The 103200-nt window shown below is 69.7% G+C and carries 82 protein-coding genes and 7 pseudogenes; 55 read left to right on the top strand and 34 right to left on the bottom strand.

The genetic code is table 11. The features are described 5' to 3' along the window. Together AB0D57_RS18200 and AB0D57_RS18195 are read right to left on the bottom strand one after the other, a co-directional pair. A partial coding sequence (locus tag AB0D57_RS18200; protein ID WP_362073166.1) for an aldo/keto reductase occupies positions 1-168 on the bottom strand: 168 nt, incomplete at its 3' end. Positions 169-211: 43 nt separating this feature from the next. After that, positions 212-1660, bottom strand: a complete 1449-nt coding sequence (locus AB0D57_RS18195) for an MFS transporter (protein WP_362073157.1) — start codon at positions 1658-1660, stop codon at positions 212-214. A gap of 165 nt (positions 1661-1825) precedes the next feature. On the opposite strand from AB0D57_RS18195, the gene AB0D57_RS18190 reads away from it, so the two are divergent. Next, positions 1826-2743 (top strand): helix-turn-helix transcriptional regulator, encoded by a 918-nt coding sequence (locus AB0D57_RS18190; RefSeq protein ID WP_362073154.1) that lies wholly within the window; start codon positions 1826-1828, stop codon positions 2741-2743. Positions 2744-2799: 56 nt separating this feature from the next. Here AB0D57_RS18190 and AB0D57_RS18185 read toward each other — a convergent pair whose 3' ends face one another. Beyond that, a complete protein-coding gene (locus AB0D57_RS18185) occupies positions 2800-3714 on the bottom strand; it encodes a helix-turn-helix transcriptional regulator (protein ID WP_362073151.1) in 915 nt (304 codons plus the stop codon). Positions 3715-4006: 292 nt separating this feature from the next. On the opposite strand from AB0D57_RS18185, the gene AB0D57_RS18180 reads away from it, so the two are divergent. Further along, complete coding sequence (locus AB0D57_RS18180) at positions 4007-4894, top strand: aldo/keto reductase (protein ID WP_362073148.1); 888 nt, start codon at positions 4007-4009, stop codon at positions 4892-4894. Between the two features lie 27 nt (positions 4895-4921). Beyond that, complete coding sequence (locus AB0D57_RS18175; protein WP_362073145.1) at positions 4922-5770, top strand: oxidoreductase; 849 nt, start codon at positions 4922-4924, stop codon at positions 5768-5770. A 378-nt stretch (positions 5771-6148) separates the two neighbouring features. On the opposite strand, the gene AB0D57_RS18170 is transcribed toward AB0D57_RS18175, so the two are convergent. From AB0D57_RS18170 to AB0D57_RS18155, 4 genes are all read right to left on the bottom strand, one after another. Beyond that, the gene (locus AB0D57_RS18170; protein WP_362073142.1) at positions 6149-6895 is read right to left on the bottom strand and encodes an alpha/beta fold hydrolase; all 747 of its coding nucleotides are present in this window, start codon (positions 6893-6895) and stop codon (positions 6149-6151) included. A gap of 21 nt (positions 6896-6916) precedes the next feature. Continuing rightward, positions 6917-7624, bottom strand: coding sequence for a 2,3-bisphosphoglycerate-dependent phosphoglycerate mutase (locus AB0D57_RS18165; RefSeq protein WP_362073139.1), 708 nt, complete (start codon positions 7622-7624; stop codon positions 6917-6919). A 150-nt stretch (positions 7625-7774) separates the two neighbouring features. Then, complete coding sequence (locus AB0D57_RS18160) at positions 7775-9052, bottom strand: MFS transporter (protein WP_362073136.1); 1278 nt, start codon at positions 9050-9052, stop codon at positions 7775-7777. A gap of 190 nt (positions 9053-9242) precedes the next feature. Beyond that, positions 9243-9620, bottom strand: coding sequence for a carboxymuconolactone decarboxylase family protein (locus AB0D57_RS18155; RefSeq protein WP_362073133.1), 378 nt, complete (start codon positions 9618-9620; stop codon positions 9243-9245). 186 nt (positions 9621-9806) lie between these two features. On the opposite strand from AB0D57_RS18155, the pseudogene AB0D57_RS18150 reads away from it, so the two are divergent. From AB0D57_RS18150 to AB0D57_RS18135, 4 genes and pseudogenes are all read left to right on the top strand, one after another. Beyond that, positions 9807-10784 (top strand): annotated as a pseudogene (locus AB0D57_RS18150) (MaoC family dehydratase N-terminal domain-containing protein); the annotation flags it as partial. Next, the gene (locus AB0D57_RS18145; RefSeq protein WP_362073130.1) at positions 10781-12343 is read left to right on the top strand and encodes a class I adenylate-forming enzyme family protein; all 1563 of its coding nucleotides are present in this window, start codon (positions 10781-10783) and stop codon (positions 12341-12343) included. The pseudogene AB0D57_RS18150 and the gene AB0D57_RS18145, both read left to right, overlap by 4 nt. Then, positions 12340-13086 carry an enoyl-CoA hydratase/isomerase family protein gene (locus tag AB0D57_RS18140; protein ID WP_362073126.1) on the top strand — a complete coding sequence of 249 codons (747 nt, stop codon included), beginning with the start codon at positions 12340-12342 and terminating at the stop codon, positions 13084-13086. The genes AB0D57_RS18145 and AB0D57_RS18140 overlap by 4 nt, the downstream gene beginning before the upstream one ends. A gap of 38 nt (positions 13087-13124) precedes the next feature. Next, positions 13125-13895 (top strand): helix-turn-helix domain-containing protein, encoded by a 771-nt coding sequence (locus tag AB0D57_RS18135; RefSeq protein ID WP_362073123.1) that lies wholly within the window; start codon positions 13125-13127, stop codon positions 13893-13895. Here the strand turns inward: AB0D57_RS18135 and AB0D57_RS18130 are convergent. Beyond that, on the bottom strand, positions 13875-14759 hold the full coding sequence (locus tag AB0D57_RS18130) for an alpha/beta hydrolase (protein WP_362073120.1): 885 nt from the start codon (positions 14757-14759) through the stop codon (positions 13875-13877). The two genes, AB0D57_RS18135 and AB0D57_RS18130, sit on opposite strands and share 21 nt — an antisense overlap. A 278-nt stretch (positions 14760-15037) precedes the next feature. Here AB0D57_RS18130 and AB0D57_RS18125 point away from each other — a divergent pair, with 278 nt between their 5' ends. Together AB0D57_RS18125 and AB0D57_RS18120 are read left to right on the top strand one after the other, a co-directional pair. Beyond that, complete coding sequence (locus tag AB0D57_RS18125) at positions 15038-16450, top strand: aldehyde dehydrogenase family protein (protein WP_362073117.1); 1413 nt, start codon at positions 15038-15040, stop codon at positions 16448-16450. Positions 16451-16467: 17 nt separating this feature from the next. Further along, a complete protein-coding gene (locus AB0D57_RS18120; RefSeq protein ID WP_362073114.1) occupies positions 16468-17517 on the top strand; it encodes an NAD(P)-dependent alcohol dehydrogenase in 1050 nt (349 codons plus the stop codon). A 365-nt stretch (positions 17518-17882) separates the two neighbouring features. Here the strand turns inward: AB0D57_RS18120 and AB0D57_RS18115 are convergent. The 3 genes and pseudogenes from AB0D57_RS18115 to AB0D57_RS18105 all read right to left on the bottom strand — a co-directional run. Further along, positions 17883-18095 (bottom strand): annotated as a pseudogene (locus AB0D57_RS18115) (LysR substrate-binding domain-containing protein); the annotation flags it as partial. Between the two features lie 169 nt (positions 18096-18264). After that, positions 18265-19284: an aldo/keto reductase gene (locus tag AB0D57_RS18110; protein ID WP_362073111.1), complete on the bottom strand. Its 1020-nt coding sequence runs from the start codon at positions 19282-19284 to the stop codon at positions 18265-18267. 56 nt (positions 19285-19340) lie between these two features. Further along, positions 19341-20237, bottom strand: a complete 897-nt coding sequence (locus tag AB0D57_RS18105; RefSeq protein ID WP_362073108.1) for a helix-turn-helix transcriptional regulator — start codon at positions 20235-20237, stop codon at positions 19341-19343. A gap of 228 nt (positions 20238-20465) precedes the next feature. On the opposite strand from AB0D57_RS18105, the gene AB0D57_RS18100 reads away from it, so the two are divergent. The 5 genes and pseudogenes from AB0D57_RS18100 to AB0D57_RS18080 form a co-directional block, all read left to right on the top strand. Then, a complete protein-coding gene (locus AB0D57_RS18100; protein WP_362073104.1) occupies positions 20466-20900 on the top strand; it encodes an aldo/keto reductase in 435 nt (144 codons plus the stop codon). Between the two features lie 31 nt (positions 20901-20931). Beyond that, positions 20932-22002: an NAD(P)-dependent alcohol dehydrogenase gene (locus AB0D57_RS18095; RefSeq protein WP_362073101.1), complete on the top strand. Its 1071-nt coding sequence runs from the start codon at positions 20932-20934 to the stop codon at positions 22000-22002. Positions 22003-22177: 175 nt separating this feature from the next. Beyond that, positions 22178-22966 carry an SDR family oxidoreductase gene (locus AB0D57_RS18090; RefSeq protein ID WP_362073098.1) on the top strand — a complete coding sequence of 263 codons (789 nt, stop codon included), beginning with the start codon at positions 22178-22180 and terminating at the stop codon, positions 22964-22966. 663 nt (positions 22967-23629) lie between these two features. Continuing rightward, complete coding sequence (locus AB0D57_RS18085) at positions 23630-24574, top strand: universal stress protein (protein ID WP_362073095.1); 945 nt, start codon at positions 23630-23632, stop codon at positions 24572-24574. Between the two features lie 21 nt (positions 24575-24595). Next, positions 24596-24883 (top strand): annotated as a pseudogene (locus tag AB0D57_RS18080) (alcohol dehydrogenase catalytic domain-containing protein); the annotation flags it as partial. 87 nt (positions 24884-24970) lie between these two features. On the opposite strand, the gene ppk2 reads toward AB0D57_RS18080, so the two are convergent. Beyond that, positions 24971-25774, bottom strand: a complete 804-nt coding sequence (ppk2, locus tag AB0D57_RS18075) for a polyphosphate kinase 2 (protein WP_362073092.1) — start codon at positions 25772-25774, stop codon at positions 24971-24973. A 34-nt stretch (positions 25775-25808) separates the two neighbouring features. On the opposite strand from ppk2, the gene AB0D57_RS18070 reads away from it, so the two are divergent. From AB0D57_RS18070 to AB0D57_RS18060, 3 genes are all read left to right on the top strand, one after another. After that, on the top strand, positions 25809-28193 hold the full coding sequence (locus AB0D57_RS18070; protein WP_362073089.1) for a phosphoketolase family protein: 2385 nt from the start codon (positions 25809-25811) through the stop codon (positions 28191-28193). 218 nt (positions 28194-28411) lie between these two features. Then, complete coding sequence (locus AB0D57_RS18065; protein WP_362073086.1) at positions 28412-31105, top strand: GNAT family N-acetyltransferase; 2694 nt, start codon at positions 28412-28414, stop codon at positions 31103-31105. 219 nt (positions 31106-31324) lie between these two features. Continuing rightward, positions 31325-33070: a GAF domain-containing protein gene (locus tag AB0D57_RS18060; RefSeq protein ID WP_362073083.1), complete on the top strand. Its 1746-nt coding sequence runs from the start codon at positions 31325-31327 to the stop codon at positions 33068-33070. 45 nt (positions 33071-33115) lie between these two features. Here the strand turns inward: AB0D57_RS18060 and AB0D57_RS18055 are convergent, their stop codons facing one another. Both AB0D57_RS18055 and AB0D57_RS18050 read right to left on the bottom strand, forming a co-directional pair. Further along, positions 33116-33817, bottom strand: coding sequence for a response regulator transcription factor (locus AB0D57_RS18055; RefSeq protein ID WP_362073080.1), 702 nt, complete (start codon positions 33815-33817; stop codon positions 33116-33118). Between the two features lie 246 nt (positions 33818-34063). Next, positions 34064-34528: a cyclic nucleotide-binding domain-containing protein gene (locus AB0D57_RS18050; RefSeq protein WP_362073077.1), complete on the bottom strand. Its 465-nt coding sequence runs from the start codon at positions 34526-34528 to the stop codon at positions 34064-34066. 295 nt (positions 34529-34823) lie between these two features. Here AB0D57_RS18050 and AB0D57_RS18045 point away from each other — a divergent pair, with 295 nt between their 5' ends. Together AB0D57_RS18045 and AB0D57_RS18040 are read left to right on the top strand one after the other, a co-directional pair. Then, positions 34824-35726, top strand: a complete 903-nt coding sequence (locus AB0D57_RS18045; RefSeq protein ID WP_362073074.1) for a universal stress protein — start codon at positions 34824-34826, stop codon at positions 35724-35726. After that, positions 35656-36045 carry a PEP-utilizing enzyme gene (locus AB0D57_RS18040; RefSeq protein WP_362073071.1) on the top strand — a complete coding sequence of 130 codons (390 nt, stop codon included), beginning with the start codon at positions 35656-35658 and terminating at the stop codon, positions 36043-36045. Before AB0D57_RS18045 ends, AB0D57_RS18040 begins: the two co-directional genes overlap by 71 nt. Positions 36046-36227: 182 nt before the next feature. Here the strand turns inward: AB0D57_RS18040 and AB0D57_RS18035 are convergent, their stop codons facing one another. Then, a complete protein-coding gene (locus AB0D57_RS18035; protein WP_362073068.1) occupies positions 36228-36758 on the bottom strand; it encodes a hypothetical protein in 531 nt (176 codons plus the stop codon). A gap of 389 nt (positions 36759-37147) precedes the next feature. Between AB0D57_RS18035 and AB0D57_RS18030 the strand changes: the two genes are divergently transcribed. The 4 genes from AB0D57_RS18030 (at position 37148) to AB0D57_RS18015 (ending at position 40587) form a co-directional block, all read left to right on the top strand. Then, positions 37148-38236: a zinc-dependent alcohol dehydrogenase family protein gene (locus tag AB0D57_RS18030; protein WP_362073065.1), complete on the top strand. Its 1089-nt coding sequence runs from the start codon at positions 37148-37150 to the stop codon at positions 38234-38236. Between the two features lie 158 nt (positions 38237-38394). Continuing rightward, a complete protein-coding gene (locus AB0D57_RS18025) occupies positions 38395-39189 on the top strand; it encodes an SDR family oxidoreductase (RefSeq protein ID WP_362073062.1) in 795 nt (264 codons plus the stop codon). 261 nt (positions 39190-39450) lie between these two features. After that, positions 39451-40032 (top strand): sugar O-acetyltransferase, encoded by a 582-nt coding sequence (locus AB0D57_RS18020; RefSeq protein WP_362073059.1) that lies wholly within the window; start codon positions 39451-39453, stop codon positions 40030-40032. 12 nt (positions 40033-40044) lie between these two features. After that, complete coding sequence (locus AB0D57_RS18015; protein WP_362073056.1) at positions 40045-40587, top strand: TetR family transcriptional regulator; 543 nt, start codon at positions 40045-40047, stop codon at positions 40585-40587. A gap of 271 nt (positions 40588-40858) precedes the next feature. Here AB0D57_RS18015 and AB0D57_RS18010 read toward each other — a convergent pair whose 3' ends face one another. Both AB0D57_RS18010 and AB0D57_RS18005 read right to left on the bottom strand, forming a co-directional pair. Further along, positions 40859-41554, bottom strand: coding sequence for a type 1 glutamine amidotransferase domain-containing protein (locus tag AB0D57_RS18010; protein ID WP_362073053.1), 696 nt, complete (start codon positions 41552-41554; stop codon positions 40859-40861). Positions 41555-41760: 206 nt separating this feature from the next. After that, positions 41761-42324, bottom strand: coding sequence for a PadR family transcriptional regulator (locus AB0D57_RS18005; protein ID WP_362073050.1), 564 nt, complete (start codon positions 42322-42324; stop codon positions 41761-41763). A gap of 92 nt (positions 42325-42416) precedes the next feature. On the opposite strand from AB0D57_RS18005, the gene AB0D57_RS18000 reads away from it, so the two are divergent. Next, on the top strand, positions 42417-42827 hold the full coding sequence (locus AB0D57_RS18000) for a nuclear transport factor 2 family protein (RefSeq protein ID WP_362073047.1): 411 nt from the start codon (positions 42417-42419) through the stop codon (positions 42825-42827). Positions 42828-43171: 344 nt separating this feature from the next. Next, the gene (locus AB0D57_RS17995; protein WP_362073044.1) at positions 43172-44368 is read left to right on the top strand and encodes an acyl-CoA dehydrogenase family protein; all 1197 of its coding nucleotides are present in this window, start codon (positions 43172-43174) and stop codon (positions 44366-44368) included. A 290-nt stretch (positions 44369-44658) separates the two neighbouring features. Here AB0D57_RS17995 and AB0D57_RS17990 read toward each other — a convergent pair whose 3' ends face one another. Together AB0D57_RS17990 and AB0D57_RS17985 are read right to left on the bottom strand one after the other, a co-directional pair. Next, positions 44659-45660, bottom strand: a complete 1002-nt coding sequence (locus AB0D57_RS17990; protein WP_362073041.1) for a LacI family DNA-binding transcriptional regulator — start codon at positions 45658-45660, stop codon at positions 44659-44661. A gap of 63 nt (positions 45661-45723) precedes the next feature. Continuing rightward, the gene (locus AB0D57_RS17985; protein ID WP_362073038.1) at positions 45724-47064 is read right to left on the bottom strand and encodes a GH1 family beta-glucosidase; all 1341 of its coding nucleotides are present in this window, start codon (positions 47062-47064) and stop codon (positions 45724-45726) included. Positions 47065-47367: 303 nt separating this feature from the next. Here AB0D57_RS17985 and AB0D57_RS17980 point away from each other — a divergent pair, with 303 nt between their 5' ends. Together AB0D57_RS17980 and AB0D57_RS17975 are read left to right on the top strand one after the other, a co-directional pair. Continuing rightward, positions 47368-49587: a glycoside hydrolase family 9 protein gene (locus tag AB0D57_RS17980; protein ID WP_362073035.1), complete on the top strand. Its 2220-nt coding sequence runs from the start codon at positions 47368-47370 to the stop codon at positions 49585-49587. Between the two features lie 97 nt (positions 49588-49684). Beyond that, a complete protein-coding gene (locus tag AB0D57_RS17975) occupies positions 49685-50659 on the top strand; it encodes a glycoside hydrolase family 6 protein (RefSeq protein WP_362073032.1) in 975 nt (324 codons plus the stop codon). Positions 50660-50733: 74 nt separating this feature from the next. Here AB0D57_RS17975 and AB0D57_RS17970 read toward each other — a convergent pair whose 3' ends face one another. Together AB0D57_RS17970 and AB0D57_RS17965 are read right to left on the bottom strand one after the other, a co-directional pair. After that, positions 50734-52701, bottom strand: a complete 1968-nt coding sequence (locus tag AB0D57_RS17970; RefSeq protein WP_362073029.1) for a DUF2264 domain-containing protein — start codon at positions 52699-52701, stop codon at positions 50734-50736. Continuing rightward, on the bottom strand, positions 52698-53732 hold the full coding sequence (locus AB0D57_RS17965; RefSeq protein ID WP_362073026.1) for a LacI family DNA-binding transcriptional regulator: 1035 nt from the start codon (positions 53730-53732) through the stop codon (positions 52698-52700). The genes AB0D57_RS17970 and AB0D57_RS17965 overlap by 4 nt, the downstream gene beginning before the upstream one ends. A gap of 307 nt (positions 53733-54039) precedes the next feature. Between AB0D57_RS17965 and AB0D57_RS17960 the strand changes: the two genes are divergently transcribed. The 3 genes from AB0D57_RS17960 to AB0D57_RS17950 are packed head-to-tail and all read left to right on the top strand — an operon-like array spanning position 54040 to position 57403. Next, positions 54040-55527, top strand: coding sequence for an extracellular solute-binding protein (locus tag AB0D57_RS17960; RefSeq protein ID WP_362073023.1), 1488 nt, complete (start codon positions 54040-54042; stop codon positions 55525-55527). A 9-nt stretch (positions 55528-55536) separates the two neighbouring features. Beyond that, the gene (locus AB0D57_RS17955; RefSeq protein ID WP_362073020.1) at positions 55537-56532 is read left to right on the top strand and encodes a sugar ABC transporter permease; all 996 of its coding nucleotides are present in this window, start codon (positions 55537-55539) and stop codon (positions 56530-56532) included. A gap of 13 nt (positions 56533-56545) precedes the next feature. Then, entirely contained in the window at positions 56546-57403 is an 858-nt protein-coding gene (locus AB0D57_RS17950) for a carbohydrate ABC transporter permease (RefSeq protein ID WP_362073017.1), read from the top strand. A 59-nt stretch (positions 57404-57462) separates the two neighbouring features. Here the strand turns inward: AB0D57_RS17950 and AB0D57_RS17945 are convergent. Beyond that, positions 57463-57683 (bottom strand): annotated as a pseudogene (locus AB0D57_RS17945) (ATP-binding protein); the annotation flags it as partial. 385 nt (positions 57684-58068) lie between these two features. Here AB0D57_RS17945 and AB0D57_RS17940 point away from each other — a divergent pair. The 5 genes from AB0D57_RS17940 to AB0D57_RS17920 all read left to right on the top strand — a co-directional run bounded on the left by AB0D57_RS17940 (position 58069) and on the right by AB0D57_RS17920 (position 65640). Next, positions 58069-58866 (top strand): oxygenase MpaB family protein, encoded by a 798-nt coding sequence (locus AB0D57_RS17940; RefSeq protein WP_362073163.1) that lies wholly within the window; start codon positions 58069-58071, stop codon positions 58864-58866. Between the two features lie 62 nt (positions 58867-58928). Further along, on the top strand, positions 58929-61238 hold the full coding sequence (locus AB0D57_RS17935; RefSeq protein ID WP_362073014.1) for a tetratricopeptide repeat protein: 2310 nt from the start codon (positions 58929-58931) through the stop codon (positions 61236-61238). Between the two features lie 94 nt (positions 61239-61332). Beyond that, on the top strand, positions 61333-62898 hold the full coding sequence (locus AB0D57_RS17930; protein ID WP_362073011.1) for an NAD(P)/FAD-dependent oxidoreductase: 1566 nt from the start codon (positions 61333-61335) through the stop codon (positions 62896-62898). An 82-nt stretch (positions 62899-62980) separates the two neighbouring features. Then, positions 62981-64093, top strand: a complete 1113-nt coding sequence (locus tag AB0D57_RS17925) for a nitronate monooxygenase family protein (RefSeq protein ID WP_362073008.1) — start codon at positions 62981-62983, stop codon at positions 64091-64093. Beyond that, positions 64090-65640: an acyl-CoA synthetase gene (locus AB0D57_RS17920; RefSeq protein ID WP_362073005.1), complete on the top strand. Its 1551-nt coding sequence runs from the start codon at positions 64090-64092 to the stop codon at positions 65638-65640. Before AB0D57_RS17925 ends, AB0D57_RS17920 begins: the two co-directional genes overlap by 4 nt. 184 nt (positions 65641-65824) lie before the next feature. Here the strand turns inward: AB0D57_RS17920 and AB0D57_RS17915 are convergent. Continuing rightward, positions 65825-66730: pseudogene (locus tag AB0D57_RS17915) on the bottom strand (penicillin acylase family protein); the annotation flags it as partial. Between the two features lie 268 nt (positions 66731-66998). On the opposite strand from AB0D57_RS17915, the gene AB0D57_RS17910 reads away from it, so the two are divergent. Beyond that, on the top strand, positions 66999-68642 hold the full coding sequence (locus AB0D57_RS17910; RefSeq protein WP_362073002.1) for an IS4 family transposase: 1644 nt from the start codon (positions 66999-67001) through the stop codon (positions 68640-68642). A 452-nt stretch (positions 68643-69094) separates the two neighbouring features. Here AB0D57_RS17910 and AB0D57_RS17905 read toward each other — a convergent pair whose 3' ends face one another. Then, positions 69095-69409, bottom strand: a complete 315-nt coding sequence (locus AB0D57_RS17905; protein WP_362072999.1) for a hypothetical protein — start codon at positions 69407-69409, stop codon at positions 69095-69097. Positions 69410-69582: 173 nt separating this feature from the next. On the opposite strand from AB0D57_RS17905, the gene AB0D57_RS17900 reads away from it, so the two are divergent. Genes AB0D57_RS17900 through AB0D57_RS17885 form a run of 4 tightly spaced genes read left to right on the top strand, consistent with a single transcriptional unit; the run spans position 69583 to position 75546 of the window. Next, on the top strand, positions 69583-71019 hold the full coding sequence (locus AB0D57_RS17900) for a tyrosine-type recombinase/integrase (protein WP_362072995.1): 1437 nt from the start codon (positions 69583-69585) through the stop codon (positions 71017-71019). Beyond that, positions 71016-72836, top strand: coding sequence for a hypothetical protein (locus tag AB0D57_RS17895; protein ID WP_362072992.1), 1821 nt, complete (start codon positions 71016-71018; stop codon positions 72834-72836). The genes AB0D57_RS17900 and AB0D57_RS17895 overlap by 4 nt, the downstream gene beginning before the upstream one ends. Further along, positions 72833-75049, top strand: coding sequence for a hypothetical protein (locus AB0D57_RS17890; RefSeq protein ID WP_362072989.1), 2217 nt, complete (start codon positions 72833-72835; stop codon positions 75047-75049). Before AB0D57_RS17895 ends, AB0D57_RS17890 begins: the two co-directional genes overlap by 4 nt. Then, positions 75046-75546, top strand: a complete 501-nt coding sequence (locus AB0D57_RS17885; RefSeq protein WP_362072986.1) for a hypothetical protein — start codon at positions 75046-75048, stop codon at positions 75544-75546. Before AB0D57_RS17890 ends, AB0D57_RS17885 begins: the two co-directional genes overlap by 4 nt. A gap of 137 nt (positions 75547-75683) precedes the next feature. On the opposite strand, the gene AB0D57_RS17880 is transcribed toward AB0D57_RS17885, so the two are convergent. Next, positions 75684-79406: a CHAT domain-containing protein gene (locus tag AB0D57_RS17880; RefSeq protein ID WP_362072983.1), complete on the bottom strand. Its 3723-nt coding sequence runs from the start codon at positions 79404-79406 to the stop codon at positions 75684-75686. Between the two features lie 153 nt (positions 79407-79559). On the opposite strand from AB0D57_RS17880, the gene AB0D57_RS17875 reads away from it, so the two are divergent. Then, the gene (locus AB0D57_RS17875; RefSeq protein WP_362072980.1) at positions 79560-79928 is read left to right on the top strand and encodes a hypothetical protein; all 369 of its coding nucleotides are present in this window, start codon (positions 79560-79562) and stop codon (positions 79926-79928) included. 19 nt (positions 79929-79947) lie between these two features. Next, on the top strand, positions 79948-80874 hold the full coding sequence (locus AB0D57_RS17870; protein WP_362072977.1) for a hypothetical protein: 927 nt from the start codon (positions 79948-79950) through the stop codon (positions 80872-80874). Between the two features lie 203 nt (positions 80875-81077). Here AB0D57_RS17870 and AB0D57_RS17865 read toward each other — a convergent pair whose 3' ends face one another. Further along, positions 81078-82166, bottom strand: a complete 1089-nt coding sequence (locus tag AB0D57_RS17865) for a hypothetical protein (protein WP_362072974.1) — start codon at positions 82164-82166, stop codon at positions 81078-81080. Between the two features lie 184 nt (positions 82167-82350). On the opposite strand from AB0D57_RS17865, the gene AB0D57_RS17860 reads away from it, so the two are divergent. From AB0D57_RS17860 to AB0D57_RS17840, 5 genes are read left to right on the top strand one after another with little or no spacing between them, the layout of a single operon-like run. Continuing rightward, on the top strand, positions 82351-82761 hold the full coding sequence (locus AB0D57_RS17860) for a methionine adenosyltransferase (protein ID WP_362073160.1): 411 nt from the start codon (positions 82351-82353) through the stop codon (positions 82759-82761). Then, complete coding sequence (locus AB0D57_RS17855) at positions 82758-83660, top strand: sugar phosphate isomerase/epimerase family protein (protein ID WP_362072971.1); 903 nt, start codon at positions 82758-82760, stop codon at positions 83658-83660. The genes AB0D57_RS17860 and AB0D57_RS17855 overlap by 4 nt, the downstream gene beginning before the upstream one ends. Further along, positions 83657-84700: a Gfo/Idh/MocA family oxidoreductase gene (locus AB0D57_RS17850; RefSeq protein WP_362072968.1), complete on the top strand. Its 1044-nt coding sequence runs from the start codon at positions 83657-83659 to the stop codon at positions 84698-84700. The genes AB0D57_RS17855 and AB0D57_RS17850 overlap by 4 nt, the downstream gene beginning before the upstream one ends. Next, a complete protein-coding gene (locus AB0D57_RS17845; RefSeq protein ID WP_362072965.1) occupies positions 84697-85416 on the top strand; it encodes a hypothetical protein in 720 nt (239 codons plus the stop codon). Before AB0D57_RS17850 ends, AB0D57_RS17845 begins: the two co-directional genes overlap by 4 nt. 9 nt (positions 85417-85425) lie before the next feature. Then, complete coding sequence (locus tag AB0D57_RS17840) at positions 85426-85746, top strand: cytochrome P450 (protein ID WP_362072962.1); 321 nt, start codon at positions 85426-85428, stop codon at positions 85744-85746. Positions 85747-85755: 9 nt separating this feature from the next. Here AB0D57_RS17840 and AB0D57_RS17835 read toward each other — a convergent pair. From AB0D57_RS17835 to AB0D57_RS17810, 6 genes and pseudogenes are all read right to left on the bottom strand, one after another. Further along, positions 85756-86016: pseudogene (locus AB0D57_RS17835) on the bottom strand (hypothetical protein); the annotation flags it as partial. Beyond that, positions 85986-86282: pseudogene (locus tag AB0D57_RS17830) on the bottom strand (hypothetical protein); the annotation flags it as partial. The pseudogenes AB0D57_RS17835 and AB0D57_RS17830, both read right to left, overlap by 31 nt. An 83-nt stretch (positions 86283-86365) precedes the next feature. Then, positions 86366-87691: a Gfo/Idh/MocA family oxidoreductase gene (locus AB0D57_RS17825; protein ID WP_362072959.1), complete on the bottom strand. Its 1326-nt coding sequence runs from the start codon at positions 87689-87691 to the stop codon at positions 86366-86368. Beyond that, complete coding sequence (locus tag AB0D57_RS17820; RefSeq protein WP_362072956.1) at positions 87688-88263, bottom strand: DUF624 domain-containing protein; 576 nt, start codon at positions 88261-88263, stop codon at positions 87688-87690. Before AB0D57_RS17820 ends, AB0D57_RS17825 begins: the two co-directional genes overlap by 4 nt. 7 nt (positions 88264-88270) lie before the next feature. Next, on the bottom strand, positions 88271-89137 hold the full coding sequence (locus tag AB0D57_RS17815; protein ID WP_362072953.1) for a carbohydrate ABC transporter permease: 867 nt from the start codon (positions 89135-89137) through the stop codon (positions 88271-88273). Next, positions 89134-90099: a sugar ABC transporter permease gene (locus tag AB0D57_RS17810; protein ID WP_362072950.1), complete on the bottom strand. Its 966-nt coding sequence runs from the start codon at positions 90097-90099 to the stop codon at positions 89134-89136. The genes AB0D57_RS17815 and AB0D57_RS17810 overlap by 4 nt, the downstream gene beginning before the upstream one ends. 264 nt (positions 90100-90363) lie before the next feature. On the opposite strand from AB0D57_RS17810, the gene AB0D57_RS17805 reads away from it, so the two are divergent. The 3 genes from AB0D57_RS17805 to AB0D57_RS17795 are packed head-to-tail and all read left to right on the top strand — an operon-like array spanning position 90364 to position 94017. After that, positions 90364-91683, top strand: a complete 1320-nt coding sequence (locus AB0D57_RS17805) for an ABC transporter substrate-binding protein (protein WP_362072947.1) — start codon at positions 90364-90366, stop codon at positions 91681-91683. Positions 91684-91707: 24 nt separating this feature from the next. Beyond that, entirely contained in the window at positions 91708-93036 is a 1329-nt protein-coding gene (locus AB0D57_RS17800) for an enolase C-terminal domain-like protein (RefSeq protein WP_362072944.1), read from the top strand. A 30-nt stretch (positions 93037-93066) separates the two neighbouring features. Next, positions 93067-94017 carry a glycosyl hydrolase gene (locus AB0D57_RS17795; RefSeq protein WP_362072941.1) on the top strand — a complete coding sequence of 317 codons (951 nt, stop codon included), beginning with the start codon at positions 93067-93069 and terminating at the stop codon, positions 94015-94017. 44 nt (positions 94018-94061) lie between these two features. Here AB0D57_RS17795 and AB0D57_RS17790 read toward each other — a convergent pair whose 3' ends face one another. Beyond that, positions 94062-95066 (bottom strand): LacI family DNA-binding transcriptional regulator, encoded by a 1005-nt coding sequence (locus AB0D57_RS17790; RefSeq protein ID WP_362072938.1) that lies wholly within the window; start codon positions 95064-95066, stop codon positions 94062-94064. Between the two features lie 105 nt (positions 95067-95171). Here AB0D57_RS17790 and AB0D57_RS17785 point away from each other — a divergent pair, with 105 nt between their 5' ends. Both AB0D57_RS17785 and AB0D57_RS17780 read left to right on the top strand, forming a co-directional pair. Next, the gene (locus AB0D57_RS17785; protein WP_362072935.1) at positions 95172-95315 is read left to right on the top strand and encodes a hypothetical protein; all 144 of its coding nucleotides are present in this window, start codon (positions 95172-95174) and stop codon (positions 95313-95315) included. A gap of 408 nt (positions 95316-95723) precedes the next feature. After that, on the top strand, positions 95724-96719 hold the full coding sequence (locus tag AB0D57_RS17780; protein ID WP_362072932.1) for a LacI family DNA-binding transcriptional regulator: 996 nt from the start codon (positions 95724-95726) through the stop codon (positions 96717-96719). Positions 96720-97403: 684 nt separating this feature from the next. On the opposite strand, the gene AB0D57_RS17775 is transcribed toward AB0D57_RS17780, so the two are convergent. After that, the gene (locus tag AB0D57_RS17775; RefSeq protein ID WP_362072929.1) at positions 97404-98183 is read right to left on the bottom strand and encodes an SDR family NAD(P)-dependent oxidoreductase; all 780 of its coding nucleotides are present in this window, start codon (positions 98181-98183) and stop codon (positions 97404-97406) included. Between the two features lie 1082 nt (positions 98184-99265). Between AB0D57_RS17775 and AB0D57_RS17770 the strand changes: the two genes are divergently transcribed. Genes AB0D57_RS17770 through AB0D57_RS17760 form a run of 3 tightly spaced genes read left to right on the top strand, consistent with a single transcriptional unit; the run spans position 99266 to position 102628 of the window. Continuing rightward, positions 99266-100693: a sugar porter family MFS transporter gene (locus AB0D57_RS17770; RefSeq protein WP_362072926.1), complete on the top strand. Its 1428-nt coding sequence runs from the start codon at positions 99266-99268 to the stop codon at positions 100691-100693. Between the two features lie 49 nt (positions 100694-100742). Next, on the top strand, positions 100743-101765 hold the full coding sequence (locus tag AB0D57_RS17765) for a Gfo/Idh/MocA family oxidoreductase (protein WP_362072923.1): 1023 nt from the start codon (positions 100743-100745) through the stop codon (positions 101763-101765). Then, entirely contained in the window at positions 101762-102628 is an 867-nt protein-coding gene (locus AB0D57_RS17760) for a sugar phosphate isomerase/epimerase (RefSeq protein WP_362072920.1), read from the top strand. Before AB0D57_RS17765 ends, AB0D57_RS17760 begins: the two co-directional genes overlap by 4 nt. Positions 102629-103200 lie beyond the last annotated feature (572 nt).

Raw genomic sequence — 103200 nt, 5'->3', positions numbered from 1 at the left:
GCGGCCGACGGCCTCCTCGTTGCCGTACGAGGCGGCGGTGTCGAGCAGTCGGTAGCCGGCGGCGAGGGCGTCGGTGACGGCCCGCTCGGTCTCCTCCGCCGAGATCTGGAAGACGCCGAAGCCGAGGATCGGCATGTCGATGCCGTTGTTGAGGGTGACGGTCTGCATGGGATTTTCCTTCTGTACGGGACTGGGTGGGGGAGGTGACCGGTCAGCGTTTGAGCGGGCGCGTGCCCGCTCCGGTGGCGGTGGCCGGAATCTGATGAGGGACTTGAGTGCGCAGCAGCACGGTGGCTACGACGCTCACCGCCACGGTTGCCGCGGCGATCAGCAGGCTGGTGTGCAGTCCGGAGACGAACCCGGTGCGGTCGGCGACCAGCGCGCCGAAGACGGCGACGGCCAGGGCGCCGCCGAGCTGGCGGGAGGCGTTCAGCACGCCACTGGCGACGCCGGCCCGCTCGGCGGGCACCTTCTCCAGCAGCAGCGCGGTCAGCGCGGTCACGGCCATCGCGCCGCCGGCGCCGACGGGCACCATCAGCACCACCGACAGCCATACCGGCGCGCTGACGGACACCGTCACCATCGCCAGCAGGCCCACGGCCATCAGGCACTGGCCGGTGATCACCGGCATCGGCGCACCGAACCGGGTGGCCAGGCGGGCGGCGACGGGGCTCATGAAGGAGGTGAGGACGGTCATGGGCAGGAAGGCCAGGCCGGTGGCGAGTGCGCTCATCCCGTGCACCTGCTGGAGATACAGGCCCAGCAGGAAGATCATCCCGTAGAAGCCGACGTTCAGGGCGAACCCGATGGCGACCGAGAGGGACATCGTGCGGGAGCGCAGCAGCGGCAGCGGCGTCATCGGATGCCGTCCACGGGCCTGCGCGGTCAGGTAGACGGCGGCCGCCACGACCGCCACCGCGAAGGCGACCAGGACCCGCACAGTGCCGAATCCGTCGGCGCCGGCCTCGATGACCGCGTACGTCAGCGCACCCATCGCGGCGACGGCGGCCACCTGGCCGGTCCAGTCGAACGGCACCTCCCGCCGCGGGGAGCGCCGGGCGCGCTGGAGGAGCGCCAGGGCCACCGCGCCGACGGGCAGGTTGACGAAGAAGATCATCCGCCAGTCGACGAGGGTGAGCAGTCCGCCGGCCACGGGCCCGGCGGCCGCGCCGACGGAGCCGCCCACGCCCCACAGGGCGATCGCCTTCGCTCGGGCCGCCGGGTCGGGGAAGGTCTCCCGCAGCAGGGCGAGGGAGGACGGTACGACGAGTGCCGCCCCGGCTCCCTGCACCAGCCGCGCCGCCACCAGAACGCCCAGATTCGGCGCGATCCCGCACACCGCGGACGCCACGACGAACAGGCCCAGGCCGACGGCGAAGGCCTGGCGGGCCCCGATGCGGTCACTGATCGCGCCGGCGGACAGCAGGAACGCGGCGAAGGTGAGGGTGTAGCCGTCGACCACCCACTGCAGGCCGGTCATGCCGCTGCCGAACCCGCTCCCGATCGAGGGCAGGGCCACGTTCACGATCATCGCGTCGACCATGATCGTGAAGAAGCCGAGCAGCACGGCGGCCAGCGCGAGGCGCGCGCCGGACGTGCTCTGCGGCGGCGGACCGGCCGCGCCGACTTGGAGCGATGTGGGCGAGGCGGACGTGGACAAGGGGTTCTCCTGCACTGGAAAGGTCGGGTGTCCTGACAGAAGTCGAGCCTCGCGCCTTTCCGGCCCTGGTGGCAGGCCGGGCCGTGCCAGGGAGCGATGTTCAGGGGTGTGACAGGGCCCCCCACACGCCTGCCACGCTGGTCAGCGTGGCGCGACACTGGCGTTATGGCATCCGAGCAGAGCACCAGCAGGAGCGCCGATATGGAACTGGGCCGGTTCCTGCACGCGCGCCGCACCCAGACCAGCCCCGCCCAGGTCGGCCTCACCGTGGGCACTGGCCTGCGCCGCACCCCCGGACTGCGCCGCGAGGAACTGGCCACGCTCGCCGGCATCAGCATCGACTACTACGTCCGCCTGGAGCGCGGCAAGGAAACCCGCCCCAGCCCCTCCGTACTCGACGCCCTCGCGCGCGCTCTGCAGCTCGACGACGCCGAGCACCAGCACCTGCGCGAACTCGCCGCCCGCGCCGCCCGGTACGCCCCCGAGCCCCCGCCGCCGCCCAGCCGCACCGTGCGCCCGCACCTGAAGCTCATCCTGGAGACGATGCGGCCGAGCCCCGCCTACGTCATCAGCCGCAGCATGGACCTGCTGGCCTGGAACCCCGGCGGCCTCGCCCTGTACGCAGGCCTGGCCGACTGGCCCGCCACCCAGCGCAACCTCGCCCGCTACCTCTTCCTCCACCCCACCGCGCGCACACTCTTCCCCGACTGGGACTACCAGGTCCGCGGCTGCGTCGCCCGGCTCCGCGCTGTTGCCGGCACCGACCCGGACGCCCCCGACCTCACCAGCCTGGTGGGTGAGCTCCTGCTCAAGAGCCCCGACTTCGCCAAGCTGTGGGAGCGCTACGACGTCACTGGGCGCAAGAAGACCGAGAAGACCTTCCATCACCCCCAGGTCGGCACCCTCACCCTCAGCGGCCAGAGCATGCACCTCGAAGGCACCCCCGGCCAACGCCTCGGCGTCTACACCGCCGAACCAGAGACCCCCGACCACGACGCCATGCTCCTGCTCGACATGACCGCACCGCAGCCCGCCGCGCATCCCGATACGAAGGCCGAACAGCAACGACGCACACAGCCCTGACGAACACCAACTGCCTGCCAGGTGCCCCCCGTCTCCGCAGGGAGCGCTGTGCGGGCTCAGGTGGAGGACGACGTGGGTTCGTCCTCGGAAGACGCCGGTTCAGGCGGCGTCAGCTGGGAGCCGAGCATGTCGAGGAGGAGGAGGGCGTCGTGGTCGGAGCTGCCTGGCTCGGCGTAGTACGTGATGAGCCGCTGGCCCGGCGTGCCCTCCAGCTCCATGGTCTGGTAGCCGAGGGTGAGGTCGCCGACCTCGGGGTGGTGGAAGGTCTTACGGCCGTGGGAGTGGCCCTTGATGTCGTAGCGCTCCCACAGACGGGCGAACTCCGGGCTCTTCAACAGGAGTTCACCGGCGAGCCGCGTGAGGTCGGGGGCGTCGGGGTCGGTGCCGGCGAGCGCGCGCAGGCGGGCGACGCAGCCGCGGACCTGGGCGGCCCAGTCGTGGAAGAGGTCGCGGGCGGCGGGGTGCAGGAAGACGTACCGGGCGATGTTGCGCTGCCTGACCGGCCACTCCTCGATGCCGGCCAGCAGCCTCAGCCCGCCGGGGTTGGCTGCGAGCAGGTCGTTGGTGCGGCTGACCACGTGCGCGGGGTTCGGCCGCAGGCTCTCCAGCAGCAGCTTCACGCCCGGCCTGATGGTCCGGCTGGGCGGCGTCGGAGGTTCCGGCGCGGTGCGGGCGGCCCTGGCGGCGAGCTCGCGCAGGTGCTCGTGTTCGTCCTCCTCCAGGCGCAGGGCACGGGCCAGGGCGTCGACGACAGACGAGCTGGGGCGGGTTTCCTTGCCGCGCTCCAGGCGGACGTAGTAGTCGATGCTGATGCCTGCGAGGGTGGCCAGTTCCTCACGGCGCAGACCGGGGGTGCGCCGCAGTCCCGGGCCGACCGTGAGACCGGCCTCGGCGGGGGTGATCCGGCTCCGGCGGGCGTGGAGGAAGCTGCCCAGCTCGGTGCCCCCGCTGGTGGGCTGCTCACGTGTCATGCCTTCGAGTGTGCGGGCGCAGGTGACCTGCCGGTAGGCGCGTGGGGGGCCCTGTCATGCCCCGGAACGCGGTTCCCCGGCACAGCGCGGTCTGGCACGTTACGCGTGCGCGGGGAACCGTTGCCGGTGTCGGGAACCCAACCCTGACGGTCTTGTACGCCGGGTGGCCGAGCGTCATGAGCGGAGTAAACCCCCGACGGATATCGCGCGATGGCCGACCGCGAGCCCTGAAGGTCCTCGTCCAACCCTGATCACCACTCGTCGCACCATCACAACTCCCCTAGGAACAGCTATGACCAGTAAGACCCCCTTCCTCAAGTTGAACAACGGCGTCGAGATGCCCGCGCTGGGCCTCGGCGTCTACCAGAGCCCCCCGGAGGAGACCGCCGCAGCGGTCGAGACCGCCCTGCGGGACGGCTACCGCCTGATCGACACCGCCGCCGCGTACCGCAACGAGGAGCAGGTCGGCGAGGGCATCAAGCGGTCCGGTGTGGACCGCGGCGAGGTCTTCGTGACGACCAAGCTGTGGCTGAGCGACTACGGCTACGACTCCGCGCTGCGCGCCTTCGACACCAGTCTGGCCAAGCTGGGCCTGGAGTACCTCGACCTGTACCTGCTGCACCAGCCGGCGCCGCTGGAGCCCGAACCCTGGTTCGCCGCCTACAAGGCCGTCGAGAAGCTGCTGGCCGACGGCCGGGTCCGGGCGATCGGCGTCTCCAACCACACGCCGGGGCTGTTGAGCACCCTCATGGAGCAGACCGACGTCGTCCCGGCGGTCAACCAGGTCGAGTTGCACCCCTACTTCGTTCAGCGCGAACTGCGCGAGGTCCACGAGAAGTTCGGGATCGCCACCCAGGCATGGTCGCCGATCGGCGGCATCACCCGCTACTGGGCCCACGCACCCAACGGCGGGCGCAGCGCCCTGGAGGAGCCGGTGGTCACCGAACTCGCCGAGAAGTACGGCAAGACGGCGGCCCAGATCGTCCTGTGCTGGCACCTCGAACACGGCGTGTGCGCGATCCCGAAGTCCGTCAAGGCGCACCGCATCGCGGAGAACTTCGATGTCTTCGACTTCACTCTCACGCCCGATGAGGTGGCCGCCATCGACGCCCTCGACACCGGGCTGCGCAGCGGTCCCGACCCCGAGGTCATCAAGCTGGACACGTTCGGCACCCGTTGACGGTCAGCTCCGCACCCTCCCGACCGGATGAAAGCACGCATCACCCTGTCCACTTGGCTGATCACAGGATGCTCGACCGGACTCGGCCGCACTCTCGCACACGCGGTGCTGGAACGGGGCTGGAACGCCGTCGTCACCGCACGGAATGTCTCATCGGTGAAGGATCTCCCGGCGCTTTACCCGCACACCGCCCTCGCGCTCCCGCTCGATATGTCCGACGGTTCGCAGGTCGCCGAGGCCGTCCGAGCGGCCGAGGACCGGTTCGGAGCTGTGGACGTGCTGGTCAACAATGCCGGGCACGGCTATCGCGCCGCCGTCGAGGAGGGCGCGGAGGAAGACGTCGCGGAGCTGTTCGCGACCAACTTCTTCGGCCCGGTCGGCCTGATCAAGGCGGTGCTGCCGGGCATGCGGGAACGCCGCAGCGGGGCGATCGTGAATGTCTCTTCCATCGCCGGCCGGCTGGCCATGCCCGGCTCCGGCTACTACTCGGCCACCAAGTTCGCCCTCGGAGGCCTGTCCGACGCGCTGCGCAAGGAGGTGGCGCCGCTCGGGATCAAGGTGGTCCTGGTCGAGCCCGGAGTCTTCCGGACGGACTTCGCGGGGCGCTCGCTCCAGCAGTCGAGCACCGCCATCGCGAACTACGACGGCACCGCCGGCCTCCGGCGCAAGGAGAACGACATCACCCACGGTCGCCAGCCCGGCGACCCCGCCAGGGCTGCCCGGGCCATCATCGATGCCGTGGACGCAGGCGAAGCCCCATTCCGCCTGCTGCTGGGCAGCGACGCCATCGAGACCGTCGGGAACGAGCTGCATGCTCAGATCGAGGAGCTCCAGGCATGGAAGGAGACGAGCGTCGGCACCGACTTCCCCGAGTGAGCTCAGGGCCGGCTTCCGAGGCCGCGACACCGACGCGCACCTGATGACTGGGAGAAGCTCCAGCGTGCGTCAGTCATCAGAGGCATGCGGTGCCCGTTCATGGGCACTCTGTGTGGCCGTCTCGAGGATGGCGCCGACCGCCTCGGGGCTCATGGCCGACAGGCTGTCGAAGAGGCCGCTCGAACGCAGTGCGATGACCCCGACCAGGCAGGAGATCAGGACCTCGGCCCGCCCGACCGGATCCTCAATGCCCTTGATCTTGCGGGTGCGGCCGTCGAGCGCGACGACACTGGGGCGGCCGGCCGGTGCGGTTGAGTGGTTCAGTCTCTCGTTCTCTCTCGTTGCGACGCGGATCCACCGGGCCTCAAGGGGAGGAGGTCAGGTGATGTCCACCGCCTCAAGGAGCAGCCTCGTCACTGCTTCGGGTGCCGTGACCATGGCGTCGTGACTTGCGTGGAGGACGCGGTACTGGAATTCGGGATCGTCCGCATGCCGCTTTCGCACCCTGTCCAGGGCGTGCGCTTCCAGGGACGACGGCACGCATTCGATGAACATGCCGGGATGGCTCCAGGCGCGGTCGGTGTTTCCCACCGGGTCCTGGTACGTCTTCAACGGCTGTGCCGTGGTGTGGCTGTTGACCCATGCGACGTCCTCCGGATCGGTGACGCCGTACCAGGACGCGTCGGAGGGCGGGATGTACCAGCCCTCCCCGCCGCTCTGCGCCATCGCGACGTGTTTGGCGGCGCGGGCGGGGCCGACCATGTCGCAATGCGACTCGCCGGTCCGGGGGAGGTGCGCGTCGAAGAAGACGATTCTGCGCACCCGGTCGGCGATCCGTTCCATCGCGCCGGACGCGACCATGCCGCCGTAGCTGTGGGCCACCAGGACGGCGTCCTGGACGTCCTCGAACTCGAATGTCGCGACGAGGTCCTGAACGTGGGTGTCCAGGCCGATGTCCGGGCTGAGCAGGTGGGCTCGCTCGCCGAGGCCTGTCAGCGTGGGCGTGTACACCACGTGACCTTCCTGCCGTAGCGCAGCGGCGACGTGCTTCCAGCACCAGCCGCCGTGGCGGCCGCCGTGCAGGAGTACGAAGGGTGGACGTGCCGGGGTCGGTGCTGCCGACATGGCAGGTCACCTCCTGATCTGTCAGTGGGACGAAAGGTAGGAACCGCCGCGGACGACGGGGCGGAGCGCATCGGTGAGGTCGTAGCGCAGAGGAGCACCGGTCGGGATGTCCATCTCGGCGATGGCGTCGTCGGAGACGCCGTCGATGAGTTTGACGAGAGCACGCAGGGTGTTTCCATGCGCCACGACGAGGGCGGTTCTCTTCGCACGCAGGTCGGGGACGATGGCCGATTCCCAGTACGGCACCAGGCGGGCGAGGACGTCTTTGAGGGACTCGGCCGGCGGAACCCGGACGCCGAGCCCGCGATAACGGGCGTCGGTGTCCGGGCCGAGGGGTTCACCCTGCATGACGGGGGGCGGTTGGACTTCGTACGACCTCCGCCACCTGAGGAGTTGTTCCTCGCCGAACTCGTCGCGGACCTGTTTCCTGTTTCTGCCTTGCAGGGCCCCGTAGTGGCGCTCGTTGAGGCGCCAACTACGGTGTACGTCGATCCAGTGCCGGTCGGCGGCATCGAGTGCGAGGTCGGCCGTGGTGATGGCGCGGCGCAGGAGCGATGTGTGTACGACGTCCGGCAGGAGCCCGGCTCGTGTCATGAGCTCTCCGCTCCTGCGGGCCTGTTCCCGCCCCCGTTCGGACAGTGGGACGTCGACCCAGCCGGCGAAGAGATCCTGGGCGTTCCAGACGCTCTCCCCGTGCCGCAGGAGCACAAGTCGCCGTGACGCACGCATGATGAAGAGCCTTCCGTGCAGTCACGCCGCCCGTGTCATCGGTTCGGGTGATGCCTCACGACGAAGCCCGCGCCATCGACACCCGGATCGCGGACGTGAGTGACTCCTGGCGCCTTGCACCGCCCTGTCGCCGTCCGCATCGTGGTCGGGTCAGGCGGTGGTTTCTGTCGCCGTTCGCTCTAGATCGAGTTCCCGTGTCTCGCCGACGGTGAGCACGCAGATCAGGCTGGTGAGGCAGACGCCGGCCAGGATGCAGCCGAAGGTGAAGCTGCCGTAGGAATCGATGACGGAGGCCGCGATCAGGGGTGGCACACCGCCGCCGAGCATGCCGGCCAGGCTGTAGCTGAGTCCTGCCGCGGTGTAGCGGTAACGGGTGTGGAAGAGTTCGGAGAGGAACGCGCCCTGCGGTCCGGTGGCGACCCCGGAGATGAACATCGTCACGGGGAGCCCGATCGCGAAGACCGTGCGGGAGCCGATGTCGAGGATGGGGAACAGGGCCAGTGCCCATACGACGGCTACGGAGGCCGCGCCCACGATGACCCAGCGCCGTCCGATGCGGTCGGAGAGGACCGCGCCGAGCACCACTCCGGCGGAGATCGACAGGCCGCCGACCATCGCCATGGCCAGGACGAAGGTGCGTGGCAGTTCGAGCACCGCTGTGCCGTAGCTGACCAGGTAGGTTCCGCCGATGTACGTCAGAGCGAAGCTGACCATCACCGTGCCTGCGGCGAGCAGCACCTGGAGCCGCTGGTACTTGAATGCCTCGACGAACGGCATCCGGGAAGTGCCCGACTGCGCCGCCTGCTTCTTGAACACCGGGGTTTCGTCCATCCGGAGCCGGATCCACAGGCCGAAGAGGACGAGCAGGAGGCTGGAGAGGAAGGGGATACGCCAGCCCCAACTGACAAATGTGGTGCTGCTCATGAACACCGTGGTCAGGAAGAATGTGGCGTTGGCGAGCGTGATGGCGGCGCCCCCGCCGAAGTTGGCGAACATGGACCAGAAGCCGCGTTTGCCTTTGGGGGCGTGCTCGGAGGAGAAGAGGACGGCGCCGGCGAACTCACCGCCTGCGGCCAGCCCCTGGAGGATGCGCAGCACGACGATCAGGATGGGGGCGGCCACGCCGATCTGGTTGGCGGTGGGCATGCAGCCGACGAGGATGGTGGCCACGCCCATGAGCAGCATGGTGGCGCTCAGGGACTTCTTGCGTCCCAGGCGGTCACCGAAGTGCCCGAACAGGATGCTGCCGAACGGCCGGGCCACGAAGGCGACGCCGTATGCCGCGAATGAGGCGACGGTACCCGCTGCCGGACCCAGCGCCGGAAAGAATATCTCGGGGAAGACCAGGGCGGCTGCCGTACCGTAGATGCCGAAGTCATAGAACTCGATCACGGTGCCGATGAAGCTGGCGGAGGCGACTCGTTTCATCTTCGGCTGAGTCGCTGCTTCGCTCGGCGAAGGTGATCCGACGGGCGGGATCGTCTGTTCCTGTGAGTGCGTCATTGCATCTCCCTGTTGTCGACGCGGCTTCGTCGCGGCGTCGGTAGGGCCGACAGCCGGGGGGAAACCGGTCCGTCGACAGGGTGCGGCGTTGCGCCGCGCATGCTCTGAGTGAGCGTCAGTCGAGGAGCCCGCGGGTGCGCAGGACTTCTTCTGCGACACGGAAGGCCTCGCCAGCGGCGGGCAGTCCGCAGTAGACGGCCGTCTGGAGGAGGATCTCCTTGAGTTCGTCGACCGTGCAGCCGTTGGTGAGGGCGCCCTCGATGTGGTGGCTGAGCTGTGCCGGGCGGTTCAGGGCGGTGAGCATGGCGATGTTGACGATGCTGCGCGTTTTGCGGTCGATGCCGTCCCGGGCCCAGATGCGGCCGAAGCAGACTTCTTCCGAGTACTGCTGGATGGCCTCGTTGAAGGCGTTGCGGTTCTTGTCCTTCTTCTCCAGGTAGTCGGGGCCCATGAGTTCGCTCAGGATGCGTCGACCACTCTCACTGGCGTCCAAGGTTGATCTCCTTGTGTGCGGACGGGAATGGGATGGGGGATGCCTCTGATTGCCTGGTCCGTCAGCCGCGCTCGAGGGTTTCCTGGACCTGCTCGGCGGTGAGCTCGACGGTGACGCCGGCTCGCTCGTTCTGCAGGTGCATGGGGGACTGCGAGTCGCGCTGACCCCAGCCGCGGTGACGACAACCCCCTGTGGACCGACGAGGAATACGCCGCCAAGGGCCCGTTCGGCGAGATCGTCGCCCCGCCGAGCTTCATCTTCGCCTGCCTGGGGTCGGTGCAGGTCGGATGGCGCGGTCTCGGTGGGTTCCACGCCGAGACCGACGTGACGTTCCACCGTCCGATCCACGTCGGCGACAAGATCACGGCCCGTGTGTACTTCGACGGCTTCGACGGCCCGGACGCGAGCAAGTTCGCCGGACGGCGCATCAAGGACTACCTGCGCCAGGAGTACTGGAACCAGAACGACGAGCTGGTGGCGCGCTTCATCTGCTCGCGGGTCCGGTTCGAACGCACGGAGGCCCAGGCGCGCCGTAAATCCCGCGAGATCGAGCTGCCCCATCCCTGGACCGGCGAGCAGTTGGAGCAGATCGAGGACGACATCCTCGCCGAGACGCCGCGGGGCGCCGAGCCGCGGTACTGGGAGGACGTGGCGGTCGGCGACGAAATGGACGTCATCACGAAGGGGCCGATCGGCCTGACGGACGAGATCGCCTACATCGCCGCCGGCGCCGCTCCCATCCCGCGGCTGTCCGCGCACGGCGTCGCCTTGCGCCGGTACCGCAAGCACCCGCGTTGGGCGTTCCGCGACCCGAACACCAACGCCCTCGAACCGGTCTACTCGGTCCACTACAACGACTACGCCGCCAAGCTGCAGGGCGCCCAACTCGCCTACGACGTCGGCATCCAGCGCACCTGCTGGCAAATCCACTCCCTTGCCCACTGGGCTGGGGACACGGGCACGTTGAAGGCGATCCACGGCCAGTACCGCGCCCACGTCTACCTCTCGGACGTTGTCCGGCTCGGCGGGCGGGTCGTGGCCAAGGAGGTCGACCAGGACGGTGACTCCGTCGTCCGTCTGGAGACCTGGGCCTGGAATCAGCGAGAGCAGAACGTCATGCCTGGTACGGCCGTCGTCGTCCTCCCGCGCCGGAGGAACGCATGAACAGCCCGACAGCCGCCTGGGGCGACGAGATCGGCATCGAGGAGGTACGGGGGATCCGGTTCCGCACCTACACCGACCGTCCCCGTACCGTCGGCAGCCTGCTGGCCTTCGCGGACCGCTGGGGAGAACGGCCGCACATCGCCCAGGGCGAGAGAGTGGTGACGTTCGAGGACCTGCGCAACACGGTGGCCGCGAAGGCGGCGGAACTCGCCGGGGCGGGTCTCGGCCGCGGGGACAGAGTGCTGCTCCTCGGCTGGAACAGCCCGGAGTGGATTATCAATTTCTGGGCGTGCGTGACGACCGGCGCGGTGCCCGTGCTCGCCAACGCATGGTGGGGCAAGGCCGAACTGGCCGACAGCGTCGCACTGTTGGACCTGAAGCTCGTCCTGGCGGATGCGCGGGGAACCGGCAGTCTCCCGGCCGGCGTCCCGACCGGCCGGTGGCAGTGCGACATCCCGGCGAACCCTCAGCGGACGCACACCGACCTCGAGGAGGACGAGGACGCCCCGGCCGTGATTGTCTTCACCTCCGGAACCTCCGGCCGCCCCAAGGGAGTTGTCCTCTCGCACCGGTCCCTCCTGGCCGGTCTGCACATGCTCCTGCACATCACGCGCCGGCTCCCTCAGCAGATCGACGAGTCGACGGGCGACGCGGGACTGCACACCGGCCCGATGTTCCACATCGGCGGGGTCCAGACGCTCATCCGCGCCATCACGGTCGGCGACACCCTGGTCATGCCGGCCGGCAGATTCGACCCGAAGGAGGCGCTGCGGCTGGTGGAGGAATGGGGGATCGCCCGCTGGAGTGCCGTACCGACCATGGTGTCGCGTGTGCTGGAGCACCCGGACGTCCATCGCCGCGACCTGACCTCCTTGCGCTCGGTCACGGTCGGCGGGGCACCCGTGCACTCTGAGTTCCTCGCCCAACTGAGGGCCGGACTCCCGGGTGTCGAACCGCGGGTCGTCACGGGCTACGGCCTGACCGAGAACGGCGGCCAGGCCACCGCGGCCTCCGGCCGGGACACCGCCGAGCGCCCGGGATCCAGCGGCCGTCCGCTGCCGTGCGTCGAGGTGAGGATCCTTGAGGGGAGCGACCACGAGGACGGCGAGATCCTGGTCCGCAGCCCCACCCAGATGACCGCGTACTTCGGTATGGACGAGACGCCCATCGACGGCGAGGGATGGCTGCACACCGGCGACCTCGGGCGCGTCGACGATGCCGGCTACCTGTGGATCACCGGCCGGGCCAAGGACATGATCATCCGGGGAGGGGAGAACATCGCCCCTGCCGCGGTCGAGGAGGCACTCGCGGGCATTCCCGGCGTGGTCGAGTCCGCGGTGTTCGGTGTCCCGCACCCGGACCTGGGGGAGGAGGTGATGGCCGCGGTGGTCGTCGAGGACGGCCTCACCGCCGAACGACTCCGGGAGGAGCTGCGCCCGCGGCTGGCATCCTTCGCCGTCCCCAGCCGGTGGCGTCTCCAGGACGAGCCGCTGCCGACCAACCACGCGGGAAAGATCGACAAGAAGGCCCTGGCGGCACAGGAGAGTGAGCGGGCATGACCGAGGTGTTCCACAAGCTGGTCGCCGACCGTGTCGCGCTGCTGGAGTTGCGCAGGCCACCGCACAATTTCGTCGACGAGGCGTCGCTGACCGACCTGGCCGACGAGTTGTTGGCCTACGACGATGACGACGACGTCTCGTGTGTCGTGATCGCCGCTCAGGGCAGGCACTTCTGTGCCGGGGTCGACCTCCGCGGCATAGGGGCAGCCGGCATCCGCCGTTTCTACCGCCAGGCTCTCCGGATCTTCTCCGGGCGCAAGCCCGTGGTGGCCGCCGTGCACGGCGCCGCAGTGGGCGGCGGGCTCGGACTGGCCATGGCCGCGGACTTCCGCGTCGCAGCCCCCGACGCCCGCCTGACCGCCAACTTCGCCCGGCTCGGCTTCCACCACGGCTTCGGCCTGAGCGTGACCCTCCCGAGGGCCATCGGACAGCAGCGCGCGCTGGAACTGCTGTACACAGGGCGATCCGTCACCGGCACCGAGGCCCTCGATCTGGGCCTGTGCGACCGGACCGCGGACGATCCGCGCGGCGCGGCGATCACCTTCGCTTCGGAGATAGCGGCCTCCGCGCCGCTGTCGCTGCCCGCGATCCGGTCCACGATGCGCCGCTCCATGGTCGCGGAGGTCTCGGCGTCGCTCGATATCGAGGCGAACGCCCAGGCCGCACTTCTGGGAACGGCGGACTTCGCCGAGGGGATCGCGGCCTCCGTCGAGAAACGGCAACCCCGCTTCACGAGTTCGTAATTATGAATTCCTGATCGGGTTCCGATACATTGGGCGCTGTGACGGACACGTCTTCAGATTCCGACGACAGCGGCCCGAAGAACCACCGGACCGTTGACCGGGTGACCCAGATCCTCGAAGAGGTCGTCTACCACCCGGGCATCGGCTTCGCCGAGATCGCCCGGGCGCTGGGCGCCCCGAAGAGTTCGGTGCACGGCTTCATCCGGGGTCTGCAGGCCAAGGGGTGGCTGTACGAGGACAACCGCCGCTTCTATCTCGGCCCCGCCGTGTACGGCCTCACCCTGGCCAGCGGACATATCCGCGCCGGGCAGGTGACACAGACGGACCTCGACGCGCTGCACAAGGCGACGGGCCTGACCGTCTTTCTCGGAGTCGAGGCCGGCGACCACCTGATCTACATCGGGGAGTCGGGTACGGACGCCCTGACCGGATTCGCGGCACGCAGCAACATCCGCCGCACGCTCCTGTCGACGGCGGGCGGCAAGGCGCTGCTGGTGGCGCGCCCGGACGCTGACCGGGAGGCCTACCTGCGCCGGCAGCAGTCGGGGAGCCCCGAACTCGTCTCCGATTTCCTCGCCGAGTTCGCCGACATCAACAAGAGCCGCGTCGCGACGAACCTTCGCCATCACGGGGCACAGCTCGCACTCGCCGCTGTCGTGCGCAACCAGGCCGGCGACAGTGTCGCGGCGGCCATCCTCATCGGCCAGGCCGCCGAGATGAGGCCCCGTGAGGCCAAGCTGCGCAAGGTACTCCTCAAGCACGTGGACTCCTGGTCGCGCCAGACCGTTTCAGCGAGGGAACCGATCTGACCGCCGATCGACCGTGAGGTTCAGGAACTCGTGGACCTCTCGGGTGAAGACGTCGTTGTCGTCACCCGCGATCATGTGACCCGCGGGGACCTCGACCAGGCGCGCAGCGCGGATGAGACCGAGCAGCTCGGCGGCGGCTTCGGCGGTGACCATGTCGGAATGACGGCCGCGAACGAGCAGCGTGGGCGCGGTGATCCGGCGGGCGGCCCGGATCATCCTCTGCGCAGAGGTGTTCGCCGGATCGGCCGTGAAGCTCAGGAACTCCGGGTCCCAGTGCCAGTACCAACGTCCGTCCTCGCGTAGCCGGACGTCCTTCTTCAGCCCGTCCAGGCTCGACGTCAGTCGGCGGCGCGGGTTGTAGGAGCGGACTGCCTCCGCGATCTCCTCCAGCGAGGAGAACCCGTCCGGGGCGCCCCGCATGAAGGCGCGAACCCGGGCCTGTCCGGCCGGGTCCAGCCGGGGAGCGATGTCCACGAGAACGAGACCCGCGAGAGTGCCGGGATACTCGCCCGCGGTGACCAGGGCGGTCCGGCCCCCCATCGACGCACCGATCACCACGGGCGGTTCGTGGAGCGCTTCCACCGCCTGCAGGAGATCCCCGACCATGTCGTCCAGGGTGTACACGCCTGTCGGGGACCATCCACTGTCACCGTGGCCCCGGGCATCCAACGTGATGGCTCTCCACCCCTGCGCGGCCAGACGGCGTGCCGTACGCGCCCAGGAGTGCCGCGTCTGGCCGCCCCCGTGCAGCAGCAACACCGTGCCCTGCGGATCGTCGGGTTCCCAGCGGTCGGCGGCAAGGTCGATGCCGTGGACACCTTCGAATATGACCTGTTCGCGCGGGGCGCAGCCTGTCTCCGTCACGGGCTCTCCCTTGGGCCGTTGACACTGTCGGCGGCCAAGCGTAGCTTGCATTGAGTCGAAATAGCGACATCGAGTTCGCATATACGAAATTGCTCGACGGGTGTCAGGGACGGCACCCGACGTCACGAACTGCCGGACGAGAGCTGCCTTCTTGGCGTCCGGCACAGCCCGAAGCCCGATGACGGACGGCTCGTCATCCATCGCGTGCAGCCCGCGGTTCCTGTGCCCGGCCTGACCGGGCCGCTCTGACGCAGGTCGAAAAGACAGGAGTGTGTCCGGTGATCGAACGCGACCAGATCTTCATCAATGGCAAGTGGGTGGCTTCCTCGGTCGATGGCGTCATTTCGGTGACCAGTCCGGTCACGGAGGAGACCGTGGCGACGATCCCGGCCGGCTCGGTCGAGGACGTGGACCTGGCTGTACGGGCCGCGGCGGACGCCTTCCCCGCGTGGTCGCAGACATCGGTCGATGAGCGGGTCGAAATGCTCCACAAGCTTGCCCGGTTGACCGAGGCGCGCAGTGAGGAGATCACGCGGGCCGTCGTCAGTGAGATCGGTCAGCCCGCGAAGATCGCGCAGGAGTCGCAGGGAACCGCGGCGGTCGAGGACCTCCGGAGCATCGCGGAGAGCCTGCCCGGCATCGTGTGGGAGGAGCAGGTCGGTCACACCGTCGTGGCCCGTGAGGCGGCGGGTGTGGTCGGTGCGATCACCCCGTGGAACGGGCCGATGCGCATGGTCTGCATGAAGGCCGGGGCGGCGATCGCCGCCGGGTGCACGGTCGTGCTCAAGGGCACGGAGGTGGCGCCGCTCAGTTCGTTCATCTTCGCCGAGATCGTCGCCGAGGCCGGCCTGCCTGACGGGGTCTTCAACCTCGTCTCCGGCACCGGTCCGGACATAGGCGAGGCCCTGGTGACCCACCCGCTGGTCGACATGGTCTCCCTCACCGGCTCCGTACGCGCCGGCCGCCGGGTCATGGAACTGGCCTCCCAGTCCGTCAAGAAGGTCGCCCTGGAACTCGGCGGCAAGTCGGCCAACGTCATCCTCGATGACGCCGACCTCGAGCAGGCCGTGAACGTGGGCATCGAGGACGCGTTCCGCAACTCCGGCCAGGTCTGCGGCGGCCTGTCCCGCATGCTCGTTCCGCGCTCCCGCCTCGCCGAGGCGGAGGAACTGGCCGTGCGCAAGGCCGAGAGCTACGTACTCGGCGACCCGTACGACCCGGCGACCACCCTCGGCCCCGTCGCCAACGCCACCCAGCAGCAGCGTGTGCGCGACTACATCCGCTCCGGTCTCGCGGAGGGCGTGCGCCTGCTCACCGGCGGACCGGAGGCGCCCGAGGGCCTGGAGCGCGGCTACTTCGTGCGGCCGACGGTCTTCTCCGGCGACAACACCTCGCGGATCGCGCGGGAGGAGATCTTCGGCCCCGTCGTCGTGATCATCCCCTTCGACAACGAAGAGGAGGCCTTCGACATCGCCAACGACACGCAGTACGGACTCGCCGGCGCGATCTGGGCCGGCGACCCGGACCGGGCGAGGGTCCTTGCGCGCAAGCTGCGCGTCGGCCGCATCCGCATCAACGGATCGCCGGTCAACCAGCGCGCCCCGCACGGCGGTTTCAAACTGTCGGGCATCGGGCGGGAATTCGGGCGGTACGGCATCGAGGAGTTCCTCGAGTACAAGTCCATCGGCTGACGAGGACCAGGAGAGCCATGATCACCGTCAACGCACGCTCCACGGCCGGCCCCGGCGAGCCGTTCAAAGCCACCGCGATCGACCGGCGCGACGTCGGTCCGACGGACATCCTCATCGACATCGCCTACTGCGGTGTCTGCCACACCGACGTCAGCCGAGCCCGCAGCGAGTTCGGGACGACCACCTACCCGCTGGTTCCCGGACACGAGATCGCCGGCGTGGTGTCGGCCGCGGGGACCGAGGTGACCAGGTTCTCGGTCGGAGACCGGGTGGGAGTCGGCTGCATGGTCGACTCCTGCCGGGAGTGCGACTACTGCCGGGCCGGCCTGGAGCCGTACTGCCGCTCCGGACACGTGAGGACCTACAACGACACCGGCCGCGACGGACAACCCACTCTGGGCGGCTACAGCGAGAAGATCGTCGTCGACGAGGCCTACGCGGTCCGCATCCCCGACTCCCTCCCGCTGCACACCGCCGCACCGCTGCTCTGCGCCGGGATCACGACGTACTCGCCGTTGCGTCACTGGAAGGCAGGCCCGGACAAGCGCGTCGCGATCGTCGGCTTCGGCGGCCTCGGACACGTAGGAGTGCCCATTGCGGCGGCACTGGGCGCACCCCCCACCGTTCTGGACCTGACTCCGGACAAGCGCGACGACGCCCTGCGGCGCGGTGCCCGCGACTACCGCGTCACCACCGACCCCGCGACGTTCACCGATCTTGCGGGGGCCTTCGACCTGATCGTCTCGACCGCGCCGGCCAACCTCGACTACGAGGCCTTTCTCGAACTGCTCACGCTCGACGGCACGTTCGTCAACCTCGGAGTGCCGAAGAAGCCGATCAGCGTCGACGTCTTCTCCCTGCTGTACAACCGGCGATCGCTGGCGGGCACGCTGGTCGGCGGCATCCAGGAGACACAGGAGATGCTCGACTTCTGCGCCGAGCACGAGATCGCCGCCGAAGTCGAGGTCATCCGAGCCGACGAGATCGACGCTGCCTTCGACCGGCTCGCGGCCGGTGATGTCCGGTACCGGTTCGTGATCGACATCAGCACGATGGCGCTCGGCTGACCACGGTCGAGCTCAGACGGGTGTGGGATCAAGGCTGTCACCATCCGTCCGGCGACTAGGGCCTGTCCGGCGGATCAAGTCGCAGGAAATCGGCGGCGCCCTATAAACGCTGGTGAGCGGGGTCTGGTGCGTCGAGCTGCAAGGCGGAGGAGGGCGTCGACGCGGAGCGTCGGCAACCGACGACAACGCCGCAGATGGGCGTGCCAGACCCCGCGTCTGCGGCATGATCCGCCGGACAGGCCCTAAGGCATTGGTCGTGTGCGCCCACCCATGCGTTCGCCTTGCGCGCGTCGGCACACGGCAGCACCTCGCGGATGGCTCGGCTGGACAGTCCGGCGGCGTAGAACTGCTGGATGAGCCTGACCCAGATCAGCCGTGGTGAGATCGATGCGAGCGCTGACTCCGGCGCGGGCGGCGTGCTGGCGCAGGAGCGCCGCCGAGCCGTCGTTGTCCTCGACCCAGCTCTGGTCGGCAAGCGTCTGAATGTGCACCGGGCCGCGCCCGGCCTGCGGATGACCGACGGGCAGGACGACGACCATGTCGTCCAGCCCGAGGAACCGTCGTTCGACCCGCGGGTCAGAGTCTGCGGATCCATGGCAGCGGTGAGACGTCGGCCGAGGTACGGGGCAGGACCGGAGGAGCTGTCCGTATTGCCGCCGGCCGGTGCGCCAGGACGCCGGAGTGCGCCTCCCGTGGTTGCGTGAAGTCGGTGCGGCCGGCTGGCGTGACCGGCCAGTCCGGGACGCGTCAGCGGCGTCGCTGGTCGGCGCGCAGTTCGAAGTCGCCGTAGCTGTTGTCGACCGGGTTGACCGTAACGCCGGGCGCGACGATCTCGTCGATGGCGTCGAGCACGTCGGACGACAGCGTGACGTCGGCGGCGGGCAGGAACGCCTCCAACTGGTCCATGGTCCGCGGTCCGACGATCGCCGCGGTGACGCCGGGGTGGTTGATGACGAAGGCGACGGCCAGCTCGATCAGTGTGAGACCCGCCTTCTCCGCCAGGAGCGCGAGCTGTTCGACGGCGTCGAGCTTCCGCTGGTTGGCGGGGGTGCTCATGTCGAAGCGGGCCTGGGGGCGTGCCGCGGAGGCGGGGCCCTCGGTGGCGTTCTTGCGGTAGCGGCCCGACAGCCAGCCGCCGGAGAGCGGGCTGTAGGTGAGGGTGCCCATGCCGTGGCGGCGCACGGTGGGCAGCACGTCCTCCTCGATGCCGCGGACCAGGATCGAGTACGGCGGCTGCTCGGTCACGAACCGCTCCAGGTGGCGCTCCCGCGAGGCCCACTGGGCCTCGACGATCTGGGAGCCGGAGTAGGACGAGGAGCCGATGTAGCGGATCTTGCCCTGGTGTACGAGGTCGGAGAGGGCGCCGAGGGTCTCGGCGACGTCCGTGTCGGGGCTGGGGCGGTGGACCTGGTAGAGGTCGATGTGATCGGTGTCGAGCCGGCGCAGGGAGTTCTCGACCTCGCGAATGATCCAGCGGCGTGAGCCGCCCCGCTGGTTGGGGTCGTCCTGGTCCATCGGCATGAAGAACTTGGTCGCCAGGAACACGTCCTCGCGGCGGCCCTTGAGGGCCTTGCCGACGATCTCCTCCGAGACGCCGGCGGAGTACACGTCCGCGGTGTCGACGAAGTTGATGCCCGCGTCCAGGGCACGGTGGATGATCCGGATCGAGTCGGCCTCGTCCTCGTTGCCCCAGGGGCCGAACATCATCGCGCCCAGGCAGAGCGGGCTGACCTGGACGCCGGTGCGGCCGAGCGGTCGGTAGTGCATGAAGTGGTTCTCCTTGGATGTGCTCAGTTGATGTGCTCAGTCGTCGTCAGTTGTCATCAGTCGTTCGCGGTCCGGACGACGGTCCCGGTGCTCGCCCAACTGGCGAGGAGGCTCAGGGCCTCCCTCGCCGGGGAGTCCGGTTCGGGTGTGTAGAAGTTGAGGCGAAGGCCGGGATCGGCCGGCAACTCCATCGCCTCGTAGGGCAGTGCGAGATCGCCGACCAGCGGGTGGCGCAGGTTCTTCACTCCGGAGCGGTGGAACTTCACGTCGTGGCGGGCCCACCGGCGGGCGAAGTCGCCGCTCTTGGTCGTCAGCTCCCCGATCAGATCGGTCAGCGCCTTGTCGTGGGGCGCCCGGCCCGTCTCGATGCGCAGGAACGCGACCGCGTCGTCGGCCCCCTTGTCCCAGTCGACCCAGAAGTCCTTGCTCGCGGGGTCCAGGAACATGAAGCGGGCGGCGTTGACCGGCCCGCGCTGGGCGAACAGCGGCGAGTCGAAGAGGGGTGCGTACAGTGCACGGCCCAGCGTATTCGCGGCCACGATGTCGAAGCGCGAGTTGCGCACGTACGCCGGAACGTCGGTCATCGAGTCGAGCAGGCGCAGGATCGTGGGCCGCACCCGGGACGCGGTCACCGCGGGGCGCCGGCCCGAGGGTGTCGCCGCCCGGGCCAGGTCGTAGAGGTGGGTGCGTTCGGCCTCGTCCAGCTGCAGTGCGTGCGCGAGGGATTCCAGTACCGAATCCGAGGCGCCGGAGAGGTTCCCGCGCTCGAGGCGGACGTAGTAGTCGACGCTCATACCCGCGAGCAGCGCGACCTCCTCCCGGCGCAGGCCCGCAACGCGACGGTTGCCGCCGTAGACCGGCAGTCCGGCCTGCTCGGGGGTGATCCGGGCACGCCGGGTGCTCAGGAACTCGCGGACCTCGGCGGCCACGCTCTTCTTGTCTCTGTCTGCCATCGTCCCGATCCCTGAAATTGCTCCGCCGCCGGTGATCGCATCCCGGGCGGACGGTCCCGCCTCGAACTTCACCGTAGGCCGGTCCGCGAGGACCTGCGAGGTACTGGCAGTACCTGGAAGGTCAGTGACTCCCACCCATGCGCCCACGCGGGGTTTTCTTGAAGGGAACCGAGGGGCCGGGGTCAAAAACCGGTCCCTCACCCTGAAGCGACAACGAAGGACACCACCGTGGGCGCAGTCGTCCCCGCCGTCAACCAGCTGGAGATCCACCCCTACTTCCAGCAGCGTGCCGTCCTCGACTTCGACGACCAGTACCACATCCTCAACCAGGCGTGGTCCCCCATCGGCGGCATCACCTTCTACCCGGGATACGGCGAGCACCGCCGCAGCGTCCTGGAAGACCCGGTGGTCACCGCGATCGCAGAGACGCACGGCAAGAGCCCCGCCCAGGTGCTGCTGCGCTGGGGCATCCAGCACGGCCGTTCGGTGATCCCCAAGTCGACCAAGCGCCACCGCATCGCCGAGAACATCGACGTCTTCGACTTCGCCCTCACCGCGGACGAGCTGAAGGCCCTCGACGGCCTGGAGACCGGCCGGCGAGGCGGCCCCGAGCCTACGAGCGTCACCCTCGCCGCCTACGGGCGCGCCATCCCCGAAGCCTGAAACCCCCTTTCAAACACCTGAAGGAACCACCATGCCCACCACCGTCAACGCGTTCGGCGCCCACGAAGCCGGCGAGCCGCTCGCTCCCGTCACCATCGAGCGCCGTGATGTCGGGCCGCACGACGTCAGGCTCGACATCCTGTTCTGCGGCATCTGCCACTCCGACATCAACTTCGTCGGCGGCGCGTTCGGCCCGCTGCCCGTCAGCCCGCTCGTTCCCGGCCACGAGATCGTCGGCCGGGTCACCGAGATCGGCCCCGAGGTCATCCGCCACCAGGTCGGCGATCTGGTCGGCATCGGCTGCATGGTCAACTCCTGCCGCGAGTGCGAGAACTGTCAGGCAGGCCAGGAGCAGTACTGCCTCAACGGCCACACCCTGGTTTTCGGCAACCCCGACCCCGCCGAGCCCGGCGCCCACACCCAGGGCGGCTACTCCGAGGCGATCGTCGCCCCCGAAGACTTCGTACTCCGCGTACCGGAGAGCCTCGACCCGGCCGCCGCCGCTCCGCTGCTGTGCGCCGGCATCACCGTCTACTCCCCGCTCAAGCGGTTCGGTGCCCGGCCGGGCACCAGGGTCGCGGTCGTCGGCCTCGGCGGCCTGGGCCACCTCGGCGTGAAGATGGCCAAGGCCATGGGCGCCGACGTGACCGTCCTGTCCCAGTCCGGCAGCAAGCGCGAAGCCGCCACGGCCCTCGGCGCCGACCACTACGCCGTGACCGGCGACGGCTCGGCGTTCACCGAGCTGGCCGGCACCTTCGACATCATCCTCAACACCGTCAGCGCAGCCGTATCTCTCGCCGACTACCTCGGGATGTTGCGTCTGCACGGCACCATGGTGAACGTCGGCGTGACGACCGAGCCGATGCCGATGGACGTCTTCACCCTGTGCCAGAACGGCCGGTCCTACGTGGGATCGCTGTTCGGCGGCATCGCCGAGACCCAGGAGATGCTCGACTTCGCGGCCGAGCACGGCGTGAGCGCCGACATCGAACTGATCGGCGCGCAGGACATCAACACCGCCTACAAGCGGATCCTCGCCTCCGACGTCCGCTACCGGTTCGTGGTCGACGGCGCGTCCTTCGCCGAACCGAAGGAGGCATGACGCGCCGCCCACGTGGCCGCCGTACGCGGGCGGTGGCATTTGCCCGCCTACCTGAATGACCTGCGGCGACGCCATCCGCAGCGTGAACCGACGCACAGAACGCGCGATCGCGACGCTCGAGTGAGACCGACGGCAGGGGCGCCCGTCACGCCCATCCCCTTGCAAGGAAATGAACATGGCAACACAATCCCTGACCGTGCTGGTGGTCGGCGCCACCGGCAGCATCGGACGGCTCGTCGTAGCCGAGGCGATCGCTCGCGGGCACACCGTCCGGGCCCTCGTGCGTGACCACGCGAAGGGCGCCCAGGTGCTTCCCACCGACGCCGAACTCGTCGTCGGCGACGTCACACGACCCGAAACCCTGCCCGAGGCGGTGGCCGGGGCCGACGCGATCGTGCTGACCCTCGGCTCCTTCGGCACAGGCGACTCCTCACCGGAGACGGTCGACTACGCGGGCGTACGCAACGTCCTGACCGCCCTGGACGGACAGCGGCCCCGCGTGGCGCTGATGACCTCCATCGGCGTCACCGGCCGAGGCAGCGCGTACGGCCACTTGCTGGAGTGGAAGCGCCGCTCGGAACGGCTCGTGCGGGCCAGCGGCCTCACGTACACCATCGTGCGGCCGGGCTGGTTCGACATGAACGGACCCGACGAGCAGCGCTTGGTGTTCCTCCAAGGCGACCGCCGCCGTTCCGGCAGCCCCGCCGACGGCGTGGTCGCCCGTGCCCAGATCGCACGGGTGCTGGTGGCGGCCCTCACCGCTCCCGAGGCGGCCGGCCGCACCTTCGAGTTGGTGGCCCAGCAGGGCGGTGCGCCCGGCGACCTGGCACCGCTGTTCGCGGCGCTGGCCCCGGACACCCCCGGCCACCTGGACGCGGTCCGGGACGAGGCCAACATGCCGCTCGACGCCGAGCCGCAGCGGGTCCGCGACGACCTCGACGCCCGGACACGCACCACATCCTGACGACGGCCCGAGGCCGCCACATACCCGGTGGGCCGGCCGCGCGGCCGGCCCGCCTTCAGGCCCACACCACACCGGCGGGCCGCTCCCGCACAACGGCCCGGCCTCCCTGCCACTAGGTCCCCAGCCGGACGGACCGGGAGGAGATGAAGGTTGTGACGACGCTCTTGGGTCTGGGTGAGTCGTCTCGGTGGTCGGCCTTGCCTACGGCTCGGGCACGTGAGGCGGTTGTAAGCGCCTGCGGTGTGATTGTTCCGGGCACGGTGGGCCGCCACCTCCGTCACCGCGTCACGGACGCGCCTGGACGGAATGCCCAACAGGCCCTGTGGAGAGGGTCGTTCAGCCCCACGACCGAGGGCCTTCGGAATCCGGCAACGGATCGCCCAGCGTCACCGGAGTGAGCGCTGTCGGACACCGGTCCGACCGCCTCCGATTCCCGAAGGGATCACCACACGTCGGGAAGCTCTGGGCCAAGCTGCCGTTCGTCCGAAACAACGACCGGCTGCGCTGACCACGTACGGCAGGGCGGCACCCAGACAGGGTTCCCCCGCGCCGGCTGCGGTCCATAGGGCCGATCGGTCCCTGCAGAGGACCTGCGGCCCCTGCACCACGAACCTCCACGACACGACGCTGGAATCGGACCCCCCGATCCAGGAGGTGGAGACCATGCCCCGCACCGTCACCGTAGGTCTCGACGGCACGCCCGAGAGCCGGGCCGCCGCCGAATGGGCGGCCCGAGAGGCGAAGCTCCGCGGACTGCCGCTGAAGGTCGTCCACGTCTGGGAGCCAGTACCGGCGCCCATGGCTCAGGCCCCGCTCCTCGGCGCCGAGACGCAGCAGCACTGGAGTGAGCGAGGCGAGATGGGGGTACCCCCGGCCGAAGGCTGGGGGAGGGCTCCCAGCGAAGAGGCCGACGGAATCCGGATGCGCCACCCAGGGGTCGAAGTGGTCATGGAGCAAGTCTCGGGGCGGCCCGCAGAGGCGCTGGCCGACGCCGCGAAGGACGCCGAGCTGTTGGTTCTCGGCTCCCGAGGCCTGAGCGGAGTGGGCGGTTTCGTGGTGGGCTCCGTCAGCCTGGCCGTCGTGGCACATGCCGAGCGCCCCGTCGTCCTCGTACGGGCCGAGGAGCAGGCCGCCGACGAGCACACGATGGACCCGGCCGGCATCCCCTCCGCCTCGGCCCCCTTCCGGCCCGTCGTGCTGGGCCTCGACGCCGCAGACCCGGACGACACCGTGATCGGCTTCGCCTTCGAGTCGGCTCTCCTGCGGGGAACCTCCCTGCGGGTCGTCCACGGCTCGAACGAGCCGCCGTGCATCGCGTACGGCATGCCCCCGGACCTCGAAATGAACGCCCACATCGCCGCGGAGCAAGCCGCCGCCGTGAGCGAGGCGCTGCGGCCGTGGCGGCAGAAGTTCCCCGTGGTGGATGTCGTCGAGGACTCGCTGTCCGGCAAGGCGGCCAACCACCTGGTGGACGCCTCCCGCGAGGCCTCCCTGGTCGTCGTGGGCCGCCGTATCCGCCGTTCGCCGCTGGGTGCGCACATCGGGCCCGTCACCCATGCCGTACTGCACCACGCCGCGGCCCCCGTCGCCGTCGTCCCGCACGACTGATCACCCGAGGAGACACCTCCCATGAAGGCAGCAGTCGTACGAGCCTTCGGCGAGCCCCTGGTCATCGAGGACCGCCCCGAGCCCGGCCCCGGCCAGGTCCGCATCCGGACGGAGGCCTCCGGGCTGTGCCGCACCGACATCCACGCCGCGCACGGCGACCGGCCGGTCAAGCCGAACCCGCCGTACGTGCCCGGCCAGGAGCGCGTCGGCCTCGTCGAGGCCCTGGGTGACGGGGTCACGCACCTCGCACTGGGGCGGCGCGTCGCGGTGCCCTGGCCGGGCAAGGCCTGCGGACGGCGCGAGCACTGCCGTACTTCAGCTCGGCCGGGTCGTGCACGCGGTCCTGCACCACTGTGCCCGCCCCGTCGCCGTCGTACCGCAATGGGCATGAGCGGCTCAGAGGCCGGCCGCGTGATCGGGGACGTACGTCTGCAGATCGCGCGGCGGGCGCACGTAGCCGGTCGGCGGCGGTCTCGGCGGCAGCTTCAGAACGGGCGGCGACACCTCCTGGTACGGAACGGAGCCGAGCAGGTGCGCGATCATGTTCAGTCGCGCGCGGCGCTTGTCGTCGCTCTCGACGATGTACCAGGGCGCCTCGGAGATGTCGGTGTGCACCAGCATCTCGTCCTTCGCCCGGGAGTACGCCTCCCAACGGGTGATCGACTCCAGGTCCATCGCGGAGAGTTTCCAGCGGCGAGTCGGGTCCTTCAGCCGCCGCCGGAACCGCTTCTGCTGCTCCGCGTCGCTCACCGAGAACCAGTACTTGCGCAGCAGGATGCCCTCCTCGACCAGCATGCGCTCGAAGATCGGGCACTGGCGCAGGAAGAGCTGGTGCTCCTCCTTGGTGCAGAAGCCCATCACATGCTCGACCCCGGCGCGGTTGTACCAGCTGCGGTCGAACAGCACGATCTCCCCGGCGGCCGGCAGATGCTCGACGTACCGCTGGAAGTACCACTGAGTGCGCTCGCGCTCGGTCGGCTTGGGCAGCGCCGCCGTCCGGGCGATCCGCGGGTTGAGGTGTTCCGAGACCCGTTTGATCGTGCCGCCCTTGCCCGCAGCGTCCCGTCCCTCGAAGACCACCACGAGCCGGGCGCCCTCGGACCGTACCCATTCCTGAAGCTTCACCAGCTCCGTCTGCAGACGCAGCAGCTCCCGCTCGTACGCCGCGCGCGGCAAAGTCGCCGTCTTCTTGTCGGCCATGCCGCCTCCTCCGCCCGATGACTACGGAGTCACCATGCCCAAGGTCGAACACCAGGACAGCACCGTACTGACCGACGACGAACTGCGCACCCTGGACGCCCACTGGCGGGCAGCCAACTACCTGGCCGTGGGCCAGATCTATCTCCTGGCCAACTCGCTCCTCACCGAGCCCCTGACCCCCGCGCACATCAAGCCGCGGCTGCTCGGCCACTGGGGCACCTCACCCGGCCTCAACCTCGTCCACACGCACCTCAACCGTGTCATCAAGACCCGCGATCTGGACGCGCTCTGCGTATGGGGCCCCGGCCACGGCGGGCCCGCCGTCCTCGCCAACTCCTGGCTGGAGGGCAGCTACAGCGAGACCTATCCGGACGTGTCGCGCGACGCGGCGGGCATGGACAAGCTGTTCCGGCAGTTCTCCTTCCCCGGCGGAGTGCCCAGCCATGTGGCACCCGAGACGCCCGGCTCGATCCACGAGGGCGGTGAGCTGGGCTACTCGCTGGCGCATGCCTACGGTGCCGCCTTCGACAACCCGGACCTCCTGGTCGCCTGCGTGATCGGCGACGGCGAGGCGGAGACCGGGCCGCTCGCCGCGTCCTGGCACTCCAACAAGTTCCTCGACCCGGTGCACGACGGCGCCGTCCTGCCGATCCTGCACCTCAACGGCTACAAGATCGCCAACCCGACGGTGCTCGCCCGCCTGCCGGAGCCGGAACTCGACGAGCTGCTGCGGGGGTACGGCCACGAGCCGATCCACGTCACCGGCGACGATCCGCACCAGGTTCACCGGGCCATGGCCCAGGCGTTCGACGAGGCGCTGGACCGCATCGCGCTCCTGCAGGCCTCGGCCCGCGAGGACGGCGTGACCGAACGGGCGCACTGGCCCATGATCGTGCTGCGGACCCCCAAGGGCTGGACCGGCCCCGCGGAGGTCGACGGGGAGCCCGTCGAGGGAACGTGGCGCGCCCACCAGGTCCCGCTGGCCGGTGTCCGCGAAAATCCGGACCATCTGCGGCAGTTGGAGACCTGGCTGCGCTCGTACCGCCCCGAGGAGCTCTTCGACGCCGAGGGGCGGCCTGTCGCCGACGTCCTTGCGTGCGTTCCCGACGGCTCCAGGCGACTCGGCGCCACCCGGCACGCCAACGGCGGCCTGCTCGTACGTGACCTGCCCATTCCGTTCCTCGAGCGCTTCGCGGTGCCGGTCGACAAGCCGGGCGTGACCCTGCACGAACCCACCCGGGTCCTGGGCGATCTCCTGGAGCAGATCATGCAGGACACGTCGGGGCGTCGCGACTTCCGGCTGGTGGGCCCCGACGAGACCGCCTCCAACCGCCTGGAGGCTGTCTTCGGAGCCAGTGGCAAGGCCTGGCAGGCGCAGACCCTTCCGGTGGACGAACACCTGGACCGGCACGGCCGGGTCATGGAGATCCTGTCCGAACACCTCTGCCAGGGCTGGCTGGAGGGCTATCTCCTCACCGGGCGGCACGGGCTCTTCTCCTGCTACGAAGCCTTCGTCCACATCGTCGACTCGATGGTCAACCAGCACATCAAGTGGCTCAGGACATCACGGGAGTTGGCCTGGCGCGCCCCTATCGCCTCGCTCAACTACCTTCTCACCTCGCACGTGTGGCGCCAGGACCACAACGGCTTCTCCCACCAGGACCCGGGGTTCGTCGACCACGTCCTCAACAAGAGCCCGGAGGTCGTACGGGTCTATCTGCCGCCGGACGCCAACACCCTTCTGTCCGTGGCGGATCACGTCCTGCGCAGCCGTGACTACGTGAATGTCGTGGTCGCCGGCAAACAGCCCTGCTTCGACTGGCTCTCCCTGGACCAGGCCCGTGCCCACTGCGCCCGGGGCGCCGGAATCTGGGACTGGGCGGGCTCCGCGGGCCCGGACCGCGAACTGGACGTCGTCCTTGCCTGCGCGGGAGACGTCCCGACTCAGGAAGTCCTGGCCGCGTCCGATCTGCTGCGCCGCCATCTGCCCGAGCTGGCCGTCCGTGTGGTGAACGTCGTGGACATGACCCGCCTGCTGCCGTATGAGGAACACCCGCATGGGATGCGCGACTTCGAGTACGACGGACTGTTCACCCCCGACAAGCCGGTCGTCTTCGCCTATCACGGCTACCCCTGGCTGATCCACCGCCTCGCCTACCGACGCACCGGCCACGCCAACCTCCACGTCCGCGGCTACAAGGAGATGGGCACCACGACGACCCCCTTCGACATGGTCGTCCGCAACGACCTGGACCGCTACCGCCTGGTCATGGACGTCATCGACCGTGTCCCCGGCCTCGGCGTCCGCGCCGCCGTCGTACGCCAGCGGATGGCCGACACCCGCACCCGCCACCACACCTGGATCCGCGAACACGGCACCGACCTGCCCGAGGTGGCCGACTGGACCTGGACCGGCTGAAACCCTTACCCGGCACAGGAGTTCAACGCCATGACGACAGCTGGTTCATGGCAGTTCGTCCTTCGATGCGTGCGCGAGTCCAGGGCGTCCACCGTCCGCCGTGTACCGGACCGCGAGACAGGGGTCGATCGGCCCATACGGCGCACCCGACCAGCCCATGGGGCGGGCCCGCGGATCGCCGGATGCTCGAAGGGTCGAGAGGTTTCGAGGAGGCCGAGATGACGGACGACGACCGCGACCGCCTCACCGCGCACGCCCTGCTCGCGGACGGCACCACCGTGTGCGTACGCTCCGTGCGGCCCGGTGACCGTGAGCAACTGCGAGGGTTCTACGAGAAGATGTCACCGGAGAACCTCCGGCGGCGTTTCTTCGCCGCGAGCCGCCGCTCGGCAGACCTGGCCGCCGACCGGGCCACGGCGCCACCGCGCCCGGACTACCGGGCGCTGCTCGCCGAGACACGGGGCCGGGTGATCGGCCTGGCCGAGTACGAGACCGACGACGACACGGACACCGCCGAGATGTCGATCGCCGTGGCCGACGGGCTGCACCACCGAGGCGTGGGCACGCTCCTCGTCGAACACCTCGTCTCCGCCGCCCGCGCGGACGGCATCACCACGTTCACGGCCGACGCGCTCAGCGAGAACTACGAAGTGCTCAGGCTCTTCACCGACCTGGGCCTGCGCGCCGCACGCCGATTCGAGGGCCCGGAGGTGCGCTGCACCATCGCGCTCGACGAGGACGACACCTACCTGTCGGCCGTCGAAGCGCGTGGCCGGGCCGCCGATGTCGCAAGCTTGGAACCGCTGCTGCGCCCCGACGCGATCGCGGTGGTCGGTGCCGGGCGCAGGCCGGGATCGGTGGGGCGGGCCCTCTTGCACCATCTGCACGAGGGCGGTTTCACCCGGCGGCTCTTCGCGGTGAACCCCCACGTCTCGTCGATCCTCGGCGTGCCGTCGTACCCGTCGGTCGGGGCACTGCCCAAGGTGCCCGATCTCGCGGTCCTCGCGATACCGGCCGAGGCCCTGCCCGCCACGGCCGAGGAGTGCGGCAAGGCCGGTGTACGAGCCCTGCTCGTGGTGTCGGCCGGGCTCGACAGCGACCAGGCGGAAGCGCTCCTGTCGGCATGCCGCACCTATGGCATGCGGCTGGTCGGCCCCAACTGCCTCGGCATCTCCAACACCGCCCCCAAGCTCCGACTCGACGCCACTTTCGCCGCCGACCACCCGCGCCCCGGCACGGCGGGCGTCGCCGTGCAGTCCGGCGGCGTCGGCATCGCCCTGCTCGACGGGCTGTCCCGGCTCGGCATCGGCGTCTCGTCCTTCGCGTCCCTCGGAGACAAGTACGACGTCAGCGGCAACGACATGCTTCAGTGGTGGGAGAGCGACGGCCGTACCGACCTGGCCCTGCTGCACCTGGAGTCCTTCGGCAACCCGCGGGCGTTCTCCCGTACCGCCCGGCGCGTGACCCGCCGTATGCCCGTCCTGACGGTCGAAGCGGGCCGTACCGAGGCCGGTCGCCGTGCCGCCGCCTCGCACACCGCGGCCGCCGCGACCCGGACCATGACCCGGCAGGCGCTGTTCACGCAGGCGGGCATCACCGCCACCCGTTCGGTGGGTGAACTCCTCGAATCCGCCGCCCTGTTGCACTCTCAGCCGCTCCCGGCCGGGACCCGCGTGGCGATCGTCACCAACGCGGGCGGTGCGGGCGTCCTCGCGGCGGACGCGTGTGCCGAGGCCGGACTGTCCCTGCCCGCCCTCCCCCCAGAACTGATCGACGACCTGCTCGCCGTGCTGCCCGAGGGCGCCGCTGTGGGCAACCCCGTCGCCGCCACCGCGGCCGTGTCGGAAGAGCAGCTCAGGGACTGTGCGGAGCGGCTCCTGCGGTATCCGGGCGTCGATGCCCTGCTGCTGGTCCTCGTCCCCACCGCCGTCGCCGCGGCAACCGGCGACGACCTCGTCCGGGCCCTCACCGGCGGACCCGGCCGTCGGGAACGGCCGGTCACCGTCGTCCGGCTCGAGCAGGACCTGCCGGTCAAGCTGCTGCCCGCGCGGGAAGGAGGCACCGTCCCGTCGTACGCCGAACCGGGCGCGGCGGCACGGGCGTTGGCGCGCGCAGCCCATCGTGCCGCTTGGCTGAACCGGCCGGCCGGCACGGTCCCGGAGCTCGCGGAGGTCGACACGGCCCGGGCGCACACGGTCGCCGAGACCTACCTCTCCGCCCACCCGGACGGCGGCTGGCTCGACCCGCGCACCTGCGCCGAACTCCTCGCCTGCTACGGCCTTCCGCAACTGCCGTGGGCCTGGGCCGAGACCGAGGACGACGCCGTCATCGCCGCCGAACGGCTGCGTGGCCCCGACGGCCGCGTGGTCATGAAGGCCCACTGGCCCGGACTGCTCCACAAGAGCGAACAGCACGCCGTGCACCTCGATCTTCAGGGAGACGCCCAGGTGCGTGCCGCCTTCCGGGACCTCGAGACCCGATTCGCCGGACTCATGACCGCGGTGGTGATCCAGCCGCTGGCCGCGCGCGGCACCGAACTGTTCGCGGGCGTCGTCCAGGACGAAGTCTTCGGCCCGCTCGTGCTCTTCGGTCTCGGAGGCACCGCGACCGAAGTGCTGGCCGACCACGCCGCCCGCCTCGCCCCGCTGACCGACCACGACGTCCACGACCTGATCGCCGCCCCGCGCTGCGCGCCACTGCTGTTCGGCGCACACGGAAGCAGGCCGGCCGATCTCGAAGGCCTCGAACAGCTCCTGCTGCGCCTGTCCCGCATGGCGGGCGATCTGCCGCAGGTCGCCGAAGTCGACTTCAATCCCGTCCTCGCGACACCGGCCGCCGTCACCGTGCTCGACGCATGCGTCCGCCTGCTACCGCGCCGCGCCCAGGACCCGTATCTGCGCCGACTGCGCTGAGGAGGAACAGGCATGAGGCAGAACGAGGTCGGATCCACGGGCAGACGCTCCACAGAGTGCTCCGCCATGATCCGGGCGGCCTCGGCGATGGTGTCAGGACCGTCTCAGCGGCATCGTCACCCGCCGGAGTCGCCCGCGTCGGCGGGGCCTCAGGCAGTACGGTGAGAGCGGGAGAACGGGTGCGAGCTGTCTCGTCCGCTGAGCCGGTCGGAGGAAACGATGAGCGGGGATGGGCGCGAGGTTTCCCAGCAGTACTTGCCCAAGCTGCGGCTGGATGACCTGCTTGACGAACTGCAGGCGCGGATCGATGCGGCGCGCGGCACCCAGGACCGGGTGCACAGCCTGCTGGAAGCGGTGCTGTCGGTCGGGCGGGAGCTGGATCTGCCGCAGGCGCTGCGGCGCATCGTCGAGGCCGCCGTCGTGCTGGTGGACGCCGAGTACGGAGCGTTGGGTGTGATCGGCGGCGACAGCCGACTGTCGGAGTTCCTGACGGTGGGCATCAGTGACGAACAGCGAGCGGAGATCGGTGATCTACCGAGCGGCCACGGCATTCTCGGCGAGCTGATCCGCCATCCGGTGCCGCTGCGGCTGCCCGAGCTGTCGGAGCACCCGGCGTCCTACGGCTTTCCGGCCCGTCACCCGCCGATGCACTCCTTCCTCGGCGTGCCGATCCGGGTGCGCGACGAAGTGTTCGGAAACCTCTACCTCACCGAGAAGCGCAGTGACAAGGAGTTCGACGCGGAGGACGAGTCCGTCCTGTCGACGCTGGCGGTGGCCGCCGGAGTGGCCATCGAGAATGCGCGGCTGTACGAGGAGACCAGGCTCCGCGAACGCTGGCAGCGGGCCAGCGGGGAGGTCACGAGCATGCTCCTGACCGGCGCGCCCAGCGCGGAAGTGCTGGAACTCATCGTCGACGAGGCCCGGAAGATCGTCTCCGCGGACATGGGGGTGATCGCCGAGCGGGTACCGGGAGAGGAGGCACTGCGGCCGGCGCTGGCGGTCGGCCTCGGCGCGGAGGAACTCGGCGGCCTGGTGATGTCCGCGCGGGAGGGTTTCCTGGGAGCCGCACTGAGCACGGCGGAGCCGGTGGTCAGCACCGACATCGGGCACGATGCCCGCACGGGTGAGGGGGAAAGCCAGTGGGCCGGGCTCGGGCCCGTGGTCGCGGTGCCCCTCGGCACCAGCGGCAAGGCGCGTGGTGTGCTCCTGCTGGGCCGGGTGCCCGGCGGCAGGCCGTTCGGCGACGCGGACACCGGACCGCTGCTCGGCTTCGCCGATCAGGCGGCCTTGGCGCTGGAACTGGCCGAACGGCGCCGGGACGCGGAACAGATCACGCTGCTCCAGGACCGGGACCGCATCGCCCGCGACCTGCACGACCTTGCCATCCAGCGGCTCTTCGCGGCCGGCATGACCCTGCAGAGTGCGCAGCCCTTCATGGAGCATCCCGAGGGTATGGAACGCCTGACACGGACCGTCGACGACCTCGACGACACCATCAAGATCATTCGTTCCACGATTTTCGGCCTCCGCGCGCACGGATCGGGAACGAGGGAGCGGAGCGGCCTGCGCGGACGGGTCTGCGAGGCAGTGAAGGCCTCGACCACGTCGTTCGGGTTCCCGCCTGCGCTGCGGATCGAGGGACTCGTCGAGACCGATGTTCCCGGCGAGATCGCGGATCATGCGGTCGCGGTGCTGGGCGAGGCGCTGAGCAACGCCGCCCGGCACTCCGGAGCACAAGCCGTGGACGTCCGACTCCAGTGCACCGGCGGTGAGTTGACGCTCACCGTGACGGACGATGGCTGCGGGGTGCCCGGTGACGTCGAACGCAGCGGTCTGAAGAACCTGGAGGAGCGTGCCGTCACCCTCGGCGGCACGCTGACGCTCGGTGAACGGCCGCAGGGGGGCGGGACACGGCTCGTGTGGCGCGTTCCCGTGAGCCCGGACGGAGCCGCGGCCGGACGCTGACCGGCGAAGCCTGTGGCCATGGCCGCAGTCCGGGGCCGGGAGGACTCATCGCGTCGGGTGGTCGGTGACGTCGGAGTGTTCGAGATGGCTGGCCAGTACGGCAGCCTGGACGCGGCGCTGGACGCCCAGTTTGGCCAGCAACCGGGAGATGTGGTTCTTCACCGTCTTTTCAGACAAGTAGAGCCTCTTGCCGATCTCCCGGTTGGTGAGTCCGTCACCGATCAACGCGAGGATGTCCCGCTCGCGGGGCGACAGACTGGCGAGCTCGGGCGCCAGGGCCGGTGCCTCGGCGGGGTCCGCGCGCAGGGAGCGCATCAGCCGGGCGGTGGTCGTGGGGTCCAGCATCGACTGACCGGAAGCGACCGTGCGTACCGCCGAGACCAGGTCGGAGCCCTTGATCTGTTTGAGCACATAGCCCGAGGCTCCGGCCATGATCGCGTCGAGCAGCGCTTCCTCGTCGTCGAAAGAAGTCAGCATCAGACAGGACAGCTCCGGCATCTGGCTGCGCAGCTCCCGGCAGACGCTGATTCCGTCACCGTCCGGCAGGCGGACGTCGAGGACGGCCACATGCGGACGCAGCGCAGGGCCGCGCACCAGTGCGTGCTCGACGCTGTCGGCGTCGCCGACCACCGAGATGTCCGGCTCGGCGTCCAGGAGGTCCGTCAGACCGCGGCGTACGACCTCGTGGTCGTCCAGCAGGAAGACCCGGATGGGGTTCTGTTCCGAAAAGGTACGCGCCTCGGCCATGACGACCCCTTGTTCACTGGTGGACGGCGGACCACGAGCTGTATGTGACAACGATCATCACCCTGCGGGAGCGGATGCACCAGGGCCGACCGGCCCCACCGCAGCGCAGTTGTCCGTTGTTCCATCAGCTGCACGATCTCCTTGAAGGTGGCTCCACGGCCGACGGCTGCGACGTTGTGGGTCATCACCTCGCTCACGATGTGCGGGCTTTCATGCACAGTGACTCCCTGGCGGATACCGAAGCGGTCAGCGCGCGCTTCCGCTGCCGTAAGGTGCGTAAAGGTCCAGCAGCCGGGTCCTGGCCGTCCGCAGCCGGCGGGCGACGATGTCTCCCACCCACTGGGCCACTGCCATTCCCAGCGCGGGATCGGCCTGGCACATGGCCCGTACCACGTCGGCATCGAACTCGTACGCGCGCACCGTGCTTGTGGCCTCGGCGCCAAGGTGCCAGGTGTGCGGTCCGAACAGCCAGGACCAGCCGATGAGTTCGTTGTGCCCGAGGGTCTCGATGACGGCCGCGCGGCGGCCGGGCACATGGATGTCGAGGACCACCGTGCCGGTGCGGATGACCCAGAACCGGTCCGCGTGCCGTCCCTCCTCGAACAGGCGGGTTCCCTGAGCGAACGACACCTCCCGCGCGATGCCCATCAGCCGCTCGCTCTGCTCGGCGGGCAACGCTCGCAGCATGCTGAAAGTGGGGGAAGCGTTCATGATCCTGACCTCTTCCGGGGAGCGTGATCCTGCCAACTCAAATCTCGCCCCGGCACCCCGCCTTCACCATGGGCCACCCGGCCCCGAGGCCGGGCCGCATGGCATCGGTCGGAGCTGAGGTCGATCCGGTCCCCGCGCCCTTGCGGGAGGGATGCCGCCCGTGCCGTGGCCGCTGGGACAGCCTTGGGCCGAAGGACCCTCGGAAGGGCCTGCCCGGCCCCTGCAATCCTGCTCTCCCCGGCACCAGGCTCGATGGGAGAGGAATCCACGAGCATGTATTCAGGAGGTGCGGATCATGCTTCGACACGTTGCCGCGGGGTTCGACGGTTCGCCCGAAAGCCTGGCCGCCGCCCATTGGGCGGCCCGGGAAGCCATACGCCGTGGCACGGCGCTGCGCCTGGTGCACGCATGGCAGCCGCGGCCGGCCCCGTCGGTGCCCGCGGACATGTCCCAGAGTTCGTGGGCCGAGGACATGCCGGCGCGGGCAGCGGCCAGCCTGCGCGCCGCGCACTCCGGGCTGCAGGTCATCGTTCAGTCCGTGGCCGACTCGCCGGTGGAGGCCCTTCTGGCGGTGGCCGAGCAGTGCGATCTGCTGGTTCTCGGCTCCCGCGGACTTGGCGGCCTCGCGGGGTTCCTGACGGGGTCGGTGTCGCAACGGATCGTCGCCAGGACACCGCATCCCGTGGTGCTGGTCCGGGCGGGAGAGTGCGCCGCCGACGAGCACCTCTCGGCGGTGGACGGTATTTCCCCCGAGGAGATACCCGAGACCCCCTATCGCGACGTCGTTCTCGGCCTCGGCGCCGACCGGCCCTGTGACGAACTGATCGAGTTCGCCTTCGACGCCGCCCGACGCCGTGGCGCCCCGCTGCGGGTGATCCACGCCTTCAGCGCCCCGTCGGCCTTCGCGGCGGTGGACAGCCTCGCCCCGGTGAACGGCCGGGAGCTGCTCGCCGAGCGTGAACACGCCGTGATCGCGACGCTGCGTCCCTGGTGCGAGAAGTTCCCCGAGGTCGCCGTCGCCGAGGCCGTCACCGAAGGTCGTGCCGCCAGTCAGCTGGTACGTGCCTCGACCGGCGCGGCCCTCGTCGTGGTGGGACGCCGGGTACGAGAAGCCCGGCTCGGCACCCATGTCGGCCCGGTCGCACACGCCGTGCTGCACCACGCACCCTGCCCCGTTGCCGTCGTCCCGCACGTCTGAACAGTCCCACGCGGCCGTGGTGGCGCGCGGCAGGGGCAAGGTGTGTGGATGCGGTGCCGAGGAGCTGGCGGTGGACGTCGAGACACGGACGCTCACCGCACCCGACCGGACCGTGCTCGCCGAAGGCACGGTGATCGCCGTGGACGGCACGGCGGGCACGGTCCACCTCGGGTCTCTGCCGCTCACCACCTCGCCGGTGGGCCGCTTCCTGGACACCGGAGAACGCGACGTGGCACTGACCGGGGCTGTGGCCCGTACCCTCGAACACGCCGACCCCACACGGCGCTTGGGGGTGCGCGCCAAGGCCTACACCCCCTAGGACCTGTCCTACCGATCATGCCGCAGACGCGGGGTGTGGTGCGCCCCGCTCACCGGCGCTTCGCAGGCACCGCTGCTTTCCTGCGACTTGATCGGCCGGACAGGTCCTCGCCCGACGGGGCGACTCCGCCACGTCGGCTCCACCTGGACGGTTGGACCATGGCAGAGGCCAACCGCTCCGGGTCATGTGGCCTTGCGTCCCCACTGAGCTCCGAGCTGGTCCCACTCACGACCCCATTGGGCGTAGCGGCGCTGATCGAGCCGCCATTGCGCGACGCGGCCGACGGCGAACGCGAGGCCGGCGAAGGCGGCTGCGGCCCCCGCGCCGAGCGTGCCCGCCTCGAGGGCCGCCGCCGAGGCGGTCGGCGGCTCCGTGGTGGGGCGGCCCTCGCTGTTCAGCCAGATGACGACCTTCGCTCCGGCCCGATGTCCGGAGTCCACCAGGGCTCGGCCGGTATGGGTGGAGCCGTCCGACGTCGTCCAGCGGGCCATCGCGCTGACCTGGTCGTGGATCGCGCCCTCGGCCGTCGGCGCCATCCGTGCCGTGTCATCGAGCAGGACGGCTGGGACAGCGCGCCGCTCGTTGCGTAGCTGCCGGAAGGACTCGTCGGCGGCCTGGGCTGCCATCACGCCGACCAGGGTGCCCCCCAACGCGATGACGGTCCAGACGACCAGAATGATCCAGGCCTCGACGAGGTCGTCGTGCCGTCGCAACGGATTCCTCCGCCACCGCCACAACAACTGCCTCGCACACTTCATCCTGCGCATCGCACCGCACCTCCTCGTCATCGAGGACAGCAACGTGTCATTTCGGGAGTGAGTGACGGCAGGAGCCGACTGGACGGCAATACCGGGCCGTCCGGCGCCGCCACTCGCGCGGCAATGGGGAGCAATGGGGACCGACCGGCCCATGCGAACAGCATCCGCCACGGTCAGGCTGGACATACATGGTCACTCCGCGCGCGAGGAGGGCCGCGTCAGCGGTACCTGAGCACAGCCGTACCCCATTATTCCGGGCGGAGCGGAGCGGCGCCTTGCAGGAGGCCGATTGCTCATCCTCGTCCCTCACGACAAGCATCGGTCAGGCCCAGGAAGGGATCGTCATGAAGGCACTCGTATTCCACGGCTCCGGAAAGGCCGCATGGGAGGACGCCGCCGACCCCGGCATCCAGGACGCCACCGACGCGATCGTCCGCGTCGACGCGGTCACCATCTGCGGAACCGACCTGCACATCCTCAAGGGCGATGTCCCGGAGGTACGCCCAGGCACCGTGCTCGGGCACGAAGCCGTCGGGGAGATCGTCGAGGTGGGCAGCGACGTCCGCACGGTCCGCCCCGGCGATCGTGTCCTGGTCTCGTGCATCACGGCGTGCGGCCGTTGCCGGTTCTGCCGCGAAGGCACCTACGGGCAGTGCCGCGACGGCGGGGGCTGGATCCTCGGCCACCTGATCGACGGCACGCAGGCCGAGTACGTGCGCGTGCCGCACGCCGACCTGTCCACGCATCCGCTGCCCGGCGCGTTGGAGAGCAAGGACGCCGTGCTGCTCGCCGACATCTTCCCCACCGCCTACGAGGTGGGTGTGCTGAACGGGCACGTACGGCCCGGAGACACCGTCGTCGTGGTCGGTGCAGGGCCCATCGGGCTCGCCGCGATCGCCACGGCACGGCTCTACACCCCGGAGAAGATCATCGCCGTGGACCTCGCCCCGGCCCGGCTGGACGCCGCCAAACACCTCGGCGCCGACGGCGTGGCACTGGCCGGAGAGGAGGCCGAGGAATTGGCTGCCGACCTCACGCAGGGCCTCGGAGCCGACGTGGTCATCGAAGCCGTCGGGGTGCCGGAGAGCTTCGAGATGTGTACGCGCATGGTGCGGCCCGGCGGGCACGTGGCCAATGTCGGCGTACACGGCAAACCGGCGACACTCCACCTCGAAGACCTGTGGATCAAGAACGTGACGATCACCACCGGTCTGGTCGACACGCACTCCACTCCGACCCTGCTGCGCATGTTGGCCGCCGGCCACCTGACCACGTCGTCCATGGTCACCCACACCTTCCCGCTGGACGCCATGGAGGAGGCGTACGACATCTTCTCGAGGGCCGCCGACACCGGCGCGCTCAAGGTCGTCCTCGGTGTGCCGCAGCACGATGCCCTTACGGTCAGGACGCCCACAGCGAGTCCCGGACGGTGAGCCCGACCTGAGTGTCACCCGTCGCCGCGTGGGCATACGCAGCCGAGGCCGTGCCCGTCGGCATCGGCCGGAGTGGCGAGCCGATCGCCCTGCCGCCAGGCTGATGGCAGACGTACCGGTACGCAGGACGGGCAGACGCACAAGGGGACTGGATCCACATGCAGATCGACCTGGCGGGACGCACCGCCCTGGTGACGGGCTCGACGCAGGGCATCGGCGCGGCGATCGCCGCCGGACTCGCGCGCTCCGGCGCCCGTGTAGGGGTGAACGGCCGGGACGAGCAGCGGGTCGCGGAGGGCGTGGCGCGACTGGCGGAGGAGGTGCCTGGTGCCTCCTTTGTGCCCGTGGCCGCCGACGTGGCGAACGAGGAGGGCGCTCAGCGCGTCCTGAGGGCGCTGCCGGAGGTGGACATCCTCGTCAACAACCTCGGCATCTTCGGCTCCGCCGACCCGCTGGAGATCAGCGACGAGGAGTGGCGGCGCTATTTCGAGGTGAACGTGCTGGCCGCGGTACGGCTGACCCGCATGTACCTGCCGGGCATGACGGAGCGCGGCTGGGGCCGGATCCAGTACATCGCCAGCGACTCGGCGGTCGTCATCCCAGCCGAGATGATCCACTACGGCATGTCCAAGACCGCGCTCCTCGCGGTCGGCCGCGGCTTCGCGAAGCAGGCGGCGGGCACGGGGGTGACGGTCAACTCGGTCATCGCCGGCCCCACCCACACCGGCGGCGTCGAGGACTTCGTCTACGAACTCGTCGACCGCGACCTGCCCTGGGACGAGGCCCAGCGCGAATTCATGCGGAAGTACCGGCCGCAGTCCCTCCTGCAACGGCTGATCGATCCTGAGGAGATCGCCCACATGGTCGTCTACCTCAGCTCCGACCAGGCTTCGGCCACGACGGGCGGAGCCCTGCGGGTCGACGGGGGATACGTCGACTCGATCCTGCCCTGACGACGCGGGGTCGACGGCCGGCGCACATGGCCTGGGAAAGGACTGTGCAACCTTCCGATGACCTTGGTCGTCATTCGCCCGCGGACTGCCCTCCGACCTCGAAGCCGTGATCGCCGGACTCACCCTGCACCGGAGTTCGGGAGGTACCGCGAGGGCGCCGTCACACGCGTGAAGGGCGACCGGTAGCGACCCCGGTGAGGACGCGATGCGGCGACCAGGAAGAGTGTACGATCGTACCTTCATGAGTGTACGATCGTACGCATGCCGATGGATTACTTCGCTGACGACCCGCGCACGAACCTGCAGCGCATGCTCGCGGGTGACTTGTACATCGCCGATGACCCGGAGATCGCCCGGCGACAGCAGCGCGCCATGAAACTGGCCTTCCGCTACCAGGCCGCCTACATCGAGGACGCCGACGGGGCCAGGCCGATCCTGTCCGACCTGCTCGGCTCGGTGGGCGAGGGCGTCGACGTGCGGCCGCCGCTGTACGTCGACTACGGCACCAACATCACCATCGGGGCACGCACCTTCGTCAACTACAACCTCACCGCGCTGGACGTCGCACGGATCACCATCGGCGAGGACTGCCAGATCGGCCCGAACGTCCAACTCCTTACTCCTACCCACCCCGTAGAGCCGGAGCCCCGGCGCGACAAGCTCGAAGCCGCGCGCCCCATCACCATCGGGGACAATGTCTGGCTCGGCGGCGGGGCCATCGTGTGCCCCGGAGTGACCATCGGCGACAACGCCGTCATCGGCGCCGGGGCAGTGGTCACCAAGGACGTGCCTGCCAATGTCGTCGCCGTCGGCAACCCCGCCCGCCCTGTGCGCAAGTTCTAGCGGCACCCTCTCATGGCCACCGGACACACCGACCCGCAGCGGCGCGAACGGATCCTCGCCGCCACGCTCGATCTGATCGTCGACGACGGAGTCGCGGGCGTTTCTCACCGCAAGATCGCCACCCGCGCCGACGTGCCCCTCGGCTCGATGACCTACCACTTCACCGGCATCGACGATGTGCTACGCCAAGCCTTCACACGCTTCGCCGATCACATCGTGGCTGTCTTCGAGGAACACCTCAGCCGAGCACGCGGCCCCGAGCAGGCCGGCGAAGCCGTCACCGACCTCGTTCACGCTCTCTCCGACGGGCCTCGCCGCGATCTCATCCTCTCCCAGGAGCTCTACACCCTCGCCGCTCGCCACCCGGAATACCGGGAGCTGACCCAACAGTGGATGCAGCGCAGCCGTCACCTGCTGGAACAGCACTTCGACGCCGACACGGCCCGCCAACTGGACGCATTGATTGAGGGGTTGACCCTGCACCGTGCCCTTGACGCCTCGCCTCACCACCGAGAACTGACGAGACAGGCCGTCGCCCGCATCACCGCCGCATAGCAAACACCCTCCCCAAGCAGCCCGTGGGGTGCGGGCCTGACACCGCACCCCACGGGCCTTTACGGCGAACAGGGCGACGAGCGGGCGGCGCAGGTCGCCGGTGAACGCCTGGCGGATGTCGCCGAACAACCGCTGACCGGGACAAGCCCCCGGCGGAGGCGATGCCGTCCATCGCCGTGCGCCGTGCGCCGTACCTGGGCAGGCGGTCGTAGGCGGCGTCGAGGACCTCGTCGAGCCGGTCCGTGGCCCTCGCTCAGGCCGGATTCTTCGCTCAGGCCAGCTTCTTCAGCAACTCGGCGGCGAGCGGGGCCGAGGACGCCGGGTTCTGACCGGTCACCAGATTGCGGTCGACGACCACCTTGGGGGCCCAGGGCTCGCCCTCCTGGAAGTCGACGCCCGCCTCGACGAGCCGGTCCTGGAGCAGCCACTTCGCCTGGTCGGCGAGACCGGCCTGCGTCTCCTCGGTGTTGGTGAACCCCGAGACCCGGTAGCCCGCGAAGGCGTTGGTGCCGTCGTCCTTCGTCGCGGCGAGCAGCGCGGCCGGGCCGTGGCACACCACGCCGAGCGGCTTGCCCGACTCCAGCGCGAGGGTGAGCAGGCGGCCGGAGTCGGCGTTGACCGCGAGATCCTCCATCGGGCCGTGGCCGCCGGGGTAGAAAACGGCCGCGTAGTCGTCGAGGTCCACCTCCTCCAGCTTGATCGGCTGCCGCAGCTCGGTGATCGACGCGAGGACGTTCGCGATCCGGTCGGCGCCTTCCTGCCCGCCGTTGAACTCGGGGGCAAGGCTCCCCTTGTCCACAGTCGGTACGACGCCGCCCGGAGTGGCGACGACGACCTCGTGGCCCGCGGCCTTGAAGGCCTCGTACGGGGCGACGGCCTCCTCGGCCCAGAAGCCGGTCGGGTGCCGGGTGCCGTCGGCGAGCGTCCAGTGGTCGACGCCGGTCAGCACGAAAAGGATCTTCGACATGGTGCGGTTCTCCGGGGGTGCGGGCCCTGACGGACCTGTGAGGTTTTCCGGTCGTACGCCCTGACACTCCGGACTCGGATCGTCGGGGCGGTGATGTCCTCGACGCTATGCGGGTCGGGCATAGGTGACCAATAGGGAACCCCTTGGCAGGCATAGGAGATCCAATGGCGCCTCGGGAATACACGGGCCGCGCCGGAACTCCGGAACTATCGCGGCACGGAGGCGCGCTGCTCCAGGATGCGCAGGGCCCCTTCGGCCCAGCGGATGCTCTCCCGCTCGAAGGCGCGTCCTCGCATCAGGGTGAGATACGGGCCGACGCGCTCGGTGTCGGTCAGGTACTCGTCCTCGGTGCGCCCGTCGAGGAGCCGGGCACGGATCCGGTCGTAGTGGGCCAGCTTGTCGTGAGCCCACTCCAGTTGCTCGGTGATCGCCGCCCGTACTGCCTGGTCGTCCCCGTCGTCGACGGCGTAGACCTTCACCATCAACTCGTCGCGGATGGCCGTGGGCTTCGACGGCTCGGCCGTGAAATCGCGCAGAGCGCCGCGGCCCGCCTCGGTCAGGGAGAACACCCGCTTGTTCGGCCGGCGCTCCTGCCGCACGAGCCGGGCCTCGATGAGCCCATCGGACTCCATCCGGTCGAGCTCGCGGTACAGCTGCTGCGGGGTCGCCATCCAGAAGTTGGCCACCGAGGCGTCGAAGCCCTTGGCCAGGTCGTACCCCGACGCCTCGCCCTCCAGAAGCGCGGCCAGGACCGCGTTGCGCAATGCCATGGCCCCAGGCTAGACGCCAGGCATCCCTGCGACTAATCTCATCCGCACCTAGTCAATTAGTTGAGTACTGCGACCTATGAGAGGTGGGCGTGATGCACTCGTTCCGCAAGGCCGTGGAAGCCGGAGACTTCGCCGCGATCGAGGACATGCTGGCCGACGATGTCGTGTTCACCAGCCCCGTCGCCTTCAAGCCCTACCCGGGCAAGGCGATCACCGCGGCCATCCTGCGCGGCGTCTCCCGCGTCTTCACCGACTTCCGCTACGTACGGGAGATCGTCGGTGTCGACGGTCACGACCACGCGCTGGTCTTCGAGGCGAAGGTGGGCGACAAGGAGATCAGCGGCTGCGACTTCCTGCACTTCGGTGAGGACGGCAGGATCGACGAATTCATGGTCATGGTCCGCCCGCTGTCGGCGGCGCAGGCGCTCTCCGAGGCGATGGGGGCACAGTTCGAGCGAATCTCCCGCGAGGCGGCAGAAGCGGCAGAAGCGTCCGGGGCGTGAGTGGCGTCCCTGCGACTCTCCACGGCTGACGCGATGGCGTCGGCCCGACGGCGCCCGTGGTCATCTGCGCCCGGGTAATCCGGCGCCCCGAGGGGCCGCTTTACTCCGTGGCGGTCGGCGGCGGCACGTCGACCCGCCAGAACGCCGACTCCGGCGGCGTCGACCGGGCAATCGCCGTCGCGGCGCCGAACGGGGCGCCATCTGTCTGGGCCCCGGTGAAGGCTTGCGCGAGCGGGTGCGCGACACCCCGAAGACGGTCTCCGTCCGCACCGCCATTCCCAATTTCTGCAACACGTTCTACGGTGTGCGCCGTCAGGTCCGGCCTTGGGGAGCCAGGAGGCGTCGTGCATCTCGAATACACGCCAGAGCAGCAGCGGCTGCGCACCGAACTTCGTGCCTACTTCGCCGAGTTGGTGCCGGATCACGCCCGCGCCCACGCCCGGCACGGCGACCCGGCGGCGCAGAAGCGCTTCTACCGGGACACCATCCGCAGGCTCGGCTCCGACGGCTGGCTCGGCGTGGGCTGGCCGAAGGAGTACGGCGGGCGCGGGCTGACCCCGATGGAACAGTTCATCTTCTTCGACGAGGCCGCCCAGGCGGGCATACCGCTGCCTCTCATGGCGCTGAACACGGTGGGCCCGACGATCATGCAGTTCGGCACCGAGGAGCAGAAGGGATATTTCCTGCCCAGGGTCCTCTCCGGCGAGATCGACTTCGCCATCGGCTACAGCGAGCCCGACGCGGGCACGGACCTGGCCGCGCTCAGGACCAAGGCGGTCAGGGACGGTGACGAGGCCACCGGCCACTACACGGTCAACGGGCAGAAGATCTGGACGACCAACGGCGACACCGCCGACTGGGTGTGGCTCGCCGTCCGCACCGCCCCGGACGCCCCGCCCCACAAGGGCATCACCATGCTCCTCGTGCCGACCTCCGACCCCGGCTACTCCTGCACCCTCATCAACACCCTCGCCTCGCACGACACCACCGCGAGCTACTACGAGAACATCCGTGTCCCCGTCTCCCGCCGGGTCGGCGAGGAGAACAAGGGCTGGCGGCTGATCACCAACCAGCTCAACCACGAACGCGTCACGCTCGCCGCCCACGGCACCATGGCGATCCGCGCCCTGCACGATGTCCAACGCTGGGCAATGGAGACCAAGCTCGCCGACGGCCGCCGGGTGATCGACCTTCCCTGGGTGCGCCGCCGCCTCGCCCAGACCCACACCAGGCTCGACGCCATGAAACTCCTCAACTGGCAGATGGTGAACGCCGTCCAGGAAGGCACCCTCACCCCGCAGGACGCCTCCGCCGTCAAGGTGTACGGCTCCGAGGCGCGCCGTGACGCGTACGCCTGGCTCATGGAGATCGTCGCCGTGCCGAGTGTCCTCAAGGAAGGCTCGGCGGGCGCGGTCCTGCACGGTGAGCTGGAACGCGGCTACCGCTCGGCGGTGATCTTCACCTTCGGTGGCGGGAACAACGAGATCCAGCGGGAGATCATCTCGTGGATCGGGCTGGGGATGCCGCGGGTACGGCGTTAGCCTGCTGTGGTCGGGTAGCCGGAGCCCATTGCTGGACCGCGGCCCCCTCGCAACCGTGCCTGCACCTCGCAGCGCACACGGCTCAAGCAAGCCCCGAGGGCTTCGCAGGTCGATACAGGGGTGCGGTCCGTTGGTCATCGCCAGCATGGTGTTGTTGGTGGTATTCGGCGTGAACGAGGCGGAGGTTGATCCCCTCGCGTGGGCTGTCCGGTTCGTATTCGGCTCCGGTGATCAAGGCCTGGGGGATCGCGGAACTCCGCCGCGCGCTCCAACAGCTGGGGACAGCTGCGCTACGCGGATCCCCTGATCACCAGATCCGTCGGCAGGATGAGGGGCGTCGGCTCCTCGCCGCCCAGCACACGCACCAGCATGCGGGTCATCTCGCGGCCGAGGGCCACGATGGGCTGGTGGATCGTCGTCAGGGCCGGCTGGGTGTGCCGGGCCGTGAGGACGTCGTTGAACCCGACGACCGCGACGTCCTCGGGGACGGCGTGGCCGCGCTCGCGCAGGACGCGCAGGGCGCCGGCGGCCATGGCGTCCGAGGCGACGAACACCGCGTCCAGGTCCGGATGTTCGTCGAGGAGGCGGGCAGTCGCCGCGGCGCCGCCCGCCTCGCTGAAGTCGGCGTGGGCCACGCGGTGGTCCTTCAAGCCGGCCAGGGCGACCGCCTCGCGGAAGCCCAGATAGCGGGAGACGCCCGCGTGCATGTCGAGCGGGCCGGTGACGGTGCCGATGGCGCGGCGGCCCGTCGAGACCAGGTACTCCACGGCCTGGCGGGCCCCGCCCCGGTTGTCGGCGTCCACGTACCAGCGCGGGGCCCGGTCCAGCGGGCGGCCTCCGTGTACGACGGGGACGCCCCCTGCCTCGGCCACCTTCGCCAGCGGATCGTTCTCGCGCAAAGCCAGCAGCATGACGCCGTCCGCACCCCGGGACTGGAGGATGCGGGCCAGCCGGGCCCGGCCCCGCTCGGAGGCGGCCAGGACCAGCAGCAGTTCCAGGTCCGTCTCCTCGATGACCGCGTTGACACCGGTGATCACCTCCGCGAAGAAGAGGTTGGCGAACAGGGCGGGGTCGTCGCTGGAGATCGCCAGCACCACGGCGCCGCGGCGCTGCGACGCAAGCGAGCGGGCCGCCACGTTGGGCACATAGCCCAGCTCCGCCACGGCGCTCTCCACTGCCTGCCGCGCCTTCGTGCTGACGTGCCGGCGGTTGTTGATCACACGCGAGACGGTTCCGATGGACACCCCGGCGCGCAGTGCCACCTCGTCGAGCGTCGGCGGCCGTCTGGTCATGTGGGGCTGCTCCTGTTCGTACGGACGGGGTGGCGAGTAGCAGCACTGTAAGCGCCAACCGCTTCACAGGCCGCTTCGGCGGATGACCTCGGCGTACCAGCGGGCGCTGTCCTTGGGCGTGCGGCGCTGGGTCGCGTAGTCGACGTGCACGATGCCGAAGCGGGGAGCGTAGCCGAACGACCACTCGAAGTTGTCCAGCAGCGACCAGACGAAGTAGCCCTGCAGCGGCACGCCGCGGCTGATCGCCTGTGCGCAGGAGCGGAGATGGCCGTCCAGGTAGGCGATCCGGTCCGCGTCGTGCACCTCGTCGTGCTGCACCACGTCGTCGAAGGCGGCACCGTTCTCCGTGATGTACAGGGGTACGGCCGGGTAGTCGTCCTTGAGGCGCAGGAGGAGCTCCAGGAGTCCCCTCTCGTCGATTTCCCAGCCCATCGCGGTCCTCGGACGGCCTCCGTCGGCGATACGGACCGATGGCGAGCCCACATAGGCGGATTCGGCCGGCGTCGAGCTGTCGGCGACCAGCATCGGCGCGTAGTAGTTGACGCCGAGGTAGTCCAGCGGAGCCCCGATCTTCTTCAGGTCGCCGTCGTGGAGGTGGCCGAAGTCGGTGACCCCGTGGAGGTCGTCGAGTACGTCGTCGGGGTAGGCGGCGCGCAGCAGCGGGTCGAGGAAGAGGCGGTTCTGCATGCCGTCGATGCGGCGGGCCGCGTCCAGGTCGGCGGGCGTGTCGTGGCGCGGGGAGACGTGGGTGAGGTTGAGCGTGATGCCGATGTGGGCGTCGCCCCGCATCGCCTCCGCCGCCAGGCCGTGCCCGAGCAGCAGGTGGTGGGCGGCGAGTACGGCGGCCGCGGGTTCACGGCGGCCGGGGGCGTGGCGGCCCGTGGCGTAGCCGAGGAAGGCCGAGCACCACGGCTCGTTGAGGGTGGTCCAGTGGGTGATGCGGTCGCCCAGCGCCTCGTGGACGAGGGCGGCGTACTCGGCGAACCGCTCGGCGGTGTCCCGGGCGGGCCAGCCGCCGCGGTCCTCGAGCGGCTGGGGCAGGTCCCAGTGATAGAGGGTGGGCCAGGGCTGGATGCCGTGGTCGAGGAGGGTGTCGGTCAGGCGGCGGTAGAAGTCGAGGCCGCGCTGGTTGACCGGGCCCGAGCCGGTGGGCTGGATCCGGGGCCAGGCGAGGGAGAAGCGGTAGGCGCGCAGGCCGAGTCCGGCCATCAGTGCGACGTCCTCGGGGAAGCGGTGGTAGTGGTCGGCCGCGACGGCTCCGGTGTCGCCGCCCTGGATGGCGCCCGGGGCGGCCGCGAAGGTGTCCCAGATGGAGGGGCCCCGGCCGGCCTCGGTGACCGCGCCCTCGATCTGGTAGCTCGAGGTGGCGGCGCCCCACAGGAAGTCGGGATCGAACGTGCTCACTGAGTTGAACCTCCACCTGCGGGCATTCCGAGAGCGATAACAATCGGAATGCTCTCGTCCATGATTCGTACATCACTGCTGAGCTGGATTGACGCCGCAGCTCGGCCGGTATCTACGCGATGCTTCCGGGAAAAACTGGAAGCGCTTACAGTCGCAGCCTAGGAGCGTCATGTTCAGTCTGTGAAGGGTTCGGACGCAGAAAAGACTCTTGTGCTTGAAGGCTTGACAGCATCGGCGCCGCCGCCGAACATCTGGCACTGACGCCGCACCGAGCCGGGACCCTGCCACCGAGAAGGGCCCGGTATGTTCCACAAGACCAGATGGGGCGCGGTCTTCCTCGCGCCCGTCCTGACCGTCGCTCTGGCTGCGACGCCCGCGCACGCCGCGGAATACGAACGGGTGCTCAACGGCACGTTCGACAGCGTGAAGAGCCCCTGGTGGAGCAGCGCCAACACGCCGTCCGCCATCAATCTGGGTCGGCTGTGCGCCGATGTCCCCGCGGGGACCGTCAACGCATGGGACTCCATGATCGGCCAGAACGACATCCCGCTGGAGGCCGGACAGCCGTACACGCTGCGCTTCACCGCCTCCGCCACCCGGGACGTGTCCATCCGCGCAGTGCTGCAGCTGCCCGCCGCTCCGTACACGACAACCTTGAACAAGGCCGCCGCCGTCACCACCACGCCCAAGCCCTTCCAGTTCACCGGCACCTCCACGACCGCCGGCCTGCACGCCCAGCTGTCCTTCCAACAGGGCGGCGCCACCGAGCCGTTCACCCTGTGCCTCGACGACGTCTCCCTCACCGGCGGTGCGATACCACCCGGCGGCGGGCGCGACTTCGGTTCCCCTGTGCGGACGAACCAGTACGGCTACGCCGTCCACGGCCCCAAGAGGGCGTCCATCGTCGACGCCTCGGCGACGCCCGTGGAATGGCGCCTGCTCGACTCCTCGGGTGCGGTCGTCAAGAACGGATTCACCCGCGTCCAGGGCACGGACACCGCGTCCGGTGACCATGTGCACATCGCCGACTTCAGCTCGGTCCGTACGGCCGGTACGGGATACACGCTCGCGGTCGACGGGGCCACCAGCTATCCGTTCGCCATCGCGGACAACCCCTACAAAGTCCTGCGCAAGGACGCACTCGACTACTTCTACGCCGTCCGCAGCGGCACGCCCATCGAGGCCCAGTACGCCGGCGACGCCTACGCCCGGCCCGCCGGACACATCGGCGTGGCACCCAACAAGGGCGACACGGACGTGCCCTGCCTGCCCGGCACCTGCGACTACTCGCTGGATGTCCAGGGCGGTTGGTACGACGCGGGTGATCAGGGCAAGTACGTCGTCAACGGTGCGCTCGCCGCCTGGCAGTTGATGGATTCCTACGAACGCTCCCGCGGCCAGGGCGACACCGCGGGGCTGCGTGACGGACTGCTGAGCATCCCGGAGAACGACAACCGCGTCCCGGACGTACTCGACGAGTCCCGCTGGGAGACGGAGTTCCTGCTGAGCATGCAGGTGCCCGCGGGTGAGCCGCTGGCCGGCATGGTCCATCACAAGGTCCACGACCTGGCCTGGACCGCCCTGCCCACCCAGCCCGACCGGGATTCCCAGCCCCGCTACCTGCACGCGCCGTCCACGGCCGCCACCCTCAACCTCGCCGCCGCGGGCGCCCAGTGCGCCCGGGTGTGGGCCCGCTACGACGCGGCTTTCGCCCACAGGTGCCTGACCGCGGCCAAGACCGCCTGGAAGGCCGCGCTCGCCCATCCCGACGTGTACGCCCCGAGCAGTGACAACGTCGGCGGGGGAGCGTATGCCGACACGGACGCGGCCGACGAGTTCTCCTGGGCCGCCACCGAGCTCTACGCCACCACGCACGACCGTGCCTACCTGTCCCGCATCGATACGGAGATCACCTCGGCCGGATTCTCCTGGCGGGACACCGGCGCGCTGGCCGACCTCACCGTCGTCCGGCTGCCGAGCCGCTTCCCCGCCCACATGGTCGCCTCCGCGCGCAAGCGGGTCCTCGCCGTCGCCGACGGGTTCGTACGGGACGAGCGGTCGCAGGGCTACCCGAACCCCAACCTGCCCGCCGACGGCGCCTACGTCTGGGGCTCCAACAGCGTCACCGCGAACAACGCCGTGGTCATCGCGACCGCGTACGACATCACCCACCGGAAGGTCTACGGCAGTGCCGTGCTGGAGTCGCTGGACTACCTCCTCGGCCGCAACGCGCTGAACCAGTCCTTCATCACCGGATACGGCACCCAGTCCAGCCACAACCAGCACAACCGCATCTGGGCCCACCAGATCGACCCCAAGCTGCCCAGCCCCCCGCCCGGTTCGCTGGCCGGTGGCCCCGACTCCGCCCTCCAGGATCCGGTCGCGCAGCAGAACCTGGTCGGCTGCGCCCCTGCCACCTGCTACATCGACGACATCTACTCGTACTCGACCAACGAGATCGCGATCAACTGGAACTCCGCACTCGCCTGGGTGGCGACCTTCGCCGCCGACACCGCGCACTGAACCCACCGCCGTGGCCCCGCCCGCGCCGGTCGAGCGCGGGCGGGAGCCGAGCCGAGGGGCCCGCGGCAGCCCCGCCCCCAGAGAAAAGGGACGCACCATGCGCTGGAACGCCCTGCTCAAAACTGCCTTGCTCAGAACTGTTCTGATCGGCCTGCTCGCCCTACCGCTGCCGCTCGTGGCGGCCGGTTCGGCAGCAGCCGCCAGCCCGATCTCGCTGACGAGCGGCTTCTACTCCAACCCCGACTCCGGCCCGGCCGTCTGGGTCCGGAACAACCCCTCCGACGCACGTGCCGCGCGGATCCAGTCGGCCATCGCCTCCCAGCCGATCGCCCGCTGGTTCGCCGGTGAGAGCGGAGGGATCGGACCGGCCGTGGCCAACTACGTCGGCGCCGCCGACAGTCACGACCAGCTGCCGGTCCTCGTCGCGTACAACATTCCGCTCCGGGACGCCTGCGGCGGCCACTCGTCCGGCGGCGCGGGCAGCGTGGCCGAGTACCGCACCTGGATCTCCACCTTCGCGGCCGCGGTGGGCGACCGCCCCGCCGTGGTCGTCATCGAGCCGGACGCCTTGTCCGACTTCAGCTGCCTGACCAGCTCGCAGATCACCGACCGTCTCGCGATGCTCGCCTACGCGTCCCAGATGTTCCAGCAGAAGGCACCCAACACCTGGGCCTATCTGGACGCCGGACACACCAACTGGGTCGCCCCGGCGACCATGGCGAGCCGGCTGAACGCCGCGGGCGTGCGCAACATCCGCGGCTACTCCCTGAACGTCTCGAACTTCTACACCACCGCGTCCTCGGAGACCTACGGCAACTCGATCAACTCGGCCCTGGGCGGCGGCTCCCACTTCGTCGTGGACACCAGCCGCAACGGCAACGGCTCCAACGGCGAGTGGTGCAACCCCGCCGGGCGCAAACTCGGTGTCACCCCGCGAGTGGGCGGGGGTGAGGACCTGTTGCTGTGGGTCAAGACGCCGGGCAACTCCGACGGGGCGTGCGGCATCGCCCCGACGGTCCCCGCCGGACAGTTCAGCCCCGCCATCGCCGTCCGGCTGATCGACGGCACCTGATCCCGGCGTACGGCATCTGATCCCGGTGTGGGGCGCGGGTCCCTGACAGCCCGCGCCCCACGCCGTTTTGCTCGTCAACTCGGCGGCTCCAGGCGGACGGTGTCCTGAGTGCCGTCGGGCCAGGTGACGGAGGCGAGGGCCGTGCCGTCGCCGTCGTAGGAGACCTCCAGGTGTACGGCTTCGGCCGCGGTCGGCCCCTCGACCACTCCGGAGAGGCAGACCAACGCGGCGTACACCGTGCCCGGTTGGACCTCCGCCGTCGTGGCGAGCCAGGGTGTCGCCGAGTGCGGGCCGAAAGCATTGGCGTCCCGCGCGGTGGCGATGCCCGCCTCGTCGAAACCGCGCAGCGCGACCACCGTGCTGAACAGGCCGTCCGGGCGGCGCACCCAGGCGCCGGGCCCGGTCCCTTCGTGCGTGAACGGCGGCTCGGCGGCGGCCAGGCAGTAGCCGCCGAGGCGCAGCCGCAGCGGCTCCTCCACCTCGCCGTCGACCCGGGTGAGCCGGACCTCCAGCGGGCCGTTCAGCACGGACGCCGTCGTGATCCACGGACCCGGGCGGAAGGACGGTGCGGGGTCGTGGGCGTACGGGGCTGGTACGGGGCCGAGCGGCCAGTGCGCGCGATGGCGGGAGACGGCGGAGCGGACACCGAGATGCAGGCGGGTCAGCGGGCGGCGGTGGGAAGGGCGCCCCTCGGCGTCGAGCAGGGCGATGTGGGAGTCGAGCGGGTCGTTCAGGCTCGCCTCCGTGCTGTCGGGGGCGGCGTGGGAGGCGTAGGCGAGGCGGCTGTAGACCGGGTCGTCCGCCTCGGCGTCGACGCCGTCACCGAAGGCGTGGTCGCTGCCGTGGTTGACGACGCGTACGACTCCGTCCGCGGCCGTGCCGGAGACGAGCCACCCCGGGGCGGTCAGCGTCCGCCGCACGTCCCGTGTCTCGACCGTCAGCGTCTCCTCCTTCTCCGCCCACACCGGGTGCTCGGCGGGCAGCACCAGTCCGGCGAAGCCCTTGCTCGACCAGTACGGCGAGCCGGGCCCCGAGTACGGCTGCCGGATGGCCGGGAACTCCCCGTGCCAGCCCAGCGGTTGAAGCCCGCGCCCGTCGAAGCAGCCGGCTTCGGTGAAGTGCCGCAGCACGCCGCTGGCCAGTCGGCGGGTGCGGCCCGCCGGCAGGGGAGTGGCGTCGAAGACGGCACCGGTCCACAGCGGGCAGAGCATCGCGTAGCGGTACGTGAGGGAGCGGCCCTGGTACAGCGGGGCGCCGTCGGCCGCCACGAGGTGCTGGGCGTCGTCGAGGTAGCGGCGCAGCCGGGCGCGATAGCGGGGGAGCAGGGCGGGGTCGGCGTCGGCGCCGGAGATGCGGCAGTACCAGAGCGGGTAGTACTGCATGGCCCAGCCCGAGTAGTGGTCGAAGTGCCGCAGCGGGCCGCCGGTGCCGCTCCCGTCGGAGTACCAGCCGTCGCCCGCGTACCACTCTTCCGTGCGCGTGATCGCGTGATCGATGTCGGCCGTGCTCCACGGCGCGCCGACCGAGCGCAGGAACGCCGACGTGATCGCCCGGAACCAGACCCAGTTGTTGTCGGACACGTCGCTGCCGAGCAGGTCCGTCATCCACGCGACGATCCGCTGCCGTACGCCGTCGTCCAGCCGGTCCCAGATCCAGGGCCGCGTCTCGTGCAGCGCGATCGCCACCGACGCGCACTCCACCTTGGCCTGCCCGCAGTCACGCATGCTCGGCCAGCGCTCCGGCGATGGCGAGTGCGGATCGGTGCCGGCGGCCAGGCCCTCGGCGTACCACGCGGCATGGCCGCCCGGGTCGGTGTCGCCGGACTGTGCCAGGCGGAAGCCGGCGAGCAGAAAGGTGCGGGCGAAGCCTTCGAGGCCGTCGCTGTGCCGACCGTTGCGGCTGGCGGGGCCGGGCAGATGGAGCAGGGCGTGCCGGTCGGTGGCGTACGGGCGGACGGCGGCCAGCTGTGCGTCGGCCAGCGCCTCCCAGTGCGTACGCGTCCAGCCGGTGTACGGGGAGAGGAGTCGGTCTTCCGGTATCAACTGTCCGCCTTTCCGACGGTGTTGAGGCGGGCGGGGGGCGCCACCGATTGGCGTACGACGACGTGCGAGCCGAGCACCACACGGCGGCTCGGCGGATCGGTGGGGCGGCGGTGCAGGGCGAGACGGGTCGCGGAGCGGCCGAGTTCCTGCTGGGGGACGTGCACCGTGGTCAGTCGCGGGTAGAGGTCCTCGGCGAGCGGGATGTCGTCGAAGCCGACCACGGAGACGTCGTCGGGGACCGAGCGGCCCAGGTCGCGGGCGGCGGCGATGGCGCCGGCGGCGCTCATGTCGCTGGCGCAGAAGATCGCGGTGGCGTCGGTGCCGGTGAGCAGTCGGCTGGCCGCTTCGTATCCGGACTCGCGCGTCATGTCGCTCTCGGCGACGAGCGCCGGATCGGGTTTGATGCCGTGCGCGCGCAGCGCCCGTTCGTACCCTTCGAGGCGCTGGCCCGCCACGCTGAACTCGTGCGGACCCGCCAGGTGGGCCACCCGGGTGTGGCCCGCGGAGAGCAGGTGGCTGGTGGCGGCGAAGGCGCCGCTCTCCATGTCGCACTCCACCACGTCCACCGGCGCCTTCGCGCCCTTCCAGGGCCGGGCGCAGAGCACCAGGCGGGCGCCGGCCCGGTCCATCCCCTCGGCGGCGGCGGCGAGTTGGGCGAGATGCTCCTCGGTCTCGGCCATGCCGCCGACCAGGATGATCGCCTCCGCGCCGCGCTGACGCATCAGGTTGATCACCGACAGCTCGCGCTCCGGGACGCCCTGGGTGGAACAGACGAGGCAGACCCGGCCGTCGGCGACGGCCTGCTCCTCCACTCCGGAGGCGACGTTCATGAAGAACGGCGAGGTGATGTCGTTGACCACCATCGCCACCATCCCCGAAGCCGTGGTGAGGGAGCGGGCGTTGGCGTTGACCACGTAGTCGAGGTCGCGCGCGGCCTGCATGACCCGCTCGTGCGTCGCCGGGGGCGCCGTGTACGCCCCGCTGAGGATCCGCGAGACGGTGGCGACGGACACGCCTGCGCGCGACGCCACGTCACGGATCGTCGCCCGACCTGCGGAACCCCGACCTTGAGCCATGCTCTGCTTCTCCTCGCCCCGGTGAACAGCCAACGTGAGTAACACCGATGAAAAAGTTACACAACTCGCCAGGGTTTCTCTATGCCCTGGCAGACACCTGACTGGCCGGGCCCCCTGCCATCGCCAGGATCGCCCCGTAAAGCCTCGTCGAAACCCCTTGACGACCGCGATACGCACCCTTAACGTCCCGGTTACTGTAAACGGTTGAGTGAACGTTACATGCCGTTCAGCATCCCTCTTCTCCGCCTCGGAGGAACACCAGATGACTTCGTCGAACGTCTCCAGACGCGGCCTCCTGCGCGCCGCCGCACTCGGCGCCGGCACCATGGCACTGGGCGGCGGCCTGAGCGCATGCGGCTCCGGCTCCCCCTCCTCGTCGGCGGACGCCCTCACCTACTGGGACTGGTACGTCACCCAAGCCCCCTGGGTCGACAACGAGATAGCGCTCTTCCAGAAGGGCCACAGCGGCGTCAGCGTCAAGAAGACCACCCAGCAGAACGCCAAGTACGCCGACCTGGTGGCGCTCGCCAACCGCAGCGGCAACCCGCCGGACGTCTTCATGATCCCGCAGGTACCCAGCGTCGCCGAACAGGTCGCCAAGGGCTGGCTGCATCCGCTCGACGAGTGGGCGACGCCTCAGTGGCAGTCGCGCTTCCCCGAGGGCACCTTCCTGGAGGGCGCCAACGTCTTCGACGGCAAGGTCTACTCGGCCCCGCTGAAGGGCTCGGGCGCGCTCTACCAGCTCTACATCCACAACGGCGTCTTCAAGTCCGTCGGGCTGACCAACCCGGACGGGAGCGTGAAGGTACCCCGGACCTGGGACGAGGTGACCAGCGCCGCCCAGACGATCACCAAGAAGAGCGGCGGCAAGTCGTACGGCCTGGGCTTCGGCAACGCCGACGGCATCGGCGTCCTCGCCTGGTGGCTGGACCTGTTCGTGCGCGGCGCCGGTGCACCTGGCGGGGCCCCCACCATCCCCGGCACCGGCATGGACTACCGCGTCGGGAAGTGGACGTTCGGCACCGACCGTGCGTACGCCGACTTCCTGGAGTTGTTTGTCGAATGGAAGAAGCGCGGCTTCTTCCACCCCAACTCCGTCAGCCTCTCGGACGAAGCGGCCCGCGCGTTCTTCGAGCGCGGCAAGTTCGGTATGACCGTCGGCGGCGTATGGAACCAACCCGAGTGGACCCAGCACAAGTTCACCGACTACAGCCTGGTCACGCTGCCCTCGCCCACCGCGACACCGAAGGGCTACTACTACGCCGACCCGGTCGGCAACGGCGCCTTCGCCGCGGTCTCCGCCAAGACCAAGAAGGCGCACCAGGCCTTTCAGTGGCTGGACGCGCTGACGTCGCCCGCCGCAGGCCGCCGCTGGGTGCAGGACCTCAACGGCGTCTCCGCATACCCCGCGGACAACGACCCGGCCGGCATCGACTCCAAGCCCTTCGCCGCCTTCGTCGGCATGACCCGGCAGGTGCTGCGCGGCCCCGTACCCCTCGTGCGCAACCCGGAGCTGGCCGGCGTCGCGCCCGGCGTCCCCAAGCCGGACATCAGCGATGTGGTGACCGGTGTCTACACCGGCCAGATCAAGGACATACAGAGCGCGTTGAGCAGCCTGGCCGACAAGAAGTTCCAGCTCCTCTCCGACGCGGTCGCCGCGGTGGCCAAGCAGGGCAAGAAGGTCAGCACGTCCGACTACGTCTTCGCGGACTGGGACCCCACCAAGCCGTACACCACGAAGAAGGCGTGAGCAGCCGTCATGTCACTCCTCGCCACCCGTCAGCGCCGGCGGCCGCCCCGGACCGCACCACCTGTCGCCCCCCGGGCCGGCCTCTGGCACCGCATCCGCGCCGCCAAGTGGTCGTACCTCTATCTGGCCCCCATGGCCGTGCTGCTGCTGGCCTTTGTGATCTACCCGATCTTCGCCTCGTTCGGCTACACCTTCTACCGCTGGAACGGCATCGGCGAACCCGGCGACTACGTGGGCCTCGCCAACTTCCGGCAGATCCTGCACGACGGCATCTTCTGGGGCGCCGTCGAGCACACCTTCGTCTACGCGTTCGTGCTCGTCCCGGTCCAACTGGTGCTGGCGCTGGCGCTCGCGCTGGTGCTGAACAACCCGAAGCTCAAGTTCGCGCTGTTCTTCCGGACCGTCTACTTCATCCCCGTCGTCACCTCGGCGGCGGTCGTCGGCGTGGTCGTCCAGCTCATGCTCGCCAACTTCGGCGACTCGGCGGGCAGTCTGCTGGCCAAGACCGGGGTGACCGACGGGCAGATCGACTGGCTGGGCGACCCGAACACCGCCCTGGCCGTGATCATCGCGATCGGCATCTGGCACACCCTCGGCTACAACCTCGTCTACTTCCTCGCCGGACTGCAGACCATCCCGGCGGAGCTGTACGAGGCGGCGAAACTCGACGGCTGCGGCCCGGTCCAGTCCTTCTTCCGCATCACCATCCCGATGCTGCGCCAAGTCGGCGTCGTCATCGTGGTGTTGGCCTTCATCGGCAGCTTCCAGGTCTTCGACCTGGTGCAGGTCCTCACCGGCGGCGGCCCGTACTTCGCCACCGAGGTCGTCAACACGTACATCTACCACCTGGCCTTCGGCGGCGCCGCCGGCGCCGCCGCCCAGCCCGACATCGGCCTGGCCTCCGCGGCCTCGTTCCTCTACGGACTGCTGCTCATCGTCTTCTCCGCGCTGCAGGTCCTCGCCCTGCGCCGGCTCAGCCGACGGCGCACGGCCGCCAACAAGTGAAGGGGTTTCGTCGATGTCCACACTGTCCCCGCGTCCGCGGCTGAGCCTGCGCCAGGGCCGGCGCGGCCTGCTCTATCTCGCCTTGCTCGGCGGCGGGCTCATCTGGCTCTACCCGTTCCTGTGGGCGTTGGGCAGCTCGCTGAAGAGCACCGACGGCTTCTTCTCCGGCGGGCTGAACCCGATCCCGTCCGAGTTCCACTGGTCCAACTACAGCGAGGCCTGGACACAGGCGGACTTCAGCCGCTTCTTCGTGAACACGGTCCTGTTCGCGACCGGCACGGTCATCGTGACGCTGCTCGCCACCTCCATGGCGGGCTACGTCCTCGCCCGTACCGACTTCCCCGGCAAGAAGCTCTGGCTGGGCCTGGTCGGGGTGACGCTCTTCCTGCCGCACGGCTACACGATCATCCCGGTCTTCGACCTGATCCAGCGGCTCCATCTCCTCAACACCCTCTGGTCGGTGGTCATCGTCCAGTCGGCGGGCGGGATGGTCTTCGGCACCTTCCTCTTCATGGGCTACTTCACGACGATCGACCGGGGCCTCGAGGACGCGGCCCGCGTGGACGGGGCGAGCTTCCACCAGATCTTCTGGCGGATCATGCTGCCGCTGTCCGGGCCGATGCTGGCGACCGTGGGCCTGTTCGCCTGCATCAACGCCTGGAACAGCTTCTTCATCCCGCTGGTCTTCACTCTCTCCCGCCCCGATCTGCACACGCTGTCGGTGGGCATGTTCAACTTCATCGGCCAGAACTCCACCGCCTGGACCCTGGTGTGTGCGGGGTCGGTCATCACCCTGCTCCCCATCGTCCTGATCTTCGTCGTACTGCAGCGGTTCTTCATCAACGGGCTGGCCGGCGCGGTCAAGCAGTAGGGAGGAGTGGCTGTCAGTCGGTTCGCCGAGCCGGTGGAGGTGTCGACGCCCGCCTGCGAACCGGCGGGCAGTCGCAGCGTGAAGACTGTTTCCGCACCGGGCTCGCTGGTGGCGGTGACCGTTCCCCTGTGGGCGTCGATCAGCTGCCTGACGATCGAAAGCCCGAGGCCGCTGCCTCCGGTGCGCCTGCTGCGGGACTTCTCCGCACGCCAGAAGCGGTCGAACACGGGGGCAGGTCCTCGGGTTCGACACCACTGCCGGTGTCGGCGACCTCGATCATGCGGCGTGGGTGGGTGCAGTTCGACCCGCACCAGCCGTTCCACGCCGACATGGTGGAAGCCCTCTGCAGAGCGGTGGTGTCCGCGGGATACCAGCTCGCGCTCGGGTCGAGTGGGGGCCGTGGGACGAGGCGGGCCCCGGTGACGTGGTGCTCAGCGATATCACGGGTGAGCGCCTGCTCGACATCAGCCCGTGTCCTGAGCCCACCCGCGCGAGCGGCACCACGACTGCCCCAAGACCCCGTCTGCCGACGGATTTGGCCGATGCCACCAGCATGACCGCCGCATTGCGAGTGGAAACCAGACATGTTTGTCACACTTGCTGGTGTGGAGACCTTTCAGGCAGGTGACCCGGGGCTCTTCGGGCCCTCCTCGGTGACCTGGCAGATGCACGGCGACCCCATGATGTGGGTCGCCGGGATCCGCGCGCTCTACCTCCAGGCCCTGCACCCGCGCGCGGTGCGCGGGGTCATGCAGAATTCTGACTTCCGGCGCGATGCCTGGGGCCGCCTGATGCGGACCGCGAACTTCGTGGGGACCACGACGTACGGAACCAGTGAGGCTGCTGAGAAAGCCGGGGCGCGCGTACGAAAGATTCACAGCATGCTCACGGCGACGGACCCGGACACGGGGGAGCGCTACGGGGTCGACGAGCCGGAGCTGCTGCTGTGGGTGCACTGCGCGGAGATCGACTCCTATCTGCACGTGCTGCGGCGCTCAGGGTTCCCTCTCACGGACGCGCAGGCCGATCGCTATATCGGTGAACACCGCGTCAGCGCACGGCTGGTGGGGCTCGACCAGGAAGTCGTACCCGCCGACCAGGGCCAACTCGCCGCGTATTTCGAGAAGGTGCTGCCGGAGCTGGCAGCGGGAACCGAGGCGCGAGAGGTGGACGACTTCCTGCTGCGCCCGCCGACCCACCCGTTGCTCGTGCCGGCGCGCGCCCTGCTGTGGCGGCGTGTGGCGCATCTGGCGTACGCCGCTCTGCCGCCGTACGCCCACGAGTTGTACGGCAGACCGGCTCCGCCGCCCCCCGCGGTGACCCGGCGCCTGCGTGCCACGGGCACCTTGCTGCGCTGTGTTCCCGCACGTCTTCGCTGGCAACTCCCTCCCAAACACATTCTGCGGGCCATGTCACGGCTCGGCCCCGGCTCCCGCCCGGCGCCGTACAAAGTCGGCAGATAACTCGCCATACTGGACGGGCCAGGGGAGGGCGCGGCGAGCAGCGACGGGGGCGATCGCACGAGATGGCGGAGACGAGGCTGATCCAGAGCCGGTACCGGCTGCTCGATCTGATCGGGCGGGGCGGTATGGGTGAGGTGTGGCGTGCCCGTGACGAGTCGCTGGGGCGGCAGGTGGCCGTGAAGTGCCTCAAGCCGCTCGGTCCCCATCATGATCAGTCCTTCACCCGTGTCCTGAGGGAGCGGTTTCGGCGCGAGGCCCGGGTGGCCGCCGCGCTCCAGCACCGCGGCGTGACCGTGGTGCACGACTTCGGCGAGTCCGACGGCGTGCTGTTTCTGGTGATGGAGCTGCTGGAGGGGCGCAACCTGAGCCAGCTCCTGGAGGACAACAAGCAGCATCCGTTACCGGTCGCCGATGTCGTCGAGATCGCCGACCAGGTGTCCGCCGCCCTTGCCTACACCCATCAACAGGGCATTGTGCACCGGGACTTGAAGCCCGCGAACATCATGCGGCTCGGCGACGGCACGGTGAAGATCTGCGACTTCGGCATAGCGCGCCTCGGCCACGACATCGGTTTCACCTCCCGGCTGACCGGCACCGGCATTGCGATGGGTACCCCGCACTACATGTCGCCGGAGCAGATCGGCGGCGCCCAGGTCGATCAGCGCAGCGACCTGTACTCCTTCGGGTGTGTGCTCTATGAAATCGCCACCGGGGTGCCGCCGTTCGACCTCGACGACGCGTGGGCGATCCTCATCGGGCACCGCGACACGCCGCCCGAGCCACCGCGACACCACCGCGCCGAACTTCCCGAGTACTTCGAGCGGATCATCCTGGACCTGCTGGCCAAGGAACCGGAGCAGCGCCCGCAGGACGCGCGTGAACTGGGCCACCGGATCGGTGCGGTCCGTACGGCCGCGGTCTACGTGCCCACCGTCGTCGCCCCCGTCGTGGGCCGACCGGACCAGGAGCGGAGGGCCTTGGCGTCGTCGACGCAGGCGCCGCCGTCGCGCGAGCCCGGACCGTCCCCGCGTGAGTCCCTGCCGCCGTCGCGCGAGCCGCGGCTGCCCTCCTGGACCCGGGGCATGACCACCGGCCACAAGGCGACCGGCACGGGATTGCGCGCCACTCCGCCGGACGCCGCGGCGGGCCTGACCGGTGACTGGATCGCCCGCCCGTCCGCCGCGGGCCCCGAGGTACCGGAGCGTTTCGAACGCCCCACACCCGCACCGGAGTTGATCACCACGCTGGCGGGTCGGCACAACGCCGGACTGAGCCTGGGGCGGCTGGGCCGGTGGGCCGAGGCGGGCGAGGTGCACCGCGCGGTCGCCGCCGAACGCGAATACGCCCTCGGCCCGGATCACCCCGACACGCTCGCCAGCCGCTACGAGGTCGGCTTCACGCTCAGCCGCACCGGGCGCCCCGCCGACGCCCTGCGCGAGTACACCCATGTCGCCCGGACCAGGGAGCGGGTGCTCGGTCCCGACCACCCCGAAACCCTGGCCGCCCGTCAGGAAGTAGCGTACGTGCTGGGGCAGTTGGGCCGCCACTTCGAGGCGCACCAGGCTTACACGTCCGTGCTCGCCGCCCGGGAGCGGGCCATGGGCCCCGACCATCCGGACACCCTGCGCTGCCGCCACAACCTCGCCTTCAATCTGAGCAGGCTGGGACGCCTGGAGGACTCGTACCGGATGGCCGACGAGGTTGCCGCCGCCCGGGCCCGGGTGCTCGGCGCGACCCACCCCGACACACTCGTCACGCGATACGAAGTCGCGTACGCACTCGGGCAGTTGGGGCGCTGGCCCGAGGCGCTGCACACCTATCGGGAGGTGGCCGAGGCGCGTGCGCAGGCGCTCGGCCCCGACCACCCGGACACGCTCTCCGCCCGCTACGAGGTCGGCATCAGCCTCGGCCGGCTCGGCCGCAGCACGCAGGCCCTGGAGCTGTACCGGGACCTCATCGACGACCGCACCCGGGTGCACGGCCCCGCCCATCCCGAAACCCTGCGCGCCCGGCACGGACTCGGCGTCAACCTCGGCCGGATGGGGCGCTGGGAGGAGGCGCTCGCCGAGTCCCGTGATGTGGGCGCGATCCGCGAGCGCGTCCTCGGCGCCGATCACCCGGACACCCTCGTCAGCCGCCGGGAGGTCGCGGTCGGCCTCGGCTGGCTGGGCCGCTGGGCCGACGCCCTCACCGAGTACCGGAGTGTCGCCGCCGCCCGCGAGCGTGTCCTCGGCGCCGACCATCCCGACGCCCTGGCCAGCCGCAATGACGAAGCCCACTGCCTGGAGCAGCTGGGGCGCGGCCAAGAGGCGGTAGAGCTCTACCGGAGGGTGGCAGCGCTGCGGCAGCAGCGGGCGGCCGAAGGACGGTGAGGGCCACCGGAAGGGGAGCCCCCGCCCCATCCGGGTGCCCGCCGCCTGCCGCGCACCTCTGGCCGTCCTAGATCATCGCGTGTTACCAAGAACCATGCCTGCACACGAGGGATACGACGTCGTGATCGTCGGCGGGGGTCACAACGGCCTCGTCGCCGCCGCCTACCTGGCCCGGGCCGGACGGTCCGTGCTGGTGCTCGAGCGCTTGGGGAACACCGGCGGCGCCGCCGTGTCCACCCGGCCGTTCGCCGGGGTCGACGCGCGGCTGTCGCGCTACTCGTACCTGGTCAGCCTGCTGCCCCGGAAGATCGTGCGGGATCTGAGCCTCGACTTCCGGGTCCGCGGACGCACGGTGTCCTCGTACACGCCCGTGGAGCGCGACGGACGGCCCACCGGACTGCTCGTCGGGGGCGGCGAGCGACGCACCCGGCAGGCGTTCGGGCAGCTGACCGGATCGGACCGCGAGTACGAGGCCTGGCGGACCTTCTACGGCATGACCGGCCGGGTCGCCCAGCGGGTCTTCCCGACGCTCACCGAGCCGCTCCCCACGCGCGAGGAGCTGCGTGGCCGTGTCGACGACGAGGAAGCCTGGCGGGCGCTCTTCGAGGAGCCGGTCGGCGTCGCCGTAGAGAAGTACTTCGCCGACGATCTCGTACGAGGTGTCGTCCTCACCGACGCCCTCATCGGCACCTTCGCGGACGCCCACGACCCGTCCCTGCGGCAGAACCGCTGCTTCCTCTACCACGTGATCGGCGGCGGCACCGGCGCCTGGGACGTCCCGGTCGGCGGCATGGGCGCCCTCACGGACGCGATCGCCGCGGCGGCGCGGGGCGCGGGCGCGGTGATCGCCACCGGCCATGAGGCGGTACACATCGAAACCGACGGACGGTCCGCCGAGGTCACCTACCGGACCGCGGACACGGAGGGCGTGGTCGAGGCCAGCCACGTCCTCGTGAACGCCTCGCCGCAGGAGCTGGCGACCCTCACCGGCGACCAGCCGCCCGCTCCCGCCGAGGGCGCCCAGCTCAAGGTGAACATGCTGCTCAAGCGGTTGCCGAAGCTGCGCGACAGCTCCGTCAACCCGCGCGAGGCGTTCTCAGGGACCTTCCACGTCGCCGAGGGCTACGAACAGTTGGCGACCGCCCACGCGCAGGCCTCGGCCGGTGAACTGCCCACCGCGCCGCCCTCCGAGATCTACTGCCACTCGCTCACCGACCCCAGCATCCTCGGCCGGGACCTGGTCGACCAGGGCTACCAGACCCTCACCCTCTTCGGCCTGCACACACCCGCCCGGCTCTTCGCACGCGACCACGACGCCGTCCGCGACGAGCTGCTGAGGTCGACCCTGGCGCAGCTCGACGCGCACCTCGTCGAACCGCTCGCCGACTGCCTGGCCGTCGACGCGGACGGCCGCCCGTGCATCGAGGCGAAGACCCCGCTCGACCTGGAACGCGACCTGCGGCTGCCCGGCGGCAACATCTTCCACCGCGACCTCGCCTTCCCGTATGCGCAGGAGGGCACGGGCCGCTGGGGTGTCGAGACCCGGCAGGCGAACATCCTGCTGTGCGGGGCGGGCGCGGTGCGCGGCGGCGGGGTGAGCGGGGTGCCCGGGCACAACGCGGCCATGGCCGTGCTGGAGGAAGCCGCGAAGGGGCGCTGAGGGCCGTCCCGAGCCGCAAGTTATCTGACGGAGCATCAGAAAAGGCCTTCCCTCGTCCCGAGGACTGCGGCATTCTGCGGCCATGCAGACGGAGCTGAGCAAGGAACTGGGAGTCGAGCACGCCATTTTCGGCTTCACGCCGTTTCCCGCCGTCGCCGCGGCCATCAGCCGGGCGGGCGGGTTCGGCGTGCTCGGCGCGGTCCGCTACACCTCTCCCGACGACCTCAAGCGCGACCTCGACTGGATCGAGGCGCACGTCGACGGCAAGCCCTACGGCCTGGACGTCGTGATGCCCGCCAAGAAGGTCGAAGGCGTGAGTGAGGCGGACGTCGAGGCCATGATTCCCGAGGGGCACCGGCAGTACGTCAAGGACACCCTCGCCAAGTACGGTGTGCCGGAACTCGCCGAGGGGGAGGCGTCCGGGTGGCGCATCACCGGGTGGATGGAGCAGGTCGCCCGCACCCAGCTCGACGTCGCCTTCGACTACCCGATCAAGCTGCTCGCCAACGCGCTGGGCTCACCGCCCGTCGATGTCGTGCAGCGCGCACATGAGCAGGGGGTCCTGGTCGCGGCCCTCGCGGGCAGCGCCCGGCACGCGCGCAAGCACGCGGAGGCGGGCATCGACATCGTCGTCGCGCAGGGCTACGAGGCGGGCGGCCACACCGGGGAGATCGCATCAATGGTGCTCACTCCCGAGGTCGTGGACGCCGTCGACCCGCTGCCCGTACTGGCGGCGGGCGGTATCGGCAGCGGTGAGCAGGTGGCCGCCGCGCTCAGCCTCGGTGCCCAGGGCGTATGGCTCGGCTCCGTATGGCTCACCGTCACGGAGGCCGAGATGCACTCGCGCGGCGTGACCCGGAAACTGCTCGCCGCCGGGTCCGGTGACACCGTCCGCTCGCGCGCCCTGACCGGCAAGCCGGCGCGTCAACTGCGTACCGAGTGGACCGACGCCTGGGACGACCCGAACGGCCCCGGCACGCTCCCCATGCCGCTCCAGGGGCTGCTGGTGGCCGAGGCGGTCTCCCGTATCCAGAAGTACGAGGTGGAGCCGCTGCTCGGGACACCCGTAGGGCAGATCGTCGGCCGGATGAACAGCGAACGCAGCGTCCAGGCCGTCTTCGACGACCTGACCCGCGGCTTCGAGAGCGCCGTCGACCGCATCAACCGGATCGCGGGAAGGAGCGCCCGATCATGAGCACATCACCGAACGGCTTCTGGGCCCAGGCCACCGCCGACCCCGAGCGGACGGTCCTCATCACCCCGGACGGGGACGAGTGGACCGCGGGACGCCTGCACGCCTCGGCCAACCGACTGGTCCACGGGCTGCGCGCCGCGGGGCTCGAGCGCGGCGACGCCTTCGCGGTCGTGCTGCCCAACGGCGTCGAGTTCTTCGTCGCGTACCTCGCCGCCGCTCAGGCCGGCTTCTATCTCGTGCCCGTCAACCACCACCTTGTCGGCCCCGAGATCGCCTGGATCGTCGCGGACTCGGGTGCCAAGGTGCTCATCGCCCACGAACGGTTCGCCGACGCGGCGCGCCCTGCCGCCGACGAGGCGAAGCTCCCCGCGGCACAGCGGTACGCGGTCGGCGACATGGCGGGCTTTCGGCCGTACGCCGAACTCCTCGACGGGCAGCCCGAGTCGGCGCCCCCCGACCGCACCCTCGGCTGGGTCATGAACTACACCTCGGGCACCACGGGACGCCCGCGCGGCATCCGGCGTCCGCTGTCCGGCAAGCTCCCCGAGGAGGCATACCTCGGCGGCTTCCTCGGCATCTTCGGCATCAAGCCGTTCGACGACAATGTGCACCTCGTCTGCTCACCGCTCTACCACACCGCCGTCCTCCAGTTCGCGGGCGCTTCCCTGCACATTGGCCACCGCCTGGTGCTGATGGACAAGTGGACGCCCGAGGAGATGCTCCGTGTCATCGATGCCCACGCGTGCACGCACACCCACATGGTGCCGACCCAGTTCCACCGCCTGCTCGCGCTGCCGGACGAGGTGAAGGCGTGCTACGACGTGTCGTCGATGCGGCACGCCATCCATGGCGCCGCCCCCTGCCCGGACCATGTGAAACGGGCCATGATCGAGTGGTGGGGCGACAGCGTCGAGGAGTACTACGCGGCCAGCGAGGGTGGCGGAGCCTTCGCGACCACCGAGGACTGGCTGAAGAAACCCGGCACGGTCGGCAAGGCCTGGCCCATCAGCGAACTCGCCGTCTTCGACGACGACGGCAACCGGCTGCCGCCCGGCGAACTCGGCACCGTCTACATGAAGATGAGCACCGGCGGATTCGCCTACCACAAGGACGAGACCAAGACGAGGAAGAACCGCATCGGCGACTACTTCACCGTCGGCGACCTGGGCTGTCTCGACGAGGACGGCTATCTCTTCCTCCGCGACCGCAAGATCGACATGATCATCTCGGGCGGGGTCAACATCTACCCGGCCGAGATCGAGGCCGCGCTGCTCACCCACCCCGCCGTCGCCGACGCGGCAGCCTTCGGCATCCCGCACGACGACTGGGGCGAGGAGGTCAAGGCCGTCGTCGAGCCCGCGCCCGGACACGAACCGGGAGCGGCCCTCGCCGCGGACATCCTGGACCACTGCGCGCGGCGGCTCGCCGGGTACAAGCGACCCAAGAGCGTCGACTTCATCGAGACGATGCCGCGCGACCCGAACGGAAAGCTGTACAAGCGGCGGCTGCGGGATCCGTACTGGGAGGGCCGCACCCGAGCGGTATGACGCGGGCCATGGCGGCGACCTGTCCTACGCCCCCGAGAGTTGTTCGCCGGGCAGCCCCACGCCCCCCCATGGGTGCCGGAAACCGTGAACACTTTCCGCGAAAGTGTTCACGGTTTCCGAGGAGGGTCCCCGGCGGCGGGTCGTCAACAGCGTCCCGAGGGGGGCCAGGACCACATTCCTGCCGTCAGCGGTGTGCGCTCACGCGGATCACCCTCAGCCCCGAAGACGACAGGATGTCCTTCTCGCAGAAGCGGGACGTGACCCACTTCTCGCCCGAGAACAGCCGCGTCTGGTCGCTGTAGTGCCGCGCGTTCGGGTTCGACGACTGGGAGTACGTCAGCAAAGTGCGGGCGACCGGGCAGCGGCCGCCGTCCCAGCCGACAGCCTGGATGTACGACGACCCGGTGGTGACCTCGGTGTATCCGCCGGCCGCCGGGTTCCACACAGGCTCGACCTTGTTCCACACGCCGAGCGACTCCGTGCCGCCGGGCACGGGGATGCGCTGACCGCCCCGTACGACGAACTGGTTCGCGCCGAGCCGCCCGTCGAGCGCGATGCCCGACGTGCGCAACTCGGTCACGGCGTCGGCGAGCGCCCTCGAGAGGCCCGGCGCTTCGGTGTTGAGCGTGTTCGGGGTGTGGACCGGGTCCGCCGCCGAGAAGGGGACCTTCCAGAGCTGCGCGGCCGGGACCGCGGCCGTCACCTTCCGCCAGAACCGGTCGAACAGCAGAGCGCCCCGGCTGCCGGTGTTCATGGAGTGGTCCCAAGCCGCCAGCACACCGCACGCCTCGGACACATCAACGACGGTGCCATCACTGCTCGTTGCCGTGCCACCGGGCAGCGCGGCGCACACGCGCGCCACGTCGTCCGCGACGAGATCACCCGCGGGCACGCGGTTCGCGAACTGCTGCGCCTGAAGATCCCGTACGGTCAGACGGCTCTTCTCCGCCATCGCCGCCACGTCCTCGACCGCGCCGCGCGTGCGCAGGGAGCGCGGCGTTGCGATCGTGCCGAAGACCCGCTCGTACCCGGTCAACGGCCGGTCCGCGTTGGCCAGCCAGGCGCTGTCGTTGGAGTTCACCGACGGCGGCGTGCGGCTGCGGCAGACGAAGCACCGTGCCGCACGCACAAGTCACCGCCCCTACGCCGAAGCTCCCGCCGCCCCGGACGGGGAGGCAGAGTACCCGGGCACACTCGTCGCGTGAAACCCGGTGTCCACTCCCGGGGATCAACCTCCAAGGCCGGGTAGTTAGCGTTTTCGCAGGTCCCGCAAGCGAGTTGAAGGATTCTTGACGCAGAGCAACGGAGCTCGTTGGTACAGGCAGTCGACCAAGACAGCTTGTCCCGAAGGAGCTCCGTTGCCTCGTCATTGTGTCCTGCCGTCTCCACTGACGGCCATCACCCGAACGGTCACCGTGGCCGCGGGCCGGTTCGCTCCAGGGCATCTGGGGGAACTGACGGCGGTCGTGCCGTTTGAGCTGGTGGACGCGGTCCTTGCGGAGACGCGGACGGTGCAGCAGCGGCTGCGTGATCTGCCGTCGCGGGTCGGGGTCTACTTCTTGCTGGCGATGTGCCTGTTTCCTGAGGTCGGCTATCGCCTCGTCTGGGACAAGCTGACCGCGGGTCTGTCCGGGATGCCGGTGGTCTGTCCGTCGGCGAAGGCGTTGCGTGACCTGCGCCGGCGGATCGGCAGCGCGCCTGTGCGGGCGTTGTTCGAGGTGCTGACGGGGTTGCTGGCCCGGCCGACGACGCCGGGGGTGCGTTTCGGTGCGTACCGGTTGGTGTCGTTCGACGGCTGCAGTTCGCTGAGGGTTCCCGATTCCGAGCGGAACCGGACCTGGCTGGGCAGGACTTCGCATCATGGCTATCCGACGCTGGAGTTGATGACGCTGGTCGAGACCGGCACCCGGGCCCTGGTCGGCGCGGTGTTCGGCCCCACCGCCGAGGGCGAGACGAGCTATGCTCGCCGGCTGCTGCATCTGCTGCGGCCGGACATGCTGGTGCTGTGGGACAAGGGATTCGACAGCAACGCCTTCCTCGCGGCGGTCACCGACACCGGCGCCCAGGTCCTGGGACGGCTCCGCAGCAACCGGCGCACGCCGGTCCTCACTCGCCTCGCTGACGGCTCCTACCTGTCGGTGATCGGCACCGTGAAAGTGCGGATCATCGACGCACAGATCGCCGTGACCTGCGCGGACGGCACGTCCTTCACCGGGTCCTACCGACTGGTCACCACCCTGACCGACGCCCGCCGTTACCCCGCCACCGCGCTGGTGGGTCTCTATCACCAGCGGTGGGAACACGAATCGGCGTACTACGCGCTCCGCCACACGATCATGAACGGGCGCAACCTGCGTTCGGGCGACCCGGCAGGCATCGAGCAGGAGATGTGGTCCCTGCTCACGCTCTACCAGGCCCTGCGCACCCTGATGGTCGACGCCGCCGAGTCCCTCCCCGGCACCGACCCGGACCGCTGCTGTTTCAGCATCACGCTCCACACCGCCCGCGACCAGGTGATCCAGGCCACCGGCATCGTCACCACGGACACCGATCGGGACACTCTCCTCGGAACCATCGGCCGCCGGATCCTGACCGGCCTGCTCCCTCCCCGCCGACAACGGGTCAGCACCCGCAAAGTCAAGTCACCGATGTCCCGCTACAGCGAAGGACGCAAAGACGGCCGCCCCGACACCAGCCGCACCGTCACCCACCTCAACGTCACTGTCCTCGAACCCCTGGATCACTCACCCGCACTTCCCTCGGCCTCCCGGGACGACCGGCACGCCGCCCCAGCCGCGCGGCGCCGACACCGCATCCCGGCCCTGCTCCAGGAAGACCCCACGCGTCTCTGGCAGCCCCGTGACATCGCCGCCCACTTCGGCGATGTCACTCTGGAGACCATGTACAGACAACTGAATCGGTGGGCCGCCAGCGGCCTCATCCACAAACTCGGCCCCGGCCTCTACGCCGCAACACCATGGTCTCCAGCCCCACTTGCGTGACCTGCGAAAACGCTAACTACCCGGCCTTGGATCAACCTCACTTCCATGGCTCCCCCCCCAAGGGCGTGTCGATCACCTGATTCTGCCGTGCGGGCCGCCGTGCGGCCGTCGCTTTCCGCCAGCCGTGAAGCAGGCTGGTCCGGTACACCGGCTCAGGGCGTAGGTTCGCAGCGGTTGGCGGCGAATTCTGCGCGTCGTGCTGCTGGTTCTATCGCCGCCGGTGACGCCAGTGCTGGTGGACTTTCAGGACCTCGTAGCTCCATGTCGTCTGCTGCTGGGCGACGTTCGGACCCCATGACAGCCCGAGGACCACGCCGCCATCAGGTGTGCGTCCCCGGTTTTTTTGGTCTGTATCTGCCCGCAGATCAACGATCTCGGACTGTCTTCCTCAGAACGGGGCTCTGCCGGTGCGTGCATCTTCAATCCGGCACGCCTGCTTGGCCCTGCCCTGCTCAGACACTGAGCAGCAGGAAGTCCCGGACCACTCGCACGTGCCGGTGGGGCGTGAGCTCGTCTCGGAGGTCCTCAAGGGCGTCCGAGGGCCGGGAGGAGTTGAGGGTGGCGTTCTGAGTGAAGGCGTCCGTCGCGACGGCGCACGCGGCGTCCAGGTCACCGAGCTGCAGGTGGGCGCGGGCGGTGCGGGTGAGGTAGAGGACGTAGTCGCGGACGTAGCCGTCGGCCGCGTACTGGACGTGGCGTGCCTGATCGAAGTGGGTCAGGGCGCGGCGGGGGTCATCGAGATCGAGGGCGGAGGACCCGGCGAGCATCTCGATCTCGCCTTTTATGTTGGCGCTTCAATCTGTCTCACAGATCACGCAGTTACGAGAGCGCCACTGCTGTCTCAGGGGGCTACATGGAGCGCATGCGTACGTCGTCCGTCCTAGATGCCGAAGACGAGAGAGGTCTTGCAGAGGAGGAGCGTCAGGAAGCCGTCGTTCTGATGCACCGCACGTCGGCGGCACGGGCGTGCGGTGACTGGGGGTTCGACGCGTCCGCCGTGTTGGAGCGGGCTGGCGTACGCGACAGCAAGTGGTTCGTGCTCGGAGCCGACGGCTCGTACGACGTGCACCTGAACAGGTTCGGCCGGGAGCTGGACAGTTGGGGCGTGCGGTCGGACAACGGCCACGAGGGCTACATGCGCGACGTCATGCTGTACTGCCGGTTCCTGCACGAGTCGCGAGGCGGGAAGTCGATCTGGGAGACCGACAGCGATGACCTGAAGGCGTACAAGGCGGTCCGGCTGCGGATGGAGGGCCCGGATACGGTCTCGGCCTCCACATGGCGGCGGTCGATCGCGGCGCTCGACAAGTGGGTGCAGTGGTCGCTCTACGAAGAGCTGCTGACGCGGGAGCCGTTCCGGTACGTCGACAAGACGGTCATGACGCCTCAGGGCCCGAAGCGGGTGCGGATCAACGCCGAGTACGACGTGGACGACGACGAAGAGCCGCTGCGGATCGTGCAGTTCGTCGACTATCTGCTGTGGCGGAACGTGGGGCTGCGGGGCGAACTGCCCGACGGGCGGCCGGATCCGACGTGGCGGGGGCGCCACGGCGAGCGCAACGCGTTGTTCGCGGACTCGCTCGTCTACACAGGGATGCGGCTTGGCGAGGGGGCGAGTCTGCTCGCGACCGAGCTGCCGCCGGTGGCCGGCAGCCGGGTCCGGGGCGATGTCCATCTGTCGTCAGCGGTGACCAAGCGGCACAGGGCCCGGACGGTCTACGCGAACCTGCGGACGCTGCGGTCGTGGCACCACTACCTGGCCATCGAGCGGGACGCGATGGTGCAACGAGCCTGGGCTCGCGGGTACTTCGCGAAGGTCGAGGACTTCGTGCCGGTGCGGCGGGCGGGCCGGCACGCGCTGACCGTCGCGGGCAACAACCGGGCCTGGTCGTATTCGAAGATCGGCGTCGAGTCACGCCGGAAGCTGTTCCGCGTCGATGCCGCCGGGCGGCCCCAGGAGCCGCTGGCGCTGTGGCTGGGAGAGGACGGCCAGCCACTGAAGCCGTCGACATGGCAGTCCGCGTTCCGTCGGGCGAACGAGCGGTGTGCTTCGTTCGGGATCGACCTGATGGTCACCCCTCATGTCCTGAGGCATGTTTTCGCTGTTCAGATGCTTGGGCTGATGCTCAGGCAGACCATCCGGGCACTCGGCCAGAGCGAGGACCGGCACTTCACCCGCGCCGAGCTCAAGCGGCTGCTGTTCGGCAGCCCGATGCGCAAGTTGGCGAAGCTGCTTGGCCATGCGCAGGAGTCGACGGTCTACATCTATCTAGACCTGCTGGATGAGTTCCAGGAGATCGTGTTGTCCGCCCTCGCCGAGTGGGACGCGCAGGTCTCCGCCTTGGAGGCGGTCCGTGTGGAAGCGGAGGCAGCGTGAGCCCGCGGCGGGTCCGCTTCCCCGCGGCGGTGGACGTTCCCGCGCCGCCGGAACCGGTGCCGAGGATCGGGCCGGTCGCCTTCACCTTGCGGTTTGACCGCGAAGAGCATCACTTCGATCTGTCGTATCTGCCCTGCCCGCGGCTGGTCCGCGCGCTGGCGGGCGTGCTCAGCGGGATCGGCGGCGACGAGGGGACGCTGCACAGGGTGGACTCGTTTCGTCAGATGATCACCTCCGTCCGGTTGTTCGTGGGCTTCGTCGCCGCGGCCGAACCGGCGGAGGCAGAGGACCTCACGGCCGGAGACCTGGAGCCGGCACTGCTGGACGCCTTCGAGGACCACCTGGTCAACAAGTTCCCGGAGGGCAGCGGACGGCCCTACACGATCCTGATGGACATCGTGCGGCTGCTGCGCGGCATCCACGCGGAGGACGGGGACACCTTCAGCGTCGAGACCCAGGCCCGGATCGGCTTCACGGCGACGACGGCGGAGCGGCCGGCGGACAAACCGCTGGACGCCTACCCGCTGCCGGTGTTCGAGCGGATCGAAGCCGCCGCGCGGAAGGACGTGCGCGCGATCCGGGACCGGATCCTGCGTGGTGAGCGCCTCGCCGAGCAGGGTGAGGATCCCGAGACCGGCGGCTGGGGGCGACTGGAGAACGTGCTCTGGTACATCGCACACCACGGGCCGCTCACCCCGGAACACCGCCGACGGCACAAGGAAGTTGTCGCGCTGGGCGGCATCCGGCTGCTCAACTCGCACCTGTTCTTGACCAAGGCCGACATGGTGCCGTTCCTGTCCCTGCTGATCTGCCAGACGGGGCTGGAGCCCGAGTGCGCGAAGAAGCTCCGGACCAACTGCCTGGTGAATCCGGCGCGCGGGTTCGTGAGCATCGCCTACGTCAAGAAGCGGGCCCACGTCCACGCGCACAAGACCATGCGTGTGTCGGACGGCGGTGCTCTCCACTTCCCGGGCGGCCTGATCCGGCTCGCACTGCGGCTGACCCAGCGCGCGCGTGAGATCACCGGCTCGGATGCGCTGTGGAATGTGGTCTTGGACAACGAGGTCCGCGCGGTCTATCTCCGCGGGCCAGGCCGCTCCCATATAAGTCGTGACGCGGGGTTATGGATGGCCCGCCACAAGATCGACCAGATGACGGACCGCGGGGGCGGCGCGGTGTCGATGGACATGCGGCGCCTGCGCAAGAGCCACAAGTCGCGGAACTACCTGCGGGCCGGCGGCATCCTCGACGACTTCGTCTCCGGCCACACCAAGGACGTCGCCGCCGGTCACTACGCGGACATCGAGGCCCACCGTGAGGTCCACGAGCAGGCGGTGGAGAACGGACTGAAGGAGGCCCTCGACGCGGCGTTGGCCCCGCCGGTCGTGCTCGAGGACGACGGAAGCCGCCTGGACGACGGCGGCGATGTCCTGGAGCCGGAGGAGGTACGGGTCGCACTCGGCACGGACAACGACGTGTGGCTCGCCTCATGCCGCGACTACTACGACTCGCCCTGGGCGCTGAAGAAGGGAGCCGGGTGCCCCGTCGCCATCTGGGGCTGCCTGGAATGCCCGAACGCCGTGTTCACCACCCGGCACCTGCCCAGCCTGCTGTCCTTCCTCGACTTCCTGGAGGCACAGCGCGGGGAGTACGCGACCGCCGAGTGGCAGGCCCGCTACGGGCTGGCCTGGGAGCGCATCGTCCACGGCATCCGCCCGAAGTTCAGCACGGAGCAGATCGCCACCGCGACCGCGATCGCCGAGGCCGCCGGGCCCCGCCTGTCACTGCCCGCTCAGTTCCTGGAGCTCACCACATGACCCTCGCCCCTCAACCCGTCGTCGGCGTCGGCGCCGCCCCGATCGTCGCCGACGACGAGTACGTGCTGCCCAAGCACCTCACCTCGAAGGCCACGGGCCGCGGGCCCCGGTTCGGGGAGATGGTCTGGGACTTGCGGCCGTTCGTCTTGCGCACCACCACCCACGCCCGTCTGGATTTCTCCTCCGGCTTCGCCGACGAGATCGCTGTCCGCACGGCCAAGGAATGCCTGTTCTCCCGCTTCCGACGCGGCATCCCCGCCAGCTACATGAGTGCCTCCAGGGTGAAACCGCTGAAGCTGACCGGGGCTACCCAGGCAATGCACCACCTGCGCGCGGTCCTCGCCGACCTGCGGGCGGTCGGGGCGCCCCGGCTCACCCAGGTGCGGCGTGATCACCTGGTAGCCGTGCTCGACCAGTGGAAGACCGGGTCCGTCGAGACCGCGGCATGCCTGGTCACGACCCTGAAGCAGTTGTCCGCCCATGGTCCCTTCCTGAGCTGGGACCGGCTGACGATCCACCCCTGGCCGGGACGCTCGGCGGCAGCGGTCGCCGGCCGGCCACCCCGGTCAAAGGAGAACTCCACCGACCGGATCCCGGAGCACATCATGGCGCCCTACCTGCGGGGCGCCGTGTTCTACGTGACGACCGCCAGCAAGGACATCCTGGCAGGCCAGCGCACGCTGGAGGAGCTGCGGGCGGCGGCAGAGCGCAAACCGTACGCCTACGGCCGGGGCCGGGCCATGTTCGCGGCGCTCGCCGCCGAGCGCGAGGCCGCCGGGCGCGGGCTGCCCGCGCTGCCGCTGGAGATGGCGCACCTGCGGCCGGACGCGCCCGTGGTCGACGGCGTCGTCCAGGCCCCGAACGTGACGTTCATCGAGTTGTTGATCGGGGGCTATGGTGCTGACCCTGGCCTGCGGCGGATGATCGACGAGGCCGGGGACGAACTGGGCTACGAGCCAGGCGGTTTGGATTCGCCTATCTCGCCATGGTCGGAGTCCGGCCGCCCCTGGCGCCCGCGGTTGGACCCGTTCAGCGTGAAGACCGAGCTCCAGTATCTGCGGACAGCCTGCTGGGCGGCGATCGCTTACCTCAGTGGCATGCGAGACGCCGAAGTGCGGGAACTCAGCCGCGATTGCGCGTTCACCGAGCCGGGTGACGACGGACGCCTCCGCCACAAGATCCGCGGACGCGTCTACAAACACCGCAAGCTCAGCGGGGACGAGGCCGAGTGGGTCGTGCTGGAGATCGTCCACCAGGCCATCGAGGTGCTCCGGGCGATCAACAACTGCCCGCAGTACCTGTTCGGCTGGGGTCCGCGGGAGACCGGCTTCGCGCTGATGCGTGCCATCCCTGGACGGCTCCGCCGGTTCCGGGACCACCTCAATGATCTCTTCGGCACCGACGAGGGGCTGTTCGTCCCCAACGACACCAGCGCGGTCGAACTCGACGACGACCCGGACGCCGACGCCCCCGACAGCGAGGAGGACGCCGACACCGAGGAGGATGCAGCAGAGGACGGCGAAGGGGTGCCGTGGGCCTTCACGACGGTCCAGTTCCGCAGGACCGTGGCCTGGCACATTGCGCACCAGCCGTTCGGCGTCGTCGCCGGAACACGTCAGTACCAACATTCCCGAACTGTCATGTTTGAGGGGTATGCCGGGACGTCGGAGTCCGGGTTCGCCGCCGAGGTGGCCAGCAACGAAGCGGCTGCCCGGCTGGACTACCTCGAAGACCTCTACCGGGACTGGACCGACGGCGGCGCCTCCGCCGGCGGGGCCGCCGAGCGGATCTCGGCGGAGTTCGAGCGGATCCGCCGCGAGCTCGGGGACTTGCCCGGTGTCGTCGCGTCGTCAGCCCGGCTGCGGACGATGCTGCAGCACCTGACCAAGACTCTGCACCCGGGGGTGCTGAACGACTGCTTCTTCCAGGCCGCAACCGCCATCTGCCGCAAGCGCGCCAAGGCCCTCGGCCGCCCGGTGCCGCTGCACAACATGTGTCTGCACTGCCCCAACGCGCGCCGGTCGGCGGTGCACCTGCCCCGGCTCACCACGGCGCGGAATCAAGCCGTGTCGGTGCTGGACCTGCCCAAGAAGGAGCGCGAGGCACTGCCCCGGCTGCAGGTGATCGCGCTGACCGACTACGCCACCGAACTCGACGAACTGATCCAGAGCATCACCACCGACGACAGCACGGAAGGCGCGGGGGCAGCGTGAACGACGAGACACGGCTGCGTATCCGGCACGCGTTCGACCGGCTCTCGGCGGGCGGCAGAGTGCTGACCGACATCGACCGCGCGCTGATGGAGGCGTTCGAGCGGCTGATGCACGGGCTGCCTGAACTCACCGATGGCAAGATCACGATCGTGAATCTGTGCACCGAGGCCGGTGTCTCCCGCGCTTCGTTCTACCGCTCGCCGGTTGCGCAGGCGGTGAAGGAGATCCTGGAAGCGCCGCAGACGCGCCGTCCGGAACCGGAGGAACTGCGGGCGGAAGTCGCCCGGCTGAAGAAGACAGAGCGCGAGCTTCGCAGCGACTATGCCGCCGAGATCCGCGAACTGAAGGACACCCTGGCCACGTACGCCAACCAGATTCAGGTCCTGACCTTGCGCAACGTCGAACTGGAGACTCAGAACGCCCATCTCCTCGAACGGCTGCGGCAGTCCGGGGACAACGTCGCGGTCCTGCCGGTCCCGAGCCCTCCTTTGCCCTGACTGGGCGCGTCACCTGCCGTTTCGCGTGGCTGTGAGAAACAGCGGGAGCACGCTCGTTGCCGTCGTGCGTCGGAGCTGCCGCGAGCCTGCCCCGGTCGCCTCCCCACGTGGCGTTCACAACCTCCCCGGCCAGACATCTAGGGACCCGCGTGTACCTGGCAGGCCCAAAGACTTGGGGTCTGGGGATACGTGTCGCGCAGCGCGCACACGGTGGAGTGCAGTGCCTCTGCTGTCCGGTTGACATCCAACGCGTTGTCGCCCGTGACTAGGGCCTCGTACACGTCCTGGGCGACACCGGCTCCGATCGTGTCGTCGACGTGCCACAGCGAGCCGACGACATGGGGGAAGCCCGCGATCTGGAGGGCGCTGACGATGTGGACGGCCTCGTCGGCGAGTTCGGGGCTGGTGCGCAGAGTGTCGCAGGCGGAGAGGTAGGCGAGCTGGACCGACGGCAGCCTGAGCCGGGCGAGGTCGCGGACGGTGAGCGGATGTTCGGCGTGATCGTGCAGGACGAGCCGGCTGGCGGACGGGCGCTCGAGCTCCCCCAGGGCGTGGCAGGCGAAGTGTGCATACGCGTACCGAGGCAGGGCGGAGACCACCGCGGAGTGAGTGGCGGACGCGCCGGTCAGCACCTGAGCGCTGGGCAGCAGCCGGGCGAGGTGTTCGGCTTCACGGCGCGCGGCGGGCAGCGGTGCGAGGCCGCTGGCTTCGCCGACGGCGACGACGAGCGCATCGGTGCCCGCGGGGCGGGCGGCGCGTTGCCGGGCGTGGTGCAGAGCCCGCAAAGTCGGCGTGTACGAGGAGACGACCCGGTCTAACGCACCTGGCGCACCTCCTTGGGGGGTCGCGGCATGCAACGGCAGGGTGCCGAGGACGCCGCCGGGCGCCCACCACACACGGGGCAGCGGTCCGGCGGGGGCGGCCGGGATGCCCAGGTGGTCGAGGACGGGTCCGGTGACCGCTTGCCACAGCCAGGTGAGCGTGTCGCGGACGACTTGTTGTGCGCGCAGGGACTCGGTGCGGGAGGTTCGGGGCGTCTCGATACGCGACAGCGCGTCCTGGAGGGCCTGCCGGCGGGCCGATGTCGTCGCTGGATCCAGCCCAGGGAGTGGTACGGCGTCGATGGATCGCTGGGTGACGACCAGTGCGTCGCTCCCGTACGGGGAGACGTTGACCAGTACCACCGGGCCTGCCGCGGCTGTCGCGCGCAGTTCCCGCTCGTCCCACTCCCGCACCGACCGCAGCAGGCCGAGTTCCGGGTGCTCGGCGCGGATACGCCCGGTCAGCTCTCGCCACTCGGCGGCCAGCCGCTGCCGCAGATCGGCGCCGGCGTCGGGGCCGTGCGCGGCGCCGGGGATCTCTTCTTCGAGGAATCCCTGATCCTGGCTGTCGGTAGCCGTGTCCAGGGCATCCCGGAGTTCTTCGAAGCGGTTGGCGAGGTCCGGGGCCGCCTCCCGGAGCCGGGTCAGATCGCTGTCGGCGTCGAAGGCGTGGGAGAGGAGCACACCCCTGGCCTGTTCGAGCAAACCGACCGCGAGCCCGGGGAGGCCGCAGCGCACCGCGCAGGCCGCCGCTGCGGCACCCAGCCCGACGGCTCGGCTCAGCAGTAACTCCTGGTCGTCGCGGGCGAGATGGCGGGGCGCGACGGAGTTCAGGAGGTCAACCGCCACCGCATAGCCGTCCAATGCGCCTGCCCAGTCACCGAGCTCCGCCTGGAGGTTGCCCCAGAACCGTGCGGCATCCAGGCGCTGGGAAGGGGCGCAATGCTGTTGCAGGGCCCCTTCCTGGTACGCCTCAGCCGCCTTGACCAGGTCGGCTCGAAGGCGGCCCGCCCTCCGGACGACCAGGGCGTGGCCGAGATTCGCCAGTCGCAGGGCGCGCCGGGGGTGGTTGGGCGGGGTGATCTCGATCAGCTGGCGGGCCAGCGTGACCGCCTCGTCCCGGACGTGGTTGCGTGAGCTCGGGAGGCGCGAGCCCGCGGCCACGGCCAGAGCGTTCGGCAGGTCGGGGGAGTTCGGAGGCAGCGCCGCGATCACCATGTCGGCCAGCTTGCGTGCCTCGCGGGCGTCGCCGCGCCGTTGCGTGTGCGCGAAGCGGGTCAACAGGGCGGCGGCGAGGCCGAGGTGCCGGTGGGGCATCAGCGGGTCGCCCTCCGGGGTGAGGGCGAGTGCATCCCTGAAGAGCTTTACTGTCTCGTCGAGTTGGGCGACCAACTCAGGGACGCGCGCAATGGCCAAAGACCGAATGATCCCCACCTTGTCCAGCAGCGTCGCGTGGGGCGCGCGGTCCAGGCCGGGCGATGGCACCGCCCGGCGCCAGCACTCCTGGGCTTCTCGCAGGTCCTCGCCGTCATCGGTCAGCAGGTGCCGCAAACTCAACGCCATGCCCAAGTCGAGCATCCGCGTTTCGAACATCTTGTGCCCTTCGGGGGTAAGTGCCACCGCCTCCCGCTGAGCTCGCACGGCCTCGCTCACCTCCTCTGGGCTTCCCCCCTGCTCGTAGCTGTTCTTCAGCACCTGGCCGAGATGGTGGAGAGCCTCGGGCCGGACCGGGTGGGCCGTCGGCAGGTGCGCGACGGCTTCTCGCAACAGCCGCAGAGCCTCCGCCAGATCCGCGGTGCTTCCTTCCGGATGGTGCTGGTACCGGGCGTATCTGGCTATGGCGGCAGTTTCCAGATCAACCGCGGAGTCAGGCGTCGTCTCCTTCGGTCCGGCAGTTGGGTCTGAGAGGTGCCTGATCGCCGTGTCCAGTTCCGTCGGATCACCGCCGAACAGAGTGAATCGGGCACGCTGCGCGTTGCCCAGGGCTCGGCGTATCGCGGCGGTCTGCTTCGCGTCCCGGGACGCCGGGAGCGCCTCGGTCAGCGCATGGACCGCCTCGTCCAGGTCGTCGGCCCGGCGAGTGCGCTGGCCTCTCAGCAGGAGTGCGATACCCAGGTTGAGCCGTGCAGCCGCCGCTTCCTGAGGAACGCCGGGGACCACCTGGCGGAACAGATCCACAACCTCGTCGTGCCGCTCAAAGTCGCCTTCTTGATCCAGGAGCAGGATCAGCGCGTTTCCCAGTGCGCTGAGGTAGTAGGCCAGGTCCGGGCTCTCCGCAGGCATCTGGGCCAGCACGTCACGCGCGATACCGACAGCGTCGTGCAGGTCTTCTGGGTCGTAGCCCTGCCGGTATCGCTCCAGGAGCTGGATCCCGAGATTACTGAGGGCAGCGAGCCGGTCCGGGGAATCGGACGGGATGCCTTTGAGGGCACGGCGGGCAAACCGGACCCGATCGGCGCCCAGGTCACCGAACGGCCAGGTCATCCCGGCGAGGGTCATCGCGACGGAGAGTCCTTCACTGCGGTCCGCGTACAACGGGTCGTCCTCCGCAGTCGCGAGGACAGACAGAGTGCCGTACCCGATCGCGGAGGCGAGGAGTTTGTCGCGCGAGGGTGTCATGGCGGCGTACTGCGCAGCCGTCTCATAGCCTCGCCGGACATCGGTGGAGGCGTCCGGCGGCGGACTGTGCTGCTGCCCCTCCGCGGCGATCAAGAACGCAACACACTCTCCCGCCCAATCGGCGGGACTGTCGCCATGCCCCGGGTTCGGCCGCGCAGCAGGGTCGATACCCGCGTAGCCCACTGCGAACTCCGGCGGCACGAGCCGTGGATCAACCACCCACACCGGAAAGAGCAGCGCTCCGGCCATGCCTCCGTAGACCCGGCCGTGATCCCCCGAGTCACCCGCCGCGCGAGCAGCACAGAGCCACCCGGCCGCGTGCCGGGCCTCCATATCCGTCGTCGTGTCGGCGATCCTCAGCAGTGCCCGAAGCTCAGCATCCGCCTCGTCGCCGAACACGGCGTCCCTGTTTACACGCATGACGCGATCACGGATCGCCCGGACCAGCCGGTCCCGATCATCCCGCACGTTGCCGAACTCCCCATGCCGACTCCGCCGCCACAGTGGCCAACCTCGACTGTGCTTAATCTGCGGCACACTTGGAGCATGACGGTACAGCCCGATCGCTCTGCAATGGCCCAGAGGACAGCGGCACTGTGCGCCCTGCTCGGCTCGTCGGGCAACGTGCGGCGGCTGCCCGAGGTCCAGGCGGCGGCCGAGCGTGCGCTGACCCTGCTGCGGTCGGGCGCGGACGCCGCCGTGCTGGCGGCTTGCTACGACGACCTGGACCACGTGCTACGCCAGGCCGGGGACGCACGCGGGCTACTCAACGAATCCCGGGGCGCAACTACTCCCGGCGTTGCGACGCACATCAAGGTGGCTGTGTGCCCGGGACAGGCCCGCTGCAGCCGACTGGAACGGGCCCGCGACCTGCTGCCCGCCCCGCACTGTGCGGTCCACGACACCCGTATGCGCAAACGGCGTCTGCGCCCCGAAGAGTGACCCCCGGGCCGCCGACCTCATGAACCCACTCCTCGCCACCCTGGGCAGCAAACTCACCGAACGCTGGCTGAACCTGCTGGTGCTGCCCGGCGCCCTCTTCCTCGCCGTCACAGCCATCGGCACCACCCTGGGGCACCGCCACTGGCACGACGTCGACCGGCTGCGCGCCACCCTGGACGACCTCGCCGCCCGCCCCGCACTCGACCGGACCGGCACCGCCGCACTCCTGGCGGCGCTCGTCCTGCTCACCGCGGCCGCGGCCTCACTCGCCGCGCAGTTCCTCGGCGGCGCGATCGAACGGTACTGGCTGCGCTTCGGCCGGGACCCGCTCTCGCTCGCCCTCACCGCACGACGCGAGCGGCAATGGAAGGAAAGGGACGCGAAAGTCGAGGAGGCCGTCGCACACGCCAACCCGACCGCTGCCGGAGCGAACGGCGCGGTGACGATCCCGAGAAGCACATTTGTGCGGATCCAAGCCCTCACCGAGGCCCGCGACCGCATCGCGCTGTGCAAACCGACCCGCCCCACCTGGTACGGCGACCGCATGCAGGCGACGGCTGACCGCGTCGAGGCCGCCTACGGCGTGGACCTCGCCGCCCTGTGGCCGCGGCTGTGGCTGATCCTCCCCGAGCCCGCCGGACGGCAGATCCAGTCGGCCCGCGACTCCTTCAGCGCCGCGGCCCGCCTCACAGCCTGGGCCGCGGGCTACGCCCTGCTCGCCTGCTGGTGGTGGCCGGCCGCCCTGGTCGCCGTCGGCTGCGGGGCCGTGGCCCGTTCCCGCGCCCGGACCGGGCTGGACGCGCTCGCGGGCCTCATCGAGGCGGCCGTCGACGTGCACGGCCGGGAACTGGCCACTCGCGTCGGCCTGATCACGCCGGACGCGACGGGGCTGCTGACTCATGAGACGGGAGACGGGATGTCGGAGGTCTTCAGAAAGACCGACTGATGCTCATGTACGTCACGGTGGCTTTGGCTCCGTACAGCACAAGTACTGTCACGAGCCGCAGGCGGCTCCATCCCGGTGCTGAGCAGGGAGATTACGACCTGGGCGCCTGAAGCAAGTGGTCACTCGAAACGAGCCGCACCCAGCCATCATCGCCACCCGCCCCTGAACCCCCGCCTCTCATGCTGCGGCCTGGCCACCTCTCATCACGCGGCCAGGCAGTAGGGAAGCCTTGAGACACTCCCGCGCTGGAACAGGTTGACAGACCGCATAACGCCTTCGTTCAGCCAGTACGACCAGGGCGGGTCGTCGTCGTGGGGGCCGCGGGCGTACTCGGTGCGCGCGGTGGTCTTGGACAGGGCACGGGCCGCGCGGGCGTGGAGCATCGACTTCACGCGCGGGGTGGTCTTGCGGGCGGTGGCGTCCTGCGCGGTGCGCACCAGGTCGACGGCTTCCTGGGGGTTGCCCTTGGAGTAGACCTGGATCGCCATGAAGGCGAGGGTGTTGGCGCCGACCTGGTGGTCGCCGGCGCTCGCGGAGGCGCGCAGCGCGGTGATGTAGAAGCGCTGGGCGCGGGCGTGGTGGCCGGTGTCGAACTGGAGCCAGCCGCACATGCGGGCGGACTCCGCGAGCAGGGACAGCAGCCGGTGTTCGAGCGGCCCGTGCTGTCCGGTCTGCGCGGCCAGGCCGTTGAGGAGTTCGTACTCGGCGACGGCGGTCTGGCGTAGCCGGGCGCCCCCGAGGACGTCGTCCAGGCGGCGCAGGTCGTCCAGGCGCTGCTCGAGTACGTCCAGCAGCGCCGGAGTGAGGCGGGTGTTCGCGGCGGCTTTGGCCGGGACGGCGGGTAAGGCGGCGGCCGGTTCGGCGAGCGCGAGACTCCAGCTGGTGGCTAGGCCGCTCAGCGTGGCTCCACTGGCGATGAGAAATCCCCGTCGGTCCTGCATGGAGCCTCCCCGAGCGGCAGCGGCTACTGCTGTCACGGTACCCGCCAGGGTCCAGGGGCTGTCGAGAACGGGACGGTCAACGGGGAAGGCGAGCAGCAGAAAGTCCGGCCATCCCAGCTCGGTGACGGCCTCGCGGGGGATGCCGTGGAGGCGGCCCATGGCGTACCGGGCGGGCAGCTCGGGGGAGTTGACGCCGTTCTCCCAGCGGGAGACCTTCTGCCGGCCCTTGGCCATCCGGCCGTAGCCGAGGGCGAAGTGCACATCGTCAAGGCGGTCCAGGTACTGCGCGCCGGTCAGCCCGAGTCCGGCGCGCAGAGCGGTCAGCGGGTGAGGTAAGAGCTGGTCGGACATCGCGGGTCCCCCTCCGCACGACTTCCTGATGATCCGTCACGGTAGCGAGTCGGGCACGCGCTGTGCAGAACTGCGGGCCACGGTCCGCAACACCTCCGCAACAGCCTTTTCCTTCCCGGCGGCGGGGCGTTGGCGGTGACATGAACGGCATCCCGATCCCCACGCGAGGGAGTGCCGATGTCCGATTCACAGCCGCCGCTGGTGTCCGTGGTCGTCAGCGCCCGCGGCAACACCCAGCAAGTACGGAACCTCCTGGACGCCCTGCAACCGCGCCAACGGCCTGATCAGCATGTTCCGGCCCTGGTCCGCCGAAGGCGTCTCGGGCAAGAACCCCGTCTACCACGTCGGCAAGCTCTACAACCTGGCCGCCGCCGAAGCCGCGCGCCGCCTGCACGAGGAAACGGGGCTGGACTGCGCGGTCGCGCTGGTCTCCCAGTCCGGCCGGGACCTGACCGACCCCTGGCAGGCGATCGTGCAGACCTCCGGCCCAAACCCCATCGGCGCCGCCCGCGTCCGGCAGGTGCTCGCCGACGTCATGGCCGACCTGGGCACGCTGCGCGAGCAACTGCTGGACGGAAAGCTGGCCACCGCATGAGCGCGCCCGCCACCGACGACGTCACCGGGCGGTTCGTGCCCTGCCTCAACCCGGCCACCCTCAGAGGCCTCCCGCTGCCCGAGTTCCTCGCCCTGGCCGCCGGCGCCGGATTCCCCACGGTCGAAGTGTCCGTCCAGCAAGCCCAAGCCCACGGCACCGCCCGGTTATGCGACCTGCTCCAGGAGCTCGGAGTAAAGGTGGCCGCCGCGAGCGGCATCCTGCCCGCCGGCCCCGTCCTGCCCGCCCCACTGCTGGTCGACCCGGACACCTACCGCACCTGCCTGGACGGACTGGACGACCGCCTTCAGGCCATGGCCGCGCTGGGCTGCACCGTCGCCACGACCGTCCTCAACCCCCGCTCCCCGCTCGACACCACCCGGGCGCGGGCCCTCGCACGGGAGCGGATCGCCCAACTCGCCACCGCCGCCGCGGCGCACGGAATGTGGCTCGCCGTCGAAGCCGTCAGCATCCGCACCGGACTGCCTGCTGAGCTCCCGCACCCGGTCGTCGACAACCTGCCCCAACTCGCCGAACTGCTGGACGACACCGGCACGGATCACGCGGGCGTGCTGGTCGACTCCTTCCACTGGGCGGCCGCCGGAGCCGACCCCGCCCACATCACCGCTCTCGGACCCGGCCGCATCACGCACGTGCAGATCGCCGACATCCCGGCCGGCCACACCGCGAGTGTCACCGACGCAGAGCGCCTGTTCCCCGGCGACGGGGCTCTGCCCTGGCCGGCCTTCGCCGACGCCCTGGCCCGGGCCGGGTACGACGGTCCGGTGTCAGTGGAGCTGTTCAACCCCACCGTGCGGTCGCTGCCCGCAGGCGAGATCGCCCGCCTGTCCCACCACGCGGCCACCCGCTGCTGGACCCCCGCGAAGGCAGGCCCCCGATGACCCCCACCCCCACCATCAGCCCCGCCGTACGGCCGTGGCGGCTCGCGGTCGCCGGATGCGGCGCCGCAGCCTTCGGCCTCCACCTCCCGCTCCTCACCCGCTCCGACGCGTTCGACGTGACCGCTGTCGCCGACCGCGACCCCGCACGCGCCCGCACCGCACAACAGCGGTTCGCCGTGCCCCGCACCGCGAGGCGGGTCGGCGACCTGCTCACCGACACCGACGTGCTGGTGATCCTCACCGGCGTGCACGAGGACCTCATCGAGGAAGCCCTGGACGCCGGCGTCCACGTCGTCACCGAGAAACCCGTCTGCCTGGACGCCGTACGCACCCGCAAGCTCGCCGCCCGGGCCCGGGACGCCGGGCTGCTCCTGGAGGTCGGAGCGATGCGCGCCCACGAACCCGCGCTGCACGCGGCCCTCGCCCACGTGCCCGAACCCGCTGGAGGCTGGCTGGTGAAGGCCGACGGCGTTGACGAAGCCGCGCGCCGCCGCCTGCTCCCGGCCGGCTTCGCCCCGTACAACTTCGACCAGGACCCGCCCCAGCCCGTTCCCGACTACCTCGCCCCGCACCAGGTGACGGCGCTGCAGATCCTGCTGTGGCAGGGCTACCACCTGCTGACCGCGCTGCTCCTGGCCGTCCCCGGCACCACCGCCACCGCGTGCAGCCTCGATCCCGCCGGGCAGTCCGTCCACGCGCTCCTGCACGGTCCGGGCGGACAGCCGTTCACCCTGGTCATCTCCGCGACCCCGGCCGGGGTCTTCCGCGAGCAGATCCACCTCGCCGACACGGCCGCGGCCGCCACCGTCGACTTCGCCCGCCCCTACGAACCGGCCGCCGCCACCCGGCTCACCACCGCCGACGGCACACAGAGCGGCTTCGGCGACCCGTTCACCGCCATGTGGGCGTCCGTCGCCGCCCGCCTGTCCGGCCAGCACCCCGCAGACCTGCCGACCAGCGCCGACCTCGCCCTGCGCGTCGAAGACCTCGCCCTTGCCCTGGCCGGCCTCACCCGCACACGGAAGGAAGCCCGATCGTGAACGCCCCCGTACTGGTCCTGGACGGCCCGCCCGGAGCGGGCAAAACCTCCCTGCTCGCCCGCATGGTGTGCGCCCTGGGCGACGACACCCTCTGGTTCACCGAGCCCAACGCCCGCCTGTCCTGCGGCCTCGCTGCACCGGTGCACCCCAGCCCGGCCGGACACACCTTGTGGTTCCTTCGGCACGAACTCGACAAGGCCCGCGCCATGCAGCGCCTTGCCGCAGACCCCGACACCCGCCTGCTCATCTCCGACCGCAACCACCTCGGAGCCCTCGCCTACTGCTACGCCACCCGCGCAGAGGACTCCCTGCCCTACCGCACGGCCCGCGACTTCTACGCCCGCCGGATCGCCCCCGAACTCCCGGAGACGGTCCTCACCGCGATCCTCCTGGTCAGCCCCGACCAGAGCCTGACCCGCCGCGGCAACGTCGCCGTACTCCCGCGCTGGAAGCAGTGGTTCGACGAAGGCCTCCTTCAGCGGCTGCACCGCTTCTACACCGACATCGCGCCCTCGCTGTGCCCCACCCCGCCGACGGTCATCAACACCGACGGCGCCACCCCGGAGACCGTCCTCGCCCAGGTCGCCGGAGTGCTCGCGGACGCCGGCCTCGATCAGACCGCGCGACGCCTAATGGGAGCTACGGAGCCGGCGAATGCTCGGTTCCGTAGCCGCCAGCAGGTGAGCACTATCGACGCCGGAAGCTGTGACTTCTGAGGTCAGACCGTGCCCCTGCTGGTGGCCGGGAGGCTGTGGACCGACCGCGCAGGCGACGAGTTTCCACGCTTCGAAGCGCCGGTCCCGACCGCGGCCCGCACTCTCACCGAAGACACCGAGCTTCGAGGCTGCTTCATGGGAAAGGGCGACCGTGTGATCCTGAACTGGACGGCGGCCGACCGCGACCGGAAAGGTTCCCCGATCCCGACGTTCTGGACCTTCGTTCGGGACAATCTCTCCAGGCATGTGGCCTCCGGGGCTGGGATCCACCGCTGCCTCGGGGCTCACCTCGCACGTCGCGAACTCCGCCTCGCGATCGTGGCGGTCTGAGCTTGTTCTTCATGGCCTGAGCTGGTCACGTTCGGCGATGGTCTCGGGCCGCCTGGCCGTTTTGCCCACGTCGTAGCGGGTGGCGGGGTGACGGTTCTTCGAGCCGAGCGGTCTGCCTGGGCCGGGCCGGTTGGGTTTCGGTGCACGGGCGTCGGCGTGGGGAGGTACCCGACACCTTCGGCGGACAGTCCCACAGGGTCTCCCGCGCGGGCACGAGAGGCGAACGCCGAGGCGGGGCCCGCGTCGCCGTGCAGGGCGAACTCGATGTCCAGTTCGCACTCGTCGGGACGGAAGGCGCGCACGGTGTTTGCGCACCCAGGGGCGGGTGGCCGGCCGCATGACCAGGTACTGCGCCAGCCAGCCGTTGTGCGAGGCGGTTGGCATGGCGAGTTCCTGCTGGCAGTCGCGGCGGAAGAACAGCCGGCAGGCCTGGCCGAACCCCATGGGGGTGAAGTCCGCCAGGTCGGGGCCCTGGATGGTGGGGTGACAAAGCTCGGGCTCGTGCGTTCGGTGCGCGAGACCGCGGCGCGGAGCATCCTCCGCTGGGCCGGCGCCTGGACCAGGCTGGGACGGGCACCGAGATCGACGCGGGCAGGTTCGTGACGGTCGGCCAACGGGCTCACACTGTGAGCACGTCGCGGGCCCTTACCGGCTGGCCCGTCTCGAAGGACTGGTTCGCCGCCAGCCCCGTGACGAGGGACCGGGCTCCGTCGGCCGCGTCGGCTGCCCGGCCCAGGGGATCCGGGGCACGCTCTCCGAAGAGGTCGGCGAGCATGCGTACGTCTCCGCCGCCGTGGCCGCCCTCGCCAGTGGCGACCTTCAGCTCGCGCGGACGCTCCCAGAACCGGCGCAGCAGCAACTCGGTGCGCCCTGCCCCGTCGTCGGCCAGCTCACCGTGCAGGACCGCGGAGGTGCCGTCCGTCCGCACGTCGGGGCGGGTCCAGGTGGACTCCTCGACCAGCAGCTCAAGGCGTCCCTCGCTGCCGCTGAAGGCGATCCGGTAGCCCTCCCAGGGCGAGTAGGCGGTGAGGTGGTACGTCAGAGTGGCACCGGAGGCGTAGCGGACGAGGACCGCCATGTCGTCCTCGATGGTCACTCCGGGTGCGAAGACGTTTTGGTCGCGGTGGTAGCCGTCCTCGTGCTCGGCATCCAGATACAGCGACTTGAGCACGGGCGAGTCGGCCAGGCGTACGGCGAAGGGGTCGCCGTCGGCCGCCGGGGAGCCGTGGGCGCGGGCGTAGGGGCGGGCCAGACCGCGGCGCCGGCCGGCCTCGTCGCCGTAGAAGAAGAGGCCGCCCTGCGCGTACACGGTCTCGGGCTCGCTGCCCAGCCACCAGTTGACCAGGTCGAAGTGGTGCGTCGCCTTGTGCACCATCAGGCCGCCGGAGTTGGCCTTGTCGCGGTGCCAGCGGCGGAAGTAGTCGGCGCCGTGCCGTAGGTCGAGCAGCCACTCGAAGTGCACCGAGCCGACCTCGCCGATCTCACCGGCGGCGAGGCTCTCGCGTACGGCCGAATGCACCGGGTTGTAGCGGTAGTTGAAGGCGACCCGCACCTCGCGTCCGGTGCGTCGCTGGGCGTCGAGGATGCGGCGGGCGCGGTCGGCGTCGGTGGTCATCGGTTTCTCGGTGACGACGTCGCAGCCCGCTTCCAGGGCCTGGACGATGTAGCGGTCGTGGGTGCGGTCCACGCTGCACACCACGACGAGGTCGACGCGTTCGCGGCGCAGCATCTCCGTGAAGTCATCGGCCGGGTAGGCGGGCACGGAGGTGTCGAGCCAGCCGTTGTGGACGGCTGTCCGGTGGGCGTTGATATCGCAGAGGCCGACCAGCTCGATCCGGTCCGCGTAGGGAGCGTTCGGACCGGCGAGCGCCTGGGTGAAGAGCCGGGCGCGGGCACCCAGTCCCACTATGGCGCAGCGGCGGCGGTGTGTGGTGCCCGAGGTCATGCGGTCTCCGTTCGGGAAGGCGGGAACGACAGCGGCCGCCAGGTGTCGGCGGCCGTGGCGGCGAGAGCGAGTGGGCCGAGCACGATCAGCAGGAGGACGGGGGACATGGCGAGCAGCACGGCGGCTGCCACCACGGACCCGGCCAGCAGCGCGAGGACGAGCGGCTGTTGGGGCATCGAGCGGAACACGGCGATGCCGACCGTCCGCCAGGCGGTGGCCTCGCGCCAGCCGGCCGCGCACCGCAGCGCCAGCGCCGCCACGACTGCGGTGGCCACGGCGACGGGGGCGCCCAGGCCGGGCCCGTGGGCGTCCAACGCGAGTGCGTCCAGCCACAGCAGGGCCAGCACGGCGCTCGGGACCAGCCAGACGGCGTACCCCGAGCGCAGCACCCGGCGAAACGCCGCGATCAGCTGACTTAGTGTCATTTCTGATCCGCCGTAGGCCTGTTGGCGCAGCACCGTGCAGCCGGCGACCAGGGCCGGGAAGGCGGTGACCACCGGGAGCGAGCAGACCAGCAGGAACACGCCGAGCAGCAGACAGTCGGCGAAGGGAGCGAACCAGGAACGGCGCATGTCGGCGTCACCCCTTCAGCCCGGACGTCTGGACGCCCTCGACCAGCAGCCGCTGGAAGGCGAGGAAGAACAGCAGCACGGGGACGAGCGTGAGCACGGACATGGCGAACATCGGGCCGTAGGCGGCGCTGCCGGACTGGTCGACGAACATCCGCAGGCCCAGCTGGAGTGTGTAGGTCTGCGGGTCGGCGAGATACATGAGCTGGGGGAGGAAGTCGTTCCAGCTCCAGATGAACGAGAAGATCGTCGTGGTGACCAGGGCGGGCTTGAGCAGCGGCATGATGACGTGCCAGAAGGTGCGGTACGGGCCGCAGCCGTCGAGCACCGCCGCCTCGTCGAGTTCGCGGGGCAGGCTCCGGATGAACTGGACGATGAGGAAGACGAAGAACGCCTCGGTGGCCAGGAACTTCGGCAGGATCAGCGGCAGGTAGGTGCCGACCATGCCCAGCTTCTGGAAGATGATGTACTGCGGGATCAGTACGACGTGCAGCGGCAGCATGAGCGTGCCGATCATGACCGCGAAGTACAGGCCGCGACCGCGGAAGCGGAGCCGGGCGAAGGCGTAGGCGGCCAGCGAGCACGACAGCACGTTGCCGACGACCGTGCCGACCGAGATGAGCAGCGAGTTGCCGAACAGCCGCCACAGCGAGATGCCGCTGACCCCGTCGGCCGCCTTGGCGTAGTTGCCCGGGGTGAAGACCTCGGGGACGGGGTTCAGATTCGAGATGATCTCGGTGCCGGACTTCACCGACGCGGTGAGCAGCCACAGCACCGGGTAGAGCAGGACGAGCCCGATGGCCACGCAGACGATGTGCCAGAGCGCGCCACGCAGGGGAGCGGTGGCCGTGGCCGTGGGTGCTGCTGTGGTGGTCATGACGCGTCCTCCTGTCCGTAGAAGACCCACATTCGGGAACTGCGGAAGACGAGGAACGTGACCAGTGCGATGACGGCCAGCAGGACCCAGGCCATCGCGGAGGCGTATCCCATGTGGAAGTTGGTGAAGGCCTGTTCGTACAGGTAGAGCGAGTACAGGAGCGTCGAGTCCGAGGGGCCTCCGGTACCTCCGCTGATCACGAACGCGGAGGTGAAGGACTGGAAGGAGTGGATGATCTCCAGGATCAGGTTGAAGAAGAGGACCGGCGTCAGCATCGGCAGGGTGATGGAGAAGAAGGTGCGCATCCGGCCGGCGCCGTCGATCGAGGCCGCCTCGTACAGCTCTTTCGGTATCTGTGTCAGCCCGGCGAGGAAGATCACCATGGGGGCGCCGAACTGCCAGACGGTCAGCGTGATCAGTGGGTACAGGGCGTAGTCCGGATTGTCGGTGAGGCCGCCGATATGCAGACCGAAGAAGGCCATGGAGCGGTCGGTGAACCCGCCAGTGGCGAACAGGGAACGCCATACCAGGGCGACGCTGACACTCGCGCCGAGCAGTGACGGGGCGTAGAACGCGGCACGGTACAGGCCGACGCCGCGGCGGGCTCGGTTCAGCAGCAGCGCCACGGCGAGCGCGGCGGCGAGCTTGAGCGGGGCACCGACGAGGACGTATCGCAGGGTGACGCCTATGGAGGCGAGGAACCGGTCGTCCTCCAGCATGTACCGGTAGTTGGCCAGGCCGACCCAGTGCGGGGCGGTGAAGAGGCCGTAGTCGGTGAACGACAGGTACAGCGAGGCGAGCATCGGCCCCAGGGTCAGTGCGACGATGCCGATCAGCCAGGGGGCGAGGAAGACATGTGCCGAGAGGGCGGGTGAACGGCGGCGTCCGGCCGAGGAGTTGTCGTCGGTGACGCCGCCGCGTGGTCGGCGCAGCGTGCGAGGCGTGGCGGTTGCCTGGGCCATCGTGGGTTGCTCCTCCACAGTGAGGATGGATGACGGCGGCAACGTTTGCATGCGTCTCTGGCTGCGGCAAGAGGGGCGACGTGACCTATTCATTCCCTGTTTCTTTGGGAGTTGGCATTGACGCGGCTCCATCGGCCCGCGTAACTTCCGGGCCATCCAGAAACAAGATGGCAACGTTTGCACTGCTCCTCCGCCCCTGCTCCGGTTCTCCCGCCGCCCCCCCTCCCCGTCGAGCGAAGGCCCGCGATGCCAGCAATACGCCGTATGCCCACCTCTGCCTCCACCCCGCCCTCGCCCCCGCCCTCGCCCTCGCGCCGCCGGGTGCTCACCTCGCTCGGCGCCCTCGGTCTTGGCGCGGCCACCGCCGGCTGCGGCGCCGGACAGACGTCTGCCGATGGCACGGTGACGCTCAACTTCCAGTGGTGGGGCGGCGACGACCGCAATGTCGCCACCGCCAAGGCGATCCGGCTCTTCGAGCGCCGCCATCCGAAGATCAAGGTCACGACCTCGTTCAGCGGATACCAGGCCTACTTCCAACGGCTCGCCACGCAAGTCGCGGCCAACAGCGGCCCCGACGTGCTGCAGATGGACTACTACGAGCTGCGCGCGTACGCCGCCGACGGACTGATCGCCAACCTGGACGGATCCGAGTTCTCCGGCGTCTCTCTCGGCCAGATACCCCGCAACTATGTGAACGGCAACCGGCTGGGCGACAAGCTGTACGCGGTGCCCACGGGGATCTCCACCCAGGCGCTCTTCGTCGACCCCGCGATCTGGCGCAAGGCGGGCATCGGCCTCCCGAAGGCCGGCTGGACCTGGGACGACCTCCTGGCCGAGGTGGGACCGGCCCTGAAACGGGCCGCGCCCGACAGGGCCGCGATCACCGACTTCGGCGGCTACAGCGAGACGTTCAACGTCTGGCTCGTCCAGCGCGGCAAGTCGATCTACAAGGCCGACGGCTCGCTCGGCTTCACCGTCGCCGATCTCACCGCGTTCTGGGAGCTGACCGCACGACTGCGGGACAAGGGCATCTTCACCCCGCCCAACGTGACCGCCTCCTACGACGGTTCGACGGACAGTTCCCCGCTGGTACGCAAGCTGGCCACCGCCGAGTTCAACATCACCTCCACCGCCACGCCCTACTTCCAGGCCTACGGCGACGTCGCGGCCATCCCCTTCCCCACCCTCTCCTCCGGCGCGCCGCTCGGGCTGACCGCAGGCGCGGGAGCGATGTGCGTACAGCAACGCTGCGCACACAAACGGGAGGCGGCGCTGCTACTCGACTTCCTGCTCAACGATCCGGCCGCGGGCGGGATCCTCGGCGTGGTGCGCGGACTGCCGCCCAACCGGGGGGTCATGGACCGTCTCGCCTCCAGTCTCACGGGCGGTGACCGCGTCGTGTACGAATACGTGGTCGCGCTGGAGAAACGGTTCGCGTCGGCTCCCGTACCCCCGTCCGGTTCCGATGAGGACAAGCTGGAATTCAGGCGGGTCTACGAGGATCTGCTCTTCGGCAAGCAGGACGTACGGGGGGCCGCGGCCAAGATGGTCGACAAATACCACACGACCGTCCCTCAGGGCTGAGTTGCGTACCGGAGGCTGTCGCGCATGATCATTCGGGAACTACGGGTCACCCCTACAGCCTTCCGAGATCCCCCACTCCTCAATGCCGACGGCGTGCACGAACCCCATGTGTTGCGCGCGGTCCTCGAATTGGTCGTGGACGACGGCCGCGGCGGAGAAGTGACGGGCCTGAGCGAGTGTGTCGGGCACGCCTGGCAGCTGGACTGGCTGGAGTTGGCGGGCTCGCGCCTGTCCGGCACCGGTGTGTACGAGACGGCGGGGCTGTCCCGGCTGGTCGGGGAACTCCTGGCCGGGCGCGCGGATGGCGTCGCGTACGGGCCCGACGCACCCTGGCGGCGCTGGGCCGACCGTACCGGCTCGACCGGGTCTCGCGGGCCGGCCCCGATTCCCGCGCCCGCCTTCGACGTACGGCGTGTGTACGCGGCGCTGGAGGTGGCGTGCCTGGACGCGCAGGGGCAGCTGGCGGGCGTACCGGTGGTCGACCTGCTGGGCGGCCGGGTTCGCGACGCCGTCCCCTGCAGCGGCTACCTGTTCTACAAGTGGGCCGGACACCCGGGCGCGGGCGAGGACGAATGGGGTGCGACTCTGGACCCGGGAGGCATCGTCGCCCAGGCGAAGCGCATGGTGGACCGGTACGGATTCCGGTCACTGAAGCTGAAGGGCGGGGTCTTCCCGCCTGACGAGGAGATCGCGGCGGTCCAGGCGCTGCGCGCCGCGTTCCCGGACCACCCGCTGAGGCTCGACCCGAACGCCGCCTGGACCCTGGAGACCGCTCTGTGGGCGGTCCGCGAGCTGGAGGGTGTCCTCGAATACCTGGAGGACCCGGTGGCCGGCGTCGAGGATATGGCTGCCGTCGCTGCGCGTACTTCGCTCCCGCTCGCCACGAACATGTGCGTGACCTCGCTGGAGACCGTACGCCCCGCACTGGAGCGTGGAGCCGTACGGATTGTGCTCGGCGACCACCACATCTGGGGCGGGCCGCGCGCCACCGTCGCGCTCGGTGCCGTGTGCGAGGCCGTCGGCTGGGCGCTGTCCATGCACTCCAACTCGCACCTCGGGATCAGTCTCGCCGCCATGACCCACGCGGCGGCGGCCACGCCCGCGCTCGACCACGCCTGCGACACGCACTACCCGTGGAACGCGGCGGAGGACGTAGTGGTGCCGGGCGCGCTGACGTTCATCGATGGATCGGTGCAGGTGCCGCGCGGTCCGGGACTCGGCGTCGAGCTCGACCGCGCCGCGGTGGACCGGCTGCACGCCACGTACCTGTCGCTGGGACGCGAGCACCGCGACGACGTGGCGTATCTGCGCAGCGTGGTACCGGAGTTCGACCCGACGCTGCCCCGGTGGTGAACTCTGGTTGGCCAAGGACATGGAGGAAACATGACCGCACCCCTGTTCAGGGACCCCATCCACGACGGTGCGGCGGATCCCACCGTCATCTGGAACCGCGCCGAACGCCAGTGGTGGATGGTCTACACGAACCGCCGGGCCGACGCGCCCGGCTCGCGCCAGTCCTGGTTCCACGGCACCGACCTGGGTGTCGCGTCCTCTGCCGACCGGGGAGCGAGCTGGACCTACCGGGGGACCGTCCCCGGTCTGGAGTGGGAGTTCGGCCGGAACACGTTCTGGGCCCCGGAGATCCTCTGGCACGAGGACCGATACCACATGTACGTCAGCTACATCCGCGGTGTCCCCGCCTACTCGGGCCGGGACACCCGCACCATCCATCACTACACCTCGGCCGACCTCGTGCGATGGGAGCACCACGGGCCGATCTCCCTCGACACCAGCCAGGCCATCGACGCCTGCGTCCACCCGAAGCCCGGCGGCGGATTCCGCCTCTGGTACAAGGACTCGGTCGCTGGCCAGCACACCTACGCGGCCGACAGCGACGACCTCTACACCTGGCGCACTGTTGGCCCGGTGATCACGGAGATCCCGCACGAGGGGCCGAACGTCTTCGAACTCGGCGGACACACCTGGCTCGTCATCGACGCCTGGGACGGCCAGCGGGTCTACCGGTCGGACGACCTGGACACGTGGGAGCGCCGCGGGATCATCCTCGACAAGAGCGGCTCACGCCCGGACGACCAGGGCCCGGCCCTGCACGCCGACGTCGTCGTGCACCCGAACCGCCAGGAGCCCGGCGGCCCCGGCGACTCGGCCACGATCTTCTACTTCACCCACCCGGATCGCGAGGGCCGCGACGAGGAGACGTACGCGGACCGCCGGTCGGCCATCCAGGCCGCCACACTCCGCGTCGCAGACGGGACGCTGGTGTGCGACAGGGACGCGGACGACGAGATCGACCTCGGCATACCGGACGACTGAGGCCCTGAGGCCTCCAGGAACTCGGTGCGCGGTCGCGCGGTCCGCTACGGCTGCCCGATCGCCGCCGTCGACCCGCGCACCACCAGATGCGTCGGCAACACCCGCTGCAACGGCTCGACATCCTCGCCCGCCGGGGTACCGAGAATGCGGAACAGCAGATCGACTGCGGCCCGCGCCGCATGCGCCTTGGGTACATGGACCGTGGTGAGCGGCGGCGCGGCCATCCCGGCCAGCGCGATGTCGTCGCAGCCCACCACACTCATCTCGTCCGGCACCCGCACCCTGCGCGCGGTGAACCGGCTGATCAGACCGAAGGCGACGATGTCGTTGAAGGCCACCACCGCGGTCGCCCCGCTGGCCAGCACCACGTCGGCGGCGCCGGTGACGCCGCCGTCGAAGTGCGGGGCCACGCTGCCGACCTGGATGATCTCGACCTTGTCGGACGTCGACATGGCGTCGATCCCGGCGGCCCTCTCCTGCGCGGTCCACGTGCTGCGGGGGCCGCCCACATAGGCGATGCGGCGATGACCGAGGGCATGCAGGTGGGTCAGCGCGTCCGTCATGCCCTCGACCAGGTCGGCGGTGACACTGGCGAAACCGGGCTCCTTGCGGTGCAGCAGGATGATCGGCTTGTCGGTGACGCGGTTCAGTGAGCGCAGTTCCTCGCTGCTCAGCTGCGGAGCGGCCAGCACCAGGCCGTCCACCTCGGGGGTGAGCGTCCGGATCGCGTCCATCTCCAGGCCCTCGTCCCGTTCGGTGTCGCTGACGAACACCGTGTGGCCCAGTCCTCGGGCACGGGCTTGTACGCCCTTGCAGATGTCCGCGAAGAACGGGTTGAGCAGGTCCGGGACGATCACACCCACATGTCCCGTACGACCGGTGATCAGGCCCCGCGCGGCCCGGTTCGGCCGGTAACCGAGCCGATCCGCGGCGGCCCGTACCCGCTCGCGCGTGACCTCACTCACCGTCCCCCCGGGCGCGAGCGCCCGGGATACCGTGGACGGGGAAACCCCGGCCTCCTTCGCGACTTCCCGAATCGTCACCTGCACGTGCCGAGGTTGACACCCTTGCCCGCGAGCGTCAACGCGTGATCGCGAGCAGGTTCTGCACCCCAATGTCGAGGAACTGCTTGATCACGACCGTGTGGGCGTGCGGTGGGAGACAGGCTGAACGGCAAGGTGGCGCTGATCTCCGGCTCCACCCGGCGCAAGGAGTCCGGCGCCATCGCCTTCAACATGGTGCTGCTCGCCCTCGCGGTCGTCGTCGCCTGGGGCCGCTTCGGCCCGTACGCCTTCTGAACCCCCTTCTCAACCGTAGATCCCCCACTGGTGACAGGAGTTTGTGTCATGCAGATCCGTTTGCTCGGCTACCTCGGCTTCGAGTCCCCCCGCCAAGAGGCCGATCAGTAGCTGGGCGGCGATGGTGCCGAGCTGCCCGATCATCAGCATCGGACACCGGTTTTTCCTCCGCAACAGGTAGATGCCGACGAAGGTGGCGAGCGGCTAAACGAGGAGGGGGCCGAGGTTAACAGTCGCGCTCTACTGGTGCGCTCTAGTAGGAGTACTATCACTCTGTTCAAATGTCATGTCAATAGATTGTTGCCGGGAGATTTCCTAGCCGCCTGAGCTTGTACGGGAGACGAGCGGGTGCCGGTAGCACGGGAGGACGGTTCACGCGTGGACTCAACGGGTAAACGGCGGCCCACGATGGCGGACGTCGCTGCCAAGGCGGGGGTGTCGAGGGCGTTGGTCTCTATCATTTTCCGCAACCAGCCAGGGGCGAGCCGGGAGACCCGCGACCGGGTACTGCTCGTCGCCGACCAGATCGGCTACCACCCCGACAGTGCTGCCCGGCTGCTTGCGCGGGGCCGCAGCCGCACGCTCGGTGTGATGTTCACCGTGCACCAGCCCTTTCAGGCAGACCTTGTCGAGGGCATCTACCCGGAGGCCGAGCGCCTTGGCTACGAGGTCCTGCTCTCCGCCAACGCACCCGGCCGCAACGAGGCCAAGTCGATCGAGGCGCTGCTCAGCCACCGTTGCGGGGCGCTGATCCTGCTTGGGCCGGCGGCCGGCACCACGGACCTGGATGCCCTGGGCCACCGCACAGCGACCGTTTCGGTCGGTCGGAGGGTGCCGGGCGCGCACGTCGACAGCGTCCGTTCGGCCGAGAGTAAGGGCGTTCGGCAGGCCATGGCCCATCTCGTCGAGCTGGGCCACCAGCGCATCGTGCACGTCGACGGTGGTAGGCAGTCCGGCTCGGTGGAGCGGCGCCGCGCCTACCGCGACGCGATGCGTCGAGCCGGCCTGACCGGGGAGATCCGGGTGATTCCGGGCGCTCATGACGAGGACGCGGGCATCGAGGCTGGGCGCCTGTTGCTTGCAGAACGTGACCGGGGGCTCGCTCTGCCTACGGCCATTCTCGCGGGCAATGACCGGTGCGCGATGGGCCTGTTGATGACCTTTACCCGGGAGGGCGTGGACGTCCCCGGCGAGGTGTCGGTCGTCGGCTACGATGACAGTCACCTGTCGCATGTGATGCCGATCGGGCTGACGACGGTTCGTCAGGATGCGGTTCTCATTGCCGAGTACGCGGTGCGGTTCGCTGTGGAGCGGCTGGAAAGCGGTGAGTTGGAGCCGCGTGAGGCGGTGCTGGATCCAAAACTGGTGGTACGGGGGACGAGCGGGCCGCCGCGGGAAGGGTGACCTGTACACCTCCAGCGCCGCGGCGAGCGTTCTTCTCTCCGCGAGCAGCGACTCGAGGCGATGGCGAGCGGTATGCGCGCCAGTCGATGTCTACAAGCGGCGGGAGCTTCCGCAGGGCTTCGGGCAGCTCAACGATGCCGCGCTGGACGTACCGTCGCGGGCCCACCGCAGGACGGCAGCGCGGCCCAGACGCCACTTGTCGCAGAACTGCGAGAGGAAGTCGTCGAAGCGATCGCCGCCTACGCTGGCTTCCCCGCCGCACTCAACGGCATGACTGTCGCCCGCGAGGTGTTCTCTGAAAACCCTGCCGGATGGCGAATCTCTGCGTCAGAGGGTCAGGTGGTCCAGCACCAAGCAGTCGAGTGCCATGGTGGGGCTCGGTGGTAAAGGCGTGGTTGATCGCCTCGCGGGCAACAGCCACTACGTACGCCGTCGAACACACCGAGCAGCCGTTCGAACTCGGCCCGGTACTACTCCTGCTCCAGTCGTTCCTGGCCCTTATGGTGCAGGAATCTCGATACCCGCCGCCACGAATGCAGAACCGCATAAGAGCCCCGCTTTCGGCGTCCCCAGGCCGGTTGAGCGGGGCTCGTCGTTTCGTAGCGACTCGGCGGTTCTGGCCGGGGTGGTGACACCCAGAGTGGCCGAAGTGCACATCCTACGGACCAACCTAGTCGCATCCGGTCACCTGTGTGGCGGCTGGCCGCTTCCGGCCCGCAGCCCTCCGTCGACTGGCAGGACTACACCGGTGACGAACCGCGCGTCGGAGCCGGCGAGGAAGGCGATCACGTCAGCGACCTCGGCCGGCTCGGCTGCCCGGCCCATCGGGATGCGCCGCAGAAACTCCGCGACATCCTCCGGTGGGATGTCCGCGGTCGCGTCGGTGGAGGTCAGCGACGGAGCGACGGCGTTGACCCGCACCCCCTGCGCGGCAAACTCGACCGCCAGTGAACGGGTCAGGTTGACCACCGCACCCTTGGCCGTGTTGTAGATGGTCATGCCTCGGTCGCCGCCGAGGCCAGCCACCGAGGCGACGTTGACGACGTTCCCACGATGTTCCATCAGGAACGGCAACACCGCCTGGGTGACCAGTACGACGGACTCCACGTCCGCTGCCATCACCTCGCGCCACTCGGACACGGACACGGCAGGAAACACCCCACTCCGTGAGATCCCGGCGTTGTTGACGACCACGTCGATACGCCCGAACGTCTGCATGGTCGCCGAGACCATGGCCTGCACCGAGTCGATGTCCGTGACGTCACAGATCGCAACCAGCGCGCCAGAACCGCTGATCAGCCCGGCGGTCTCCTTCAACGCAGACTCGCGTCGGCCGGCGAGTGTGACGCGGTAGCCGTCAGCGGCCAACCGCAGTGCCGTCGCCCGTCCGATTCCCGAGCCGGCGCCGGTAACAATCGCGACGCGGCTCTCGCCGCTGTCGCGATGTATGCGGTTGTGCTGCACAGCGTCTCCTCGCACTCGTGGACACGCCTCTGAGCGAGGCTTTCCGTTGACGTGAGCCTGCCGGGGTCGATCCTGGCAAACCTCTACTTGACCGGCCAATGACAATACGTCAACGATCCAGGACGGGGACCTTGGAAAAGCGTGGGTCAATCGGCCACCGGTCTCCCAAGACCGTCGGAGGGGTTCGCCCTCGGGCATGGCCACAGCCGTAACGCGATCTACGCCCGGCCCGCCTGCCACCAGGCCGCCTACAGGGCCCGCAAGCAGGTACGAACGGCTTCTGGTTCTCGTAGCGAGCGAGGGGTCCTGGTCGCCGTGCAGCAGGAGCGTCGGGCAGGTGATGCGGTGCTTGCCCGGGTCGAAGCGCAGGCCGTCCATGACCTCGGCCACTCGGCCCAGGAGGATCGCAGCCCCAAGGCTTCGACCGCATTGACCTCTCCGCGCCCCGGAGCGGTGGCGGAAAGCAAGACGCATGGCCCATCCGCTCGGCCTCCGGGTAGACGCCCCGCCAAGGTCCGCGTGGAAGGGGTGGCGCAAGGCGATCGTCACGCCCAGCAGGCGGCTACGGCCACGTGCGAGCAGCCGGCCGCCTGGCGGGGCGGTAGCCGATCTCGTCGGCGACCCATACCACGCGCTCCCTGCCGTCGCGGCAGCATCCGCCGTGGTGGGACACTGCCCGCTCGACACATCCACCGGTCCGCCCTCCTTCTGTGGCCACCCGAGACCAAGGCATGGTCAGCGTCCCTTGCCCCTTGCTCGCGCAGCGCCTCGACGCCCAGAAAGTTCGTGGCGAAGCTATTGACATGACATTTGAATGACGCCATCGTACCGCTCTAGAGCGCGCTAGTAGAGCGCTCGAAATCAGTCTGTCATCCCCACCTCACATCTCGGGGTCAGCGGGAGCCGAGAGGACACCATCGTGAAACTGTTTGAAGTGCCTGCGGGGGGGACGCATCGGAGCGGGCGCTTCGCTCGGCGAAGCTCCCGATTGATCGACGTCGCCCCCTATGGCTAGGGCACCAACCTGTTCCCCCACCCTTGCCGAACTCCACCCCTGAAACAACACATGACAGGAGACGGCCATGGACGTCAAGGACGACGCCACCCAGGCCCGAATGCCATCCACCCTCGTCGACGACGCCCCGCCACCCGTCCGTCGGCGGCTACGGATCATCACCGTCATCGCCACCTTCGGCGGACTCCTCTTCGGCTACGACACGGGCGTCATCAACGGCGCCCTGCCGTACATGACCGACGACCTGGGCCTGACCCCGTTCACCGAGGGCCTGGTCACCAGCTCGCTGCTGCTCGGTGCGGCGTTCGGCTCGCTCTTCGGTGGCCGGCTGTCCGACGCGCGCGGCCGGCGCGGCAACATCCTGCTCATCGCCGTGGTGTTCTTCTTCGGAACGCTCGGCTGCACCCTGGCCCCGAACACCGAACTGATGGTCGTGGCACGCTTCGTGCTGGGACTCGCCGTCGGTGGTGCCTCGGTGACCGTGCCGGTGTACCTGGCGGAGATCTCGCCCGCCGAGCGCCGTGGTCGCCTGGTCACCCGCAACGAGCTGATGATCGTCAGCGGTCAGCTGGCGGCGTTCACCTTCAACGCGATCATCGCCAATGTCGGCGATGAGTCGGCCAGCATCTGGCGCTGGATGCTCGTCGTCGCGACCCTGCCCGCGGTAGCGCTGTGGTTCGGCATGCTGGTCATGCCGGAGAGCCCGCGCTGGCTCGCTTCGAAGGCCCGGTACGCGGACGCGCTGGCAGTCCTGAAGCAGGTCCGCTCCGAGCAGCGGGCCGAGGCCGAGCTCAGCGAGGTCACGGCGATGGCCGTCGAGGACGAGAAGGCGAAGCTCGGCGGCTGGGACGACCTGAGGGTGCCGTGGGTGCGCAAGCTGGTCCTGGTCGGCATCGGCATCGCGATCGTCATGCAGATCACGGGCGTGAACACGATCATGTACTACGGCACACAGATCCTCACCGACGCCGGCTTCGCCGCGGACAGCGCGCTGACCGCGAACATCGCCAACGGCGTGATCTCCGTGCTGGCCACCTTCGTCGGTATCTGGCTGCTCGGCCGCGTCAACCGGCGCCCGATGCTGATGATCGGTCAGCTCGGTACCATCGCAGCCCAGTTGCTGATCGGCGTGTTCTCCCTGGTGCTGCCTGCCGGTGACGGCCGCGCGTTCGCGGTTCTCGCCATGACCGTCACCTTCCTCGCCTTCCAGCAGGGCGCGATCTCCCCCGTGACCTGGCTGATGCTTTCCGAGATCTTCCCGCTCAAGATGCGGGGCTTCGGTCTGGGCATAGCCGCCTTCGCCCTGTGGATCACCAACTTCCTCATCGGGCTGGGCTTCCCGGTCCTGGTCGACGCAGTCGGCGTGTCCAACACCTTCTTCGTTTTCGTCGCCCTGGGTGTCCTCGCGGTGACCTTCGTGAAGCGGTACGTGCCCGAGACGCGCGGCCGCACGCTCGAAGGCCTGGAGCACGAGCTCAAGGCACGTTTTTCCTGAACACTCCCCGCCCGGGGCACATGCGCCCGGGGCGTAGAAAGGAACCCCCATGACTATGCGCGTAGGAGTGATCGGGGCCGGCTGGATCGGTCAGGAACACATCCGTCGTCTCACTGAGACCGTGACCGGCGCCCAGGTCACCGCGGTCACCGATATCGACGCCGCGCGCGCCGAGGAGGCCGCGGCCCGGGTCGGCGCCCGGGTGTTCGCGAGCGGCGGTGAACTGATCGCGGCAAACGACGTCGACGCGGTGCTCGTCACCTCCTGGGGCCCCACCCACGCGGAGCACGTGCTGGCCGCGATCGCTGCCGGCAAGCCGGTCTTCTGCGAGAAGCCCCTGGCCACGACGGTCGAGGACTGCCTGCGGATCGTGGAGGCCGAGATGGCGCACGGCCGACGTCTCGTCCAGGTGGGCTTCATGCGCCGCTACGACCAGGGCTACCGGCAAATGAAGCAAGCCATCGACTCCGGCCGCATCGGCGAGCCGCTGATGGTGCACTGCGCTCACCGCAACCCGTCCGTGCCGGAGTCGTACACCTCCGACATGGCCGCGCTCGACTCGGCGGTTCACGAGATCGACGTACTGCGCTGGCTCCTCGACGACGAGATCGTCTCCGCCCAGGTGGTCCTGCCGCGCTCCACGAGCAAGCGGTACCCGCACCTGAAGGACCCGCAGATCATGCTTTTCGAGACCGCGAAAGGCGTCCGCATCGATCTCGAGGTCTTCGTCAACTGCCAGTACGGCTACGACATCCAGTGCGAGACCGTCGGCGAGAAGGGCCTGGTCCGGCTACCCGACCCGGCCACCGTCGGTGTCCGCACCGCCGGACAGCACAGCACGGAGGTGCTCACCGACTGGGTGGGCCGCTTCGCCGACGCCTTCGACACCGAGTTCCGCGAGTGGATCTCGAACCTCGCGGCGGGCAACGAGCCCACAGGCCCTTCTGCCTGGGACGGCTACGCCGCGACCGTCATCTCCAACGCCACCGTCGAAGCACGGAAGTCGGGCCGCACCGTCGATATGGACATGAAGCCCCGTCCCGCCTTCTACACCACCCGGAGTGCCTCGTGAAGATCGCCCTCGACCCCTACATGTTCCGCGCCCTGCCGATCGACGACATGGTGCGCACGGTTGCCGAACTGGGCTATGAGTACATCGAGTTGTCGCCCCGCGACGATTTCATGCCGTTCTTCCTGCACCCGCGCGCGGACGACGAGCGCGTCGCGGAGTTCAAGCAGTCCCTGCGCCGGCACGGCGTGCAGCTGTCGTCCGTCCTGCCGCTGTACAAGTGGTCCTCGCCGGACGAGACCGAGCGGCAGGCCGCCGTCCGCTACTGGAAGCGTATGATCGAGATCACCTCCGACCTCGAATGCCCACTGATGAACTCCGAGTTCAACGGCCGCCCAGAACGGGCCGCCGAGAGCGAGGCCGCCTTCTGGCGCTCGCTGGAGGAGCTAATGCCGATCTTCGAGCGGGAGGGCATCGCCCTCAACCTGGAGGCCCACCCAGACGACTTCTGCGAGGAGAGCACCCCCGCAGTCAACCTCGTCCGGGCGATCAACAAGCCGTGGGTGAACTACCTCTACTGCGCCCCGCACTCCTTCCACCTGTCCGGCGCCGACCCGACGGCGGACATCGGGGCGATGATGCGCTACGCCGGCGACAAGCTCCAGCACGTCCACATCGCCGACTCCTTCAACCACAAGGGATCGTCGGGCCTGCGCTACATCCTCAACCCGCCCGGCACCCCGGCGCGTATCCACCAGCACCTCGACATCGGCCAGGGCGAGGTCGACTGGGATGCCTTCTTCGGCACCCTGCGCGAGCTGAACTTCGACGGCGTCGCCACCGCCTGCGTCTTCGCCTGGGAGGAACGGGCCCGCGAGTCATCGGCATTCATGCTGGACCGCATCCGCAAGGAACTCGCCGCCTGAAGCCTGGTGGAGCGCCCAGCGGCCCTTCCTGACCGACCTCTGCCACTAGCCTTAGGCTAGGCCGTCGCGCGGGTCAACACGCGGTTCTGCACGGTCGGCGCCCGGTCCTCGCCAGGTGACTCCAGTCCGCGCCCGGAACATCTCCTGGTCGAGGAGAAATCGCACGCAAGATCCGACGGAAAGGACCATCCCCCTCCCTCTGGGTACGGGGATGGTCCTTTCCGTCGGCTCGGGGACTGCGCCAGCGTCAGCTGTGCGACGTCCGGGCTGAGGTTGTCGTAGTTCTGCGGGCCGAGGTAGGTGACCTTGCCGCCCCGCCTTCACCAGCTTCGTCGCGGCCTCAACCGCTTGACTGCGGAGCAGAACGGTTCGTCGGACTTGCCGCGATGACGTAGATGGAGTTCTTGCTGCTGCTCTTCGTGCCGGACGTCGATCCGCCCTCGGCCGGCGCCGTCGACTGAGCCCCTTCGCTTCCTCATGCTGTTGTCAACCGGCTGCGGAAGCTGGAAGCGTGACTTGGTAGCAGCGTCGGTCACGGATCAGGGCCCACAGGACGTTGACGCGTCGGCGGG

Source organism: Streptomyces sp. NPDC048275, assembly GCF_040652275.1.
Taxonomy (GTDB): Bacteria; Actinomycetota; Actinomycetes; order Streptomycetales; family Streptomycetaceae; genus Streptomyces.
Note: the sequence above shows the minus strand (reverse complement) of the source record. Positions and strands in the feature narration are given on the sequence as shown.

What these genes read in the sequence shown, in the direction of transcription:
- AB0D57_RS17765 (WP_362072923.1), top strand. Translation starts at nt 100,743, where the DNA reads ATGACTATGCGCGTAGGAGTGATCGGGGCCGGCTGGATCGGTCAGGAA.
- AB0D57_RS17960 (WP_362073023.1), top strand. Translation starts at nt 54,040, where the DNA reads ATGACTTCGTCGAACGTCTCCAGACGCGGCCTCCTGCGCGCCGCCGCA.
- AB0D57_RS18165 (WP_362073139.1), bottom strand. Translation starts at nt 7,624, where the DNA reads ATGCGTGCGTCACGGCGACTTGTGCTCCTGCGGCACGGGGAGAGCGTC.
- AB0D57_RS17795 (WP_362072941.1), top strand. Translation starts at nt 93,067, where the DNA reads ATGACCGCACCCCTGTTCAGGGACCCCATCCACGACGGTGCGGCGGAT.
- AB0D57_RS18065 (WP_362073086.1), top strand. Translation starts at nt 28,412, where the DNA reads ATGACGGACGACGACCGCGACCGCCTCACCGCGCACGCCCTGCTCGCG.
- AB0D57_RS18105 (WP_362073108.1), bottom strand. Translation starts at nt 20,237, where the DNA reads ATGGCAGACAGAGACAAGAAGAGCGTGGCCGCCGAGGTCCGCGAGTTC.
- AB0D57_RS17810 (WP_362072950.1), bottom strand. Translation starts at nt 90,099, where the DNA reads ATGGCCCAGGCAACCGCCACGCCTCGCACGCTGCGCCGACCACGCGGC.
- AB0D57_RS17900 (WP_362072995.1), top strand. Translation starts at nt 69,583, where the DNA reads ATGCACCGCACGTCGGCGGCACGGGCGTGCGGTGACTGGGGGTTCGAC.
- AB0D57_RS17925 (WP_362073008.1), top strand. Translation starts at nt 62,981, where the DNA reads ATGCAGACGGAGCTGAGCAAGGAACTGGGAGTCGAGCACGCCATTTTC.
- AB0D57_RS17800 (WP_362072944.1), top strand. Translation starts at nt 91,708, where the DNA reads ATGATCATTCGGGAACTACGGGTCACCCCTACAGCCTTCCGAGATCCC.
- AB0D57_RS17815 (WP_362072953.1), bottom strand. Translation starts at nt 89,137, where the DNA reads ATGACCACCACAGCAGCACCCACGGCCACGGCCACCGCTCCCCTGCGT.
- AB0D57_RS17780 (WP_362072932.1), top strand. Translation starts at nt 95,724, where the DNA reads ATGGCGGACGTCGCTGCCAAGGCGGGGGTGTCGAGGGCGTTGGTCTCT.
- AB0D57_RS18050 (WP_362073077.1), bottom strand. Translation starts at nt 34,528, where the DNA reads ATGAACGCTTCCCCCACTTTCAGCATGCTGCGAGCGTTGCCCGCCGAG.
- AB0D57_RS17935 (WP_362073014.1), top strand. Translation starts at nt 58,929, where the DNA reads ATGGCGGAGACGAGGCTGATCCAGAGCCGGTACCGGCTGCTCGATCTG.
- AB0D57_RS18180 (WP_362073148.1), top strand. Translation starts at nt 4,007, where the DNA reads ATGACCAGTAAGACCCCCTTCCTCAAGTTGAACAACGGCGTCGAGATG.
- ppk2 (WP_362073092.1), bottom strand. Translation starts at nt 25,774, where the DNA reads ATGGCCGACAAGAAGACGGCGACTTTGCCGCGCGCGGCGTACGAGCGG.
- AB0D57_RS17890 (WP_362072989.1), top strand. Translation starts at nt 72,833, where the DNA reads ATGACCCTCGCCCCTCAACCCGTCGTCGGCGTCGGCGCCGCCCCGATC.
- AB0D57_RS18030 (WP_362073065.1), top strand. Translation starts at nt 37,148, where the DNA reads ATGAAGGCACTCGTATTCCACGGCTCCGGAAAGGCCGCATGGGAGGAC.
- AB0D57_RS17905 (WP_362072999.1), bottom strand. Translation starts at nt 69,409, where the DNA reads ATGCTCGCCGGGTCCTCCGCCCTCGATCTCGATGACCCCCGCCGCGCC.
- AB0D57_RS18140 (WP_362073126.1), top strand. Translation starts at nt 12,340, where the DNA reads ATGACCGAGGTGTTCCACAAGCTGGTCGCCGACCGTGTCGCGCTGCTG.
- AB0D57_RS18060 (WP_362073083.1), top strand. Translation starts at nt 31,325, where the DNA reads ATGAGCGGGGATGGGCGCGAGGTTTCCCAGCAGTACTTGCCCAAGCTG.
- AB0D57_RS17825 (WP_362072959.1), bottom strand. Translation starts at nt 87,691, where the DNA reads ATGACCTCGGGCACCACACACCGCCGCCGCTGCGCCATAGTGGGACTG.
- AB0D57_RS17990 (WP_362073041.1), bottom strand. Translation starts at nt 45,660, where the DNA reads ATGACCAGACGGCCGCCGACGCTCGACGAGGTGGCACTGCGCGCCGGG.
- AB0D57_RS17920 (WP_362073005.1), top strand. Translation starts at nt 64,090, where the DNA reads ATGAGCACATCACCGAACGGCTTCTGGGCCCAGGCCACCGCCGACCCC.
- AB0D57_RS17855 (WP_362072971.1), top strand. Translation starts at nt 82,758, where the DNA reads ATGAGCGCGCCCGCCACCGACGACGTCACCGGGCGGTTCGTGCCCTGC.
- AB0D57_RS17865 (WP_362072974.1), bottom strand. Translation starts at nt 82,166, where the DNA reads ATGTCCGACCAGCTCTTACCTCACCCGCTGACCGCTCTGCGCGCCGGA.
- AB0D57_RS18160 (WP_362073136.1), bottom strand. Translation starts at nt 9,052, where the DNA reads ATGAAACGAGTCGCCTCCGCCAGCTTCATCGGCACCGTGATCGAGTTC.
- AB0D57_RS18090 (WP_362073098.1), top strand. Translation starts at nt 22,178, where the DNA reads ATGGCAACACAATCCCTGACCGTGCTGGTGGTCGGCGCCACCGGCAGC.
- AB0D57_RS18015 (WP_362073056.1), top strand. Translation starts at nt 40,045, where the DNA reads ATGGCCACCGGACACACCGACCCGCAGCGGCGCGAACGGATCCTCGCC.
- AB0D57_RS17930 (WP_362073011.1), top strand. Translation starts at nt 61,333, where the DNA reads ATGCCTGCACACGAGGGATACGACGTCGTGATCGTCGGCGGGGGTCAC.
- AB0D57_RS18185 (WP_362073151.1), bottom strand. Translation starts at nt 3,714, where the DNA reads ATGACACGTGAGCAGCCCACCAGCGGGGGCACCGAGCTGGGCAGCTTC.
- AB0D57_RS17940 (WP_362073163.1), top strand. Translation starts at nt 58,069, where the DNA reads ATGCACGGCGACCCCATGATGTGGGTCGCCGGGATCCGCGCGCTCTAC.
- AB0D57_RS18045 (WP_362073074.1), top strand. Translation starts at nt 34,824, where the DNA reads ATGCTTCGACACGTTGCCGCGGGGTTCGACGGTTCGCCCGAAAGCCTG.
- AB0D57_RS18010 (WP_362073053.1), bottom strand. Translation starts at nt 41,554, where the DNA reads ATGTCGAAGATCCTTTTCGTGCTGACCGGCGTCGACCACTGGACGCTC.
- AB0D57_RS18145 (WP_362073130.1), top strand. Translation starts at nt 10,781, where the DNA reads ATGAACAGCCCGACAGCCGCCTGGGGCGACGAGATCGGCATCGAGGAG.
- AB0D57_RS18070 (WP_362073089.1), top strand. Translation starts at nt 25,809, where the DNA reads ATGCCCAAGGTCGAACACCAGGACAGCACCGTACTGACCGACGACGAA.
- AB0D57_RS17805 (WP_362072947.1), top strand. Translation starts at nt 90,364, where the DNA reads ATGCCCACCTCTGCCTCCACCCCGCCCTCGCCCCCGCCCTCGCCCTCG.
- AB0D57_RS17880 (WP_362072983.1), bottom strand. Translation starts at nt 79,406, where the DNA reads ATGCGTGTAAACAGGGACGCCGTGTTCGGCGACGAGGCGGATGCTGAG.
- AB0D57_RS18055 (WP_362073080.1), bottom strand. Translation starts at nt 33,817, where the DNA reads ATGGCCGAGGCGCGTACCTTTTCGGAACAGAACCCCATCCGGGTCTTC.
- AB0D57_RS18040 (WP_362073071.1), top strand. Translation starts at nt 35,656, where the DNA reads ATGTCGGCCCGGTCGCACACGCCGTGCTGCACCACGCACCCTGCCCCG.
- AB0D57_RS18095 (WP_362073101.1), top strand. Translation starts at nt 20,932, where the DNA reads ATGCCCACCACCGTCAACGCGTTCGGCGCCCACGAAGCCGGCGAGCCG.
- AB0D57_RS18020 (WP_362073059.1), top strand. Translation starts at nt 39,451, where the DNA reads ATGCCGATGGATTACTTCGCTGACGACCCGCGCACGAACCTGCAGCGC.
- AB0D57_RS17975 (WP_362073032.1), top strand. Translation starts at nt 49,685, where the DNA reads ATGCGCTGGAACGCCCTGCTCAAAACTGCCTTGCTCAGAACTGTTCTG.
- AB0D57_RS17870 (WP_362072977.1), top strand. Translation starts at nt 79,948, where the DNA reads ATGAACCCACTCCTCGCCACCCTGGGCAGCAAACTCACCGAACGCTGG.
- AB0D57_RS17955 (WP_362073020.1), top strand. Translation starts at nt 55,537, where the DNA reads ATGTCACTCCTCGCCACCCGTCAGCGCCGGCGGCCGCCCCGGACCGCA.
- AB0D57_RS17950 (WP_362073017.1), top strand. Translation starts at nt 56,546, where the DNA reads ATGTCCACACTGTCCCCGCGTCCGCGGCTGAGCCTGCGCCAGGGCCGG.
- AB0D57_RS18085 (WP_362073095.1), top strand. Translation starts at nt 23,630, where the DNA reads ATGCCCCGCACCGTCACCGTAGGTCTCGACGGCACGCCCGAGAGCCGG.
- AB0D57_RS17875 (WP_362072980.1), top strand. Translation starts at nt 79,560, where the DNA reads ATGGCCCAGAGGACAGCGGCACTGTGCGCCCTGCTCGGCTCGTCGGGC.
- AB0D57_RS18110 (WP_362073111.1), bottom strand. Translation starts at nt 19,284, where the DNA reads ATGCACTACCGACCGCTCGGCCGCACCGGCGTCCAGGTCAGCCCGCTC.
- AB0D57_RS18175 (WP_362073145.1), top strand. Translation starts at nt 4,922, where the DNA reads ATGAAAGCACGCATCACCCTGTCCACTTGGCTGATCACAGGATGCTCG.
- AB0D57_RS17770 (WP_362072926.1), top strand. Translation starts at nt 99,266, where the DNA reads ATGGACGTCAAGGACGACGCCACCCAGGCCCGAATGCCATCCACCCTC.
- AB0D57_RS18120 (WP_362073114.1), top strand. Translation starts at nt 16,468, where the DNA reads ATGATCACCGTCAACGCACGCTCCACGGCCGGCCCCGGCGAGCCGTTC.
- AB0D57_RS18025 (WP_362073062.1), top strand. Translation starts at nt 38,395, where the DNA reads ATGCAGATCGACCTGGCGGGACGCACCGCCCTGGTGACGGGCTCGACG.
- AB0D57_RS17850 (WP_362072968.1), top strand. Translation starts at nt 83,657, where the DNA reads ATGACCCCCACCCCCACCATCAGCCCCGCCGTACGGCCGTGGCGGCTC.
- AB0D57_RS18190 (WP_362073154.1), top strand. Translation starts at nt 1,826, where the DNA reads ATGGCATCCGAGCAGAGCACCAGCAGGAGCGCCGATATGGAACTGGGC.
- AB0D57_RS17980 (WP_362073035.1), top strand. Translation starts at nt 47,368, where the DNA reads ATGTTCCACAAGACCAGATGGGGCGCGGTCTTCCTCGCGCCCGTCCTG.
- AB0D57_RS18005 (WP_362073050.1), bottom strand. Translation starts at nt 42,324, where the DNA reads ATGGCATTGCGCAACGCGGTCCTGGCCGCGCTTCTGGAGGGCGAGGCG.
- AB0D57_RS18000 (WP_362073047.1), top strand. Translation starts at nt 42,417, where the DNA reads ATGCACTCGTTCCGCAAGGCCGTGGAAGCCGGAGACTTCGCCGCGATC.
- AB0D57_RS17820 (WP_362072956.1), bottom strand. Translation starts at nt 88,263, where the DNA reads ATGCGCCGTTCCTGGTTCGCTCCCTTCGCCGACTGTCTGCTGCTCGGC.
- AB0D57_RS18170 (WP_362073142.1), bottom strand. Translation starts at nt 6,895, where the DNA reads ATGTCGGCAGCACCGACCCCGGCACGTCCACCCTTCGTACTCCTGCAC.